87 protein-coding genes and 1 tRNA gene (2 of these 88 running past the window's edge) are annotated in these 115,343 nt (G+C 59.0%); 41 read left to right on the forward strand and 47 right to left on the reverse strand.

Annotation, left to right across the window (positions count from 1 at the left end; all coding sequences use genetic code 11):
- From VJU77_17135 to VJU77_17145, 3 genes are all read right to left on the reverse strand, one after another.
- On the reverse strand, positions 1–477 hold the start of the coding sequence (locus tag VJU77_17135) for an alpha-2-macroglobulin family protein (protein HKP05077.1). Its footprint begins 5,172 nt before the window's first position; the window shows 477 of its 5,649 coding nt (coding positions 1–477); it begins with the start codon at positions 475–477; its stop codon lies beyond the left edge, outside the window.
- 178 nt (positions 478–655) lie between these two features.
- Entirely contained in the window at positions 656–1,276 is a 621-nt protein-coding gene (locus VJU77_17140) for a CDP-alcohol phosphatidyltransferase family protein (protein HKP05078.1), read from the reverse strand.
- Positions 1,266–1,880, reverse strand: a complete 615-nt coding sequence (locus VJU77_17145; GenBank protein HKP05079.1) for a hypothetical protein — start codon at positions 1,878–1,880, stop codon at positions 1,266–1,268. Before VJU77_17145 ends, VJU77_17140 begins: the two co-directional genes overlap by 11 nt.
- A gap of 574 nt (positions 1,881–2,454) precedes the next feature.
- Between VJU77_17145 and VJU77_17150 the strand changes: the two genes are divergently transcribed.
- Positions 2,455–2,538 (forward strand) — tRNA-Leu (locus VJU77_17150).
- A gap of 102 nt (positions 2,539–2,640) precedes the next feature.
- Here VJU77_17150 and VJU77_17155 read toward each other — a convergent pair.
- From VJU77_17155 to VJU77_17175, 5 genes are all read right to left on the reverse strand, one after another.
- Complete coding sequence (locus VJU77_17155; GenBank protein ID HKP05080.1) at positions 2,641–3,189, reverse strand: hypothetical protein; 549 nt, start codon at positions 3,187–3,189, stop codon at positions 2,641–2,643.
- 130 nt (positions 3,190–3,319) lie between these two features.
- Entirely contained in the window at positions 3,320–3,871 is a 552-nt protein-coding gene (locus VJU77_17160; GenBank protein HKP05081.1) for a carboxypeptidase-like regulatory domain-containing protein, read from the reverse strand.
- A gap of 123 nt (positions 3,872–3,994) precedes the next feature.
- Entirely contained in the window at positions 3,995–5,875 is a 1,881-nt protein-coding gene (locus tag VJU77_17165; GenBank protein HKP05082.1) for an ABC transporter ATP-binding protein, read from the reverse strand.
- On the reverse strand, positions 5,872–6,891 hold the full coding sequence (rfaQ, locus tag VJU77_17170; protein ID HKP05083.1) for a putative lipopolysaccharide heptosyltransferase III: 1,020 nt from the start codon (positions 6,889–6,891) through the stop codon (positions 5,872–5,874). The genes VJU77_17165 and rfaQ overlap by 4 nt, the downstream gene beginning before the upstream one ends.
- Positions 6,892–6,987: 96 nt before the next feature.
- Complete coding sequence (locus tag VJU77_17175; protein HKP05084.1) at positions 6,988–8,199, reverse strand: glycosyltransferase family 4 protein; 1,212 nt, start codon at positions 8,197–8,199, stop codon at positions 6,988–6,990.
- A 57-nt stretch (positions 8,200–8,256) separates the two neighbouring features.
- On the opposite strand from VJU77_17175, the gene VJU77_17180 reads away from it, so the two are divergent.
- Entirely contained in the window at positions 8,257–9,369 is a 1,113-nt protein-coding gene (locus VJU77_17180) for a glycosyltransferase family 4 protein (protein ID HKP05085.1), read from the forward strand.
- On the opposite strand, the gene VJU77_17185 is transcribed toward VJU77_17180, so the two are convergent.
- Genes VJU77_17185 through VJU77_17195 form a run of 3 tightly spaced genes read right to left on the reverse strand, consistent with a single transcriptional unit; the run spans position 9,339 to position 12,003 of the window.
- A complete protein-coding gene (locus VJU77_17185; protein HKP05086.1) occupies positions 9,339–9,659 on the reverse strand; it encodes an STAS domain-containing protein in 321 nt (106 codons plus the stop codon). The two genes, VJU77_17180 and VJU77_17185, sit on opposite strands and share 31 nt — an antisense overlap.
- A 47-nt stretch (positions 9,660–9,706) precedes the next feature.
- On the reverse strand, positions 9,707–10,429 hold the full coding sequence (locus VJU77_17190; protein HKP05087.1) for an HAD hydrolase-like protein: 723 nt from the start codon (positions 10,427–10,429) through the stop codon (positions 9,707–9,709).
- A gap of 44 nt (positions 10,430–10,473) precedes the next feature.
- Positions 10,474–12,003 (reverse strand): hypothetical protein, encoded by a 1,530-nt coding sequence (locus VJU77_17195; GenBank protein HKP05088.1) that lies wholly within the window; start codon positions 12,001–12,003, stop codon positions 10,474–10,476.
- A gap of 41 nt (positions 12,004–12,044) precedes the next feature.
- On the opposite strand from VJU77_17195, the gene asnS reads away from it, so the two are divergent.
- Both asnS and VJU77_17205 read left to right on the forward strand, forming a co-directional pair.
- Positions 12,045–13,433, forward strand: a complete 1,389-nt coding sequence (gene asnS, locus VJU77_17200) for an asparagine--tRNA ligase (protein HKP05089.1) — start codon at positions 12,045–12,047, stop codon at positions 13,431–13,433.
- A 49-nt stretch (positions 13,434–13,482) separates the two neighbouring features.
- On the forward strand, positions 13,483–15,027 hold the full coding sequence (locus tag VJU77_17205) for a M20/M25/M40 family metallo-hydrolase (protein ID HKP05090.1): 1,545 nt from the start codon (positions 13,483–13,485) through the stop codon (positions 15,025–15,027).
- Positions 15,028–15,208: 181 nt separating this feature from the next.
- Here VJU77_17205 and VJU77_17210 read toward each other — a convergent pair whose 3' ends face one another.
- A complete protein-coding gene (locus tag VJU77_17210; protein ID HKP05091.1) occupies positions 15,209–15,856 on the reverse strand; it encodes a hypothetical protein in 648 nt (215 codons plus the stop codon).
- A 601-nt stretch (positions 15,857–16,457) separates the two neighbouring features.
- Positions 16,458–18,131: a 30S ribosomal protein S1 gene (locus VJU77_17215; GenBank protein HKP05092.1), complete on the reverse strand. Its 1,674-nt coding sequence runs from the start codon at positions 18,129–18,131 to the stop codon at positions 16,458–16,460.
- Positions 18,132–18,540: 409 nt separating this feature from the next.
- Here VJU77_17215 and VJU77_17220 point away from each other — a divergent pair, with 409 nt between their 5' ends.
- The 7 genes from VJU77_17220 to VJU77_17250 all read left to right on the forward strand — a co-directional run bounded on the left by VJU77_17220 (position 18,541) and on the right by VJU77_17250 (position 25,429).
- Entirely contained in the window at positions 18,541–19,017 is a 477-nt protein-coding gene (locus VJU77_17220; protein ID HKP05093.1) for a hypothetical protein, read from the forward strand.
- A gap of 10 nt (positions 19,018–19,027) precedes the next feature.
- Positions 19,028–20,425 carry a cystathionine beta-synthase gene (locus tag VJU77_17225; GenBank protein ID HKP05094.1) on the forward strand — a complete coding sequence of 466 codons (1,398 nt, stop codon included), beginning with the start codon at positions 19,028–19,030 and terminating at the stop codon, positions 20,423–20,425.
- Between the two features lie 109 nt (positions 20,426–20,534).
- Positions 20,535–21,695, forward strand: coding sequence for a PLP-dependent aspartate aminotransferase family protein (locus VJU77_17230; protein HKP05095.1), 1,161 nt, complete (start codon positions 20,535–20,537; stop codon positions 21,693–21,695).
- A 140-nt stretch (positions 21,696–21,835) separates the two neighbouring features.
- The gene (gene aroC, locus VJU77_17235; GenBank protein ID HKP05096.1) at positions 21,836–22,918 is read left to right on the forward strand and encodes a chorismate synthase; all 1,083 of its coding nucleotides are present in this window, start codon (positions 21,836–21,838) and stop codon (positions 22,916–22,918) included.
- Between the two features lie 79 nt (positions 22,919–22,997).
- Positions 22,998–23,909 (forward strand): CvpA family protein, encoded by a 912-nt coding sequence (locus VJU77_17240; protein ID HKP05097.1) that lies wholly within the window; start codon positions 22,998–23,000, stop codon positions 23,907–23,909.
- A gap of 38 nt (positions 23,910–23,947) precedes the next feature.
- Positions 23,948–24,313: a four helix bundle protein gene (locus VJU77_17245; protein ID HKP05098.1), complete on the forward strand. Its 366-nt coding sequence runs from the start codon at positions 23,948–23,950 to the stop codon at positions 24,311–24,313.
- Positions 24,314–24,328: 15 nt separating this feature from the next.
- Positions 24,329–25,429, forward strand: a complete 1,101-nt coding sequence (locus VJU77_17250; GenBank protein HKP05099.1) for a glycerate kinase — start codon at positions 24,329–24,331, stop codon at positions 25,427–25,429.
- Here VJU77_17250 and VJU77_17255 read toward each other — a convergent pair.
- Complete coding sequence (locus tag VJU77_17255; GenBank protein ID HKP05100.1) at positions 25,424–26,002, reverse strand: gamma carbonic anhydrase family protein; 579 nt, start codon at positions 26,000–26,002, stop codon at positions 25,424–25,426. The two genes, VJU77_17250 and VJU77_17255, sit on opposite strands and share 6 nt — an antisense overlap.
- Before the next feature lie 91 nt (positions 26,003–26,093).
- Between VJU77_17255 and VJU77_17260 the strand changes: the two genes are divergently transcribed.
- On the forward strand, positions 26,094–29,453 hold the full coding sequence (locus VJU77_17260; protein ID HKP05101.1) for a glycosyltransferase: 3,360 nt from the start codon (positions 26,094–26,096) through the stop codon (positions 29,451–29,453).
- A 51-nt stretch (positions 29,454–29,504) separates the two neighbouring features.
- The gene (locus tag VJU77_17265) at positions 29,505–30,665 is read left to right on the forward strand and encodes a glycosyl hydrolase (GenBank protein ID HKP05102.1); all 1,161 of its coding nucleotides are present in this window, start codon (positions 29,505–29,507) and stop codon (positions 30,663–30,665) included.
- Between the two features lie 25 nt (positions 30,666–30,690).
- On the opposite strand, the gene VJU77_17270 is transcribed toward VJU77_17265, so the two are convergent.
- The 4 genes from VJU77_17270 to VJU77_17285 all read right to left on the reverse strand — a co-directional run bounded on the left by VJU77_17270 (position 30,691) and on the right by VJU77_17285 (position 36,462).
- Complete coding sequence (locus VJU77_17270) at positions 30,691–32,253, reverse strand: hypothetical protein (protein HKP05103.1); 1,563 nt, start codon at positions 32,251–32,253, stop codon at positions 30,691–30,693.
- Between the two features lie 122 nt (positions 32,254–32,375).
- Positions 32,376–34,814 (reverse strand): ABC transporter permease, encoded by a 2,439-nt coding sequence (locus tag VJU77_17275; GenBank protein HKP05104.1) that lies wholly within the window; start codon positions 34,812–34,814, stop codon positions 32,376–32,378.
- A gap of 56 nt (positions 34,815–34,870) precedes the next feature.
- Complete coding sequence (locus VJU77_17280; GenBank protein HKP05105.1) at positions 34,871–35,614, reverse strand: phosphatase PAP2 family protein; 744 nt, start codon at positions 35,612–35,614, stop codon at positions 34,871–34,873.
- Positions 35,614–36,462: a VanW family protein gene (locus tag VJU77_17285; protein HKP05106.1), complete on the reverse strand. Its 849-nt coding sequence runs from the start codon at positions 36,460–36,462 to the stop codon at positions 35,614–35,616. The genes VJU77_17280 and VJU77_17285 overlap by 1 nt, the downstream gene beginning before the upstream one ends.
- A 216-nt stretch (positions 36,463–36,678) precedes the next feature.
- On the opposite strand from VJU77_17285, the gene VJU77_17290 reads away from it, so the two are divergent.
- Positions 36,679–37,536 carry an adenylate/guanylate cyclase domain-containing protein gene (locus tag VJU77_17290; GenBank protein HKP05107.1) on the forward strand — a complete coding sequence of 286 codons (858 nt, stop codon included), beginning with the start codon at positions 36,679–36,681 and terminating at the stop codon, positions 37,534–37,536.
- A gap of 110 nt (positions 37,537–37,646) precedes the next feature.
- Here VJU77_17290 and VJU77_17295 read toward each other — a convergent pair whose 3' ends face one another.
- The gene (locus tag VJU77_17295; GenBank protein ID HKP05108.1) at positions 37,647–38,228 is read right to left on the reverse strand and encodes a hypothetical protein; all 582 of its coding nucleotides are present in this window, start codon (positions 38,226–38,228) and stop codon (positions 37,647–37,649) included.
- A 3-nt stretch (positions 38,229–38,231) separates the two neighbouring features.
- Positions 38,232–39,803 carry a serine/threonine-protein kinase gene (locus VJU77_17300; protein ID HKP05109.1) on the reverse strand — a complete coding sequence of 524 codons (1,572 nt, stop codon included), beginning with the start codon at positions 39,801–39,803 and terminating at the stop codon, positions 38,232–38,234.
- Between the two features lie 263 nt (positions 39,804–40,066).
- Between VJU77_17300 and VJU77_17305 the strand changes: the two genes are divergently transcribed.
- From VJU77_17305 to VJU77_17315, 3 genes are all read left to right on the forward strand, one after another.
- Positions 40,067–43,303, forward strand: coding sequence for a delta-60 repeat domain-containing protein (locus VJU77_17305; protein ID HKP05110.1), 3,237 nt, complete (start codon positions 40,067–40,069; stop codon positions 43,301–43,303).
- A gap of 109 nt (positions 43,304–43,412) precedes the next feature.
- A complete protein-coding gene (locus tag VJU77_17310) occupies positions 43,413–46,784 on the forward strand; it encodes a delta-60 repeat domain-containing protein (protein ID HKP05111.1) in 3,372 nt (1,123 codons plus the stop codon).
- Between the two features lie 227 nt (positions 46,785–47,011).
- A complete protein-coding gene (locus VJU77_17315; protein HKP05112.1) occupies positions 47,012–50,302 on the forward strand; it encodes a delta-60 repeat domain-containing protein in 3,291 nt (1,096 codons plus the stop codon).
- Between the two features lie 134 nt (positions 50,303–50,436).
- Here the strand turns inward: VJU77_17315 and VJU77_17320 are convergent, their stop codons facing one another.
- A complete protein-coding gene (locus VJU77_17320; protein ID HKP05113.1) occupies positions 50,437–51,987 on the reverse strand; it encodes a hypothetical protein in 1,551 nt (516 codons plus the stop codon).
- Between the two features lie 326 nt (positions 51,988–52,313).
- Between VJU77_17320 and VJU77_17325 the strand changes: the two genes are divergently transcribed.
- Both VJU77_17325 and VJU77_17330 read left to right on the forward strand, forming a co-directional pair.
- A complete protein-coding gene (locus tag VJU77_17325) occupies positions 52,314–53,201 on the forward strand; it encodes a retropepsin-like aspartic protease (protein ID HKP05114.1) in 888 nt (295 codons plus the stop codon).
- Between the two features lie 89 nt (positions 53,202–53,290).
- The gene (locus VJU77_17330; protein ID HKP05115.1) at positions 53,291–53,755 is read left to right on the forward strand and encodes a GNAT family N-acetyltransferase; all 465 of its coding nucleotides are present in this window, start codon (positions 53,291–53,293) and stop codon (positions 53,753–53,755) included.
- A 57-nt stretch (positions 53,756–53,812) separates the two neighbouring features.
- Here VJU77_17330 and VJU77_17335 read toward each other — a convergent pair whose 3' ends face one another.
- Entirely contained in the window at positions 53,813–54,598 is a 786-nt protein-coding gene (locus tag VJU77_17335; GenBank protein HKP05116.1) for a M90 family metallopeptidase, read from the reverse strand.
- Positions 54,599–54,684: 86 nt separating this feature from the next.
- Positions 54,685–55,401 carry a hypothetical protein gene (locus VJU77_17340; protein ID HKP05117.1) on the reverse strand — a complete coding sequence of 239 codons (717 nt, stop codon included), beginning with the start codon at positions 55,399–55,401 and terminating at the stop codon, positions 54,685–54,687.
- Positions 55,402–55,523: 122 nt separating this feature from the next.
- On the opposite strand from VJU77_17340, the gene VJU77_17345 reads away from it, so the two are divergent.
- Positions 55,524–55,721 carry a hypothetical protein gene (locus VJU77_17345; GenBank protein ID HKP05118.1) on the forward strand — a complete coding sequence of 66 codons (198 nt, stop codon included), beginning with the start codon at positions 55,524–55,526 and terminating at the stop codon, positions 55,719–55,721.
- Here VJU77_17345 and VJU77_17350 read toward each other — a convergent pair.
- The 3 genes from VJU77_17350 to VJU77_17360 form a co-directional block, all read right to left on the reverse strand.
- A complete protein-coding gene (locus tag VJU77_17350) occupies positions 55,703–55,921 on the reverse strand; it encodes a hypothetical protein (protein ID HKP05119.1) in 219 nt (72 codons plus the stop codon). The genes VJU77_17345 and VJU77_17350 overlap by 19 nt on opposite strands.
- A gap of 118 nt (positions 55,922–56,039) precedes the next feature.
- A complete protein-coding gene (locus VJU77_17355; GenBank protein ID HKP05120.1) occupies positions 56,040–56,660 on the reverse strand; it encodes a DUF3226 domain-containing protein in 621 nt (206 codons plus the stop codon).
- A 3-nt stretch (positions 56,661–56,663) separates the two neighbouring features.
- On the reverse strand, positions 56,664–57,635 hold the full coding sequence (locus tag VJU77_17360; GenBank protein HKP05121.1) for an AAA family ATPase: 972 nt from the start codon (positions 57,633–57,635) through the stop codon (positions 56,664–56,666).
- Positions 57,636–57,784: 149 nt separating this feature from the next.
- On the opposite strand from VJU77_17360, the gene VJU77_17365 reads away from it, so the two are divergent.
- The 4 genes from VJU77_17365 to VJU77_17380 all read left to right on the forward strand — a co-directional run bounded on the left by VJU77_17365 (position 57,785) and on the right by VJU77_17380 (position 61,237).
- On the forward strand, positions 57,785–58,282 hold the full coding sequence (locus VJU77_17365) for a sigma-70 family RNA polymerase sigma factor (protein ID HKP05122.1): 498 nt from the start codon (positions 57,785–57,787) through the stop codon (positions 58,280–58,282).
- Positions 58,275–58,790 carry a hypothetical protein gene (locus VJU77_17370; protein ID HKP05123.1) on the forward strand — a complete coding sequence of 172 codons (516 nt, stop codon included), beginning with the start codon at positions 58,275–58,277 and terminating at the stop codon, positions 58,788–58,790. The genes VJU77_17365 and VJU77_17370 overlap by 8 nt, the downstream gene beginning before the upstream one ends.
- Before the next feature lie 129 nt (positions 58,791–58,919).
- Complete coding sequence (locus VJU77_17375) at positions 58,920–60,086, forward strand: PDZ domain-containing protein (protein HKP05124.1); 1,167 nt, start codon at positions 58,920–58,922, stop codon at positions 60,084–60,086.
- A gap of 32 nt (positions 60,087–60,118) precedes the next feature.
- Positions 60,119–61,237 (forward strand): serine hydrolase domain-containing protein, encoded by a 1,119-nt coding sequence (locus VJU77_17380; GenBank protein ID HKP05125.1) that lies wholly within the window; start codon positions 60,119–60,121, stop codon positions 61,235–61,237.
- Between the two features lie 116 nt (positions 61,238–61,353).
- Here VJU77_17380 and VJU77_17385 read toward each other — a convergent pair whose 3' ends face one another.
- A complete protein-coding gene (locus VJU77_17385; GenBank protein HKP05126.1) occupies positions 61,354–62,982 on the reverse strand; it encodes a hypothetical protein in 1,629 nt (542 codons plus the stop codon).
- 85 nt (positions 62,983–63,067) lie between these two features.
- On the opposite strand from VJU77_17385, the gene VJU77_17390 reads away from it, so the two are divergent.
- Entirely contained in the window at positions 63,068–63,508 is a 441-nt protein-coding gene (locus tag VJU77_17390; protein ID HKP05127.1) for a DUF485 domain-containing protein, read from the forward strand.
- Between the two features lie 93 nt (positions 63,509–63,601).
- Positions 63,602–65,212: a cation acetate symporter gene (locus tag VJU77_17395; GenBank protein HKP05128.1), complete on the forward strand. Its 1,611-nt coding sequence runs from the start codon at positions 63,602–63,604 to the stop codon at positions 65,210–65,212.
- Positions 65,213–65,226: 14 nt separating this feature from the next.
- Here the strand turns inward: VJU77_17395 and VJU77_17400 are convergent, their stop codons facing one another.
- The gene (locus VJU77_17400) at positions 65,227–65,904 is read right to left on the reverse strand and encodes a hypothetical protein (protein HKP05129.1); all 678 of its coding nucleotides are present in this window, start codon (positions 65,902–65,904) and stop codon (positions 65,227–65,229) included.
- 76 nt (positions 65,905–65,980) lie between these two features.
- Between VJU77_17400 and VJU77_17405 the strand changes: the two genes are divergently transcribed.
- Positions 65,981–66,697, forward strand: a complete 717-nt coding sequence (locus VJU77_17405; GenBank protein ID HKP05130.1) for a PHP domain-containing protein — start codon at positions 65,981–65,983, stop codon at positions 66,695–66,697.
- A gap of 36 nt (positions 66,698–66,733) precedes the next feature.
- On the forward strand, positions 66,734–67,021 hold the full coding sequence (locus VJU77_17410) for a DUF1330 domain-containing protein (protein HKP05131.1): 288 nt from the start codon (positions 66,734–66,736) through the stop codon (positions 67,019–67,021).
- Positions 67,022–67,140: 119 nt separating this feature from the next.
- Here the strand turns inward: VJU77_17410 and VJU77_17415 are convergent, their stop codons facing one another.
- Both VJU77_17415 and VJU77_17420 read right to left on the reverse strand, forming a co-directional pair.
- A complete protein-coding gene (locus tag VJU77_17415; GenBank protein ID HKP05132.1) occupies positions 67,141–69,315 on the reverse strand; it encodes a thioredoxin domain-containing protein in 2,175 nt (724 codons plus the stop codon).
- Between the two features lie 139 nt (positions 69,316–69,454).
- Positions 69,455–69,925, reverse strand: coding sequence for a DUF309 domain-containing protein (locus tag VJU77_17420; protein HKP05133.1), 471 nt, complete (start codon positions 69,923–69,925; stop codon positions 69,455–69,457).
- A 128-nt stretch (positions 69,926–70,053) separates the two neighbouring features.
- Between VJU77_17420 and VJU77_17425 the strand changes: the two genes are divergently transcribed.
- A complete protein-coding gene (locus VJU77_17425) occupies positions 70,054–71,340 on the forward strand; it encodes a hemolysin family protein (protein ID HKP05134.1) in 1,287 nt (428 codons plus the stop codon).
- Positions 71,337–72,293, forward strand: coding sequence for a CNNM domain-containing protein (locus VJU77_17430; protein HKP05135.1), 957 nt, complete (start codon positions 71,337–71,339; stop codon positions 72,291–72,293). Before VJU77_17425 ends, VJU77_17430 begins: the two co-directional genes overlap by 4 nt.
- Positions 72,294–72,342: 49 nt before the next feature.
- On the opposite strand, the gene VJU77_17435 is transcribed toward VJU77_17430, so the two are convergent.
- Complete coding sequence (locus VJU77_17435) at positions 72,343–75,330, reverse strand: VCBS repeat-containing protein (GenBank protein HKP05136.1); 2,988 nt, start codon at positions 75,328–75,330, stop codon at positions 72,343–72,345.
- Positions 75,331–75,655: 325 nt separating this feature from the next.
- On the opposite strand from VJU77_17435, the gene VJU77_17440 reads away from it, so the two are divergent.
- Positions 75,656–78,229, forward strand: a complete 2,574-nt coding sequence (locus tag VJU77_17440; GenBank protein HKP05137.1) for a hypothetical protein — start codon at positions 75,656–75,658, stop codon at positions 78,227–78,229.
- Positions 78,230–78,238: 9 nt separating this feature from the next.
- On the opposite strand, the gene VJU77_17445 is transcribed toward VJU77_17440, so the two are convergent.
- Together VJU77_17445 and VJU77_17450 are read right to left on the reverse strand one after the other, a co-directional pair.
- Complete coding sequence (locus VJU77_17445) at positions 78,239–80,764, reverse strand: hypothetical protein (GenBank protein HKP05138.1); 2,526 nt, start codon at positions 80,762–80,764, stop codon at positions 78,239–78,241.
- A gap of 94 nt (positions 80,765–80,858) precedes the next feature.
- A complete protein-coding gene (locus VJU77_17450; protein ID HKP05139.1) occupies positions 80,859–82,688 on the reverse strand; it encodes a glycoside hydrolase family 15 protein in 1,830 nt (609 codons plus the stop codon).
- A 230-nt stretch (positions 82,689–82,918) separates the two neighbouring features.
- Between VJU77_17450 and VJU77_17455 the strand changes: the two genes are divergently transcribed.
- Positions 82,919–83,581, forward strand: coding sequence for a cyclase family protein (locus VJU77_17455; GenBank protein ID HKP05140.1), 663 nt, complete (start codon positions 82,919–82,921; stop codon positions 83,579–83,581).
- 87 nt (positions 83,582–83,668) lie between these two features.
- Here the strand turns inward: VJU77_17455 and VJU77_17460 are convergent, their stop codons facing one another.
- Both VJU77_17460 and VJU77_17465 read right to left on the reverse strand, forming a co-directional pair.
- Positions 83,669–84,157: a GNAT family N-acetyltransferase gene (locus VJU77_17460; GenBank protein ID HKP05141.1), complete on the reverse strand. Its 489-nt coding sequence runs from the start codon at positions 84,155–84,157 to the stop codon at positions 83,669–83,671.
- An 89-nt stretch (positions 84,158–84,246) separates the two neighbouring features.
- Positions 84,247–85,797, reverse strand: coding sequence for a glycosyltransferase family 39 protein (locus VJU77_17465; GenBank protein HKP05142.1), 1,551 nt, complete (start codon positions 85,795–85,797; stop codon positions 84,247–84,249).
- A 165-nt stretch (positions 85,798–85,962) separates the two neighbouring features.
- Here VJU77_17465 and VJU77_17470 point away from each other — a divergent pair, with 165 nt between their 5' ends.
- Positions 85,963–86,493 carry a hypothetical protein gene (locus tag VJU77_17470; GenBank protein HKP05143.1) on the forward strand — a complete coding sequence of 177 codons (531 nt, stop codon included), beginning with the start codon at positions 85,963–85,965 and terminating at the stop codon, positions 86,491–86,493.
- A 144-nt stretch (positions 86,494–86,637) separates the two neighbouring features.
- On the forward strand, positions 86,638–87,513 hold the full coding sequence (locus tag VJU77_17475) for a hypothetical protein (protein ID HKP05144.1): 876 nt from the start codon (positions 86,638–86,640) through the stop codon (positions 87,511–87,513).
- Positions 87,514–87,520: 7 nt separating this feature from the next.
- On the opposite strand, the gene VJU77_17480 is transcribed toward VJU77_17475, so the two are convergent.
- Both VJU77_17480 and VJU77_17485 read right to left on the reverse strand, forming a co-directional pair.
- Complete coding sequence (locus VJU77_17480) at positions 87,521–89,029, reverse strand: ankyrin repeat domain-containing protein (GenBank protein ID HKP05145.1); 1,509 nt, start codon at positions 89,027–89,029, stop codon at positions 87,521–87,523.
- A complete protein-coding gene (locus tag VJU77_17485) occupies positions 89,026–90,669 on the reverse strand; it encodes an ankyrin repeat domain-containing protein (GenBank protein HKP05146.1) in 1,644 nt (547 codons plus the stop codon). Before VJU77_17485 ends, VJU77_17480 begins: the two co-directional genes overlap by 4 nt.
- A gap of 162 nt (positions 90,670–90,831) precedes the next feature.
- Here VJU77_17485 and VJU77_17490 point away from each other — a divergent pair, with 162 nt between their 5' ends.
- Entirely contained in the window at positions 90,832–93,264 is a 2,433-nt protein-coding gene (locus tag VJU77_17490; GenBank protein HKP05147.1) for an aminoacyl--tRNA ligase-related protein, read from the forward strand.
- Between the two features lie 33 nt (positions 93,265–93,297).
- On the opposite strand, the gene VJU77_17495 is transcribed toward VJU77_17490, so the two are convergent.
- Positions 93,298–96,612: a P-loop NTPase fold protein gene (locus tag VJU77_17495; GenBank protein HKP05148.1), complete on the reverse strand. Its 3,315-nt coding sequence runs from the start codon at positions 96,610–96,612 to the stop codon at positions 93,298–93,300.
- Positions 96,613–96,722: 110 nt separating this feature from the next.
- Between VJU77_17495 and VJU77_17500 the strand changes: the two genes are divergently transcribed.
- Positions 96,723–96,923 (forward strand): His/Gly/Thr/Pro-type tRNA ligase C-terminal domain-containing protein, encoded by a 201-nt coding sequence (locus VJU77_17500; protein HKP05149.1) that lies wholly within the window; start codon positions 96,723–96,725, stop codon positions 96,921–96,923.
- Between the two features lie 41 nt (positions 96,924–96,964).
- On the opposite strand, the gene VJU77_17505 is transcribed toward VJU77_17500, so the two are convergent.
- Positions 96,965–98,329, reverse strand: coding sequence for a hypothetical protein (locus VJU77_17505; protein ID HKP05150.1), 1,365 nt, complete (start codon positions 98,327–98,329; stop codon positions 96,965–96,967).
- 186 nt (positions 98,330–98,515) lie between these two features.
- Between VJU77_17505 and VJU77_17510 the strand changes: the two genes are divergently transcribed.
- From VJU77_17510 to VJU77_17520, 3 genes are all read left to right on the forward strand, one after another.
- Positions 98,516–98,671: a hypothetical protein gene (locus tag VJU77_17510; protein HKP05151.1), complete on the forward strand. Its 156-nt coding sequence runs from the start codon at positions 98,516–98,518 to the stop codon at positions 98,669–98,671.
- A gap of 258 nt (positions 98,672–98,929) precedes the next feature.
- Positions 98,930–99,199, forward strand: coding sequence for a hypothetical protein (locus VJU77_17515; GenBank protein HKP05152.1), 270 nt, complete (start codon positions 98,930–98,932; stop codon positions 99,197–99,199).
- Positions 99,200–99,394: 195 nt separating this feature from the next.
- The gene (locus VJU77_17520) at positions 99,395–101,269 is read left to right on the forward strand and encodes a tetratricopeptide repeat protein (protein ID HKP05153.1); all 1,875 of its coding nucleotides are present in this window, start codon (positions 99,395–99,397) and stop codon (positions 101,267–101,269) included.
- A 265-nt stretch (positions 101,270–101,534) separates the two neighbouring features.
- On the opposite strand, the gene VJU77_17525 is transcribed toward VJU77_17520, so the two are convergent.
- On the reverse strand, positions 101,535–103,229 hold the full coding sequence (locus tag VJU77_17525; protein HKP05154.1) for a tetratricopeptide repeat protein: 1,695 nt from the start codon (positions 103,227–103,229) through the stop codon (positions 101,535–101,537).
- On the reverse strand, positions 103,226–103,993 hold the full coding sequence (locus tag VJU77_17530; GenBank protein HKP05155.1) for a hypothetical protein: 768 nt from the start codon (positions 103,991–103,993) through the stop codon (positions 103,226–103,228). Before VJU77_17530 ends, VJU77_17525 begins: the two co-directional genes overlap by 4 nt.
- 64 nt (positions 103,994–104,057) lie before the next feature.
- Here VJU77_17530 and bla point away from each other — a divergent pair, with 64 nt between their 5' ends.
- The gene (gene bla / locus VJU77_17535; protein ID HKP05156.1) at positions 104,058–104,924 is read left to right on the forward strand and encodes a class A beta-lactamase; all 867 of its coding nucleotides are present in this window, start codon (positions 104,058–104,060) and stop codon (positions 104,922–104,924) included.
- A 213-nt stretch (positions 104,925–105,137) separates the two neighbouring features.
- The gene (locus VJU77_17540; protein ID HKP05157.1) at positions 105,138–105,725 is read left to right on the forward strand and encodes a hypothetical protein; all 588 of its coding nucleotides are present in this window, start codon (positions 105,138–105,140) and stop codon (positions 105,723–105,725) included.
- A gap of 42 nt (positions 105,726–105,767) precedes the next feature.
- Here the strand turns inward: VJU77_17540 and VJU77_17545 are convergent, their stop codons facing one another.
- From VJU77_17545 to VJU77_17570, 6 genes are all read right to left on the reverse strand, one after another.
- Positions 105,768–106,181, reverse strand: coding sequence for a hypothetical protein (locus VJU77_17545; GenBank protein ID HKP05158.1), 414 nt, complete (start codon positions 106,179–106,181; stop codon positions 105,768–105,770).
- Positions 106,084–109,695 carry a hypothetical protein gene (locus VJU77_17550; GenBank protein ID HKP05159.1) on the reverse strand — a complete coding sequence of 1,204 codons (3,612 nt, stop codon included), beginning with the start codon at positions 109,693–109,695 and terminating at the stop codon, positions 106,084–106,086. The genes VJU77_17545 and VJU77_17550 overlap by 98 nt, the downstream gene beginning before the upstream one ends.
- The gene (locus VJU77_17555; GenBank protein HKP05160.1) at positions 109,692–111,053 is read right to left on the reverse strand and encodes a DUF3142 domain-containing protein; all 1,362 of its coding nucleotides are present in this window, start codon (positions 111,051–111,053) and stop codon (positions 109,692–109,694) included. Before VJU77_17555 ends, VJU77_17550 begins: the two co-directional genes overlap by 4 nt.
- A gap of 2 nt (positions 111,054–111,055) precedes the next feature.
- Entirely contained in the window at positions 111,056–111,946 is an 891-nt protein-coding gene (locus VJU77_17560) for an alpha/beta hydrolase (protein ID HKP05161.1), read from the reverse strand.
- Positions 111,947–112,010: 64 nt separating this feature from the next.
- Positions 112,011–114,995: a hypothetical protein gene (locus tag VJU77_17565; GenBank protein ID HKP05162.1), complete on the reverse strand. Its 2,985-nt coding sequence runs from the start codon at positions 114,993–114,995 to the stop codon at positions 112,011–112,013.
- Positions 114,996–115,113: 118 nt separating this feature from the next.
- Positions 115,114–115,343, reverse strand: partial view of a hypothetical protein gene (locus VJU77_17570; GenBank protein HKP05163.1) — the final stretch only. Its footprint extends 3,559 nt past the window's final position; the window shows 230 of its 3,789 coding nt (coding positions 3,560–3,789); its start codon lies beyond the right edge, outside the window; it ends in the stop codon at positions 115,114–115,116.

A 115,343-nucleotide genomic window follows, 5' to 3' on the forward strand; every position in this document is an offset into this window, starting at 1 on the left:
CGCGCAGGCAGCCGCGTCAACATTGGCATTAAACAGAAGGAGGAAACGCGGATTGGCCGGCGCATCTTCCGGATCTGAGGGGCCGAGGGTGGAAAGACCCTTCACCCGCAACGGCGGCGTCTCCACGGTCTCCCGCAGGCTCGACTTCACCTCGCGCCCCGCCGCATCCTTCAGTCCCGGCCGAAGCGAAATCTGATACTTCGTCCCGAGCGGCAGAGTTCCCCTGGGCGTAAACGTCCCGCTGCGGGTGCTCAGCCACACGAACTGACCTTCGACTGACGGGGCAAGAACAAGCGGCGAAACCGTCGCCGGTTTTCCGATTTGATCGGCCGGCACCATTTCGGAAGCGAATCGCAGCTCGAAGGTGCTCGTCGAGTCGAGCCGCCGGGAAGGCAAAAGGAGCTGCACCGCACGATCTTCGGCGAATGCGCTGGTGACAAGAAGGAACCCCAGCGCGAGCCAAAATGAACGAGTCATATTGGAAGCGAAGAGTAGCACGGCGAGCCGCGGTTGCTTCAACTGAAATCGCAAGTCATGCGGGCGATCGGTCGATTAAGACAAACGAAGCGGATGGATTTCTAATCCATACCACGAAGGCCATGCTGAAGAAAACTAGGGGAATACACGTTAGATTCAAAGATCAAGAGCAGATTCTTCACCGGAGTTTGAGGAAGTGAATTATGCTGATGACGCCGCAAGCCAGCGCAGCGTAGGCGGATGCCTGCATGTATGGATGGATCGAGTATGAAAACCCGTGAATGTCAGCATACATCCGCGACAAACCAAGGACAATCGTTACATACATGAAGTACCCGTGCCAGTTCGTCGAAGGCCGTATCTGCTCGATTTTGGGTAGATTCTCAACATATAAGACTCGCGTCACATACAGCGTTATCTCGCGAACAATCAGGGCCCAACTGACCAGCGGATCCAGAAAGCCCTGTACGCTGAAGGCAATAATGATGGCCGCGTAAAAAGACTTGTCTCCAAGACTGTCCCAAAGGCGCCCTTGTATTGAAGTCACGTGCAATCTTCGTGCAAGAAAGCCGTCAAAAACGTCGGTCGCCAGTGCCACTAAACAAAGTGCAATTGACACATAAAGGAGGGTAGCACTTCTCTGAAAACAGAGCACAAATAGCAACCCGAGGCCGATGCGCGATAGGGAGAGAGAGTTTACGAGACTTCTCGGAGCAATGATGATCCAAGATTTGTCGGTAAACGGAGCGGATCGCACCAACAACTGTGGCCAACTTTTTTCTAAAGGGTCACCTCTCATTTGTATTTCTCACGATTAGAATGGAGGCCAGAAAAACAAGCCAAGTTGCGATACAGATGGCAACGTAATTCCGCCAGCGCCATATCCGCAAACTGTCTGGAACGGTAAGCGACGATAATGTTATCTTACCCTCTCCTAGTTTAAAAAGAGTCGCAGGAAGAACGGCGATGGCCTCTCTCTTCCGCTTGCCGCGTGACTCGCTGCCAAAGGATTCGCTGTCAAATTGAGGAGCGAAGTCGCGGCCAGTGAATCGAACAAGGGCCACAGCCCAGTGGTTAATATCCGCTTCAGTGCAATTGTCAGTTTTGTTGTTTTCTAGAACGCTCCTATAGCACTCGAGTGTTACATCGGCGTGGTCACGTACAGTGAAAATCTGGAGCACTACAAGTACCGCCGCTACCAACAACAATCCGAAAACCTTTTCGGGGTCAATAGCTTTCAATAACTCAGGAGTCAGAATACACTGCCCAGCAAACGCAAAGAAGGTGAAGTTTAATATCAGCGGGTCTGGATCGGACTCTGCGAAGGAGCGGACGGCCCATGCTAACAGGGCAATCAAAATTACGGCACCGATGAAGGGCAGCGAGCCAACAAGTCGAGTCATAGTGATTCCGTTTGGGAGGGGCCGTGAGTGAACGAAATAGAGTAGAAACCGGCGTAAGCAATTATCACCCGTCGCAATGTCTTGCCAAGCCAGAACCGGGAATAAATATTTGGCGAATCCAATTTTCACCGAACCCACGAGTGCTGAAACGGGGTCGAACAATGGATTTCGTATACTCGCGAGATTAAATAAAGACACTATGTGGTTGTCACGCGAGATACGACTAAAACGCCAATTTCCGAAGCGCTTAGATTCGTCCAACCCCAAAGACAAAAGGAGTATTCGAACAGATAGTCAGATGGTTCACCTCTAGCGCCCAGTTCCTCCGGCAACGCCAACCCACAGGGATGAAAAATGTTGCAAACTGAGAAGCGCCCTGCAAATGGGCGACCCGCTGTTGATAAGACAATTGCGAGCATTCCTTTGCAGCAATGATGCTAGCCACTCCGGGACCCGGGCGGCACGAGGGGGTGCCGTCTCCATGGAGCCGGCCTGCCATCAGGCCGGTGAATGCACGTCACTCCGCAATTTCACTTGCGCGCGCCGGATCCAATGCGAAACGGTAGCGGCACCAGCCGGCGTGGCGGAACTGGCAGACGCGCTGGACTCAAAATCCAGTACTCGCAAGAGTGTGTGGGTTCGAACCCCTCCGCCGGTAGGAAGAACTTTCTGGCCTAAAAAGGTCGCACCGCCAGGATTTTACTCTCGGGCGGTGCGGAAAAAACTGGAGCTGGGCTCGGCTCAGGACCCGAGCAGTTGCTTATCCCTGCGGATTGTAGGCATTCTCCTGCATCTTCTTGAGCGAATCATTGCTCAAGGTCGTTCGGGTCTTGTTGATCTTGGCTTCGGCTGAATCTTCCTCCACCCAATGACCAGGCATGTTGCTGTTAATCGCCCTGGGAATCCAAACCATTTTCTTCCCGTTCTTATTAACCGCGCCATTCGCTTCGGCGGCCACTTGCCCGGTGATATTCATGCCCGCGCCCACATCCACCTTCAAGGCCACGCCCCCGCCGGCAAGTTTTTCTCCGGCAATGGCGTTAGCCGCCACCTTCTTCTTTCCCGCGGAAACGACGACCGCATAAAAATTGCCTTTCACGGCCCCACTCGTCGATCTCAACTGGACCACATAGTTACCGGGCTGGAGTTTCGTCGTCGCGAAGGAGCCAGCCGAATTGGTGTTGCCTTTGAAGGCAGCTTTGCCGCCGGCATCAGAGACAGTCACGCTGATCGGCGGAACTGCGCCATATGCCATCGAGCCAACGATAACCAGGAGAGCCGTCACAACGTTGCGGATTATATTCTTCATTTGCAGGAATAGTATGGAAGCGTAATCGGTGCGCCAAGCTCAAAAAAGGGTCGCACCGCCAGGATTTTACCCTCTGGCGGTGCGAAAAAAAACTTGAAGTTGGGTCCCAGATTCAGGACCCGATCGATACTCAGTTCCCTTGGGGATTGACCGCTTTCTCCTGCATCTTCTGGAGATCGCTGTTGCTCAGGGTAGTGCGGGTCTTGTTGATCTTGGCTTCGGCGGAATCTTCCTCCACCCAATGTCCGGGAACATTGCTGTCGACCGCCTTAGGAATCCAAACCATTTTCTTGCCGTTCTTGTTAACCGAGCCATTCGCTTCGGCGGCCACTTGCCCGGTGATATTCAAGTTAGCTCCAACGTCCACTTTCAAAGCCACGCCGCCACCGGCCAATTTCTCTCCCGCAACCGCGTTGGCCGCGACTTTCTTTGTGCCCGAGGAAACGACGACTGCGTAATGATTACCTTTCACAGCCGGGCTCGACGATCTCAATTGGACCACGTAATTGCCAGCTTGGAGTTTTGCCGTAGAGAACGCGCCAGTCGAATTAGTCGTACCTTTGAAGGCGGCTTTTCCGGCGGCATCGGATATGGTCACGCTGATCGGCGGAACCGGGGTCGCGCCATACGCCATCGAGGCGACGATGAGAGTTATCAGGGTGCTGCAAATTATGTTCTTCATTTGCAGGAATAATACCGGACGCTTCTCTCTTCGCCAAGCCGAAAAACCGCCAGAGGCCATTATTCTTGCTGGTTCGGCGGTCCGGCGCCAACAAACCCGAAAGCGGCCATAAGCGCCTCTCTTCTAAACGATTGCCTCGACGAGGGTGTTGGATTCCGCCTCAACGTCTTCGTCGTGGCGATTGAATTGCATGTCGTAAAGGCGGCGATAATAGACCGATTTCTCCAGTAGTTCGCGATGGGACCCAACGTCCTTGATCACGCCCTGGTCCATTACCACAATCTGGTCCGCCGAGAGGATGGTCGAAAGCCGGTGCGCAATCGCAATCACGGTGCGGCCGTGCGCCAGGGTTTCGAGCGCCATTTGAATCTGCTTTTCCGATTCGGAGTCGAGGGCCGAGGTCGCTTCGTCGAGCAGGAGGATGGGCGCGTTTTTCAAAAGCGCGCGGGCAATCGCAAGCCGCTGTTGCTGTCCGCCGGAGAGCATGCAGCCCTTGTCGCCGATCGTGGTTTCGTAGCCCTGCGGCTGGGCGATGATAAAATCGTGGGCATAGGCTGTCTGGGCCGCCGCATACACCTCTTCCGGCGTCGCATCGAGCCGGCCAAATTGGATATTCTTGAAAATCGTGTCGTGAAACAAAAAGGTTTCCTGGGTGACGAGCCCGATCTGCTCGCGCAACGATTTCTGGGTGATGGACCGCAAGTCGTGGCCATCGAGCCGAACCGCGCCGCTGGTCGGATCGTAAAAGCGCAGGATTAACGAGAGGATGGTGCTCTTTCCCGCTCCGCTGGCGCCCACCAGCGCGTAACTTCTTCCGGGCTCGATCCGGAGCTGCAAATTCGAGACCGCGTTGGTAACGGTGTTCGCATAACGGAACGAGACGTCGTCGAACTCGATCAGCCCGCGGCAGTGCGTCAGTGGCTTCGCATCCGGCGCGTCTGTCACGGTGCTCTCGAAATCGAGGATGGCAAAAATCTCAGTCGTCGCCTGGATGGATTGCTGCATGACGATGTGAAGCCGGCTCAAGGTTTTGACGGGATCGTAAAGCAGGAAAATTCCGGCATTGAGCGCGATAAACCGCGCCGCGCTGAGATTGGCCGTATAAATGTAGAGCAAGGCCAAACCGACCCCGCAGGCGGCGAGCAGCTCGACGATCGGTCCGGTCGCTTCCATCGCCTTGATGACCCGCATGATATTTTCGAAGAGCAACTGGTTGCTGCGCACAAAAGAATTCTGCTGGTGCTTCTCCCGCGCGAAGGACTTGATCACTCGAATCCCCGCGAACGTTTCCTGCATCGTCATCACCATCTGCCCCAAATCTTCGTACTGATACTGGACCGACTTCCGGGCCTTGCGGCCGTAGAGAATGATCGGAACCAGGCAGACGGGAAACAACACCAGGGTTACGAGGGTGAATTTCCAATCCAGGTAGAGCAGAACCGCAAGGCCGCTGACGATGGCGACCGGCTGCTTGAACAGATCACTGCTGATGGTCGAGAGGGCCATCTGCATGCCGCGGGTATCGTTGGTGATCCGCGACATGAGAAAGCCCGAAGGCATCTTATTAAAGAAATCCATCGAGTGGCGCAGCATCTTGTTGAACAATTGGATGCGAACGTCGGTCACGACCCGGTTACTCACCCATTGCATCAGGACCGCGTTGCCATACGCGCACAAACTGCGCACACCCATGACCAGGGGGATGAGCAGACAGGTTAACAGGATCGAATTGATTTTCGGACCGGAATTCAAGAGCGACGGGTCTTGCGCTAATTGCTGAGCACTCGCCGGAGCGCCACCTTGGAAAACGGCGCCGGTCACTTTGCCGATGACCAGTGGGATGCAACCATTGGAGACACCGAAGGCGAAGCCGAAGGCCAGGCCCGCAATGAAGCGCCAGCGATACGGCTTTACGTAGGCAAAGAGCCGTTTATACGGCCCCCAGCCGACGCGGACCGTCTGCCAAAAGGACGGCTTTCGAGGTGCGGCTTGCGGTTCACTCATAGGGCACGGGCCGCCGGAGCCGACAGCAGGGCTTCCATAGCACCGATCACCGCCTCCGTCGAGATCTGGTTCATGGAAATGGCTCGCTGTTTCGGGTTGAATTCGGTCACGGGGACGCCGCTCTCGCCCAGGAGAATCAGCGCGTTGTCCGAGCGGGGATGCCAGTGGAACGGGTTGGTGGGCCCGAAGAGGACGACCTGGGGTGTATTCCAGGCCGCGGCGAAATGCATCGGCGCGGAATCGACCGTCACGAGGAGCCGCGCCCGGCGGACGATCGCCGCCAGGGTGAGAAGGGTCGTCTGGCCGGAAAGATCGAGCGGCTTGGTTCGCGCCGCCTTCTTAATGGCGGCGATTTGCGCCTGTTCGACAGAGGACCGGCCGCCGGTTAGAACGCAGGTCATGCCGGTTTCCTCGGCGCAATGATCCAGCACCTCGGCCCAGCGTTCCGCTTCCCAGAATTTCTCCGCCCGGGCCGACCCGGGGTGAAAGCAGACGAAATCGTCACCGGCTTCCGCCGTGCGCAAAAGCGCGTCGGCCTCGGTCGCGGTTTCCTTCGGCAAGTGAAGCCGGATGGCACGGGAGGGATTTTCGATCCCGAGCGGTTTCAAGAGCGCGAGATGATATTCGATCGTGTGGAGAAACCCGACCGGCGCTTCGACCAGCTCGTTGTAGCTGCGGGCCCGCAATTTTGTCCGCAGTTGGGGGTGATCGGCTGTGATCCGTTTCCGGGCCCCGGAGAGAAAGGTGAGGAAGGAGGAGCGATCGTTGCGGGTGAAATCGAGACAGTAATCGAATTTGCCGAGCGAGAGCGCGATCCAATCGAGCGCGTCATCGGTCTTGCCTCGCACTTCATAGACCTTGTCGATCCCACTGATCGCGGGCAGCAATTCCTTTACCGCCGCGGAGACGACGAGAGAAATCGACGCGTCCGGGAATTTTTCACGGAGCGCGGCAATGGCCGGAGTGGTGAGGATCAGGTCGCCGATCCGTTTGAGCTGGATGAGAAGAATATTCATTCAACCTCTTGCTCTTGCTCTTGCTCTTTCTCTTTCTCCTAAGCGGACTGTTCGGGGATCGATCACGAGCAGGAGCACGAGCATGATGACGAAGCCTTATCGTTTCATCCGCATTGCCTTTTGATAGGCAATCAAAAGCCGGGCCCGGAAATGGTCCCACGTGAAATTGTCGACGACGCGCCGGCGTGCGGCCTCGCTCATGCGCGCCACTTTTTCCGGGTGCCGGTACAGCTCCAGGATCGCGGCCGCCAGCTCGCCCACGTTGCCCGGTTGGATAATGATTCCTTCCACCCCATCGTTCACGACGTCGCCCGCTTCCCGGGTAGTAATCTGAGGAAGCCCACAGGCCGCTGCTTCATAAACAACTTTGGCGCTGCCTTCGCATTGCGAGGGAAAAATATGGACCGTCCCCTGGCTCAAATACGTCTCCACGTCGCGCGCAAAACCGACCACCCGGATGTTATCGCGCCAGAATTTTTGCAGATGCGGTTTGGCTTCGTCATGGACTGAGCCAACGAGCCATAACTCCGCGTCTTGAAGATTGAGGCGATGCCAGGCTTCGAGAAGGTGATGAATCCCCTTTCGCTCGATCAGCGCCCCGGAAAAAACCGCCCGGAAAATCGGAGGACGCACTCCCGGCCGGAAACGTTCGACATCCACTCCGCGCGGGAGATAAAACAACTTCTCTTCCGGGAAACCCTGGACCCGGAAAGTGTCGGCCGCTTTCTCGGAAAGAACGAAAAGCAGCGTGGCCAGATCGTACTCTTCCAGGAACCGCTCGCGCGTCTGGAGCAGGTTCTCTTTCCAACGCCGGTCCGCCGCCGGCGGCGTGCTGGGAGCGCGATCGGCCACGACTTTGCCGCGATCGCGATGCCAGGTGGGAATTTCCACGATGGAAGGAATGCCGAGCTTTCGCGCCACTCGCAGCGATTGAAGGCAATCGCCCGACCAGCTATGGAAAAGATCGTAACGCCCGGTCGCCAGATGCCGGGACGCGATCCAGTCCAGGTATTTCTTTTTCGCTCCGTAATAATAAGGGCGGTCGAGAAAAGAAATGAGCCGGACCGGATGCCAGCGAAGGGAATGAATGTAGCGGGCCGGGATTTCGCTCTGCCGGTTATCGTAGGCAACGGCGCGTCCGAGAAATCCGCCGCGATACGAGGCCCGCAAGGTCTCAAAGGCGTCGGTATCCAGGCCAGATCCGCCGATCCGGGCAAAGATCGAGTAGAGCAAATGCCTTGGCAGAACCTCCGACTCTTCAGTCGTGCGGCGCAAAAGCGGAGGGGCGTTTAGTGTTTCACCCACCATCGGCTAACAAGTATTGTGGCGATTGAAGCCAAGTAAAGAGTCCATCTTTTCCCGCAAATGCGTTCCGACCAGTTTACCATAGGATTTGTCCGGCGCGGGTATTCTTCCGGCGGGGGCGCGGAGGCTTACCTGGCACGGCTCGCCAGCGGCGTGGCGGCCGCGGGCCATGATGTCTCGCTTTACACTTCCGGGGAATGGCCCGCCCACGAATGGAATTTCGGGTCCGTGATGCGCCTCGGGGCGACCTCGGCCATCGCCTTTGCCGATGAGCTCGAAAAAATTTACGCGCGCCGGGACTGCGATGTCCTGATGAGCCTCGAGCGCCTCTGGCGTTGTGACGTCTATCGGGCCGGCGACGGCGTCCATCGCGCCTGGCTGGAACGACGCGCCAGGATTGCGGGGCCGCTGCAAAGGCTGAGCCGACTTCTGAACCGGAAACATTCCGCCACCCTCGCTCTCGAGGAATCCCTCTTCGGGAAAGCAGGGGCGAAGCGCGTGATCGCTAATTCGCGGATGGTGAAGGAGGAAATTATCCGGTTCTACGGTTACCCAGCCGAAAAGATCGAAGTCGTTTACAACGGAGTTCCCTTTGAATCGCTTCGTGCCGACACGCTGGATCGGGTGAAAAGCCGGGAGCGTTTCGGATTAGGGAAAGACGAGATTGCAATTCTCTTTGCGGGCTCCGGCTGGGAGCGAAAAGGCCTTCGCTTCGCGGTCGAAGCCATGGAACGGCAGCCCGGAGCGATGCGGCTCCTGGTGGCAGGCCGCGGTGACAGCCGGAAGTTTCCCACAAGTCGGGCCCAGTTTCTCGGCGTCGTGCCGGACATGGCCTCGCTTTATGCCGCGACGGACATCTTTTTACTCCCGACCATTTACGATCCGTTTTCGAACGCCTGTCTCGAAGCCCTGGCCGCCGGGCTGCCCGTCATCACCACTGCGGCCAACGGCTTTTCCGAGATCATGGAGAGCGGTCGCCACGGCACGGTCATAGTCGATCCGGGAAACATCAAAACGCTTCAGGAAGCGTTGCTCTTTTGGGCCGATCCCAGCCGGCGCGATCAGGCTCGCGCAGAAAATTTCGCGCTCGCCGAACGCTTCGATATTTCGGTTAACGTCGCCGAGACGCTGCGGATCCTCGCTCAGACGGCGGCCAGCGCCGCGTCGACGTGAGGGAAAATGATGAAAACCTGGTCCAGCCGGGCCATCTCGAAAATCGGACGGACCTTGTCCTGCAAACCAGCCAGGACGAACTTCCCGCCGTACGCTTCGACGTTTTGCATTCCTTCAATCAGGACGGCCAGCCCTGAACTGTCGATGTAACTGACCGCGGAGAGATCAACCACGAGCCGCTCCGGTTTTTGCTCGATCATCGCCCCAAGCGAGGCCGCCACCCGCGGTGAAACGTGGAGGTCGATTTCGCCTTCAAGGGGCAGAACATTCGGAGCGTCAGGCAGAGTCATAACGGTAAGTGTGAAAACATGTCCTTCTCCCAGGGCGCGTCAATCGGTCACCAGGCGAGGGTTCTCATCACTTCGTCCACATTTGAGAGATCATCAAAAAGAAAGTCGGGGCGGTATTCCGCCAATCGTTCTCGCGGCCATGAGCCGGTCGCCACGGCGACGGTCCGCGCTCCAATCGCTTTTCCGCAGGCAATATCGTGTCCGGTGTCGCCAATGACATCCACCTCTTCCGGACGAAATTCCCAGCGGGCATGCGCCGCCGCGCGACCAACGGCGCAGGGACCCAGCTCGTTGCGGTCATGATGATCGTCGGCGAAGGCCCCGAAGGGAAAGAAACGCCACAGATCGTAGTAGCCGAGTTTCAACCGCGCCCCGCGTTCCAAATTACCGGTGAGCAAGCCAAGGGTCTTGTCCGGTTGCCGCGCCAAATTCTCCAGCAATTCGCGCACGCCCGGCAGGACGCGGCCGTTGCGGTTGGGCAGTTCTTCCGGCAGCAACGCGACGTATCGGTCCAGAAACGCCTCCACGTTTTCGGTGGTCGCGGGTTCGCCGTATTTTTCCATGACTTGATGCGCAATGGCCCGATCGGTGCGCCCGGCAATTTCGACGCCACTCAAATCGCCCTCGCCCCCAAACCAGTCGGCGGTCGCCCGAATCAGCGCATGCTGGCCGGCCGACCCGGTATTCACCAGCGTACTGTCGATGTCCCAGAGAATGAGGCGACGTGCTCCCATAAAAACGAAGCGCACACGGTAGGCGTGATTGCCCATTCGCCAATCGAAATGTCGAGCTCGGAACTGCCGCGAAGAGCCGCCTAGTTCAAATGATAAACTTCGACCATCGCGATGCCCGTAGAGTGATTCCCGCGGACGATCACGGAATAGTTGAACGGGAGCAGCTCGGCGATGATCGCAGCCTCGGCATCGCGCCGCGGCGCCAGCCCGGTGGCGGCAATTTCCGTTTCCTGGGTGTCCCGCCAATTGTCGTTCGCAGCCACGAGCGTACCGTGGGTATCATAGAGTTCCAGGGTCGGATCGGCCATCGTGCCGGAAACCCCTTGGGCGCGCAAGGATGGACCGAGCGCTCGCAAGAGAACCTTGACCTTGCCGTCGCCGGTCGCGTTGATGTCAAATCTCATCGGCTGGCCGTCCTGACCTACAGACGCCCGCGTGCTCACGTTAAGCAGACGGGATTTGGCGCCCTCTTCTAAATCATAGATTTCGAGGAAGCTGCGCGAAGCATTCTCATCGCGGTCGTATGCGACCGCCGTGTAGGTTCCAGGTTCCAGGGTGACAATCAGCGCAGCGTCCTGGGTCCAGAGCGGCACGAGCCCATAATAGGCAATCTCCGGTCCCTGTGTATCACCCCAGTTATCATTTCGCGCCAGCAAATGTCCCTCGTGGTCATACAGTTCCAGGACCGGATCGCGAGTGAAATAGTCTCCATCGGTCGCTTCGATGCGAATGAGAATTTTCTTCACTGCGTTTCCGCCGATAACAAAGCCAAGAATTGGTGTCGGTTTGGTTCCACGCTTAACCGGGTCGGCGCCACGCGTAACCTGTTCGGGTCCACGCATACTCAACCAGGAGGAAATTCTCGCCAGCTTCACGGGCTCGGATTCGAAGACGACGGAAAATTCGTCGTGGGCCACATCCAGCGAAGCAGAGCGCTGATAGCCCGTAAACAGACGCTCGAGAAATCCGAAATTCGATCCCGACACTGGCGTCCAGCCGGGTGCTCGAATAGACCTCGTTCCACTGGGACTGGTGATGGTACCGGTGAAAAAAGGAATTCCGTCCGTGTATCCTCCATGCAGCCGCATGACGTAGGGACCGGAAGTCGGCGTGAGTTCCTGAGAAGTGATCCATCCAGCAATGCTGAGCAAGCCACGCTGATTATTTGCTCCCGCGAGATTGTAGTTGAGGATGTATCCTTGCCCGGTGTTGAGGTCGGGATTTGTCCCAAAGGCCCCGAGTCCGACTTCCATGATTCTGGACACACCCGAGCCCGACATGGCCGCTGTAAATTTCGTTGTAACCGTGAAGTTCTGTCCGGCCACGTTGCTCAAGTTGATGCTGGAGGCAATTCGCTTATCGGCGCTAAACAAACTCATTTGGCCGTGATATGCAGTGCCGGACAAGCCCCAGTCCGAGTCAGCGGTTTCGACGAAGTTAAGCGGGACGCCGTTGGGGGGAATGGTGTTGAAATCCTCGAAATAAGGGGCTTCCGCCGCGCGGCCGAGCGGCGCCGCGGCACTGAAGATCAGGATAACGGCCTGCCCGAGGATCCTCCAGGGAGACATTGGCGGCATTGAACCACCTTCGCGCTCGATAAACAAGGTCATTTTCGGGTTGTTCGGTTTCCCGTCCAAGCCAAAGTGGCAGAGTGATTACGCCCACTTCCGTTAAAGCAGCCCTCGCCAGCGCCGCGCCGCTCTACGGCATCCAGGTGCGGGGGTGGGTCCGCACCCGGCGCGACTCGAAGGATTTTTCGTTCATCGAACTCAACGACGGCTCGTGTCTGCGCAGTCTTCAGATCATCGCGAAGAGTGCGCTGGCGAATTACGCGGACATCCAGCGGTTGCAGACCGGCGCGTCGATCGTAGTCCGCGGCGATCTCATTGCCTCGCAGGGAAAAGGCCAGGCGTGGGAAGTGGTGGCGAACGAGATCGAGATCGTCGGGGCGTCAGATGAAACCTATCCGCTCCAGAAAAAGGGACACACCCCGGAGTTCTTGCGCGAGATCTCACATCTGCGTCCCCGCTCGAATCTCTTCGGCGCCGTGTTTCGCGTGCGCAGCCGGCTCGCTTTTGCCATTCACCAATTCTTCCAGGAGCGCGGATTTGTTTACGTCCATACGCCCATCATCACCGGAAGCGATTGCGAGGGCGCCGGCGAATTGTTCCGGATCACGTCACTCGACCTGAAGAACCCGCCGCGACGCCAGGACGGCTCGATTGACTACGCGCAGGATTTTTTCGCGCGCTCGACCTACCTGACCGTTAGCGGACAACTTGAAGCCGAAGCGTTCGCCTGCGCGTTGACGAACGTTTATACCTTCGGCCCGACCTTTCGGGCGGAGAACTCGAACACCTCCCGGCATGCCAACGAATTTTGGATGATCGAGCCGGAAATGGCGTTCTGCGACTTGCAATGCGACATGGATCTCGCGGAGGAGATGGTGAAATATTTGATTCGCGACATCCGCTCAAACTGTTCTGAAGACCTCGGGTTGTTCTCGAAGTTCGTCGACAAAGATCTCATGGCCCGGCTCGATTTCGTGATCGAGAGGCCGTTTCAACGGATTACCTACACCGACGCGGTCGAACTATTGAAAACGAGCGGCGAGAAATTCGAGTTCCCGGTCGCCTACGGCGCTAACCTCCAATCGGAACACGAGCGCTGGCTTACCGAAAAACACTTCAAATGCCCGGTGACCGTTTTTAATTATCCGAAGGAGATCAAGCCGTTCTACATGCGGTTGAACGACGACGGGAAGACCGTGACCGCGATGGATGTTCTGGTCCCCGGAATCGGCGAGATCGTCGGCGGCAGCCAGCGCGAAGAGCGGCTCGATGTGCTGGAGGAAAACATGCGCCGGCACAAGATGGACCCGGCGGATTACAAATGGTACCTGGACCTGCGCCGCTACGGAACCGTGCCGCATGCCGGTTTCGGTCTTGGTTTCGAGCGCATGCTTATGTTCGTCACTGGCGTGTCGAACATCCGCGATGTCATTCCGTTCGCGCGCACGCCCGGCAGCGCGGAGTTTTAAGCTTTATCCCAACAAGACAAAGGAGAACATCTACGACCCGATGACTATCATGAAAGCCAAACCAAACTCCGCGATCCACGTCGCCCGCCCCACCGCCAATCTTGACGGCTTTAAGCCGTCAAGATTCCTGATGCCTTTTTTTGCCGTAGTGATGATCAACTCGATGGCCGGTGCCGCTGAAGATCTCGGGCCCATCAAGGCGGAGATTACCAAGCGCCACGACGAAGCCGTGAAGCGATTGCAGGATTGGATCAAGCTGCCGTCGATCGCAGCGGAGAACCTGAATTCTGCCGAGGGCGCCGAATATATGGCGAAGCTCGCGAAAGAAGCCGGCTTCCAGCAGGCCACGGTGATTCAAACAGAAGGCAAACCGGGTGTGTTCGCGACCCTCGATGCCGGCGCCAAGAAAACGGTCGGCCTCTATTTCATGTATGACGTGAAGCAATTCGATCCGAAGGAGTGGACCTCACCGCCGCTGGATGCTGCGATTGTCGAAAAACCGAATCTTGGCAAGGTCATGATCGGCCGCGGGGCGGTGAACCAGAAGGGACCCGAAGCTGCCTTCCTGGCCGCGCTGCACGCCATCAAAGGCGCGAACAAAAAGCTGCCCGTGAATCTGGTTATGGTCGCGGAAGGCGAAGAGGAAATCGGCTCCCCTCATATCGGGCAAATCGCGCTCAAGCCCGAAGTGAAGACGGCGCTGGAGAAAACCGTGGGCGTTTTCATGCCCTCGGCCTCGCAAGGCCTGGATGGCGTCGTCACAGTGAGCCTCGGCGCGAAAGGCGTGATCGAATGCGAGCTGACTTCAAGCGGCGAGAAATGGGGCCGCGGCCCGGCGAAGGACATTCATTCCTCGCTCAAGGCGATGGTGGATAGCCCAGCCTGGCATCTGGTGAAAGCGCTCGACACGCTCGTGTCGGCGGACGGCAACGACATCATGATCGACAATTACCCGAAGCCGCGAGCGCTCACGGCCGAGGAAAAGAAGATGATCGCCGACGCTTCCAAGCGGCAGGACGAAGCGCAGCGGAAGAAGAGCCTCGGTGTGCAGCATTGGATCAACGACCTCCCTTTTGATCAGGCGCAGGAGCGGCTCGAATCGCAACCGACCGTGAACATCGAAGGTTTGGTCGGCGGTTACACCGGCCCCGGCGGCAAGACGATCCTGCCGCACAAGGCCGCGGCTAAAATTGATTTGCGGCTCGTGCCCGGAATGAAAGCGGCCGACGCCCTGGCGGCGCTCAAAGCGCATCTGCAAAAACGCGGATTCGGGGACATCGAGGTGAACATGACCGGCGGTTATGATCCAACCACCACCCCGGCCAATGCTCCGCTGATTCAGTCACAGGTCGCGGTGCTGAAGGCAGCCGGAATCGACCCGGTCCTGTGGCCGTGGAATGCCGGTTCGTATCCGGGCTACGTTTTCACCGGTGAGCCGCTGAAACTGGCCTCCGGCCATTTCGGTCTCGGCCACGGCAGCGGCGCCCATGCTCCCGACGAATATTACGTCATCGAATCCACGAACCCGAAGTTCCAAGGCTTCGACGGTGCCGCAATGTCGTTCGTCGAGTACCTATACGAGCTCGGGAAGTAGAACCCAATGATCGGCGGCTTAAGCCGCCTGACTATTTCGCAGGCGGTGTGGACAGCCCTGCTCCTTGAAGCGACGAGGCTTTGAAAGACCAGTCTGCCGCAAGCGGCTGTCTTACGGTCACCTTAAACAGGCGGCAGCCGCATGGGTACGCCGAGAAGCCGACGGCGGTGGCCCGAACAGCCTACTGAGGGGGCGGAACCGGCGCAACGGGTACGCGATGCTGTTTCAGCGCCGCATTGAAAAGGAATTCGGGTGCACGAGTTATTTCAAAACCGTCTTCCATGGTAAGACGACCTGTTTTCGCATTGGGACCGAATACATACAGGTTTTGGCACTCGAAGCAGATCGACAAAACAACGGTGGACGTGCCGGTCCGGACATAAAGACCGTGGCGAGGGATATGACACAGAGCGCTTCCGTCAGCGGACCTGGCACTCCTCGCCAGCGCAGTTATCAAGGCCTGCTGCTCTGCGGGATCGGTGATTTCCGCATACCCAGAAACGTCAGGTCGTTTGTAGGGTTCCCGCTCGAATTCATTCAAGTCGGAGTCCGGTTGCGCTTCTTTCTCCGGTTCGACGTCGCTCGATCCTCTCGGCTCTTTCCGAAGGAGTTGCCAATCGTTGCCGTATCCTGCCCGCATCTCTTCTTCGGCAATACCGTTGACGGTTTTTCCTAAACTGTTCGCGATGCTGACCGACATCGGTTTATCATCCTCGCCCATTCGGACAAATGATCCCTCCCCGTTGTCGTAAAAGTCGTCTGGCAAAACGATTTCGTTCGGCCCCACCTGCCTATACCCTTTTCTTGATTCCAACCGTTTTCGGTGCATTGGGTCGATAGAATAAAGAACCATCCGCGGATTCGAGCGCAGGAGTTTTTCTAGCTTACCAGCGGCCTGCCGCTGGCCGACCGTATGGCGGACGGTATAGTGGATTCCGAATCCGTAATGGGAGGCGCACGGAACGAAAAGGGCGGCTGCGATGATTGCAGGAATTAGAAAGCGCAGAGTGGATCGCGCTGGATGGAGAGCAAGAACTGGCAGCCAGAGAAAGAGCGAGCTGGCTAGAAGGAGCCAAATATCAAAGATAGCATCCGGTCCCAGGTAATTGGCCAAGGCGGAGCCCGCTCCAAGATGAATGGCCAGGACTACGCCGCTGTGGAGAACGGCGATACAACTGAGAATACGATACGTCCGAATCTGGGAGGCGCTCGCGGTCATAACAATCCCGGAATCTTAGATCATTCGCCGTGCGATTGAAAAGCCCGACAACCTGTGAGCGAAAATCCTCCTTCATTGTAATGACGGTCCCGCGGCCGTGCGATCGGCGTAAGTACGCGTGGCAGCAGATCGCGCGTTTGTACGCCGACAGAGCGGCGTCGCTACAACAAGGCATCGACGGTCTGAGACCGCCGCTACAGCTACAGAAGAGTTACTTCTTCTTGCCTTCGCCGGGCCGGTAATCTTCCTCGGCGGCTTCGAACGCTTTCTCGAGGCCGACCATGTCTTCGCCTGGGCGCAGATTGTCGAACGCTTCGGATTCGCGCTTGAGTTCTTCCTCGGAATAATTCGCGGCCTTGATCGAGAGACCGATTCGGCGCTCGACTTTGTCCACCTTGATGACGCGGGCTTCGACTTCCTGTCCAACCTTGAGCACGTCCTTCACCTTCGCGACGTGATCTTCGCTGAGCTGGGAAATGTGAACGAGGCCGTCGATGTCGTCCTGCAATTGCACGAACGCGCCGAAGCTGGCCAGCTTCGTCACCTTCCCGGTGACGAGATCGCCGATCTTGTACTTCGTGTCGATTTCCTTCCACGGATCGTCGCTCAGCTGTTTGATGCCGAGGCTGATCCGCTGATTCACCTTGTCGATGTCGATCACCACCGCTTCGACTTCGTCGTTCTTCTTAAAGACTTCGCTCGGATGATTGATCTTCCGGGTCCAGCTCAAATCGGAGACGTGGATCATCCCGTCGATTCCATCTTCCAGCTCCACGAACGCGCCGTAGGCGGTCATGTTACGGATCGCGCCTTTCACATGGCTGCCAATCGTGAATTTCTTCTCGATCTCATCCCACGGATTCGGCTCGAGCTGGCGCAGGCCGAGCGAGATTTTCTGCTCTTCCTTGTTTACGCCGAGCACGACGGCTTCGACTTCCTGGCCCTGCGTCAAAACGTCGGAAGGACGCATGATGCGCTTGGTCCAGGACAATTCGGAGACGTGAATGAGGCCTTCCACGCCTTCCTCCAGCTCCACGAAAGCGCCGTACGGCACGAGGTTCGTGATCTTGCCTTTGACGTGCTGGCCGGCCGGGAACCGCTCTTCGATCTGGTCCCACGGATTCTTCTGGGTCTGCTTCAGGCCGAGGGAAACGCGCTCTTTCTCCTTGTTGATGTCGAGCACGATCACTTCCAACGGCTGGCCCACTTTGAGAAGCTCGCTCGGGTGTCCGAGGCGTCCCCAGGTCATGTCGGTGATGTGGAGGAGGCCGTCCATGCCATCGAGGTCGATGAACGCACCGAAGTCGGTCAGGTTCTTCACGCTGCCCTGGACCCGGTCTCCCACCTGCACGCCTTCGAGGAACTTCTGGCGCTTTTCGCTCCGTTCCTGCTCGATCAGCTCGCGCCGGCTCAGGACCACGTTTTTCCGGTCGTCGTTGATCTTGACGATCTTGAAGTCGTAGGTGTTCCCGACGAACTGCTGCAAATCCTTGGGCGGAATGATGTCGATCTGGGACGCCGGCAGGAACGCTTCCACGCCGATGTTCACCATGAGCCCGCCTTTGACGACGGACTTCACTTTGCCCTTGATCAATCCATCGCCGGCAAACACCTGGGCGATCTTGTTCCAATTCTGGCGGTAAGCGGCCTTTTCCTTGGAGAGCACGACCATGCCCTCGTCGTTTTCGAGGCGCTCGAGGAGCACTTCCACTTCGTCGCCAACTTCCATGGACTCGATGTCCTCAAACTCCGAGGAGGGAATGACCCCTTCCGATTTGTAGCCGATATCGACCAGGACTTCTCGCGGGCGAATCTCGAGAACGCGTCCTTTGACGATGCTACCTTCTTTGAACTCGCGGTACGAGTTCGCAAGCAAATCCTGCATTAACATATGGGTGAGTTTTTACCGCACGCGGCGCTGGGGCCGCTTTCTGGCTGTCACGCAGGCGCTCCTTACGCCCGGCAGCCCAGAAAGGGGGAGCGGAATAATAGCCTGAAAGCAGCCTGGGTCAACCGGGGAGACGGGCCTCCTTTTCCCTCGTTGTCCTGGCCGTCCCCGTCCTCCTGGTCGTCCTCGTCCTCGTCCTCGCCATCGGCTTGGTCGCCGGCACTCGAGCACGAGCACGAGGACGAGCACGAGCACGAGGACGAGGAGGAGGACGAGCACGAGGACGAGGAGGAGGAGGACGAATCTGCCCTACCAACCTGCCGCGCCTCCTTGAGCCCCGCCAAAATCTCCCCATATTGAACATGTCCGTCGTAGCGTGTCCCTCGCTCTTAACCGGACGTTTCGAATGAAAAACCTGGTTTTTGTCGGAATCTTTGCCTTCGCCACCTCGCTTTTCGCTGCTTCGCCCGCGGAACAGCAGCTCGCCGAGGCGATCAAGGCGCCGAACCTCAGCGTGGTCCATCTCTGGGCGCCCTGGTGTTCGAATTGCCAGGCGGAATTGAAGAGCGGCGGCTGGCTGAAAACCGTGAAGGAGCACCCGGACGTGAAATTCTATTTCGTCTCCGTCTGGAACAGCGGGGAGGACGGCAAGGCGATGCTCACCAAATATGAGCTGGCCGGGCAGCCAAATGTCACCATTCTCGCGGACCCGGGCCCGCGGAAAGGGGACGGCAAGATCAAGCGCTTCCTCGACCTGCCCTTGAGCTGGATTCCGACGACCTGGATTTACAAAGGGGGCGATCTTCGCTACGCGCTCAATTACGGCGAGATCCGGTTCGACGTTCTCAATCAGATGTTCGCGGACAGCAAATCGGAGTGGTAATCCTTTTCGCATGAGCCTTTTGCACGCCGACCCCCAACAAAAGCCACCTTCGATTCTTTCGTTGATCGGCGACACCCCGCTGGTCGAAATCACGCGACTCGACACCGGCGTCTGCCAGCTTTTTCTCAAGCTCGAAAACTACAACCCGAGTGGATCGATCAAGGACCGCATCGCCCTCTCGATGATCGAAGCCGCGGAACGCGATGGCAGATTGCAGCCGGGCGGGACCATCGTTGAAGCGACGGCCGGGAATACCGGGCTGGGCCTCGCGCTGATCGGCGGCGCGAAAGGCTATCGCACCATCCTGGTGATCCCCGACAAGATGTCGCAGGAAAAAATCGCTCACGTCCGAGCGCTCGGCGCCGAAGTGCGGCTCACCCGCTCCGACGTCATGCGGGGGCATCCTGAATACTACCAGGACATGGCGGCGCGGCTGGCCTCGGAAATTCCCGGCGCCTTTTACGTGAACCAGTTCGGCAATCCCGCGAATCCGCGCACTCACGAGAAAACGACCGGCCCCGAGATCTGGGAAGCAATGGGACACCATCTGGACGCCGTCGTGTGTGGCGTCGGTTCCGGCGGCACGATCACGGGTCTCTCGCGCTTTTTTGCCCGGGTTCAGCCGAACCTCGAGATGGTGCTGGCCGATCCCGCCGGTTCGATCCTGGTCGATTTTGTGAAGACCGGAACCGTCGGCAGCGCCGGAAGCTGGGCCGTTGAAGGGATCGGAGAGGATTTTGTCCCGGACATTGCCGACCTGTCGCGAGTCGCGGAGGCTTACACGATCGACGACGCGGAAAGCTTCGCCACCGCGCGCGAGCTCCTGCGGAAGGAGGGGATTCTGGCCGGTTCCTCATCCGGCACAATGCTGGCCGGCGCCCTTCGTTATTGCCGCGCCCAGACCGAGAAAAAACGGGTCGTCTCTTTCGTGGCCGACGACGGGAGCAAGTACCTCTCGAAGATGTACAACGACTTCTGGATGGCGGAGCAGGGATTTGTCCGACGCCCGGCCCAGGGCGACTTGAGCGATCTCATCAGCCACCGTTACGAGGCTGGCGAAGTCATCACCGTCGGCCCAGGCGACTCTTTGTTAACGGCGGTCAAACGGATGCGGGCCGCCGATGTTTCCCAGGTCCCGGTGGTTGATGAAACGGGGAAGGTGGTCGGGCTTTTGGACGAATCCGACATGCTCGTGAAAGTGCACCAGGATCCCGAGCGTTTTAATCATGCCGTCCACACCGCCATGACGGACAACTTGGAAACGCTTTCGCCGACCGCGAAGATGGCCAATCTCCTCGAGGTTTTCGAACGCGGCCGCGTCGCCATCATCATGGACGGTGACACATTCCTCGGCCTGATCACGCGGAGCGACCTCCTCTCCTATCTCCGCCGCCAAATGCCTTCATGAAACCGCGGATTACGCGGATGACACGGATGAAGAAAAACATTCAGGCATCTTCGGTTCCCCTTCCCCATCCGCGATATCCGCGTAGTCCGCGGTTCGAAAATTCTTTCCCATGAAAAAGCAACACGACATCGCGACGCGCGTGATCCACGCCGGCCAATCGCCCGATCCCTCGACCGGCGCGATCATGACGCCAATTTACCAGACCTCGACTTACGTTCAGGAGAGTCCGGGCCGGCACAAAGGCTACGATTATTCGCGCTCGATCAATCCCACTCGCAGCGCCTACGAACGTTGCATTGCGAATCTCGAGAGCGGCACGCGCGGATGGGCTTTCGCTTCCGGCCTCGCGGCCATGGCTACCGCCCTCGACGGCCTCGACTCCGGTTCGCATGTGCTCGTGAGCGACGATCTTTACGGCGGCACTTTCCGCCTTTTCGAACGCGTCCGGCGCCGCTCCGCTAATCTCGATTTCACCTTCATCGATATGAGCGATCCCGCGAAAATCGAGGGAGCCATGCGGCCGAACACGCGCATGGTCTGGGTGGAAACCCCGAGCAATCCGCTCCTGAAACTGATCGACCTCGAAGCCGTGGCGAAAATCGCGAAGGCGCACAAAGCCATCAGCGTTTCCGACAACACCTTCGCCAGTCCCTGGATGCAGCGGCCGATCGAATTCGGATTCGACATGGTGGTCCATTCCGCGACGAAATATCTGAACGGCCATTCCGACATGGTCGGCGGCGTGATTGTCGTCGGCGAGAACAAGGAGCTCGGCGACCAGATCGCGTTTCTCCAGAACGCAGTCGGCGCGATTGCCGGACCGTTCGACAGCTTTCTCGCAATGCGCGGATTGAAGACGCTGGCGTTGCGCATGGAGCGGCATTGCGAAAACGCGCTGGAGATTGCGCGCTGGCTGGAAAAGGAACCGAAGGTCGAGAAAATTTACTACCCCGGATTGGAACAGCACCCGCAGCACGAGCTGGCGCGTAAACAGATGCGCGCCTTCGGCGGAATGGTCACGATCGTTTTGAAAACGGACCTTGCCGGCACTCGCCGCTTCCTTGAGAACACGCATCTCTTCTCGCTCGCGGAAAGCCTGGGTGGCGTCGAAAGCCTGATCAATCATCCCGCGATCATGACCCACGGATCGATCCCGCCGGAGATGCGGCAATCGCTGGGAATCACAGACTCGCTCGTCCGGCTCTCGGTCGGCGTCGAAAAGGTCGATGACCTCATCGACGACCTGAAAACCGCCTTCGCGGCGATCTGAGTTGTAACGACGGCGCTCTGTCGCCGTAAACACGCTTTTTGGAAGGACGCGCGTTCGCACGCCGACCGAGCGGCGTCGTTACAACTAGACAGTCCGCGGTCGTAGACGGCCGCTACAGGCCCGTCTAAGATGCCGCCAACATGGGCAACACCTTCGGCCAGCTCTTTCGCGTCACGACCTGGGGCGAATCCCATGGCGGCGGGGTCGGGGTCGTGATCGATGGTTGTCCGCCGCGGCTTCTATTGAGCGAAGAAGATATCCAGCGCGAGCTGGATCGGCGGCGGCCCGGCCAAAGCGCCATCGTCACCGCCCGCGACGAAGCGGATCGCTGCCAGATTCTCTCCGGTGTTTTCGAAGGCCAAACCCTTGGCACCCCGATCTCCATCATGGTCCTGAACAAGGATGCGCGGCCGGAAGCGTACGCCGAAATGAAGTCGACCTACCGCCCATCCCACGCCGATTTCACTTACGAAGCCAAGTACGGAATTCGCAACTGGCAGGGCGGCGGTCGCTCCTCGGCGCGCGAGACCATCGGCCGCGTCGCCGCCGGCGCCGTCGCGCGCAAGGTCCTGGCGAAATTATTCCCCGGCTTCGAACTAATGGCATACGTCACCGACGTATATGATGTGATCACGCAAATTGATCCTGCGGCCGTGACACGGGAGCGGATCGAGGCGAATGCGGTGCGGTGTCCGGATCCAGCGGCAGCGGAGAAAATGATCGCGGCGATTGAAAAAGCGCGGGAGGACGGCGACTCGTTAGGCGGAACGATCGGGTGCGTCGCGCGCGGCGTTCCAGCCGGCCTGGGCGAGCCTGTTTTCGACAAATTGGAAGCCGATCTCGCCAAGGCGATGCTCAGCCTGCCGGCCTCCAAGGGCTTCGAAATCGGGACCGGGTTTTCGGCGACCAGAATGAAAGGATCGGAGCATAACGACCCGTTCGAGATGCGCGACGGCAAGGTGCGCACCGCGACAAACAATTCCGGCGGCGTGCAGGGCGGGATCAGCAATGGGGAAGAAATTTTCTTTCGCGTCGCTTTCAAACCCACCTCGACGATTGCGCGCGAGCAAAAGACCGTCACCGCGGCGCAGGAAGAAATCACCCTTGCCGCCCGGGGACGCCATGATCCCTGCGTCCTTCCCCGCGCCGTGCCAATCGTAGAGGCGATGGCTGCGCTCGTGCTTTGTGATCACGCCCTGAGGCAGAAAGCCATTGCAGATTGAAGATTTCAGATTGCAGATTTTCTTATGACGCCCAATCCGAAGATCAATCTGCAATCGGCAATCTGAAATCTGCAATCCCATGACCGCCGGCTCAGCCCTTTGGCAGACCGTCTTCCTTTCGTTCGCGGCCGTGCTGCTTTTGTTCGAGGTGGTGCGCGGATGGCGCCTCGGCCTTCTCCGGCAGCTCGCGCGTGGCGCCGCTATCGTCGCCGGTTATGCCGCTGCTTATTTCGGCGGCGACCTCCTGCTACCGCTTCTTCGTCCCATTTTGAAATGGCCGGACTTCCTCATCTCAATGCTCGGCGGCGCACTTCTCGCCCTCGTAGTTTACGGCGTCATCGCCAGCCTGGGGTCAATTCTCTTCAAACGGACCGCGCAACAAAGCTCCGGGACGGTGCGGCTAGTCTACGGCCTTAGCGGTGCGCTGGCCGGCCTTTGTTTTGGCGCTTTTTTCATCTGGCTCATTCTCGTGGGAATCCGGTCCGTCGGCTCCGTTGCCGAAGCCCAGGTAAATGCGCGTCCAAAAACGGCTGCGACGCCGAACGCCGTCTCTCGTCCCCTCCGTCCCTCGCGGCGGGAAGAGCCCCCGCCTTCCTTAACTCAAATCGACGCCGATTCCCTTACCACCTTCATCGCGCGACTGAAGAACTCCGTCGAATTGGGTCCTGTCGGTGATGCCGTGAAGAAGACCGACGTCACGCCGGCCAGTGTCTACCAAACTCTGCATGATGTTGGGACCATTTGCGCGAACCCGGAGAGCGCCCAGCGCTTTCTCAGTTTTCCCGGCGCGGTCGAATTGAGCCAGCATCCAAAGATCATCGCGCTCCGGGACGATCCCGAGATCGCCGCTTTGATTTCGCAAGGCCGCGTTCTCGAACTACTCCAGCACCCGCGAGTGCTCGACGCGGCGAACGATCCCTCTCTCGTGGCAAAAGTGAAACAGTTCGATTTGAAGAAGGCGCTCGAGTTCGCGGCAAAAGGGGAAGAATAAAATTGCAGATTGCAGATCTCAGATTGCAGATTGTCCTCATGAACCCCGCAGAACTTAAAAATCGGACAAAACAATTCGCCTTGAGAATTCTGAAACTTACAGGCGCACTCCCAAACACCGTCGCAGGCCGAGCGCTCGCCAACCAGCTGGTACGCAGTGGAACGTCGGTGGCCGCAAATTACCGAGCGACTTGTCGTGCTCGATCAAGAGCTGAATTCGTCGCAAAAATTGGGGTAGTTTTGGAGGAAGCTGATGAATCGTTATTATGGCTGGAGCTAATCTCCGAAGGAAAATTATTGCCGGCGAAACGCGTCGAATCCCTGCTCGTCGAAGCCAACGAGCTCGTCTCCATCATGGTCACGTCGCGCAAGTCCGCCGGTTCCAATCTGAAATCTGCAATCTGAAATCTGCAATCCACCGTGCGAATTCTTATCGCGCCGGACAAATTCAAAGGCTCGCTTGAAGCTGGCGAAGTCGCCTTCGGCATCGCGGCGGGCCTTCGCGATGTCCTGCCGGATGCGATCATCGACCTGATGCCGGTGGCCGATGGCGGCGAAGGCACGGCCGCGGTGATCCGCGAGGCGTGCGGGGGTGAGTGGGTGAATTGCGCAGCGCACGATGCGCTCGGGCGGCCGATTGAGGCGCGCTATCTCTGGCTGCCCGATTTAGACACCGCGGTGATCGAGATGAGTGAAGCGGCCGGCAGCAGGCGTCTCGCGGACTCCGAGCGAGACTTATTGCGCGCCGACACCTGCGGCGTTGGCGAAATGATTCGGGATGCGATGAAGCGGGGCGCCCGAGAGGTCGTGCTGGGATTGGGAGGAAGCGCCACGAATGACGGTGGCTTCGGAATGGCGCGAGCGCTCGGATTTCGTTTTCTTGGCGCCGCCAAAGAGCTGACGGATGGGCCGGGCGATCTGCTAAATCTAACGAAGATTATCCCGGCGGAGCCGCCCGCCATTCAAATCACCGCCGCGGCCGACGTAAAGAATCCGCTGCTCGGCGCACGCGGGGCGACGCGAACATTCGGTCCGCAGAAAGGCGGCGCCGCCGAGCAGCTTGACGTTCTGGAGAGCGGCCTCTCTCGATTAGCCGATGTGGTTCGGCGCGATCTGGGCTGCGATTTCCGAGACACGCCGGGCGCCGGCGCGGCCGGCGGACTTGGCTTCGGTCTCCTGAGTTTTTGTGGCGCAACTCTTCGTTCTGGCTTCGACCTGGTCGCCGAAATTCTCGGACTCGAAGCGGCCATCGAACGAGCGGATATCGTCATTACCGGCGAGGGGTGCCTTGACCGGCAAACGCTGGAAGGAAAAGCGCCCGCCGGCGTCGCCCAGCTCGCTCGCAAGATGGGGAAGCGCGTCTTCGCCATCGCCGGTTGTGCAACAGGCGAGGAAACGGTCGAGAAAATTTTCGACGGCGTTTTCCTGCTCGCCACGCCACCAGTCAGCCGCGAGGAAGCGATGGCACGCGCGAAGGACTTATTGCGGGTCCGGGGCCAGCAGTTGGCGCGGGATTTATGATCCCTCTCTGTAATGGGCGCGGAAGAACTTCGCGCTTTCGATGTACTTCAGCGCCCACTTCCTGATCGTGCCTTGTTCTTCCAGGTCGAGCGGTCTGATCACTTTCGCCGGTGATCCAACCACGAGCGAACCAGCCGGAATGACGGTTCCAGTCGTCACCAGCGCGTTTGCGCCAATAATGGAGCGTGCACCGATTACCGAGCCATCGAGAATGGTCGCACCCATTCCGACCAGGACTTCATCGTCCAGGGTGCACGCATGGACGATGGCGTTGTGTCCGATCGTGACCAGCTCGCCGACAATCGCGGGAAAATCGTCCGAGAGATGAATGACGACGCCGTCCTGGACATTGGACCGCGCTCCGATAACGATCCGGTTGATGTCCCCCCGCAAGACCGCGCCATACCAAATGCTCGATTCCTCATCCAGGGTTACGTCGCCGATAACCGTCGCGCCCTGAACCACGAACGCGCTCGGATGAATGCGCGGCCCGAGCTGGAGACGCCGGGCCGTCCCGGCGTGCCCGGTTGGAAGAGGATCTTCGGCCAGCTTCAGTCCCATTTCCCTGCTCATGCGCTCGATCCGGTCTCCCGGCAAGGGATTCGGTTCAAGATAACTGAACCTGGTTTAACCTTTTTACGCCGGACGTGGTAAGTTGGAGGAGATGGAAGAGGATTTGCCCCCCGCAGTAACTCCGTTCGTTTTCTCCGATCCGGCCGGCAAACGCTGGCCGCGGCTCCGGCTTACCTTGCTCATAGGCGGCGTCGCGATCTTCCTCGGCACGGTCCTCTTCGTCCAAACGTTATTCGTCGCGCCCCAGTTGAATCTTCCATTTTCCCTGCGCCAGTTGAAGGGACAGTTGAAGTCTCTCCAAAAGGAAAACCCGGCGGGCCAGCAGCCGGCTAATCTCGCTCTCTGGGAAAAATTCGCCGCGGCCCGGATCGCCGGGAAAAAGCCCAAACCACCCGCACCCCCTGCCCCGCCGGCCCATCCCCGGAAAAAGCTGGCGAACAACGAGGTGCGCCTCGCTTTTTATACCAACGGCGACCCCTACAGCTTTACCTCGCTCGAACAGCACGCCAGCCAGATTACCCACCTTTGTCCCGAATGGATGGCGATGACGAATGGCTCGGGCGATTTGCAGATCGACCCGGACCCGCGGCTGCCGAAGCTCGCGGCGGCCAAAGGCATCGCACTCATGCCGCTCCTGACCAATCTGGTCGGCGACACCTGGCAACCGGAAGCCGTCGAGAATCTCGCGCATACCTCGCCGGAACGGCAGGCCCGCTTTATCCAGAAAGTCCTGGCGATTTTGAATGACGCGAAAGCGGCCGGAGTCATCATTGACTGGGAGCAGATCGATCCTGCTTACAAGAAGGACATCACCGCGTTCCTGGACCGCTTCACCGACGCGCTCCATTACGACGACAAGCAGCTCTGGCTTTGTGTGCAGCCGGGCCAGGACCTGGACTACATCGACTTCGATGAGTTATCCGACAACGTCGATCGCTTTGTCGCGATGCTTTTCGACGAGACTTCCGATATCGACGCGGCCGGCCCGCTCGGTTCGCGCCGCTGGTTCGAAGGTTGGCTGAGCGTCCTCATGGATGGCGCGGAAACAAACCAATGGATCATCGCTCTCGGCAGCTACGGTTACGATTGGACGGGCGGAGGAAAAAAAGCGGAACTAATTAGTTTTCCCGAAGCCATGAGCCGGGCGAGCTACGCCGGGATCGAGACGGCAACGGTCGCCGCGCCGCATTACAACCCATATTTCTATTACGAGGATGCGGACAAAGATCACTCGGTCTGGTTCCTCGACGTAGTGACGTTTCTCAACCAGTTGCGTCGCGTGCGGGAAGCGAAGACGGGCGGGTTCGCGATTTATCGCCTCGGAACGGAGGACGTTTCCATCTGGGACGCGCTCAATGTTCCGAACGATTTCAAGATGGATTCCGCGTCGCGTTCCGCTCTCGAAGTCCTGAAGGGAACCGACACCATTGCCGACGTGGGCGACGGGGAAATTGTTTCCGTCGACGAATCGACGGCGGATGGCCGCCGAACCCTCGCGGTGGACCAGGAAGGTTATCTCACTGCGACCTATTCGAAATTCCCGCAATTCCCGACCCTTTACCATCAGGGCGCTGGCACGGCTCATCAGGTCGCGTTGACCTTTGACGATGGCCCCGATCCAAAATGGACCCCGAAAATTCTCGATATCCTGAAAGCGGAAAACGTGAAGGCCGCTTTTTTCGTGGTGGGCGCCAACGCGGAAGAATATCCGGACCTGGTTAGGCGGATCGTGGCGGAAGGCCATGAGATCGGGAACCACACCTATTACCATCCGAACCTGGCGCTGGCCTGGCCGGAGCATGTGCGGGTCGAGCTGAACGCCACTCAGTTGCTCCTGGAAACCATTACCGGACGTTCGACCACACTTTTCAGGCCGCCCTATGCCGCCGATACAAGCCCGTCAAGGGTCAGCGAGTTGACGCCGCTCCAGATGGCGCAGGACCTTGGCTACCTCGTCGTGCTGGAGAACATCGATCCACAGGATTGGGCGCGGCCGGGCGCGGATATTATTCTTCAGCGGGTGAAGCAACAGCGCCGGGATGGCAGCATCATCCTGTTGCACGATGCCGGAGGCGACCGCGAAGAAACGGTCGAAGCGCTTCCGCGCATTCTGGATTATCTCAAAACCCGCGGGGACACGGTGGTTTCGTTGAGCACGCTGCTCGGCACCACCCGCGACGCTCTTATGCCTTCGGTTGAAACCAAGGGACGAACCTTGAATCACTTCGTTTCCGGCGTCGGCTTTCGCATCTTTCACGCGGCGGAAGAATTTCTCTGGGCCTTCATGATCGTGGCCACCGCGCTCGTTGTCCTGCGAACGCTGATCGTCATCTGGCTGGCGGCGCGTTTCCGGCGCACCTGGTCGCCTGGATTCGCGGAACCGATCAGCATTATTGTCGCCGCCTTCAATGAAGAGAAAGTGATTGCGGAAACGCTCCGCACGCTGCTCGCGACCGATTACGCGGGCGAACTGGAGGTCATCGTCGTCGATGATGGCTCCGCGGATGGAACGGCGCGGGAAGTGGAAAAATTCGCGACGACCGACCAGCGGGTTCGCCTCCTCCGCCAGCCCAACCGCGGCAAGGCTCGCGCGCTCCAACGAGGGCTCGCCGCGATGCGGAGTGGCATCGCCGTTTTTCTCGATGCCGACACCCATTGCCAGCGCAATACGCTCCGGCGCCTGGTCGAACCTTTTTCGGACGGCGGCGTGGGAGGAGTTTCCGGCCATGCGAAAGTCGGGAACCTGCGGACCTTCATCGCGCGCTGCCAGGCTCTCGAATACACCTGTGGCTTTAATCTCGATCGCCGGGCCTACACGCGCTGGAACTGCATGACCGTGGTCCCGGGAGCAATCAGTGCCATTCGGAAAACAGCGATCGACGATGCCGGCGGCCTCAGTCTCGAAACTCTGGCGGAGGACACCGATCTTACCCTGACCTTGCACAAGCGCGGGCAGCGAATGGTTTATGTGCCGGAAGCAATCGCCTGGACGGAAGCGCCGGAAACCGTCCGGACTCTCGCGCGGCAACGGTTTCGCTGGGCCTACGGGACCTTGCAATGTCTCTGGAAACATCGCGACATGGTCTTCAATTGGAACTACCGGGCTCTGGGCTGGTTTAGTTTGCCCAGCGTCTGGTTTTTCCAAATCGTCCTGGTGGCGATTACCCCGGCGGTGGATTTGTTTCTTCTTGCCTCCCTGCCCTTCGGAGCCTGGCACGCCGTCCTGCCTTTCGTGATTGTGTTTCTGAGCATGGACGTCGTGCTCGCCACCCTCGCCTGCATTATCGAACGCGAGTCTCTTCTCGTCGCCTGGCGCATTCTGCCGATGCGTTTGATCTACCGCCCGATGCTGAGCTACGTGATTTGGAAGGCAATCCTGCGCGCCATCAAAGGCGCCCTGGTTGGTTGGGGGAAATTGGAGAGGACGGCCTCAGTTCCCGTCAGGGCCTGACGAGAATTTCGAAATCGAATTTCGAATCTCGAAACAATGACCGAAGTCCGAATGCCTAAAACTCGAGCGCGCCTCCTTGGTCTCTTGGGCTTTCGAATTTGTTTCGTGCTTCGTGTTTCGTGCTTCGGATTTCTCCTCGCTCTCGCTGCATGTCCCAGAAGCGAGCTCCCGAAGCCTCGCGATCCTTCCTCTCCCGTCGAAGTCCTTCTTCCCGAGCGAGGAGCCTACACCGGCGCCTTCATGGATTTTGGCGATGCGGAAGACGAAGTCACTCTTGAGACCATCGAAGAATTCGAGAACATGGTCGGCAAACACCAGGCGATTATTGCTTCTTCCAGCTATTGGGGTGAGCAAAGCTTTCCGCTCCGGAACCTCAACGTCATCTGGCGGCACGGCGCGATGCCCCTCGTCTTCTGGTCGCCCTGGGATCGGCCCTACACCCAGAATCGCGGGCCGGATAAATTCAGCCTCAAGGAAATCACCGCCGGAAAGTGGGACGCCTATATCGACAAGTGGGGCGATTCCGCGCGCGAATTCGGGCAGCCGATGATCGTCGTGTTTGGGGTGGAGATGAACGGCGACTGGTTTCCGTGGTCAGGCTGGTATTACGGCGGAGAGGAATGGGTCGGCGACACACCGGACGTATGGGAAGGCCCGGAACATTTTAAGAAAGCGTATCGCTACGTGGTGGACCGGGTGCGCGCGCGCGGCGCCGCGAATGTGAAGTGGATGTTCCACACCAACAACTATTCCTACCCCATCGACACCTGGAATTTCGCGCCGGCGTATTACCCGGGGGCGGATTACGTCGATTGGCTGGGCATGAGCGTTTACGGCCAGCAATTCAAAGACGAAACGAACCCCGATATCCCGTCGCTGGTGGACTGGCCCTACAAGGAACTGTGCAGCCTCGATCCCACCAAACCGGTCATGATCGCGGAGTGGGCCACGGGCGATTTCCCTTTCTCGCCCGACACCCGCGGCATGCTCAAGCCTGAGTGGATCAAGCAGGCGCTGGAAATGTTTCGAACTCGCTATCCGCGCATCAAGGCCGCGATTTACTGGCACGAGCGCTGGCAGAATCCCGACCAGACCTATAGCAATCTGCGGGTCAACTCGTCCGTGGAATCGCTGGAGGCATATCGTGCCGGCGTCGCCCATCCGGATTGGCATGGCGAGCTGATTCTGCGGCCGGCGGAGCAGAAAAAGTAATGAAGTGCTGTCCTCCCGGAGGGCACTATCGGAGCTTGAGGTTCTCCTTTGCTTCCCGGAGCGCCGGAATGTCTTTCGCGTATCGCTCTGCAGGCTCGCCGGAGATTTGCTGCCAAGGAATGAACTCAAGGCTAGTCTCAGCTGCCACGTTCAGGTCTGCGCGGAGCAACGGCTCAAATAGTTTCAAATCCCAGTCCCCAAATTCCTGGGTTAACGCGCCCAGCGGGAGATTCGGAATAGGGAGGCCGGCCTTTTGACACTGGGACGCCATCGTTACGATTGATTGCCAGGCGCGGTCATGAGAGATGACAGATTTTGGTTCCACGTTGGGGTAAACGTTTCTTCTGAACTGCGCGTTGCCAGTGATCGCGCTCAATACCAGAACGAGGTTCACGACCGCGCAGACCGCAAAGGGAACCGCATTCGCCCGGACGAACAAGAGGACGGCGAGGCCAAGAAGGGCAAATCCTCCAGGGACAAGGTAACGCTGACCGATTAGATAATTGCCGAAACCATTCGGAGACGGGTGCGTTATCTCGCGCGTTGAAATGAGAATGACAAGCGCGATGAAACAAACGGTGCCAAAGGCGGCCAGGACAAAACTGCCCCGTTGCGCCGGAGTCGATTGCTGACTCCGAAGAGCTTGAAAAGCTATCGCGCTCGCGGCCATAACCAGGATTACAATTAAGGCAACTCCGTACGGCCAATCTGCCTGGAGTTCCGTGGCCTGGAGCGTGGATGGGTAGGCACTTATTAGAGTGCGAAGCGCAGCCACCGCGAAATTGGAAACAAAACCGAAGGCGGCCGACAGGAAATGGGGCGACCGATCAATCTGGAGCGTGCCTTCGACGCGAGGAAGTATCAGCATCAGGAAGGCATGGAGGGCGCTGACTATGAGTAAAGTCACCAACGGCATCACCAGCTTCTTGGATCGAGCGGTTCGGTACTCCCAAGAGAGCAACCCGGCCAGGACCGCGGCAGTGGCTCCTACAGTCGTGAGACCCAATCCTACAAAATTTAGAGAACCATAAGCTGCGCCGATCGCCAACCAGGGCCAGGAGGCAGAGTCTGGCCTCTCGACGGTTTTCATCAGACTGGCAAGCGCTACGAAAGTCAGGAGCAGCCAGAGAAGCTGAAAAATCAGGAATGGCCACGCGATGAAATCTGTCATCCCGGGTTGAAAAACAAAAAGGGCGGTAAGGGCGGCGGCGGAAAGAACCCTCTTAGGGGGCGACAGGCCCAGGAGACGCCCGAAATCACTGGTTAGACCGGACAAGATCGTGGCCAAAAGAGCTACAACTGTGATCTGCCGCCATTTCCAAAACGGTGCCCTGGTCCCGACGAATCTGGCGGTAACGAATTCCGAAATGAACGCGACCGGCGTGTAATGACCATTATAACTGCTGGTTGCCCAGAGTTTCATGAAGCGTTGCTGAAGGTCGGGTGGCGAATGCGAAAGACATAGATACCACCCGCTTTCGGCTCGCAGGAAATTGCTCTCCGTCCGCCAATAGACGATGGCTGCCAGGAACAACCACAGCAGGAAGACGGCGAGCAGTTTTACCATGAAAGATTGGCGGAATCTCATAGCCGAGCGGGAACCGGAATCTCAGCATTGGGAGGATCTCGATACAAGTCTAGAGCAACCGCGTGAGAATCTACGCGGAAATTGCCGCAGCGGTGAAATGACAACCTTTTCCGCCGGCGCAGTTACTCTGCTCTGAGCGCCACCATCGGGTCCACGCGGCTGGCTCGCAGCGCGGGGATCCAGCAGGCGAGAAGAGCGACGGCGCCAAGCAAAAACGTGACGCCCACAAACGTCGTCGGGTCGATCGCGTTCACGCCGTAGAGCACGCTCTTGAGCAGGCGCGTGGCGAGAAACGCAATCGCCAGCCCGATGCTTGCACCGATCACGGCCAGCGTCATTCCCTGGCGCAGAATCAATCCGCGGACGTTGCCGGTGCGCGCGCCGAGCGCCATTCGCAAACCGATCTCGCGCGTTCGGCCGGCGACCACGTACGACATGACTCCGTAAATCCCCACCGCCGCCAGCACCAGCGCAAGAACGCCAAAGCCGCCCAGCGCGCCCGCCGCCATCCGGGCGGGAAACAACGGGAGTCTCATATGCTCCTTGAGCGTTTTCACTTCGTAGAGCGGCAGCGTCGGGTCGAGACTCCTCATTTCCCGTTGGATGGTCACGAGCACGCTACTCGTGTCGCGATTCGTCCGCACGACCAGCGAAACCGTCGTGCTGTAATCGCGCAACTGCGGGCGGAACACAGCCGCCTTCGGTTCCTCACCGAGGCTGTTGTACTTCCCGTCGCCGCAAACGCCGATGATTTGCCAGAACGGATTCTCCGGTCCGCTGAAATTGAAACGTTTCCCGATCGGATCCTGTCCCGGGAAAAATTTCTTCGCGAAAGTTTCGTTTACCACCGCGACCCGATCTTCCTTCCGCTCTTCCTGCTCGGTGAAATCGCGGCCGCGCAGGGTGATCCCCATCGTCCGGAAATAATCGGGTGTAACCGAAGTGGGAATGGCGAGCGGCAGTTGCGCCATTGGGGTAACCGGCTGGCCTTCGAGATAAACCGCGGTGCTGCTGTAGTTGAGACTGAGCGGAATGCTATCGGTAAGAGCGGCCGATTCTACTCCAGGCTGCACCCGGATCCGCTCGAGGACCTGTTTCTGGAAAGCGCGCCCTTTGGCTTCATCGTAACCCTGCAGCCCAACATCAAAGGAGAGGGCGACGGCGTTTTCCGGATTGAAGCCCGGCCGCATCCGTTGCGCCTCCTGCAGGCTGCGCACGATCAATCCGGCGCTGATCAGAAGAACAAGCGAGAGCGCGACCTGGACGACGACCAGGGTATTGCGCAACCGGGAGCGGCGGAAACCCGCCATCGAAGTTTCGTCTTTCAACGCGGGAACAAGCTCCGGCTTCGAGGCCTGTAGCGCCGGGATCACGCTGAAGAGAAGACCGGTGAGGACGGAAAGCGCGAGGGTGAACGAAAGCACCCGCCAATCGACCCGAAGATCGAACATCAGCGCAACGTCGGTCGGCAGCTTGATGGTACGCACGAGGTGATTGATCCACGACGCGACCACCACGCCGGCGGCGCCGCCCAGAAGCGAAAGCAGGACGCTTTCCGTCAGCAGTTGCCGGATCAGCCGCGAACGGCTTGCGCCGACGGCGAGGCGGATCGCGATTTCTTTCCGACGCTCGGTCGAGCGGGCGAGGAGGAGGTTGGCGAGATTCACGCAGGCCAGGAGAAGAACGAGCCCACCGATCACAGTCAGGACCACGGCCAGCGTCAGAACGGGATTGCGGATTTCCGGAATGAAAAGGCCGGGCGGGATGAGCTCGATCCCACGCCCGGCGGCTTCTTTCGGATTCTCCTTGCCGATCTCCGCCGTCAGGATCTCGAGGGAAGCCTGGGCCTGGGCGCGGGTCACGCCATGCTTGAGGCGGCCGACGACGAAAAGATTATCACTGTCCCGATGCTCCAAATAGGTGCTGCCCGGCTCGATCACCGGGCCCATCATTAACGGCGTCCAGATTTCCGGCGCGTAGGCGACTTCCGTGCCGATGAATCCCTTCCGGGCCACGCCGATGACGGTGAACGCGACGTTGTTTAACGAAACCGTTTTTCCGACGATGGACGGATCGGAGCCGAAGCGCTTTTGCCAGCAGCCGTAGCTGAGGACGACGACCGGATGCGATTTCGGCATTTCATTTTCCTCCGGGAGAAAACCGCGGCCCAGCAGGAGCGGCACGCCGAGAACGTCGAAGTAGTTGCCGGAAACGACCGTGCCCCAGACGCGCTCGTTATTTCCGTTGTGACTGAGGCTGGCGACGATGATCCGGTAGGCGATCAACCCGGAGAAGACCTGGTTGCGATCGCGGTAATCCTTGTAGTTGAGGTAGGATTGGAGCGTGTAATCGGCGCCGTTATGAAGCGTGCCGTAAAGTTCCTGGAGCTCGGAAGCGTTACGGACGGGAAGGGGGCGGAAAGCGACGGTATCGACCAGGCTGAAGATGGCGGTGTTCGCGCCGATGCCGAGCGCCATGGAAATGATCGCCAGCAGGGTGAACCCCGGGCGCTTCAGCAACTGGCGAGCGCCGTAGCGAAGGTCCTGGATTAAAGTTTGCATCGCGGTGTCCTCATTGAGATGCGGGCTGCTCGCGAAACAGATTCAGGAATCTTGCGTTAGTTGCCGCCCGCGGGGTTCCATTCGGCCCTGGCAGCCTCCACTTCTGCGAGAAATCTCTCGTTTTGTTGAAGAAGATCGAACAGCTCTTCGCCGAGCGCCCGGCTCGCTCTTGAATCGCTGGGATAGTGCAGTCCGGCGACCTCGCGCTCGCGTCCAATCTGTTCTCCAAAAGTCATCAACGCCTCCGCGTTCTGCGGAAACAGGAGCGAAAGCGTGCGGGCCACCATGTAACCTTGGAGGGCGTGACTGCTCGGATAGGCGGGATGAGCCGGCACTGGAATTGCCGGATGAAGCCGCGACTCGAGTTGATGCGGGCGCGCCCGATTGAAACGTTTCTTGGCGTGAAAAATCGCCAGCGACGAATCGATCTCGACATGTCTGAGCAACGCCTTGGTTTTGGGCGCCCGGCTTAGCTTTCGATGAGTCGCCGCCGCAAGAATAGCAGCGCAAACGCCGTCGTAATCCAGGTGCTTCGTGATCATCCTCACCTGCGCGCCGGTCCGTTCCTGTTGCAGCCGCAAGAGTTCATCGAGCTCGGCCCGCGTCTCGGCCGAACTGTTTGCCGGGGGAGCCGGAACGGGCAAAGAGATCAGGACTTCGCGAGCCAGAAAATACGAGGGAAGATCGAGACGCGAGAGCGCCCATTTTCCCCATGCTTCGAATCGAATGTCATCGAGGGGTGGCGCGGCCAGGGCGGTAAGGAAAGATGAAACGAGAACCAGCCCGGAGAGGTAACGCATCAGGGTTTATTGCGGAGCGCGGCCAACACTGACTCTTTGGGCCGATCCCGGCAGCTCCGCTCACCGCACGATAAACATGTCTTGCCGAGCTCGTCGTCGGCCAGAATTTCTCGAATGCTGTGGGCGACCACCTCGCGGACGCCGTCGATGGAACGAGTGACTTCAATCTCGCGACAACGCCGGCCTTCGCGGTGAACAACCTGCGCCTTCGTTTCAAGTTCGGTGTGTGGTGCCGGTTCGTCGGCAAAGATGGCAAGGCGCAATTCATCTTTCGGCGAGATGGTCGCCGCCAGCCGCGCCCAACCGCGCGCCGGAGCGACCACCAGATCCACGTCGGGCCAGGCCACCGTCGCGTCGAGCGGCACGCTGCCGGGAGCAGGCGGCACGGCTTCGAGCGAGTGTCCGTGGCGCTCGATAATTTTCCAGCCCGCGCGCACCGCCAGTTCGAAGATCGCATTCGACAGCAGACACAATCCTCCGCCAATCGCGGGCGTGACACAGCCGCCGCGAAGTTCCATCCCCCAGGAAAATCCGCGGTTCTCACTGGCGCGGCCGAGGACTCGCCAGAACGAAAGTGGGCTCTGCGAGGTGAGCAACAAGCCGTCGAATTGAGGCACAGCCAGCTCGAGATTGCGGCGCTTCCCCTGTTCCAGCGCCGGATGTGCGAATCCGTCGGCGCGCGAAATCGGAACGATGATCTCTGCGACCTTATGTCCGTTGTCGTTCCGGCAATAAACCGGCTTTGGCCAACGGTTTGAAACCAGCCAATTCACCAGGCGCGCGGCGGAAAGCCCCGCTCGCCGCAACCGGTAATCGAGCACCTGAAGCGCACTCTTTGGCCGTCTCATGTCGATATTACGTTCTGCACGGGCGGACTCTCATAAATATCGCATGGTGGCGCCGCGGTCGATCTCTCCGCGAGAGCAAACCCGTCGCCGAGAATACAAAGGCCGGGATAAGAACTGATGAGCGCGTCATTTGCCATAAATGTTCCGGCGGCCAGGTCCTTGCCAAGAGCAAATGTGCGGGCTTTCCTTTTTGATTCGTTCGAATAGAAAACGTCCATGGAATTGGCGGAAGCCGGCGCGTGGTTGGAGTCGCCCGGGCGCGAAAAGATTCTCCTCCAGGGCAATTGCTCATTAGGTCGCTCGCCCAGCAACCGTGTCGTGATCGAGTCGCCCAAGGCGTCGCGCCGCCATTGCATCATCAACCTCCAGAACGTCGGCGAATTCTGGCTCATCGATCTCGGCAGCAGCAACGGCACCTTCCTGAACAAACGCCGGGTCCATCAGCCGGTCCGCCTTTGCGATATGGACCAGATCACCGTCGGCGACGCGCCGTTCACTTTTCGCCAGCCGGAAGAGATCACGAGTGAGCTGCGCACAACCATCGCGCAGCAAACTATTCGGGAGACGGCCAACATCGCCGTCTGGATGCTGGTGGCCGATATCGAGAATTTCACGCCGCTGAGCCGGAGCATGGTGAGCGATAAGCTCGCGTTGCTCGTCGGCTCATGGGTCGCGGGCTGCAAATCAATCGTCGAGGAGCACAAAGGCGAGATCGATAAATATCTCGGCGACGGTTTCCTCGCCTACTGGCACGAGGACGAGAAAGGCGCCGAAAACGTGGCGGCCGCGTTAAAGAAGCTGAAGGAACTCCAGAAGGTCGAGCCGCGTTTTCGGCTCGTGTTGCATTATGGCCTGGTTTCGAGCGGGGGCTTGCGTTCGATGGGCGAAGAGAGCCTCATCGGCAAGGAAGTGATCTTTGTTTTCCGGATGGAAAAACTGAGCGGCTCGTTGGGCATTCATCTTCTGGCCAGCGAAGCCGCGCAAAAAAAACTGGGCGATTTGCTGCCCGCCCAGCCGGCGGGGAGCCATGAGCTAAAGGGCTTCGACGGCCGGTTCGAGTTTTTCAAGCTGTAGCGGCGTTATTAGCGCCAACGGCGCGCTTTCAACGCTAGAAAACCCTGGGGCGTTGCCCCAGGCTTTTGTGACGTCGCGCCTTTGGCGCTGAAAAAATGCGGCAGGCGTCGCTATTTCGCCCGGCGATAGACCAGGCCGTTTGGGTCGTTGACCCGGGTCAACTGGTCGCCTTCCACTTTGTAAACCGCGGTTTCAGCCATCGGGGAGCCGAATCCTTCGACGACGGAATTCGGGACACTCTTCGGCGCCCAATCGGAGAGCTGACCTGGACTCCACTGGATCGTAATGCTGGTGCCTTGCTCCGTGCAGGCGACGGAATTGTAAGTCCAGCGGCGCTGCAGTTCGGAAACCGAAGTATAGAACGGCTTATCCGGCGTCGAGACGTTCGTCGTGTCCAGCGTCCTGCTCGCTCTTCCGTCCTTTATTATCATGGTGAACGTGCGGTTGATCGTCTGCTGGTTCTCGGGATTGGTCTTTGATTGGGTCGCGAGCCAGGTGCCGTCGAAAAGCTTCTTCGGCTGGCGATTCGACTGCTGCCGCGGCTGTGGCTGCCGCCTCGGCTGAGGTTGTTGCTGTCGATTGCGCGCCGCCTGGTCGACGAACGCGCGCACGATTGTGTCGATCTGCGCTTCGACGGTGAGCGCCGTGGCCAGGAGGGCCACAATCGCGACGAGATATTTGGTCCGTGTCATGGATTAACCTCCAGTGAAGTCATTGAATGGAACGACTGGCGCCGCATTCGTTGCATCTTGATTAACAGGCGGCTTCGGCGGCGTCGACGGGCCGGGCCTCACGTCGCTCTTGAACGGGTTGACGTCCTTGGCGGTGTTCGCCATGCCGCTACCGCGGACCAGAACAATCGTGCCGAGATCGACGAACTGTCCCGGTTTCACCTCGACCTCGCGCTCGACCGGCTCGTAACCATCCAGCGAAATGCGAAGCGGATACTTCCCGGCCTTGATTCCCTTGAAGGTCACCGGACTCTTGCCGGCCTCCATTCCACCGAGGGTCACCGTCGCACCCTTCGGGGTCGTCTTCAGAATTACCCCGCCGAGCGCGCTTTCGTCAGGGGCAGCGCCAACCGCCGGCAGGGTCGAAGCCGGTGCGGTTGACGTTGGAGTCACCGCCGTGGTCTTCGGCGTCGATTTTTTCGCGACGAAATACCAGATCCCAAGGGCGACCAGGAAAAAGAACACCAGTGCCCCCACCCCGCCGAGGATAAGGGCGAGCTTCCCGGCACTCAGGCCGCCGGTTTTTGGAAGAGGCGGCAACGTGCTGGTTGTCGCCGTTCCTGGCGAGACCGACGGGGTAGGAACGGGAACGGGAACGGTAGCCATCGTCGGGGGCTGAATGGCGCGGGCCGCGCGGACGGTTTTCGGCGAGGCGATCTCGAGCCGTTCCGCGATTTCCACGAACGATTGCGGCCGGCGCGCGGGATCCTTGGCCAGACACGAAGCGATGACCTTCTCCCAGGTGTCGTCAATCATCTCGCCTTCGACTTCGAGGTCCTTGCGGCGTTCCCCCATGAGCGGCGGAATTTTTTCCCGAATCTGCCGGTCGACGTTGCCTGAGGAGAATGGAGGTTTGCTCGTGATCAACTCATACATCGTCGCGCCAAACGAATAGATGTCGTCGGCCGGTGTGCCCCGCTCGCCATCGAGCTGTTGCGGGCTCATGAAGACCAGGGTGCCGCTGCGCCCCCGCTCCATCGTCAGCATGCTCACCGAATCGCTCAGGCTGCGCGAGATGCCGAAGTCAGAGACCTTCAGGTCGCCCCGCTGATTCACCATCAGGTTTGCCGGCTTGAGATCGCGATGAATGATGCGCGCGTGGTTATGCGCATAATCGAGCGCATCGCAAAGCTGGCTGGTCCATTCCTCCAGCTCATGCGGCTCAAAGACCTTGTGTTGCTTGTCGGCGCGTAAATTCGAAAGCGTATCGCCGTCGATGTATTCCATCGAGATACAGCCCGACTGTTCGCTGTGCACAAAATCGTAAATGCGAACGATGTTCTTGTGGGTCAGGTCGAGGCTGCGGCGGGTCTCACGTTTCATGTCGCCCAGCACCGCGCGGTCGTGCACGATCAGCTCCGGCAGGAATTTCAGGGCGACATTACGCTCCAGCTCGTCATCGCGCGCCAGCCAGACGACGCCCATGCCGCCTCGGCCAAGCGTTTTGATCAGGGTGTAACGGCTAAAGACTTTCTGGCCGCTGTTAAAATCGCGGATCGTAACGTCCAACCCGGGGGCGGGTGCCTCGCCACTCATGCCGCGAAGCTAGCGGAACGAAAAATCGCATAAAGAATAAAATCAGGCCCAGGGTCGCCTCTTTTCTACACGAAATCACGTAAGATTAAGCTTGGCTTATTGATGCCTGCCGCATAAAAGGGGGCCAGAGGCACCCCATGCCCTACCCGATTCCCCGACGATTGTTTCAGCGTCCGCTTCGCGCAGAAGTGAGACTGTCAGTGCTGCCCCCGGACGAACCCGGCACCGGCGCTCCGCCGTCTGCCTGACTCACTACACCGCATATGAAATCAACAATCTCGCGAATTGCCGCCGTTAGTCTGTTGTTCGGGGCCCTGGCGACCGGCATCATGGCCTTCACCTTAACCAGGAACGCCATCGACTCACCGGGTCGCCCGCTCGTCCAGGAACCGTCCGGCACGATCGAGACAGACGGCACCCTCGATTCGACCTTCAACGCAGGAAAATTCACCAACGGACTGGTGTTGGCCTCGGCCTTGCAGGCTGACGGCAAACTCTTCATCGCGGGCCAATTTTCAGAGGTGCATGGCGTCGCCCGTCCCGGTATTGCTCGTCTGAATGTGGACGGGACACTCGACCTGTCGTTCAACCCTGCCCTCGGTCCCGAGACCGGCATCCCTGCTATCGCCCTCCAACCGGATGGGAAAATTATCATCGCCGGATCTTTCCCGACTGGAGTTAACCGCCAGGGGATTGCCCGGCTCAATAGCGACGGGTCGCTCGACACCGGCTTCGATCCGGGGCGCACCCTCTCGTTCTCTGCCGACGATGGCGGCACTGGCAGCGGGGCCGGCGCGAACGTATTCGCGATTGTCCTGCAGCCCGATGGGAAGTTGGTCGTTTTCGGTCAATTTTTCTTTATCATCACCGGACCGGGCACGAATGTCCCCCGTTCCTGCGTCGCCCGGTTCAATAGCGATGGAACGTTCGATCCCTCGTACAATCCGGGGAGCGGCGCGCTGCAAAGCGACGCGTCGTTCAACACAAACGTATCTCACGCCGCGCGGCAGAACCTGGCTGCTAACGCTGGAAAGATCGTCATCTCGGGACGCTTCGATACGTTTGACGGGCATCCCGTTCCGGGCCTCGCCCGGATGAACGCCGACGGGAGTTTCGACTCCACCTTTACCCCGGGCACCGCGGTGGATGCCGGGACCGGTTCGATCTCAGGTCTTTTCGCGCAAGCGGACGATCAGATCCTTGCCTTTGGCTACTTCGACTCATTCAGCGGGGCCGCGCGCCATAGTATCGTGCGTTTGGACGCCACCACTGGAGCCGTCGATAACGGGTTTAGCACCGAGGAATTCGAGGGGTATAACTACGACGCTTTGATCGATGCCATGGCCCAGCAGCCAGATGGCAAGTTAATCGCGGTTGGAGAATTTCATTCGTTAGGCTCTGCGACCGTAAACAATGTGGCCCGGCTCGAAACCAATGGCGCTCGCGATGCCACTTTCGGCGGGACCGGGGCCGGCCCCTCCGCCGAGCAGGTATACACGGCACTTGTCCGGCCAAGTGACGGCAAGATTTTTTTCGGGGGGTATTTTTCGACCTTCGGTGGCCAGGTCCGTAACAACATAGCCTGGGCTAATCCCGATGGGTCCGTGGACACAAGCTTCGCCGGTCTGGGCGGAGCGACGGAGTATCAGCCCAATATCTGGACCCTCGCGACCCAGGCGGATGGCAAGGTTATCATGACCGGCGTTTTCAGCTCCCACGATGGAGTCCCGCACAACAATGTCCTCCGCGTAAATCCGGATGGCACGGTTGACTCGTCTTTCGACGTCCACACTGACCGGTCGACGCGCGCCCTGCTCATTCAACCGGATGGGAAAATTCTGATCGCTGGATTTTTTGGCGAAGTGAACGGCGTGCCCATGCCGCGAATTGCCCGGCTCAACCCCGATGGAACCCTCGATCCCTCTTTCAATCCTGGGTCGGGACCGGACAGATATTACATTCGCGCACTGGCGCTGGATGCGGCGGGAAATATTTATGTCGGTGGAGAGTTCTCCGCGTTCAACGGAGCACCGCACACCGGCTTGGTGAAACTAACTCCGACGGGAGCGGTTGATAATGTTTTTAGTCCAGCTAATGCAGGGCCGTTTGATCTTGTTAATTTGGTCACTTCGATGACCCCCCCAGACAGCAGCGGTCATATCGTCATCGGCGGAAGTTTCAGAACCTACAACGGAACGAATACTCGCGGGATTGCTCGGTTCGATTCAACGACCGGCGCGATTGATTCCGCCTTTAACGCCGGCGGCGCGGGTTTCAATAGTGGCACTGTCTATGCCGTGCGCCAGGCTCCGGACGGAAAATATTACGTGGGCGGCTCCTTCAGCTCCTACAATGGCGTCGCGCGACGGGGGATCGCTCGCCTCAACAGCAATGGATCACTCGACACCACTTTTTCGGGGCCCTTCGTGTCGGGAGACACCGTGTATGCCCTCGCGCTCCAAAATGGAAAAGTCTACGCCGGCGGATCCAAGGCCCCGGGTTCTGCTGGTATCTTTGTCCGCCTAACAGATACCGGGGCGGTGGATTCGAGTTTGGTTACTGGAACAGGGTTTGAGATTTCTCCCACGAATCTTTACCACGGATTCCCCACGAAGATCTCCGCTTTGACCGTTCAGGCAGACGGCAAACTCCTCGTCGGAGGAATCTTTAATCGGTACAACGGCACCGCTCTCAGCTGCCTCGCCCGGCTGACGGGCCCTGCCCTCCCCACGCCTACACCAGCGCCCAGTCCAGGCCGGGCCTTGAACCTATCGACGCGCATGCTGGTGCAGAGCGGCGACAACGTCGGCATCGGCGGGTTCATCATAACGGGTGGTCCGAAGCAGGTGCTGCTCCGGGGCATCGGACCGTCGCTCGCGCAATTCGGTGTGCAAAATTTCCTGGCTGATCCCGTAATGGAACTCCACGGACCCGCCGGCTTTACGACGGTCACCAACGACAATTGGAGAGACAGTCAGGATGGTGGCCTGGCGATCATGGGTACTGGCCTCGCGCCCACCAATGACTTGGAATCAGGCATCCTGGCAACGCTAGATCCAGGCGCCTATACGGCCATCGTGAAAGGCAACAATAACACCTCCGGCGTGGGCCTGGTCGAAGTTTACGATCTGGGTTCGGCAGCCTCCCAACTGGCGAATATCAGCACGCGTGCCTTTGTCAGCACCGCGGATAACGTCATGATCGGCGGCTTCATCCTTGGTGGAGGCGGCAACAGCCACATCGCAATCTACGCAGTCGGGCCTTCGCTGGCAGGGAGTGGAGTTGGCGGGGCATTAGCCGACCCGACGCTCGAACTCCGTGACAGCAGCGGCGCCATTGTGGCTTCGAATGATAATTGCGGAAGCATTACCATCCACCCTCTCGACCCGGCCGAAGCCTGCATTGACATCTCGCTTCCACCCGGCGCTTTCACTGCCATCCTGGCTGGAAAGAACGGCGGCACCGGAGTCGGCCTCCTCGAAATATACAACCAGCAATAGCCTGAAGAGGCGTGCGTTGGACCTGGCCTCTGTTTTCTACGCGAAATCACGTAAGATTAGCGTTGGCTTATTAATGCCGCTCGCATAAAAGCAGTCCGGTGGCGCGCACATGAAATCTACAGTTTCGCGAATTGCCGCCGTTAGTCTGTTGTTCGCAGCCCTGGCCGCCGGCGTCATGGCTTTCACGTCGACCGGGAACGCCGTTGCCTCACCGAGTGACTTCACCCAAAGACAATCCGGCGTGATCGAGCCGGACGGCACCCTCGATTCGTCCTTCAACCTGGACAGGTTTACCAACGGATTGGTATTGGCGTCGCGATTGCAGGCAGATGGAAAACTGGTTATTTCGGGACAATTCTCAGAGGTGCATGGCGCCAGCCGTCCCGGCATCGCGCGGCTGAATGTTGACGGCACTCTCGATACATCGTTCAACCCCGGCATTGGGACTGATTATGGGGTTGGCGATATCGTAATCCAGCCGGACGGCAAAATTATCATCGCCAAACTTGTTTATGATTATTCGGGAGGATCGGATTGGCCGGCATCGGTTAAGCGGCTCAACAGCGACGGTTCGCTCGATTCCGGCTTCGATCCGGGCCGCGTCATCTCGTTCTATGGAACCAATCCCGGCGGGAGAGTGTACGGCTTTGTTTTGCAACCGGATGGCAAGGTCGTCGTCTTCGGTCAGTTTTACTACATCATTACCGGACCCAATTCGAATGTGCCCCGCTCCTGCGTCGCTCGATTCAATAGTGATGGCACGTTCGATCCGACATATAATCCGGGCGCTGGCGTGGTTCACTACAAGGGCCCGTCCCACACTTTTGTCTTTCATGCGGTCCGTCAAAACCTGGGGGCCAACGCGGGAAAGATCATCATCTCGGGAATGTTCGACGGGGTTGATGGTCATTCCGTTCGTAACCTGGCCCGGTTGAATCCCGACGGCAGTTACGACACCACGTTTTATTCTAACTCGGGGACGGATGACATTCTCTCCGGGCTTTTTGTCCAATCGGATGATCAAATTCTTGGTTTTGGACATTTCGAGTCATTCGACATTTTCTCGCGTCACAACATCGTGCGCTTGAATGCCGACAACGGGCACGTCGATCCCGGATTTAGCACCGAAGAATTCCTGGACTATGACCATGGCGCGAAGGTTCTTGGGATGGCGCAACAGGCCGATGGCAAGTTAATCGCGGTCGGACAATTTCATTCGTTAGGCGCGGCGACCGCGAACAATGTGGTCCGGCTTGAATCCAACGGCGCCCGGGATGCCAGTTTCAGCGGAACCGGTGCGGGCCCATCCACCTGGAACATAGCCACGGCCCTCGTTCAGCCGGGGGACGGCAAGATTTTTCTCGGAGGCTATTTTTCGTCGTATGGTGGTCAGGTTCGGCAGAGCATCGCCTGGGCGAATTCTGATGGTTCCGTGGACAACGGCTTCGCAGGTCTCGGCGGCGCCACGGAATATGGTCCAAATATCTCGGCGCTGGCCCTCCAAACAGACGGCAAGGTGGTAGTAGCGGGATCCTTCACCTCCTATGACGGAACCTCCCACAATAATGTTCTGCGGATGAACCCCGACGGAACGCTCGATTCCTCTTTTGACGCGCAGACCGACCGATCCACTAGGACGTTGCTCATCCAGCCGGATGGAAAGATCTTGATCTCCGGGGATTTTAGCGAAGTGAACGGTCTCCTCCGGCGTCGAATTGCCCGGCTTAACTCCGATGGAACGTTAGACCTTTCCTTTGACCCCGGCACCGGACCCGACCAATCCATTGGGGCCCTGGAGCAGGATTCCCAGGGAAACATCTACGCCGGTGGCGACTTCACCGTTTTTGACGGGAAACCCCGGCTCAGCATTGTAAAACTGAGTTCCACCGGAGAGGTAGATCCTCTGTTTAATCCAGGTGGTGGCGGCGCCAACGGTCCACCGGGTGTCTGGGCGCTCACCCGGCCCGACAGCAGTGGTAACATTGTTATCGGCGGGAGCTTCACCACCTACAATGGCGTCACCATGCATCGGATAGCGCGAGTGAACGCAATCACTGGCGCGCGCGATACTTCCTTTAACCTTGGGGGGCCCGGCTTTGCGGGGCCGGGCTTTGACGGACCTGTGTATGTCTTACGCCAGGGAGCGGATGGGTCATACTACGCTGGAGGAGGGTTCGGTACCTTCAATAGCACCGGTCGATCGCATCTCGCCCGGCTGTATAACTACGGCGCGCTCGATCCCTGGTTCGACCCGCCCCATTTCCTAACTACGGTGTATGCGCTTGCCCTCCAAAACGACTACGTTTACGTCGGCGGGGCGCGCGTATTGGGCTACTCCGGCCAGACCCAGGCGCTTGTCCGATTGATTGGCAGCTTCCCGGATGGAAGCTTCCACACCGGAACAGGGTTCGAGATTTTTCCTCTCCTCGCCTATGGGCAGCGTACTGCCATGGTTTCGAGCCTCGTCATTCAGCCGGATGGCAAACTTCTCGTTGGAGGAATCTTCAATCGGTATAACGGAACCGCTCGCAGCTGCCTGGCTCGCTTAACAGCGACGGTTACTCCGACGCCGACACCGACACCCGCTCCGAGCCCGACCTCAACGCCCGCTCCGAGCCCAAGCCCGACTCCAGCTGGAACTCCATCGCCTACACCTTCGCCCACTTCCACGGTTTCTCCCACCCCCACGGCCACACCTGCCCCAACCCCAACTGCTACCCCATCGCCCAGTCAAGGTCGGGCGTTGAACATAGCGACGCGCCTGCTCGTCCAGACCGGCGACAACGTCGGCATCGGCGGGTTCATCATTACGGGCGGTCCGAAGCAGGTGCTCGTCCGGGGCATTGGACCGTCGCTGGCGCAATTCGGTGTGCAAAATTTCCTGGCTGATCCCGTAATGGAACTCCACGGACCCGCCGGCTTTACGACGGTCACCAACGACAATTGGAGAGACAGTCAGGATGGTGGCCTGGCGATCATAGCCACTGGCCTTCAGCCGACCAATGATATCGAGTCCGCGATGCTGGCGACGCTGAATCCAGGCGCCTATACGGCCATCTTGAAAGGCAACAATAACACCTCGGGCGTGGGCCTGGTCGAAGTTTACGACCTGGGTTCGGGGGCCTCCCAACTGGGCAATATCAGCACGCGTGCCTTTGTCGGCACAGGAGATAACGTCGTGATCGGCGGATTCATTCTCGGAGGAGGCGGCAACAGCCACATCGCAATCTACGGAGTCGGGCCTTCGCTGGCAGGGAGTGGAGTTGGCGGGGCATTAGCCGACCCGACGCTCGAACTCCGTGACAGCAGCGGCGCCATTGTGGCTTCGAATGATAATTGCGGGGGCAGTACCATCCACCCTCTCGACCCGGCCGAAGCCTGCATCGACATCTCGCTTCCACCCGGCGCTTTCACTGCCATTCTGGCGGGAAAGAACGGCGGCACCGGAGTCGGCCTCCTCGAAATATACAGCTATCAATAGCCTGAAGAGGCGTGCGTCGGACCCAGCCTCTTTCTGCGCGAAATCACGTAAGATTAGGCTTGGCTTATTGATGCCTCTCGCATAAAAGGAGGCCGGCGGCTCCCCATGCCCCTCCTGATTTCCAGATTTTCTCAGAGTCCACTTCGCGGAGAAGTGAGACTCACAGTTCTGCCCCGGGACCCATCCGGCTTCGGCCTTCGCCGTTTGCCTAACCCAACACTCCTCATATGAACTTAACAACCTCGCGAATCGCCGCTGTTAGCCTGTTGTTCGGAGCCCTGGCGATCAGCGTCATGGCTTTCACTTCCACCAAGAGCGCTATCGGCTCACCAGGACGCCCGATCACCCAGCAACCGTCCGGCATGATCGAGACAGACGGCACTCTCGATACGACCTTCAATGCAGGAAAATTCACGGACGGGCTGGTGTTCCACTCGGCCCTGCAGCCTGACGGCAAGGTTATCATCACCGGATCATTCTCAGAGGTGCACGGCGTCAGCCGTTCCGGCATCGCTCGGCTGAATGGGGACGGCACGCTCGACCTGTCGTTCGACCCCGGCCTTGGTGCCAGTTTTGGCCCTGGTGACATCGTCCTTCAGCCGGATGGCAAAATTATCATCACCGGGTTTTTCCAAACTGTTAGTGGGATTGACCGCAAGGGGATTGCCCGGCTCAATAGCGACGGTTCGCTCGACTCTGGCTTCGATCCTGGTTCCGTACTCTCGTTCGACGGAACCTCCGCAGCCAACACTTCGATATATGGTGCTGTCCTTCAACCAGATGGCAAGATGGTCGTTTTCGGCCAGTTTTTCTTTGTCCTAACGGGACCGGGCACGAACGTGCCGCGCTCCTGTATCGCGCGGTTCAATAGCGATGGGACGTTCGATCCATCGTACAATCCGGGCACGGGCGCTGGGAACAGCGCTGGCACATTCAGCACCATTGTGTATCACGCCGCGCGCCAAAACCTGGCGGCCAACGCGGGAAAGGTTGTCATCGCCGGAACTTTCGAAACGTTTGATGGTCATCCCGTTCCGGGCCTCGCCCGGATGAACGCCGACGGCAGTTTCGACGCCACCTTTACCCCGGGTTCGGCGGTGGATGCCGGGACCGGTACGATCTCAGGTCTTTTAGCGCAAGTGGACGACCAGATCCTTGCCTTTGGCTACTTCGACTCATTTAGCGGCGTCGCGCGCCATAGTATCGTGCGTTTGAGTGCCAGCACCGGAGTCGTCGATAGCGGATTTAGCACGGAAGAGTTTGAGGGGTATAACTACGACTCGATAATTTATAGCATGGCGCAGCAGCCCGATGGCAAGTTAATCGCGACCGGAGAATTTCATTCGTTAGGTGCCGCCACCGTCAACAACGTGGCCCGGCTCGAAACCAATGGCGCTCGCGATACCAGCTTCAGCGGGACCGGAGCCGGTCCCTCCGCCTGGCAAATAAACACGGCGCTCGTTCGGCCGAGTGACGGCAAGATCTTTCTCGCTGGTTATTTTTCGAGCTTCGGCGGCCAGACCCGGAACAACATAGCCTGGGCCAATCCCGATGGCTCCGTGGACAGCAGCTTCGCCGGACTGGGGGGAGTGGCGGAATACGATCCGAATATCTGGACCACGGCCACCCAGGCGGATGGCAAGATTATTATGACCGGCGTTTTCACCTCCCACGATGGCGTCCCGCACAACAACGTTCTCCGGGTAAACCCGGATGGCACAGTTGACTCGTCTTTCGACGTCCACACCGACCGGTCGACGCGCGCGTTGCTCATTCAACCGGATGGGAAGATTCTGATTGCGGGATTTTTTGGGGAAGTGAACGGCGTGCCCATGCCGCGAATTGCCCGGCTCAACTCCGATGGGTCCCTCGATCCCTCGTTCGATCCGGGAACCGGACCGGATAGATATTACATTCGCGCGCTGGCGCTGGATGCGGCGGGAAATATTTATGTCGGTGGAGAGTTCTCCTCGTTCAACGGCATACCGCACACCGGCGTGGTAAAACTAACGCCGACGGGGGCGGTTGATAATGTTTTTAATCCAGCTAATGCAGGCCCCTTTGACCTTGTTTTTTTGGTCAGTGCGATGACCCCGCCGGACAGTAGCGGTCATATCGTCATCGGCGGAAGTTTCAGAAACTATAATGGAACGAATATTCGCGGGGTTGCACGGTTCGATACAACGACTGGCGCGATTGATTCCGCCTTTAACGCCGGCGGCGTGGGTGTCACCGGGAATTCTGCTACCGTCTTTGCCGTGCGCCAGGCTCCGGACGGAAAATATTACGTGGGCGGCTCCTTCAGCTCCTACAATGGCGTCACCCGACGGGCTCTTGCTCGCCTCAAGAGCGATGGGTCGCTCGACACCACTTTTTCGGGACCCCTTGTGTCCGGAGACACTGTCTACTCCCTCGCGGTCCAAAATGGAAAGGTCTACGTAGGCGGATCGAATTCCTCCGGTCCTGGTATTTTTGTCCGCTTAACCGATACCGGGGCGGTGGATTCGAGTTTGGTTACTGGAACTGGGTTCGCGATTTCTCCCCAGGGTCATTACCCCGGCTCCCCCGCGAAGATCTCGGCCCTGAACCTTCAGCCAGATGGCAAGCTTCTCGTCGGAGGAATCTTCAATCAGTACAACGGAACCTCTCGAATCTGTCTCGCCCGCTTGACTGGCCCCGCCATCGTTCCCACGCCAACGCCGACGCCGACTCCCGCCACTCTTCTCGGCAACATCTCGACACGAGGGTTCGTGGGAACGGGCGACAATGTCATGATCGCCGGCTTCATCATTACCGGAAACGCCGGCAAGCGGGTCACCGTGCGGGGCATTGGACCGTCCCTGAGCGCCTTCGGCGTTTCCAATCCATTGGCTGACCCTGTTCTCGAACTACACGGCCCGGCCGGATTTGGAACAGTCATAAACGACAATTGGCGAGACAGTCAAACTCAGTGCCTGGAAACAGCGGAACTGAGGCCCACGAACGATCTGGAGGCGGCGATCTGTGGTGCGACCTTGAGTCCGGGCGCTTATACGGCGATCCTAAGGGGCAAAAACAATGGCGGCGGTGTGGGCCTGGTAGAAGTCTATGACGTCTCTCCGGCATCGGACTCCAGGCTGGCTAACGTTTCCACCCGCGGGTTCGTGCTGCCGGGTGAGAACGTCTTGATTGCGGGAACAATTCTGTCAGGCCAGGGGACGCAGCAACTGCTGGTGCGAGGACTAGGCCCATCCTTGGGCCTCCCAGCTACCCTGGGGGACCCACTTATCCGGTTGTACGATGCGAATGGCGCCCTGATTCGCGAAAACAATAACTGGCGGGACGATCAGGAAGCTGCCATCGCCGCCACCGGTCTGGCACCCACGAATGATGGGGAGTCGGCAATCCTCGAAACATTGCCTGCCAATGGCGCTGCCTACACAGTGATCTTGACTCCGGGGAACCCGATTTTGCCAGGCCCGCCTCCGCCTCCTTTTGTGGGCGGTGTGGCGCTAGTGGAGATTTACAGATTGCCCTGAAACGCAGAACTTTGGTGGATCGGGCGCTCCGTCGCTCGATAGTTACATGGTAGGGACGGCGCGCCGCGCCGTCCGCGGATCTTCTCCAGCGCGCGAAACCGGCCGCGGACGCCGCAGCGCGGCGTCCCTACCACTTAATTCAATCGATAAACTTCCACCAGCGCATTGCCGAGGCCGCCGTTCTTGCCGCGGACAATCGCCGTCGTGCTGCCGGGCGGCCGCGCAATCAGAATCGCGGATTCGGCGTTGTCACTGGGAGCGAAGCCGCTCGCGGTAATGGCGGTTTCATTTGTGTCCCGCCAATTATCATTCTCAACGATCTGGGCGCCATTCGCGTCATACAAAGTCAGGATGGGATCTTGCAGCGCGTTCGGCACTCCAAACTTGGCCAGCGACGGACCGATCGCGCGCACGATCACGCTGACGTTGTCGTTGCTCGGGTGCCCCGCGATAAAGCCGCCAATCATGACATTGCTTCCGGTTTCGACAAATCCGCGTGTGCTGATATTCGCCAGCTTCGAGTTCGAGACAGAGGAGAGATCGTAAACTTCGACGACGGCTATTCCGGTCGTATCGTTCTTTCCGCGGACGGCCGCCGTGTATGAGCCTGGCGCGAGGGTGCGCAGGATGGCGGATTCGGTGCTGTAAATCGGCTGCAGGCCGGTGGCGCGAATCGCGTCGCCCTGCGAATCAAACCAATCGTCGTTGGCCTGCAATTGACTGTCGCCTTGGAAAAGAGTGAGCGTCGGATTCTGCAGCGCATTGGCTACGCCGAAGTCTGCGAGGGAAGGTCCAATCCCTCGAATCACCACCGTCTTGGGCTCGGTCCCAGTAATGATGAAACCGCTGATCAGGACGGAGTCGCCGGTCTGGACCCGGAGCCGCGTGGAGATGTTCAAGAGCTTACCCGGCGGCGCCGCGTAGCCGAGAGTCCGGAGATAAGCGCGGTCATCGTCGTTTACGTTCACGCGATACGGAAAATGAATGCCGATCAGGTGCGTGAAATCGTCGGCGTGATTGATCGGATAATTTGGCCCGGTGCCGGTTGCATCGAAGTAGGCGTTGGGATCGTGGATATTGGCCGAGCCATTGATCGTGCCGCCCGGATTCACCAGGGGGCGCCCCGCGGAATCGAACAGGAACGTATCATGCCGCGTCACCTGTGAAGCTCCGGGATTCGCCGGATCGATTCCCGACACCGCCCCGAGAATATGGAGTATCTCGTGGCGCGTCAGTCCTTTCAGGTTGGCGATGAAGTCGAGATAATTGACGACGCCGTCGCCGTTCTGATCGGAGTAGAGCGACAGGTTAAAGCTGTATTCGATCGAGCCATCCGCCGCGCTGCCGTTCACGTCGGAGCCGGTCCGGATCTTGATGTAAGTGTTGCCGTCCCGAAAGCCGCCCGGCTGCAGGACCTGGAGCGCCGTAGTCGCGCCCGCCGCGTAGGCCGTCGTCATCGACGAGGTGATCGTCAGTTGAATCGTGGCGGTCTCGGCAAATTCCCGGCCGACCTCGTCGAGCGCCGCCTGCAACGTCGATCGGGCCACGGCGCCATTGGCGGGGTCGTCCCAGTTCTGGTTTGTGTGGCTGGTTACATCGGGAAAGCTGAGGGCGAACGTTACCTCGGCGCGGGAAGACGCCGCGAGCGTAACGAGGATCGCCAGCGCGATACTGAATCGGAGCACGCGGAGTAGTCGCCACGCGTTTCTACGCGGTCAAGGAGAAAACTTATTCGACGCAATTGATGCGCGCCTTCAGCGCTTCGTCATTTTCTCAATCAATTTCCTGGGGCGATGCCCCAGGCTTGAATTGAGGGCGCGCCGTTGGCGCTAATGCCGCTACTATTTTCTTCAGCGCCAAAGGCGCGACAGTCAGGTAAGCCTGGGGCAACGCCCCAGGTTTCGGCCAACAAAAAAAATCGCGCTGAAAGCGCAATTCACGCTCACCTGAGCGCTCTGCCACGCTTGGGTGTCGGAGACAAAAATGGGATCCGGCGGCGTTAAAAGCTTCGATGCAAGCATTCCTCCGCCTTTCTCTCATCATCGCCATCATCCTTTCCTGCGCGACGTGGCATGCGCCCCGGGCCCATTGCGCCAGTTCCGAGACTAAGCTGCCGGTCGAGGTTCCGCTGCAAACCGGCGACCCATTATTCACCCTCGAAGTCATGGTCAACGGCCAGGGACCGTTCGTGTTCGCCTTCGATACCGGCGCGCAGGGCGACCCACGGATCGATGTTTCCCTGGTCGAGAAACTGAAACTCAAATCCACCGGTCAGGTGCAGGCCACCGATCCTTCACGCCGGAATTTCCAGGCTTCCGAGACCTACAAGGTCGATTCCCTTGCCGTCGGCAACCTGCGCCTTACCGATGTCACGGTCATCGGCCGCAACTTTCAAAACTCCCCGCGCCCCCTCAAGGTCGATGGCGTTCTCGGCCTTCAGGCCTTCGCCGATTATCTTGTCACGCTCGACTTCCCCGGCAAAAAACTTCGCCTCGAGAAAGGCGAACTCCCGAAGTCCGACGGCGCCGAGACTCTCGACTACAAGAACGACGCCGGCATCGCCCTGGTCGAATTGGCTGTCGGCGACAAAAAGATCCAGGCGCGCCTCGACACCGGCAACGGGATCGGCGCCTTCGTTTTCCCGACCGCTTTCGCCGAGAAATTGACTTTCGCTGGTGAACCCCGGGTGGTTGGCCGCGCCCGCAGCGCCACCGGCGACATGGAGATCAAGCAGGTCCAGCTTAAAGAGACGATCAAGCTCGGCCGCCACGAATTCCCCGACGCCATGATCGTTTATCCGGCTCTCGGCGATCTCGGGAACGTTGGGCTAAAGACCCTGAGCGGATTTGCGGTGACCTTCGACCAGAAAAACCAGCGTCTCCGCCTCATCCCTCGGTAAGGCGAGCCCCGAAGTGGAGGGCGTCTCCGTGAGGAGCTGTTTTTGGATTGGGCGTTTCACGGAAACGGCCTGCAAGCTAATCTTCCTTCGTGAATCTTCGCCGAGGCACCGTCGCTGATGCTCGCCCGATTGCCGAGTTGATCGCCAGCTTCCAGTCCGAGCTAACCGTCGATCCCGCTGGAGTGGGAGCTGAGCAGTATCTAGCCTCTGTCTCCGAGCACGCTGAGCGTCGATACCTCGAGTCACCAAGATATTCCTTCATCGTCGCGGAGGAGAGCGGCACGGTCGCAGGATTCATTGCCATCCGCGACAACACTCACCTTTTTCACTTGTTCGTAGCCCGGCCGTTCCACCGCCATAGACTTGCCCGCCGGTTGTGGCACGAAGCGCGACAGGAAGCACTCCACCGCGGGAATCCAGGCGAGTTCACCGTAAACTCGAGCTTGAACGCAATCGCGGTCTACAAGGCGTTTGGTTTCGTGCCGTCCGGCCCGGTCACCACCGCGCACGGCATATCATTCCTGCCAATGCGGCTGTCGCCGTCCGAAGCCTGAGGCGCAGCTTCCAGGCGCGGCCGGAAAATCCGAATCAATTGCGGCGAGCGTCGCCGTTTATCGCCGCTCCGCCTTCTCCAGGCGCGCCAGCGTGTCCTGACGGTAGAACTTTTTCAGTTCCGAGTACAGCTCCGGATGTTCTTCGTTCAGAGCCCTCGGCATTTCAAAGAATGCTTCCGTGACGACGGCAAAGAATTCCGCCGGATCGGTCGCGCCATATTGATCGATCAATGTTTCCTGCCCGCGCTCCGCCGCCCGAGTCAGCGCGTCATATTCCTTTCTCAGGACGCGCGCCCAGGACCGATAATGGGAAGACTTCTCCAAAATTGGCGCGCCATCGAAACTTCCGTCCTGCTGGTCGAGCTGATGCGCGAACTCGTGGAAGGTAACGTTGTAGCCATCCTGAAAATCGCGGGCATCCTGTCGCACCTCGTCCCACGCAAGGACGATCGATCCTCGCAGCCAGGCTTCGCCGAGCCGGCTTTGCTCACCTTCGTGCACCACGCCCACGGGATCGACGAATTGCGCGGGAGCCACATACCAGCTCGGATAAACCAGGACCGAATGAAGCCCGGAATAATAGTCATGCTCCCGATTTAGCAGAAGAATGCACGCCTGCGCCGCGATCGTGACCCGGATTTCGTCGGTGATCTCCAGCCCGCCACAGCCCTCGAACCTTTTTTCGGCCAGGAAGACACGAATAAGCCTGCGCAAGTCGGTTTGTTCTTCGCTGGAGAGCAGACGGTAGTAGCGGACGCGATCTTGCAAGATGCGGAGCCAAGCGGGCGGGAACGGCTCTTTATCGAACCGCCGTCTTCGCCATTTTTTGAATGCATCAAACACCGCAGCTACTGAAGAAGCCCGGCACGCCAAGTCAATTGAGACGTGGGAAGCAACATGTCAGTCGTCACATGTCACTCGTCACTTTCTTACTTTGTCGCCACATAGACCGTGCTGGCGGAGTCTTCGTCGAGAAGCGGATTGGGGAAGGTCACGACGTGCGCCCGCGCCGTGGCGAACTCGGCGCTGAGCTTGTCGAGAAATTCGTCGTCCGGTGGATCATCCGACCAGAGGGCGAAGATACCGCCTGGATGCAAATGGCCCGAGAGCGCGCGCAAACCATTCGGCTGATAGAAGGCCGCGTTGTGCGGGTCTAACAAATTGCGCGGGGAATGGTCGATATCCAGCAGCACCGCGTGAAACCGTCGGCCCGGCTGTTCTGGGTCGAACCCCTCCACCGATTGGGCGCGCGCAAAAAAGTCGCCCTGCAAGATTCGAGTTCGAGGATCGCTCGTGAGTTTCCCGCCGAGCGGGACGAGCCCGCGCTGGTGCCATTCGATCACCGGATTCAAGGCTTCGACGATTAGCAACGACCCGACCTCGCGATGCTCGAGCGCGGCCACCGCCGTGTAGCCGAGCCCCAGCCCGCCCACGACGACATCCCACTTCTCGCCCTGCAGTTCGCCCAGTCCCAGACGCGCGAGCGCCTCTTCCACTTCATGAAACAGGCTCGACATCAGGAACGCGTCCCCGAGCTTTACTTCGTAAACCTCGACCCCGCCTAACGATAGAATCCGCCTACGCCGCAGGATCAGTTCGCCGAGCGGCGTGTTCTGGTAATCCAGCTCCTCAAAGTCCCTGCTCATCAGGCACGTCGTCTTGCTCACTGCATCCGCAACGCACTTGGACTTCGAGCCCCATGCCAGAAGCGGAGCACCTCCACCGATCGACACGTATCGTTGACGCGATAGAAAATCAGATATGGGGAATGAACGAGCCTCCTCACGCCCGGACGCCGGCTCACATTGCGGCCACGCTCTGGAAATTGAGCAAGAGTTTCTGTCCGGTCGATCAGGGAATTGCCAAGTCGATTTGCAGCCTGGGCATCATCTTCCGCGACATGCCTGACGATTGCTTCGAGATCCTGCAGCGCGAGCGGCAGGAAGATTACTTTGAAGTCCATTGAGCGACGCGCCGGCGCGCCTCTTCAATGCTGACCCCTTGCCCTGCATCCGATTGGGCGAGAGCATCGTCGATGGCCGCCAGCATCTCCGGCGTCTCCTCCGCGTCCAAGGCAGGATCGATCTCGACGAGCCGGCGATAAACGGTCTGGCGCTCGCTGGCATCGAGCCGCGGCAGTTCGTCGAGGATTTCTCTAACACTCATGCGCCGAAAATACTTTAGTCACTGGCCCGAAGCAACGGTCGTTAATGGACCCCAAGTGTCCATAGTAAGCTCTGACCCGGCTAAGCTGTCGGCTGCTGTTCCTTCCGTCTTTCTTGGCTCACCCTGCAAGACCGCGAAGAAATTTCTCAAGAGGCGCAAAGGCTTCATGTTCAAAATTCCAAACGCCAGCGTCTGCGGCACGCCCGACGTGATAGTCTACCTTTTGGCGGGTCGCCAAGAACGCCTGCGCGCGCGCCTTATGCATATTCGACGGCGGCATACCCACACGTTGAAAAACGCATTCAAAGAATTCATCGAGACACGAAAAGGCAGGATCCGAAGCCACTGATCGCAGACATAGCGTTTCAATCATTCCGGAGTCCGCATTGTCCGGCACTATAAAGACGCCAACCCGACGATCATCTCCGGCAACTTCGCCAGGAGCGTTTGGGGCCGGAAGGCCGACCTCGATGAGTGCATGACGAACGCTAGCGAAGGCGGCAGCGGCATCGTGTTCGGCATCGCGCACGACTGCCAGCGTATGAACTTGAGCCTCGAACCCCGGCAATATCGTAACGTCTTTCAAGAAGTTTCCAAAGTTGTCTTTGCTGCCAAAATCCAGAGGTTGGAAACCTTGAATGTCCATCTTCCGGCAGAATGGCCCAAGAACGAGAAGCGTTGTCTTCCCCTCGCACAACAAAAGTCGCTCTGAGCTAATATTGATTGGATCCTGCGACATACTTCAACGGACTTCAAAATTACGGTCGTCGGCGCCATCCAATCGGTCTTTTTCGTAGGTAACCGCGCGAATGTCGCCGTCAACACGTTCGAGACGATGATAGGCGAAATCATATTCCGGCTGATCTAAGAAAATGCGGTGTGCATCAAAGATCGCTTCGCGGCTATGCGAGGTCGCAAAAACCTGCACGTCTTCCTGTCGCGCCATTGCTGCCAACCCCCTCCAAAACATTGGAAGCGCGCTATGGTGAAGTCCTGTTTCTATTTCATCGATCAGGAATATCTTGGCCTCCGCACATAATAGGGAGGAATAGATCCGCAATAGTCGATTAAATCCTTGCCCCAATTGATTCGAAGGAAGCGCTTCGCCGCGATTGAGTCCGACATGGATAAGCGGCTGATTCGTTTGCTCGTCAGGGAATGCTCGGACTCGCTTAAGACGCGGTTCGATTTCTCGCAACAATGATTCGATGCGCTCCTCGCCATCCGTAGCCATCTTCGCCGCCCTAATGTAAATTTGAGCATCTTCAATTGGTTTAGTCGGTGCCGGAGAAAACACTTCTGGCTTGGGCCAATCATCCAACGGTTCCCTCGGAATCAGCGGAAGAATTAATTGCCTGCCGGCGTGTTGGAAGATCGCCTGACCTTCGAACGGAAGGTGAGAGGCCACCCGCCAGAGGACACGACGAAGCACATTCCCCACGGGACCTGCAATCACCGTTTCTCGCTTGTCATTCTTGTCGTTCGCTAGCCATTGCCAAAAATATCGATCATCGTTTACGCCAGACGCAGGGCGGAAAAGATGCGGTAGCGAGTTAAGGCGGGCAGGGTCTCTCTCGGTAAGCAAATAAATGGCCTCGAGAAGAGCGGTCTTTCCTGCGTTGTTAACGCCGCCAATCAAGTTGACTCGCGCCAGCTTGGGAATGTGCAGCTCCTTAAATCCGCGGAAACTTTGGACGCTCAATGACGTAATCACAGTCACATCTTTAACCGCTAGAATATCGTAGCAACAGCCAATTTTGATCCGCTATGACGACCATTCCCGTCAGATATCAAATCGTTACCCCCTTTTAGACAAAATACGCGGTTGGCGGCGTTTGGTTATTAAAAGACCGTAAAGAGGTCATGGAAGATGTCGTCACTCATGAAGAAGATTGGAAAGTCTGTTTCGCGGAACTGGGGCCGGGCCTTGTCCTGTTTGCCCGCCAGTTTGTCCGCTCGATCGCAGACGCCGAGGACATCGTCCAGGAAGCTTTCGTCCGATTCTGGCGAAAACAGCATTCGATCGAAAATCGCGGACTGCTTTACGCCACGGTCCGCTCAGTCGCGCTCGATCTCCTGCGCCGCGACAGCCGCCGGGCCCGGCGCGAAGCAGCTGCTTCGGCCGACATGGAGCAAATCACCGAGCCGCAATTTGATTTCGATGATGGCTCCCAGCGCGAGCTGTCCGCAGCCCTCGATCTTTTGCCCGTCGAGCAACGGGAGGTGCTGGTCATGAAAATCTGGAACGAATTGACCTTCGCCGAGATCGGCGCCGCCCTCGCAATTTCACAGAACACCGCCGCCTCGCGTTATCGCTACGCACTGGCCTCGCTCAAGAAAAACTTTGTCGCCCATGAATGATTTCTCGGAACTGGAAGCCGAACTGAAAAAGCTGCGTCCGCGCGGCGTCTCGCCGGAGCTCAACGCCCGGATCGAGATCGGCCTGGCGGAAGAAGCGGCCGGGCGCGGGGTCCCGACGGCGGGGATATTGCCGAAGCGCCGGAGCTTTCGCCCGAATTGGATTGCGCTTGGCCTCGGGCTCGCGGCCGCGGCGGTCTTTCTCCTCCTGGCCCGCCTCAACGTGGACCGGCCATCGAGCAAAGCGGCTGGCCTGGCCTTGATTTCGCCGGCGCCGGTTACCCCGGCCGCCAAAGTGGATGACAGCTTCGTGCCGGCGGCCCTGACCCGGGTTGTCTACGATACGCGGGATGAAGGCTTGCACTTCACCGAGGGAGCAGACCAGCCGATGCGCCGGCTTCGCTCGCACAAACGCGAGACCGTGCAGTGGAAGAATCCCCAGACCGGGGCGTCGCTGCGCGTTTCCTACCCGACCGAAGAAGTGACCCTCATCCCCATTTCCGGCCAATGATTGCCAGCCAACACAACAAAACTTTTGTAGGGCGGGCGCTCCGCCTGCCTCGCCGCGCCACTAGGCGGCAAGCGAGGCGCTTGCCCTACAACAACGCAAAACAGAATCGCCCTTAACCAAAACCAAACCATGAAAACAAAAACAGTATCAATCATCGCAGCTCTCGCGCTGCTTCCTATTGCCGGGTTTGCCCAGTCCCCACCGGTGCCGCCAGTTCCACCAGTTCCACCGGTCCCACCGGTTCCGCCGAGCCATCGCGACAGGGACAAAGACAAGGACCGCCCGATGGTCCCCGTCACCTTCCTCGGAGTCGAAACCTCGAGTGTGCCCCGGGTGGTGAGCGAGCAGCTCGGGTTGCAGAAAGGCTTCGGCCTGGTGGTCGACTACGTGGTTCCAGATGGACCGGCCGCAGCCGCGGGCGTGCAGCAGAACGACATCCTCAAGATGTTTAACGACCAGATCCTGATGGATCCCGATCAGCTCAGCAAATTGGTTCGCAGCCTCCAGGAAGGGACAAATGTGACCCTGACCATCCTGCGCAAGAACGCCGAGACCAAGGTCACGGTGAAGCTGGGCAAGAAGGAAATCCGCCAGCGCGACCACGACTACGGCATGTTCAATATGAACATGGATGAGTTCAACGAGAAGATGAAAGACTTCAATGAGAAGATGAAGGACTTCCACGTCGACGTGAGTAACACGAACTTCGGTCCGGATATCCGCGAGACGGTTCGGAATGCGCAGCGGGAAGCGGCGCGGGCCACCGCCGAAGCGCGCGCCGAGGCCCGGCGCGCCCGGGATGAAGCGCGCCGAAACGCGCGGGAGATGCGCCTGTATAGTCGCGACAAAGGCGCCCTGAAATCGACCACTATCGACCTGGGCAAGGCGACGATCGTGTTTGCGGACGACAAAGGCGAGCTAAAGCTCGAGACCGTCGCGGGCAAAAAGATCCTGACCGCCAAAGATCCCCAGGGCCGGTTGCTCTTCAGCGGGCCGGTCGATTCGAAGGAAGAGATCGACAAAATGCCTCCGGAAGTTCGCAAGCGTTTCGATCTGCTCGACCAGAGCCATCTGCCGGTGGTTGGGCCGAACACCTTCGTTGATAACGAAGACAACGACGACATCGAGATCAACGTCGATGGCGATAATGATAATGATAACAACGACGCCGACGACAACGATAACGACAACGATGAGGACAACACGAAGGTCGATGTCTCAGGCGTGACCGTGCAGCAGGTCTCCATGCAACATTGCCCGCGTTTGCTTCGCCATCTCAACGTCGTCAAGATCTAAGCGATCGTTTGCGGCCGGAGCGCGAAGGAAAAATGAAACGCATCGTTACGGCTCTCCTCGCGATCCTGGCAGCGAAATTTCTGGTCGCGGTCGAGGAGCCGGCTCCCAGCAGTTCGACCAAGCCCGAAGCCGGCCTGGCGAAAGAACTCGAAAGCTACTTCGATTCTTTGGTGGCCGAGAACAAACTCTCCGGCGTGGTTCTGGTGGCCAGGGATGGAAAGACGGTCGCAAGCAAGGCGGCCGGGATCGCCAACAAAACTACCAACGCGCCGATCGACCTGAACACCAAGTTCAACCTCGGGTCGATGAACAAGATGTTCACCGCGGTGGCGATCGCCCAGCTGGCGCAGGCGGGCAAACTTTCGTTCAACGATCCGGTGGGCAAGCATCTGCCTGATTACCCGAACAAGGAAGTCGCGGAGAAGGTAACGATTCACCACCTGCTGACGCATACCTCGGGCATGGGATCGTACTGGGGAGAAAAGTTCGCGGCGCAACGCGACAAGCTCCTCACGGTCGCGTCCTACCTCCCGTTGTTTGCGGCCGAGCCGTTGTCATTTCCTCCCGGCGAAAAATTTCAATACAGCAATTCCGGCTTCCTGCTGCTCGGCGCGATCGTCGAGAAGGTCTCCGGCCAGGATTATTACAGCTACGTCCAGGAACATATTTTCAAGCCGGCCGGAATGAACGACACCGGATTCTACGAGCCTGGAAAGGAAATTCCGAACCTGGCGATTGGCTACACGAAGATGTCTCCGCAGGGACAGCCGCAGGAAGAAATCCGCGATAACACCAACCTGCGCGAGGTCAGAGGGGGTCCGGCGGGCGGCGGTTTTTCCACGGCACCGGACCTGGTGAAGTTCCAGCAGGCGCTCTTCAGCTCCAAACTTCTCGATAAAACGCACACCGAGTTAGTGACTACCGGCAAAGTGGAAGGTCCGCGCGGAATGGGGAAATACGGTTACGGCTTTGGCGACAACAATTCCGGCGGCAAACATAGCGTGGGCCACAACGGCGGCGCTCCCGGCATCGCGGCAGACCTGCAAATGTTTCCGGAATCCGGCTACACGGCCGTGGCGCTGATGAACACCGATCCACCGGCCCTGATGCCGGTGGCCAAAGCGATCCGGGAACGAATTCCGGCAAAGTAAGAAACAGTCCGCCGGGGCTTAACCCAGCTTCGGCAACCCCGAACCTTTCCGGGGCAACGCTGCCCGGCGGACTGTTTCCGAATCTGGAGACGGCACGCTATGGAGACGGCCTGCCCTCAGGCCGTTGAGAGAAAGCGATGCTGCACCCCTCCGGCACGATGGCGTGCCGGCTCCAAGATAAGCAAGTCGACGGTTTTGCCGAGAAGGAGGCTGAGAGAGAGCAGCAACGTCTGCCACATTGTCAGAGCGAATCGCGGCTCGATCTCATGCAACACGCAGGCCACCACGCAGATCAGCACCCCAACCGCGGTGAGAGCGAAGCTGAAGCCGACGACTGCTCCCGGGTTAATTCCTCGTCGTCGAGCCATGAAGACGAAACCCGCCAGGGCGATAATCCAAACCAAAAAAATCCGGCTGTAGCGCACCCCCTGCCAAAGGCGAAAGTAAAGGTGCTGGGACGGAATCGCTCTTATCTGATCCGCGGTCGCGCCGCGAAATGTCACCAGATTCGCCACGGCATGCAGTTCCTCCCGATGCTCAAAATAGTAAGTGGTCGTGGCAAAAAGGTAATTGGTGATCTCGGTCGGCGGCATCGTCACGGCGTGGATCAAATCGGTGCTGGTAGCCTGCAAATGTTCGGGGGTTGGAGGCAAAAGGAACGCGAAAGCCATTTCGTTCAAGGCGCGATCGAGCTCTTCCCATTGGGGACCGTCGAACAGAAGGATGGCGCGCTGCATGAAAGGCCCCGAACTCATATCCGCTTTTTCCGCCTGCATCTGTCCCAGCAACGCGATGATCTGGCGCGCCTTTTCGGAATGGGCGCGGGCGGCGACCTTCCCTAACAGAACTCCGCGCGCCTCCGGGGAGAGATTATCCAGAAAATTCAGGCGCCAGAGGAACGTAAATCCGATCCTCGAGTGAGGATGCAGTTTGGTCTTTCGCGCCAGGTTTTGCTCCAGGGAATCCTCGACCCAGACGCAGGCAAAGCCGATCGCAATCGCGACCACGGCGGACCAAAGGTAGAGCGCTCTTCGTTCGCCCAAGCCAAACTTCTCGCTCTCTTTCGAGGACCGGAAAATTCCGGGCCGGTTCCAATTCCAGGCAATGACAAATGCGACCGCCAGGAGCGCGATGAGGCCGAGGTTGAGGTCTCGGGCGAGAATGCAAAAACACAAAATAACCGCGAAAAAATACCAATCCTTCCATTCGGGTTGGCGACGGTCCTGGAGCAAACGCAAACCTTTGGTTGCAAGCACGACAGTGAGAATCGAGCTCAGCGTTTCGGATCCAAGGCAGTGAGCATAGGTGTAAAGCATTGGATTGGTGGCCCAGGCCACAGCCAATGCGAGACGCACCCAGAAAAATTGGCTGACCGCACGAAGAAAACAGAAGAGGCCCGCGGCCAGAGCGAGGTGCTGGCCGATGATTATCAGCCAGATCCCGGTATCGGTCAGACCGGGCTGGGATGATTCAGCCCGATGTTTGGCCGAAGCTCTCCCCTGCCATCGCTCCCACTGTTCACCGGCGAAAAGAAGAGGCTTCGTAGCATAACTGTACCCGGGGGCGTGACCCCAGAAGGTCACCACCAATGGATTTTCGGTCAGCTGAACATAAGCGTCCGCGTCGCGCCACAGCGGCGGGATCGTGACGATCATCCAAACCGAAGGAGCGATCAGGCACAAAAGCAGAGCGCAATTCTTGAAGAAATTCGCCGTCTCAAACCGCGCTGTCCTGTTCTCCGACATTCGGGCTTTATCGTGCGCATTCCGGTTGCATCGGCCAGACTTTTCCTTGGCCTTTTCCCCGGGCCCACCTTATAACCTTGGCGCGATGGCGGCTGACGATCGAAAGACCCCGAGCGACCCCACTCCGATCGTCGCGGCGCCCACTGACGTCGCCCCCTTGACGCACCAGGGGTCGAAGCCGCCCCACGAACGCACCGCCGACGAGGAGATGGACGTGGTCAACTGGGAGGGACTCGCGGCCAGCGAGCGGTTTCGGAATCTGCTCAAGGCCAAGCGCCGGTTCATCATTCCGGCGATGATCTTTTTCGTTGTCTATTACTTTGCGTTGCCCGCGCTGATTGGTTACGCCAAACCGTTCATGGAAAAGCGGGTGCTTGGGCCGGTAAACCTCGCCTATCTCTTTGCGCTTTCGCAGTTTTTCGTCGCCTGGATTATCGCGGCTCTCTACGTTCGCGCCGCGGCCAGGTTCGACAAGATGGCGGCTGAGGTCGTGGCGGGGGAGGATGATCGCGGCTCTGCCTCGTAATCGTAATCGTAATCGTGCTCGTGCTCGTGCTCGATCTGGAAAGCCTTCGATCACGATTACGAGCACGAGCATGAGCACGAGTAAGAATTTATTATGACACCAGCACTCGGAATGTTCCTGGGCTTCGTGCTGGTGACGCTCGCCATCACTTACTGGGCCGCCCGGCGATCGCAGGGCGCGGCTGCCTTCTTCACCGCCAGCCGCCGCATCACTGGCTGGCAGAATGGCGTGGCCGTGGCCGGCGATTACATGAGCGCGGCCTCATTCCTCGGCATCGCGGGCTTGATCGCCTTCTCCGGTTATGACGGATTCATGTTCTCGGTGGGATGGCTTGTCGCCTATCTCACCGTGCTGCTCGTGGTGGCGGAACCGCTGCGCAACGCCGGCAAGTACACGATGGCGGACGTTCTCGCTTATCGGCTGAACCCGCGTCCGGTCCGCGCGATGGCGGCAATCAGCACGATCACGGTGAGCACCTTTTACATGATCGCCCAAATGGTGGGCGCGGGCGCTCTCGTCACGCTGCTCCTCGGCAGCTCGCACGTCAGCTACCAGACAGCGGTGATCGGCGTTGGCGTGCTGATGATTATCTATGTCGTCTTCGGTGGGATGCTGGCGACGACCTGGGTGCAGATCATCAAGGCGATTCTGCTCATGGCGGGAACGATTTTGCTCAGCATTCTCGTGGTGGCGCACTTTGGCTGGAGCCTCGGGAACTTTTTCGACGCCATAACGCGCGTCACTTATCACGATAAAGGCGCCCTGGTGACGAAGAATTTTCTGGAGCCGGGCCTGCGATACACCGCCGCGAATCACGGCGCGCTCGATCTTATCTCCCTCGGAATGGCTCTGGTTTTTGGAACCGCCGGATTGCCTCACATCCTGGTCCGTTTTTACACGGTCCCCGACGCGAAGACGGCGCGCGTCAGCGTGGTTTGGGCGATGGTCTTGATCGGCAGCTTCTACATCATGACGACGTTTCTCGGCTTCGGCGCCGCGACGATTGTGGGACGCGATTTCATTGCGAGCCATGGCGGGAACAACATGAGCGCTCCGCTCCTGGCCCAGGCCCTGGCGGGAGATGTATTTTTCGCCTTCATCGCCGCGATCGCCTTCGCCACGATCCTCGCCGTGGTCGCGGGCCTGACGATTAGCGCTTCGACTTCGTTCGCTCACGATTTTTACACGGCGGTGATCCACAAGGGAACCGAACGCCGGCCCGGTGAGGAAGTGCGCGTGGCCCGGATCACCGCCTTTGTCGTCGGGGCGGTCGCGATCGGGATCGCAATCCTGCTCGGGAAGGATGCAAACGTCGCGTTCCTGGTGGCGCTCGCTTTTGCCGTGGCAGCTTCGGCGAATTTGCCGGTAATCGTGCTCTCGCTTTTCTGGAAACGCTTCAACACCACCGGCGCGGTCCTGGGGCTGGCGACGGGATTGGTCGCCTCGCTGGCGCTCATCATCATCAGCCCGAGCATCATGAAGATCGACCCGCCGGGAACGGCAGCCGCGGCCCGTCATCTCATTCAGCACGCGCCGATTTTTCCGCTGGAGAATCCTGGTATCCTGAGCATCCCGCTCGGATTTCTCGGAGCAATCCTGGGCACTTTCCTGCAACGCCGTGAGCCGGGCGCGGAAGCGAGGTTCGCGGAGTTGAGCGTGCGCGCGAATACCGGCCTCGGCGCGGAAAAGGCCACGCCAGAATAGAATCGCGCCGCCGATCAGCGGGTCTTTGTCTCGGGCGTCTTCTTTTTTGGAACCGTGTTTTTCCTGGCTTGATCGGTCCCGGCCGGCTTTCGCTTCACCCTGCTGAAGTAGGCAGCTTTGTTCTCCTGCCAGGTGTGATCAACATCCCACTCGAAGGGTCCCCAGAGCAGGCGTCCCGAACGCCGCCAAAGATCAAGCATGATCGCCTGTTCAAACGGCTGCCCTCGCGCGGTGACCGCGATGACGTTGTGCTCGGTGTCGGTTCCCACGTCGGATTCGGCCCAATGGAACTCGAGGGTTTTGAAATTTTGCGCCTCCAGCCGAAGGAGCAGCTCGGTGGCGAATTGATAACAGTAACCAGCTTTCCTCGCGCCGATGTTGATGAGAAAAGAGTGCATGGTGGGCGACGAACCCATGTCCCACTTGCGGGCCAGCTCGAGTCCCGTGGTGTAGGCAATAAAGGTCACGTGCCGGGCTTCCTCCGGATTGACGCTCGGCGAGAGGGAAACGAGACGCGCTCGTAAAACCGGGTCCTCCGCTGAGGTTGCGAGAAGCAATTTTCCACCCGGGCGCGCCTGGGCCGAGGGAGCAGGCGAGGCCCACGGCATTACGACGGCCAGGGCGAAGAGGGTGAAGGCGGAGCGGATCCGCCGCGGAAGAGCCGGCGTGAGGGTGGGATCGGGTTCTGCCATGGTATCGGACTACGCCGGCCGGTTCCTTGAAAACCGGCGCTTTCCATTTCGCGCCCCGCAAATTAGCCTCCCCGCGGTGGCCTTCAACATCGACCTTCATACCCATACGTTCTTTTCCGGCGATGGCGTCTCGAGCCCGGAGGAGAATATCGCCGCCGCGCGGGAGAAAGGTCTGCACGGTTTCGCGATCACCGATCACAACACCTGCGACGCGATTACCTACCTCCTCGAAAAAGGCCTCATGCGTGAGGATGGATTGCCGGTGGACGATTTTCTCATCATCCCCGGCGTGGAAGTCACGACCGCGGAAGGTCATCTCCTCTGCCTCGGCGTCACCCTTCCCTATTTGAAGGGCACCCCGGCGCGCGAAGTTTGCGAAATCATTCACGAACGGGGCGGCCTCGCCATTCCTCCTCACCCCTACGACCTCTTTCGCGCCGGGATTCGTTTTCCCGTGCTGGAAACGTTGCCGATCGATGCCCTGGAAGTTTTCAACGCCGCTACCACCCTGCGGCGCTACAATCGCTATGCCTTTAAGTATGCCCAATTGCGCGGCCTGCCGATGACGGCCTCCAGCGATGCCCACCACTCGGAAGCGATCGGCACCGCTTACACAATCTTGAATACGAGCGATTTCTCCGTGCAGGGGGTCCTCGCTCAGCTCGTGAAAAGCAACGAGCTCAATCAACATTACCTCACGCCCCGGGACAGTGTGCGCAAGACCTGGAACAACTGGATGCGGTTACGGCGCCGGAAAAAATTGCCGGCCGCCTCAACCGAGAACGGCGGCTAGTTTTGCCTTACTCGCAGATCCGTCAGTATCTCCATTATGCCTGCTTACGTAATCGTTGAAATCGAAGTGACCGATCCGGTCGGTTACGAGGAGTACAAAAAACAAGCGGCCGCGACGATCACTGCCCAGGGTGGCAGGTACATCGTTCGGGGCGGCAAGACCGAAGTGCTCGAGGGCGATTGGCAACCGAAACGGCTCGTCGTGCTGGAATTTCCGTCGATGGAACGCGCGAAAACGTGGCTGAACTGCGAAGAATACCGCGAGCCCCGCAAGCTGCGGCAGCGCACCGCCAAGACGAACATGATCTTGGTGGACGGGATCTAGGTGGAGACCGCCTGCCATCAGGCCGTTGGTGGAGGGAAATCTATGCTTCGCCACCGTCCCCGGCACGAAGGCGTGCCGGCTCCATTGAGAGCCATCGCGCGGCGGAGCGCGCGATCCACCTACAGCATTTCGCCGAGCGCCTTGGGATCCGTGACCGGCGCTTTGCAGGTGAAATTCTCGCAGACGTAAGCCGCGGCTTTGCCGCCGACCGGTTTCATCCCGCGAACGGCTTCGAGTTTTTCCTCAAGATATCGTTGCCCGTCGCCGCCCTCGGCCAGGAGCAGAACCTTGTTCGGCACGAAATGACGATGCACTTCGGCGATCAGCGCGCGCGTCTCAGCCGACGCTGGGTGGCCCGCGATCACGATTTGCCGCGGCTTGCTCAACGAAAGATTCAACGCGACCAGCATCTGCGGCATCGCGCTGGCGAAATGGCCGATCTGGGGCGCAAAGGCATCGATCGTTTTCTCAGCCTGCTCAAACCAACGGGCCTCGTTTCGGATTTGGGCGAGCCGAAAAAGATTGAGGGCCGCCACGGAGCTGGCCGCCGGTTCGGCACTGTCGTTGTCCTCCTTCAGGCGAAGGAGAATGCTTGGATCGTTCCCCGCCGCGCCAAAATAGCCGCCGCGGGCCTCATCGAAAAAGAGCCGGTCCTGTATTTCCTGCAATTCAATCGCCCAACGAAGCCAGGCGACATCAAACGAGGCTTCGTAGAGATCGAGAAGCCCCTGAATCAAAAACGCGTAATCATCCGCAAAACCTTCCACGGCGCTGCGGCCTTCCCGATAATTGCGAAACAGGGTCTTCCGCGAGTCGTCATAAAGCTCCGCTCGCAGAAATTTCGCTGCCCGCTTCCCGGCCTCGAGGTAAGCCGAATCGCCAAGGACCTGGGCCCCGCGAGCAAACGCGGAGATCATGAGTCCGTTCCAGGCCGTGATGATTTTGTCGTCGAGATGCGGACGCGGCCGTTTGGCGCGAAGCTCGAACAGAGTGGCGCGGCTTTTGGCGAGGAGCTGGCGCACCGCCGCTTCATCCTTTCCGAAATGTTTCGCGGTCGCCGCCCTACTGCCCAGCTCGATCAGAATATTTTTCCCGGTGAATTCGCCATGCGGATCGCCTCCGGCCGGAACATTTCCTTCCGGCTTAACGGCGTAATGGAAATTGAAGACCTCTGCACCTTCGCCCAAAGCCTTGTCCACTTCGTCCTTCGACCAGACGTAGAATGCTCCCTCAGCCTTCTTCTTCTGTCGCGGCGGTTCCTGACCGTCGTCCTTCTCTCCACCGCCTTCCCGGCGGTCAGGGACCGGCGCTCCAATTTCGCTGTCGGCGTCCTCCGCGGAAAAAAATCCGCCGCTCTTCGCGGTCATGTCGCGCCGGACGTATTCGAAGATATCGCGCGCGACTTTTTCGAAAAGCGGTTCGCGGCTGATCTGAAACGCGTCCAGGTAGGCGACGGCCAGCTGTGCCTGGTCATACAGCATTTTTTCGAAATGCGGAACGTGCCAGTAGGCATCGACCGAGTAGCGGTGGAAACCGCCCCCCAGGAGATCGTGCATCCCGCCCGCCGCCATTTTCCGAAGCGTGAAGAGAGCCATCTCCAGCGCGTGCTTGCCGCTATCCGTTCCTGGGTTTCGCGCATGGATGCGGGTGAGAAAATTCAGCGTCACCGGGCGCGGGAATTTGGGCGCGACGCTAAATCCGCCTTCGTGCGCGTCGTAACTGCGGGCAATTTGCTGGTAGGCGGCGTCGAGCGCCTTTCCGCCGAGCGGCGGGCCGGGATCTCCGGTGCCGGTCACCGATTGTTCCAGGGCCGCGACGATCTTCGTCCCCTGCTCCGCAATCTTTTCGTGGTCCTGTTTCCACGCTCCGGCAATGCGCTCCAGCACCTTGGCAAAACCCGGCTGCCCCCAGCGATCTTCCGGCGGAAAATAGGTGCCGCCCACGAAGGGCTTCAGCTCCGGGGTGAGCCAGACGCTCATCGGCCAGCCGCCTCCGCCGGTCGTAGCCTGGACGAAAGTCATGTAAACCCGATCGACGTCGGGCCGCTCTTCCCGGTCGACTTTGATGTTCACGAACTCGCGGTTCATGACTTCGGCGACCTCCGCGCTCTCGAACGATTCGTGCGCCATGACATGGCACCAGTGGCAGGTCGAATAACCTATCGAGAGAAAGATCGGCTTATTTTCGCGGCGGGCCTTGGCGAACGCTTCTTCGCCCCACGGCAACCAATCGACAGGATTCTCCGCATGCTGGAGCAGGTAGGGCGATTTCTCGTGAGCGAGCCGATTGGGCATTTTTCACGTTATCGTGTTGCGGGCCGCAAAGCCAACTGTAGCCGTCGCCCTGTGGGCGACGTTGTAGTGTGCGCTGTCATCAGCGCATGCCTATCCGCTGGCGACAGCGGACGCTACAGCGCTTCGCACAGCGAAGCGGCTACAGAAGAGCAACCTTCGGGGCGCTCTCCGGCGTCCAGGGATTTTTTCCCTCCGCCTCCACGCGATCGCGGTATGTCGAAAGAATTTCCCGAAACTGGGCGAGATCCAAGGCATGTCGCTCATCTCCAAATGGCGCCAGGTTCTTTTCCGCCAACCGGAACAGGCGGACCGCCGGGCCGAGCCGTTTCCCGTGTTTCGGATGGGTCGGATGTTCGAATTGCTTCTGCAGATGGACGAACGCCCCGGCCGCCTGGATCAGCCCCTTGAAATATTGCGCATCCTCCGGGCTGATCGGGTCCTTCAGCCAGACCTGCTCGAGCACATCGTGGGCTTCGTAGTAACGCCGCTCGTTCCAGCACTGGAAGAACGCTCGATAGTAGGGATGGTCCGCCATCCGGCCGCTGCCAGCGCGGGTGTTGACCCCCTCCAGCGATTGCACGAAATGCGAAATCCTCTCGCCTTTGCTCATGAAGGCCTTAATTTGGCGGTGCCTGTGATGATGGGCAAACGACGACACTGGAGCCGGCGCGCCTCCGCGCCGGAAGAGCACTCGAGTGTCGTCCACCAAACGGCCCGGGGGCGGGCCGTCTCCAGAAAATGACGCTGACAGCCCTGATCCTTCTCCTCTTTTTCATTGCGGCCCTGATCTTTTGGTCGGCTCTCTTTTCCGGCCTCGAAACCGCCCTGTTCTCTCTCAAATCCCACCAGCTCCGCCGGCTGGAGGAAACGCATCCCTCTCTCAAGGAATTCATCAACGTGTTCCGCCAGAATCCGCGGCGCGTCCTGAACGTCCTGCTCCTGGGCGATGTTTTCGCCAATGTCCCGCTGATTGTCCTTTGCTGCCTCCTCATTTGGAGAGGGCCCCTGGCCGGACAGTTCTCGGCCTGGCTCGGCGCCACCGTCATTTTCGCCATCGTCGTTTTGCTCTGTGACCTGATTCCGAAACTGCTCGCCCTCTCCGCGCCTTACCGATTATCGGCGCTCGGCGTTTTTACTCTGAGAGCCACCATGCCCCTCCTCGACCGGGTCGGCCGCATCCTGGAGCGGGCCAGCACTGCAATCGTGGACCGGATGACGCCGGTTCACTTGCGGAACCGAAAGAAATTAAGCGACGAGGAACTCGAAACCCTTGTCGAGATGGGTGAGGAACAGGGCACCCTGCAGGAGGCCGAAGGGGAGATGATTCAGGAAATCATCAAGCTCGGCGACAAGACCGCGAAGGATTGCATGACGCCGCGGGTCGACATGTTCGCACTCCCGGACGACCTGACGAACGACGAGGCCATGGGGCAGTTGCGCGAGCGCCGCCACCATCGCGTCCCGGTATATGCGGACACACCCGACCAGATCGTGGGCGTGCTGGACGTGAAGCTTTTTCTCCTCAACTCCGCCGACCACTACACCGAGCTGATGGGCGCGCCCTCCTACGTCGCCGAGACGATGAAAGCGCTCGATTTGCTCCGGAGTTTTCTCAACCATCCCCAGGGTCTCGCCATCGTGGTCGACGAATTTGGCGGCACGGAGGGGATCATCACCCTCTCCGACATCACGGAAGAAATCATTAGCGACGCCGCGCCGCTCGGCGACGCCGATCTCTACATCGAGCCGCTGGAAGATGGACGTTTTCTCGTGAGCGGGAACGCGCGCCTCGACGACTTGAGCGAGCACCTCGGGTTCGAGCTGGAAGCGGAGGGGCTGGATACGATTGGCGGCCTCGTCTTCAACCGGCTCGGTTATCTGCCGCCTTCAGGAACGCGTTTCGAAATGCCGCGACTCGCGATTACGGTCCGGCGAGCCGGGCGAAAACGGATTGAAGAAATCCTTCTCGAAAAGACTGCCTGTCTCGATCCGGAGCAGGAAGGTAACGGAGCCACCGAGCCATGATCTACGGCGTTGCCATTTTCCTTCTCTGGACGGTCTCGTTTTTCTTCGCCGGCATCGAAGCCGGATTGCTCTCGGTCGACCCCGTTCGGTTGCGCCATCACGTGAAGCAGCGGAGCCGGGCCGCCCTGCGGCTGGATCGGCTCATCAAACGGCCGGAGCGCCTGCTCGTCACCGTTTTGCTCGTGACGAACCTCGCCAATATTCTCAGCCTGCTCCTCCTGACGAAAGTGATCGTCAACTCGTTCGGACCGGCAGGTTTTCTCTGGTCGATTTTGATCGCCCTGCCGATCTATCTTTTCGTTCTCGGCGTTCTGCCGAAATCGCTCTTCCGGCGTTTTCCGTTTCGCGCCCTGGCTGCCCTGGGCGGTGTGCTGGAATGGGTTTCTATTTTGCTCTGGCCCGTTTTGGAGATCGGCGAACGCGCCGGCCATTTACTCCTCCCCAAGCGCGCCAGCGAATCGGGGCGCCTTTTCATCGCGCGAGAAGAGTTGAAACAGATCGCCGTGCAGGGCGAGCGGGAAGGCGCTCTCACTTCGACCGAGCGCGCCATGATTCACAACGTGGTCGACTTCCGGAACGTCAAAGTCTCCGACGTGATGGTGCCCTTGGAGAAAGCGGTCACGGTCACTCCAGACACGACCATCGATGAAGCATTACGGCTCAGCGCCGCCCACAGCGTCGACCGCCTGCCAGTTATCTCGCCGGAAGGCGAGGCGATCGGGCTATTCAACGCCCTCGACATTCTTTTCGATCAAACGCGTCCCGAATCCCTCAGCCGTTACATGCGCCGCATCGTCACCGCACGCGATGCCGAGCCGGCCTACCGAATCATTCAGCGCCTGCGCGCCGCCCGCCTCGGCCTCGCCGCCGTCATCGATCCCCAACGCAAACTCATCGGCATCGTCACCGTCGAAGACATGATTAACCGGCTGCTCCAGATCGGCGCGTTCTAAAGATTCCTGCTGGCGACCGGGGAAACCAGCCTCGCAGGATCGCTTTCTCTCATGGATCCAGGTCGTAAACCTCCACCAGGCCGACGCCCGCGGCGCCGTTCGCGTCTCTAATAATTGCGGTGTAGGCGCCGGCTGGAAGGTTTGTCACAATCGCCGCTTCGAGATTCTGCGAAGGAGAAAGCCCGGTCTGGATAATTTCCTCCTCCTGTTCGGAGCGCCAACTGTCATTCGACGCGAGCACCGCACCGTTACTGTCGTGCAGCTCGAGAAAAGGATCCGGTAACGCATTGTTGATTCCGAAGGCCTGCAGGGAGGGCCCAAGGGCACGGACGATCACTCGTCCGGAAGGTTGGCGGATAATGAAGCCGCCTATCATCACCTGCTCGCCGGTCTGAACCAGGCCGCGCGTGCTGATGTTCGCGAGCCGGGCGACCGAGCCATAATTCAAATCGTAAACTTCTGCGACAGCGATGCCGGAGCTGGAGGCAAGACCGCGGATCAGGGCGGTATAGCTGCGATTGGGTTGAAGGGTGACGATCATGGCCGACTCGCGATCGTCAGTGGGAGCGACGCCAAGCGCCTGAAGCTCAGCAGTCTGGTTTGCCGGAATAAGGTCTCCGAGCTGGGTGATTCTCCAATCATTGTTGGCCGCGAGCAGTGCGCCGCTGCTGTCATACAAGCCGAGCGTGGGGTCGTTCAGACTCGTGGTGATGCCGGACGCGCTCAACGATGGGCCAATGGCACGAAGCAAAACCCGGGTCGGCCCGTTACCGGTAATGATGAATCCGACAATTACAGCATTGTCGCCGGTTCCAACCCACGCCCTCGTCGAGATGTTGGCCAGACCGCCGGCAACCGATTCGAGTTGGAAGGCAAAATCGAGGTCGTACGGTTCCCAGGGGCCGTTGACGGGATCGCTAATGCTGCGCGCAGCGCCAACCAGACCATGATCGTGAGATGGCTCCCAGGCCCAAACCGGCACGGGATTGGTGATCGAAAGCCAGTATCGAACGCCCGCCTTGGCCAGGAACGGGGTCCGCAGGTCTGCCACCTGTTCGAACTCCGGTGCGTTACCTGAATCAAATGCCGTCCGCGTCTTACTGATCGGCCCAAGATCCAACGTCCGGATCAATGCGCCGGGATGGCCGTCGGCATCCGCAAACAATCGCAACGTGAAGGTGTCCGGGACCGGAGCCGGACCGAAATACCCGCTCCACCATCGGATCCGCGTGACGGTCGTATCTTCACTTAACTGAAAGTCGTCGGCGACCGTGATTCGCACCCCATCCGAGAGGGCGCCAACGGAGTGCGCGGGATTTTGAGCATAAACGTTCAGGACGGGTCGCGGGGTGGGTGTGGGTGCCGGCGTTGGAGTCGGCGTAGGCGGTGGGGTGGAGCTTCCTCGCCAAACCCAGACCGCGTCGATCAGTGATTCGGACGAGCCAGAGTTGACGTTTGTGACTCGAAGCGGATAGAGAGCGTAGGTTGCAAACGGGATGGGAACGTTATCCGCCCTGATGGTTATGGAAGTCGCTGTCAAGTCGGTAACCGTCTGCTCCCGGTCTCCGATGAAGGCGCGCATTCCTTTTAGGAAACCCCTGCCCGTGACAGTGAAGTCTACGACCTGGTCGGTGTATGCGTAGACCGGGTTTCCGATCGGGTCGAAGGCCGGCTCCGGTGCATACCGCGACATGTGCTGATTACCGCCCATGAAGCCCGGATTACGCGCCAGATAAGGATTGTAGGTCGTCGGCAAATCCCAGACGTGAATTACCGACTCCCCGAGCGCGAAAAACTCATTCAGTCCGTCCCCGTCGATGTCCGCGACGATCGGCCCAGAGTAAAAGCCGAAATTGCCGGGGACTTGGAAAGGAAAGCCAAGTTCACTGATCGGCGTGCCGTCGTAGTTCCAGGCGTAAACATTGCGCTGACCATCGGTCGCGAGAAGGTCCACCTTGGAATCCGCATTCAAGTCCGCGAGAGCGACGGAGTGGACCCTGATGGGGAAAATCTTCGGCCACCCAGGAAAGTTCGTGCCGTCGGATCGCAGGACATAGACTCCGCCACCAAGCGTTCCAAAAACTATTTCGAGTTTGCCGTCGTTGTCCAAGTCGGCAAAGGCGGGTGGATACGGGTGATCGCTGACTGTCTTGGGCCAGCCCGGGAGTAAATTTCCAGCTGGGTCGTAAACCCCCACCCGATTGTCGTACGTGGTGACGACCAATTCAAATCCCCCGTCGCCGTTGACATCCGCGAACGAAACCGAATTGGAAATGTAACTGTCGCTCAAGGTTACGGGCCAACCCGGAAACACGACCCCGTTATCATGAAAGAGAAAGATTTTACTATGGTGAGTCACAACCGCGAGATCCAGCCGCCCGTCGCCATCGACGTCAGCCACCGCGGGAGATCCATCATAGATATCCTCGCCCGCTACTGGCAGGGTCACAGGCCAACCGGACAAAGGCGTTCCGTCGATGCGATCGACGTGAATGACCGCCGTGCCGGTTCCATTAGCCGCTGTGCTTGAGACGTAAATCACCTCCGGCTTCCCGTCGTTGTCGACGTCGGCCAGCACCAATGGAAACTGATGAGGCACCCAGGGATTTCCTGTAACGATTGTCTTCGGCCAACCCGGAAGAGGCGTCGCGTCACCGCGCCAGAGCGAGACCTGCCCCTGCCCGACATTAAAGTCGTAGGAAAGCATGCCGACGATCGGAGCCCCGTCGAGTTCGGCGACGGAGGGAGGGCCCGCCGGTGACTCGTACATGGCGGCCGGCCAGCCGTTGACAAAGGTGCCGTCTTCGTGCCGCGCACTGACGCCGAAGCGTCGGCCCCAAAGAATCTCGAGTTTGCCATCGCCGTCGAGATCGGCGGCTACCGGTGTCTCCGCATTAACCGAAATAGGCGAGGACGGCCAGCCGGGATGGGCAGGCGGAGCAGCTACAAGGGCGACACCGGCGCCGTTCAGCAAAACGAGCGTCGCTATGAGGCTGCAGCACAATCCAAATCCAAATAACCGGGGAGGAGGAGACATCGGGCGCTGATTTTCACCCAAGAAAGTTTTTCAGTAAAGCCGCTAATTAATACGGCTGGGACGCTACCGCCGGCCATTCAGTAATGGCCCGGTATTGACGAGGGCCACGTGGGTGAAGGCCTGGGAGAAATTACCGAGCTGGCGTTTGGCGCGCGGGATCGTATTCCTCGTCCATGCGGCGCATTGTTCCCGCCAACGAAGCCGAGCCGGCCTATCGAATCATCAAGCGCCTCGTGCAAAGCGTCTAACGGTTTCGACCAGTGGGACCGCTGCCTTCCGTAGGAAAAACCTTGCCCTCGGGCGTGGAATCACGATAGCCTGCGGCATGTCCTTCCCTCCCGTCGGGCTCGGCGTTTTCCTGACGTTTCTCGCCGGCCAGCTTGCGGTCGGACAAACCGTGGTGAATTCAACCTTCACGCCGCACGGCGTCGGGTACTATGGGGATCCAAATAACTGGTCGCCTCCAGAAGTCCCAAACAATACCGCGGAGAAAAGCTACAACATTACGATTCCACAGTCGGGCTTCCAGCTTCGGCTAAATGTTGATGCGACGGTGTCGAATGTCACCCTCGATTCCGCCACGATTCTCTCCGACGGCGAACGGCACACCCTTACCGTGACCGGCGCCACGACCGTAACGCACAGCTCCCCTCAGCAATTATGGGATTTTTTTCTGACCGCCCCAGATCCGGCCGGCTCGACGTTTGCCGCGGGTTCCTTGAGTACTTTCTCCGCAGGCTCGCTGACGGGTTGGTATTATCTTTCCAATTACACCCTGCAATTCAACGGCGCGCACGTTACCACCTTAAGCAACTCCGCCTACCTGGCCCTCGCCAGCCCCTTGACCCGGATCGTTGACGAATTCGGAAACGACGCCCTCCGCGACCTTGCTCATATCGACAGCACTTCGAGCCTGTCCATGGCCGGGCGTGAATTCTTCGTCACGGGGCCCTTCACCAATGAAGGCGAATTGTCGATCGGCGCTGGTTCCGACCGGGTCGGCCTTTTCAGTATCCCCGGCAATCTGACCAACTTCGACGGGACGACGCACACCCTGACCGGCGGAAGCTACTCCATCGTTGGAAACAGCTCCTATTCCGCCACTCTCCAGTTCGCCGGGGCCGATATCGTCAACAACGCAGCCACCCTCGGAATCCACGGGCCGCTCGCGAAGATCGTCGACCAGAACGGATCGGACGCCTTACGAAATTTTTCTCATAACACCGTGACGGGTGTCTTTAGTGTGAGCGGCCGTGATTATTCCATCCCAGGGAACTTTACCAATGACGGTATGCTCAGCCCCGGGAGGAGATTTACGGTAAAAGGATTGCTGACCAATTTCGACCCGGCCACCCGCACCCTTACTGGCGGCTCTTACCTGCTTGAAGGCAGCGCTCGTTTCGTTTTCAACGGCGCTGACATTACCGATAACGCCGCCTCAATCTATCTCTACCAGGGCGGGAAAATCTTGGATGAAAGCGGAAATGACGCGCTTCGCAATCTTGCCCACAACCGGAAGAGCGGTGAGTTCGCGATCATCTCCCAGACTTTCACCGCGGCCGCCGATTTCACGAACGCGGGAGTCGTCATCATGCAGGGCACCGGGGATATTGCCCGGGCGCACTTCATCCTTCCAGAAGGCCATCGCTATACTCAAACGGAAGGAGAGACCTCTCTTTTGGATGCAGATTTTACCGGCGAAATGGAGGTCCTGGGGGGCTCTTTTACGACAGCTGGCAACCCTTATTTCGGAAATCCTGCTTTTCTTGAGGGGGATCTTACGATTGATGACGCCCTTTTTGCCGCGCGCTCGTTCACCGTGCAGGGGACAGTCCATCTCTCTGCGAACTCGCGGCTCTTAACGAGACCGGAGCAGTATGGTGCTAATTTTAGAGTGAATGAAACGTTCACAGCCGCTGGCACTCTTCAGATTGCAGCGCCGGAATCGACACCATCGCCCACGGCGACCTATCGCGTAGTGGAGAGCGCTGGAGGGATCATTGGGGCGTTCAGTAATGCTCCCCATGGGAGGCGTATCCCAACCGTGGATGGTCGCGGGTCGTTCCTCGTCACTTACACGCCGAACTCCATTTTGCTTACTGGCTTTCAGGCCACCCCTGCCACGGGGCAGTTGCTGAACATCTCCACGCGGGTCCGGGTCGAAACGGGGGACAATGCTCTGATTGGTGGATTCATCATCACCGGCACGGAGCCAAAGAGAGTTATGGTGCGCGCGATCGGGCCGTCGCTCTCTTCCTTCTTTCCCGGAGCGCTCGCCGATCCCATTCTCGAGCTGCGTAATTCCGCCGGTGATCTGATTGCTTCGAACGATAACTGGCGGAGCAATCAAGAGGCGGAGATCATCGCGACCACGATTCCGCCGAGCCATAATTTGGAATCGGCCATTGTGGCCTATCTGCCCGCCCAAAACTCGGCCTATACCGCCATCGTTCGCGGGGTGAACAACGGGACCGGTATAGGATTGGTTGAGGTGTACGATCTGGCCCAGACGCTCGAGTCGAAGCCGGCCAATATTTCGACCCGCGGATTTGTCCAGACCGGGGACAACGTTTTGATCGGCGGCTTGATTGTTTGGGGGCAAGATCCGCTGAAGATAATCGTCCGGGCGACAGGGCCATCGTTGCCCGTGCCCCAACCCCTGGGAGATCCGACCTTAAGCCTGTATGACGGGAACGGCCTGTTGATTGCCTCCAATGACAATTGGCGGAGCAATCAGGAAGCCGACATCATCGCCACCGGCCTGGCGCCGAGTCACAATCTGGAATCGGCTATTGTGACCACCCTGCCAGCCAATGGCGGATCTTATACGGCAATTGTCCGGAGCAACAGCGGCGCGAGCGGTGTTGCCCTCGTTGAAGTTTACGACATCAACCGCTGATCGGCTTCGTTACCGGCGAAGATCGTAGAACTCGACTAACGCGACTCCGCTATTGTTCGGTTTTGCCCGGACGATCGCCGTGTAGCTCCCGCGGGGCAGCGAGAGGCGCAGCGCGGATTCTCTGTTGTTCTGCGGCAGAAGGCCGGTGGAATTGAGCTGCTGGGCATTAGCCAGGCAATCATCATTGAAGGCGAGCACGACACCGTTCGCGTCGCGCACCTCAAGGGTAGGATCGGCAAGTGGATTCGAAATACCGGAATATTGCAACGTCGGGCCGAGTGCGCGGGCGACGATCTCGGCGTTTGCCTGGCCGGAGCCGGCCACGATGATTCCACCGATGAGCACGTTGGTTGCGTCCACGAAACCGCGCGTACTGATATTCCCCAGTTTCGAGGTGGAGTTTTGCGTGAGGTCGTAAACCTCGACCAGCCCATGCCCGGCCAACCCGCTTTTTTCCCGGACCACCACCGTGTAAGTGCCGGGGGAGAGCGACATTCGCAAGGCCGCTTCCCGGTCGTCACTCGGCGCCAGACCAGTCGCCAAAATCGCCGCCTCGTTTTCCCGCCAGTTATCGTTGCTCGCGATGAGCGCGCCGCCGGCCGCATGCACTTCCAGGGTCGGATCGGCCAGGACTGGATTGAGGCCGAACTGGGCGAGAGATGGGCCAAGCCCGCGCAGCACGACTTCTTTCCCAACGCTCCCGGGAATGATAAATCCGCCGATCATGACCGACTCCTGGCCCGTCGGGTCGCCCTGGGTCGCCCGCAAAAAGACGCGCGACGAAATGTTGAGCAGTTGGGAGGGCGGGGGCTCGGCATGGTATTGAGTGACGGAAACCGAGTTGGAGCTGTAGAGCACGACGACCGACCCTTTCCCATCCACGGTCGGAATCCGCCCGCCATTCGGCGCGTTGGAGAAAACACCGGAGAGGGGCGTCGCACTTTTCAAGATGGTGAGGACTTGGGTGCTGGAAATGAAACGCTCGCTTGGGATATCGACCTCGAGCGTTCCGGCCAACTTCACCGTTCCATTGATGTCGTGGAGAGGCGGGTCGTAGGTTTCGAACTGATAGCGAACGCGCGACTCCGGCGTCAGCGTCAGATTGCCGTTCACGGTCGCCTGATAGGACAAGACGAACCTCGCATTCGTCACCATGACATTCCCCTGGATAAGGCCTCGGCCCGAGAAGGTGCCTCCGAGAAGATCTACCTGATCGGCGATCAACCATCCGTTATTGACTGTTTCGCCGGCGCTCTGGATGTAACGAAAACCGGCGGACACGATGAAGCGGCCTTCGTACAAGGTCCCGTGAAGAAAAAACTGGTAAGGCACCGTCTCGATGCGGCCTGCGTTCGTGAAATCCCCGGGCGCGTTGAAATGACGGGAATGGCCGACTACAAAATTTCCGCCACTGAGGTTATCGTTGAAATTCCGAAACGCGTCGTTGCCAGTCAAATCGGTGACCGTCGCCGTATTCGACAGCGTGATTGCCGAAGCGTTATGGACAACGTCGGCGCCGGCGAACTTTAACTGTGCATCCTTTGACAGGCTCCACGTCCCGCCGCTCAAGGTGTGCGTAGCCGGATCGAAATTCGAGAAACCTCCTGCAATGGTCATCACCGCTCCGAGAGAGAGCGAGATAGTCCCATCGTTCTGGAAAGGCTGGGTGATCGTGATCGCGCGCTGCCCCAGCCCAAAGGTCCCGCTGGAAAGAATGTGACCAAGGTTTCGCAAGCCATCATTCCCCATGAGATCGACGATCCCGGAAGTCGCGCCAGCCAGGCTGATCCAGCTGGCGAGGTTCACGATATCCGCTCCGTTAAAGCGCAACTCGACCGGCCCCGCGGGGGGATCCGCGGAGCCAATTGTAAACAGTCCGCCGGCGAGCGTCCGCGTGGCCGCGTCAAAGTTCACCAGACCCGCCGCCGCCGTAAAGCTCGAAGGCGTGAAGCTCTGCGCCACGTTGAGTTGACCATCATTAAAAAACGGCGCGCCAGTCACAAACGCGTGATCGCTAATGAAGAGCGTGGCTGTCTTATCCAACCAGGCGAAATCTCGAAACGCGTCGTTCCCTGCTTCATCAACCACCTTCGCGGAAGCTCCGGAGAGAGAGAAGTAGGAATCAGTCAGGCGCTCGATGTTGGCGCCATTGAATTGAAAGGTAGCCGCCCCTTGGTCGGCTGCGATGTCACAGGAGCCGCTGAGGGTATTGTTCGCGAAGCGCGAGAACGTACCGGCATTGAACAGGGCCGGGCTGCCCGGCGTGGAAATAATCCGAATGTCACCTGCCGCCGTTTGATTCGAGGTGGTGCCATTCACGTTCAAGGCGTGACCTGACACCTCGATCCGAGCAAAAAAGCCGGTAAGGTTCAGGTTCGAAATCGTCGCATCCGTATCGAGCTCGACCCAAAAACCATCTCCAATCGTGACATTGTAGAGCGTCGTCCCGTTGTTGTTCGGAACCTGCGCCGGAGACCAATTGCTCGGATCGCTGTAGAAGGAGGGCCCGAAGAGATTCAGAAACGTGGAATTCACCACGGTTTGAGCGGTGCAGAGGCTCGTGCCGAAAACGAAACAAATAACCGGGACGCTGCGCCTCCAAGGGAACACGGGTCGAGTATCCCGCTCTCTAGTTTTTATGTAAAGAACTAACCATCTTTGGGCGCTCGGCCCTTTGCCGATAATGCAAGGCTCGCGAGCCGCCGGAGAGTAGGTTCGCGGTATTGACCAGGGCGACATGAGTGAACGCCTGGGGAAAATTTCCGAGCTGGCGTTTGGCGTGCGGATCGTATTCCTCGGAGAGAAGGCCGACGTCGTTACGCAATTCGAGCAGGCGCTCGAACAATTCGGTCGCTTCCGCCGTTCGCCCGAGCAAATGCAGGCAATCGGCCAGCCAGAATGAACACGGCAGGAAGACCCCTTCGCCGCCGGGCAACCCGTCCACGTCATTGATCTCAGCGCGATACCGCAGGACAAAGCCGTTCCACATCAGCTCGCGCCGGATCGCTTCGATGGTGTTGACGACCCGTTCGTCGTCGAGCGGGAGAAATCCCGTGAGCGGCATCATCAACAGGCTCGCGTCCAGCTCATCCGAGCCATAGAACTGGGTGAACGCTTTCTTCTTCGCGTTGTAACCGAGCTCGCACACCTGGGCGTGAATCTCGTCGCGAATTTTCTGCCAGCGCTCCAGGTTTTCTCCCGCCGCGCAACTGCAATCCTTGACCAGCTTCACCGCGCGATCGAACGCCAGCCAGGCCATCATTTTCGAATGGGTGAATTGCTGCGGCCCGCCGCGCACCTCCCAAATGCCTTCGTCCGGGTCCTGCCATTTCGTTTCGAGAAACTTCATCAGCTCCACCTGCATCCGCCATTCCACGTCATTCGTCTCGATCCCGGCCCGATGGGCGACATACATCGCGGCCAGGACTTCGCCGTAAACGTCGAGCTGGAACTGGTTCGACGCCGCGTTTCCAATCCGGACCGGCTTCGAATTCTCGTAACCGGCCAGCCACGGAACTTCGTACTCCTCGAGCCGGCGCTCTCCCATCACACCGTACATAATCTGCATCTGCGATGCGCTCCCGGCGATGGCTCGCAGGAGCCATTCCCGCCAGGCCCGCGCTTCGTCGAGATAACCGGAGGTCATCAGCGCGTAAAGGGTCAGGGTCGCGTCCCGCAGCCAGCAATACCGGTAATCCCAATTGCGCACCCCGCCGATTTCTTCCGGCAACGACGTCGTCGCGGCCGCCACAATCCCGCCGGTCGGCGCGTAGGTAAGTCCCTTCAGGGTGATGAGGGAGCGAACAACCGCCTCCTGCCATTTCCCGTGCGGCTGGCATTTGCCCGACCATTCCTTCCAATACGCAATCGTATCGCGCAGGGCGTGCTCGTGGTTGATCCGGCGCGGCGCCTCCTCGTGCGAGGCAAACCAGGTCAGGACGAATGGCACCCGTTCGCCCTTCGCGACTGTAAACTCGGCCACCGTCGTCAGGTCTTCGCCGCGCGTCTCAACCGGCGTCCGAAGAACGAGCGCGTCCGGCCCGGCGATCGCTTCCAGCGCGCCGTCGCGTTTTCGCACCCAGGGAACGATCCGGCCGTAATCGAAGCGGATGACCAGCTCCATCTTTAGCTCCACCTCGCCGCGCACTCCCTCGATGATCCGGACGATATCGGGGTCTTTTCCCCGCGGCGGCATGAAATCGATCAGTCGGACCGCGCCTTTCGCAGTCTCGATTTCAGTTTCGAGAATCAACGTGCCGTCGCGATAACATCGACGTGTGGCAGTCACTTCTTCCTTCGGCGAAAACAACCATCGCCCATTTTTTCGGTCGCCCAACAAAGCCGCAAAACAGGCGCCCGAATCAAAGCGAGGAAAACAGAGCCAGTCGACCGAACCGTCCCGCCCAACCAGGGCACCGGTCTGGGTGTCGCTCAAGAAGGCGTAATCTTCGATTTTCATCGTGGAACGTGGCCAGGCTTCAAGGAGCGGCGGTTTGAAACCGCCGTCTTCCTAGGAGGGACGCTTTCCAAAACGCCCTTCGTCCGGTGTAGCGACGCCGCTCTGTCGGCGTATTGAGCGCCGATCTCAAAAGCCGCTTTATACGGCGACAGAGCGCCGTCACTACAGTAACCGGCGGTTTCAAACCGCCGCTCCTTGTTTCATCCATTCGCGCTGTCATCTTGTTCGAAATGTCTGACGGCAACCTCATCGACCTCAGCCACACGGTCGAGCACGGGATGGTAACTTATAAAGGCCTCCCTGCCCCGATCGTTTGCGATTATCTCAGCCGCGAAGCGTCCCGGACCCGTTACGCCGCCGGGACCGAATTCCAGATCGGCAAGATCGAGATGGTCGCGAACACGGGGACCTATCTCGATAGTCCCTTCCATCGCTACCCGGACGGCGACGATCTCTCGCAGCTCAAACTCGAAACGCTCGCGAACCTCGATTGCGTCGTTGCGCGTGCAACCCTGCGGCAAAGTCGCGCGATCAATTCGCTGCCGATCGAACTGGCCGCGGTCCGCGGCAAAGCCCTCCTCGTACACACCGGCTGGGATGTTCACTGGCGGACCGATCAGTATTTCGAGGGTCACCCTCACCTGACAGGAGAGTTAGCGGAGTCTCTCGTGAAAGCCGGCGTCGCTCTGGTCGGAATCGATTCGTTCAACATCGATTCGACCGATGACGGAACACGGCCGGTCCATTCCTCTTTGCTGGGTGCCGGCATTCCGATTGTCGAGCATATGTGCAATCTCGAGAAAATTCCCGATCGCGGCGCGCGCTTCTTCGCCGTGCCGGTGAAGGTTAAAGGTATGGGAACCTTTCCCGTCCGTGCCTTCGCGAAATTGTAGCTTCCTTTCGTCCTCGTCCTCGTCCTCGTGCTCGTGCTCGTGCTCGATTCTGGCTCCTCTCGATCACGAGCAGGAGCACGAGAACGATTACGAATCGGAGCCAGCCAATCTCGCAATCCCATCCCTCGTTAGCCGGAACACCGTCCACTCATCCATCGGCTGCGCGCCGAGCTTGCGATAAAATTGGATCGCGGGCTCGTTCCAATCGAGGACTGCCCATTCCATTCGGCCGCAGCCCCGCTCCTTCGCGACTTGCGCGAGGCGTTCCAGCAAGGCGCGACCATAGCCTTTTCCGCGTTTTTCCGGCCTGACAAACAGATCTTCCAGGTAAAGCCCAGGCCGCCCGAGCCAGGTCGAAAAATTATGGAAATAGACTGCGAAGCCGACCGGCTCTTGCTCCTCCAGCGCGAGCAACACCTCCGCGGACGGCTTTGCGCCAAAAAGAACTTCGCGCAATCCCGCTTCCGTGGCGACCACCGCATCCGGCTCGCGCTCGTACTCCGCCAGTTCCCGGATCAAACTGAGAATGATCGGCAAGTCGGCATCCGTGGTCGTTCGAATTTTGAATGTTGCCATAGCGTTGGACCAGAAGTTGCCTCAAGGAGCGGCGATTTGAAATCGCCGTTTTCGTTCGGCGGCGATTTCAAATCGCCGTTCCTTGACGCTTATCGCGATGCTGAGATCAACCTGTAGATCGTAAACTCAGGCGTTTGCTCGACCAGCGTCGCGTTCGTAGCGAGGTGCTGGGCGAACTCCGGATAATACTCGAGCCACCACTGGGTGCCGGCGTAAAAGACCAGGTGGGTCGCGCCGCGGGCCCGGAGTTTTTCCAGGTTCGCAATGATCTGTGCGCTATCGAGCGGGTTGCCGTCGTAAACGCCGTCTCCCAGGAAATGCCAGCCTTTGCGATGCGCATAATAGAAAACCGTCGGGTCGCCATCGGTCGCCGCGATGATCAAGGCGCTAGGGGTGGTGGCTTCGTTGAGTTCAAGACCGAGATCGCGAAGCGCCGCGGAAGCGGACCGATAAAACGGTTTCGCGCAGAGGTACGAAGAAACGGAAAACGAAATGACAAGCATCAGGGCAGCCGCCCAACGCAGGACGCGGGGGACTTGCGCGCGTCCGCCCACCCAGGCGCAGAAGCATCCCGCGAAGACAGCCGCGATCGGGACCAGCGGCAGCTGATACCATTGGTGGCGGTTCCCGTAGCCGGCGACGATAACAAACAGCGTCATCGCCGCGAGCCACCAATGAAAGAACCGGGTGTGTTTGCCGCGCGGCGCGATCAGCGCGCCAAAAATCGCGAGCGTGAAAAGAACCAGCGTCAGGCTCGAAAACGCGGTTTGCCGAAGGATCCCCCAATACCAGGCGAAGTTCATGATTTGAATCCCGCCCGCCCCGAAGAAGTGATGCGGATAAAAACGCTCCGCGATCCGATGCGCATGCCAGTACCAAATCGCCGCCGGGACCAGTGCGACCGCCGCGAAGAGCCAAAGCTCCCGGCGAATGAAAATGTCTTTCCAAGGAGCGGCGCTTTCCAAACCGCCGTCTTCGTTTTCAAGAGCGTCTCGCTCTTCACTTCCAGGATAAATGGGCGGTTTGGAAAGCGCCCCTCCTTGGTTTCGACACAACGCCAGATAAAACAGCGGCGCGCCGATGATCGCCATCGGCAGCTTGACCAGCAACGCGAGCGAAACCAAAACCGCCGAGGATATGAGCCACTTCAAGCGCTCTTCCTCAATCCACCGCAGAAAAAAATAACTGCCCGCGATCGTGAGACTGAGCGACGGCACGTCCGGCATGAACGCGCGGCTCGCGGCGATGCTCAGGGGCGCGAAGGCATAGAAAAAAGTCGCCCAAATCGCCGCGAATTCGCCAAAAATCCGGCGGACCAGCAGAAAGAAAAATGGGAGCGACGCAATGAAAAAGAGGACGCCCTGGATCCGCCCGATCCATTCCTGGACACCCGCGCTCCGGTAAGAGAACGCCGCCAGGAATGGCAGAATCGGAAACTCGGTCCCCACGTATCCGCGCTCGTTGCCCGCCCAATCGATTTGGGGACGCGTGAAATGGAAACCGTTCTCGAAATAATTCCGGGCGATCGCGGCGACATCGCTTTGCCGCCAGCTCCAGGGATCGATGAACGGCTGGTCGAGCCCGATCATGCGCACCCCGAGAGCCGCCACCACGATCGAAATTAGGAGAAATCGGGACACAATAACGGATGTTCCAAACTGCAGCGCTTTAGTCGCCCCGCTCGGTCGAGGCGTCTCTTTTTCGCACCATACGGCGACCCAGCGCCGTCGCTGCAGTTTGCATCGCGTCTTGACAAACTGCCCGGTTAAAGTCAATCGAGTACAGGCGGTTCGTTCGATTCCGGGATGAAGACAATTGTTACTTTTGCCGTTGTCGCCCTCGCCTTCGCGGGCGTGGCGCCGGCCCGCGCCGCGGAGGAGCCGCAACTCGTCCAGGTGGTCGATTTTTCCAAGCTCCTCCCTCTTCTGCCAAACGCCCCGGCCGATTGGACGGCAGACAAGGCCGAAGGCTCCACCGAAGACATCGGCGGCAACAAGATCACCAGTGTTCATCGCGACTACAAAAAAGGCGATGGCGACACCGCGCCCACGACCTCGATCAGCATTCTCGATTCGGCGGCGAACCCGGATTACGTCTCGTCCACGACGGCCGCCTGGAGCATGAGCACTTCCACCCCGGAGGGCTACACCAAGACCCTGACCATCGAAGACATGCCCGGCTTTGAAACCTTTGAAAATGAAGGCAAACACGGCACGCTCTGGCTGATGGTCGCCAAGCGCTACGTCCTCACCATCGAGACCCAAAACCAGGAGTCGAAAGAACTCCAGGAATGGCTCAAGCGGATCGACGTGAAGAAGCTGGCGGAAGTGAAGTAAAGCAGTTGTGTCATCCCCAAGGAGGGGCGCTTTCCCACCCCCCCATCCCCTCTGCCGGTCCCGCAGTTGCGGGATAAACCGCCGGCACTTGGGCTCCAATTTTCTCGCCGCTCCCGCCTGGCCAGCTACCATTGTCGCGCCTCCATGAAGCCATTTCTTCCTTGTCTGGCTACGCTGCTGTTTGTCTTCCCGGTGTCGCTAACCGCGCACCGCGACCTCGCCGGCGACGTCTTTCCAATTGTGAAAGTGGAGAATGGAAATTTCGCGATCTATTTCTACAACAATGCGCGTCCAAGTGTTGACGACAACGATATTCAGGGGAAGAACAGGCCGGTCTTTCGCATCGTCTATTCTCCAGGCGGAGAACTACTCGGACCTCGCGCGCGCTCAGATAAATTCACAGCGGAAGCGTTGTCGAATGGAAGTTCCATGGTTTACGACAAGACGATCCGGGTCGGAGATGAGACCGTCTTCTTCGAGAACGACCTGCTCCGGGCGAAACCATCCTATTCCTTCGAGAAAAATGGGGTGCGACAGCATCGACGGCTGCCCTGGCCGGAGAAGGTGGAGATCGATTATGTGGCCGACGCGCTGGTGGACGAAAGGTCGCTGGCTCTGTCCGTCGCCCTCGAGAAAGGCAAGCTGGCCGTATATCATTTCGATCGCACGAAATTCGAGATGCCGGCCTCTGTGGTGATTGGCGAGCCAACGTTTATCTACGACTTTCCCCGCGCCTCGAACCTTGTCCGGGTGGAGGACCGTTATTGGCTCGGCTGGATTCGCTACAACCGCGAGAAAGATAAATTGGAAACCATCCTGAGCGATTGGAAGCCCGGCGAAGAGAAGGCGCACGACACCCTCGTGGACTTACCCACCACCTGGAATACCGAGATTTCCCTGGCAGCGATTGGAAACGATTTGTGCCTCGCCTACGCCGGGCCCCCCGCCGATGCGTCCGCAGCCCAGAGCCGGATCGTAACGCTATTTCGCAAGACCACCGAGCTGACCACCGCTCATTAGATAATGCTTACGGTGCCTTCTCACCGGCCAGCAGCTCGATGCTTTCGGGATCTCCGCTTAGTCGCGCCAGCTCAAGCGGCGTATTTCCCTGTTTGTCCCGCACTTCCACGGCCGCTCCGCCCGCCAGCAGCTCCCTGATCGCCGTGGGACACGGCTTCTTCGCCGCGAAATGCAGCGCCGTCATACCCGTCGTCGGCTGGGCCTCAGTCGTCTTTGCCCCCTTGCAAATCAAACGCGCACACAGCCCGGGCTGGCAGCCGTTGACCGCGTTAATCAGGACGCTCTTCCCCTCCTGATCGTGAACGTCGATCTTCGCCCCCACGCCAATCAAAAACTCGGACGCAGCTTTCTTGCCTTCCGAGGAGGCAAGCATCAGCGCGGTGGCCCCGTATCGATCCGGCTTATCGACGGCTGCCCCGTGCTGGACCAGCATTTCTGCGATCTCGACGTTGTCGTTCAGCGCGGCGGTCATTAGCGCCGTCCGGCCATCGATATCGACGGCGTCCAGGGGCGGCTTGGATCTCATTAGCAACTCAAAGAGGTCCTTTCGATCTTGCGAGATAACGAAGCTCAACACGGGTGCCCCGGACCGGGTCCGGCCCGCGACCCTGGCGCCTTTGTCGAGCAACGCCCGAACGATTTCGTCCCGGCCATTTTCGACCGCACGGCTAAGCGCCGTATAACGAGGCGATTCGTTGTGCGTATCGTCCCCCCGTGAGATACCGCCATAGCTGCTCTTCACCTCGCGATTTAAGTCGACCTTCGTGTTATCGAGGAGAAAGCGAACCACGCTTAGGCGGCCCTCCTCAGCGGCATGTTGCAACGCTTCGTTGAGCAGGACCTTCAAGACCGGTGCATTGCGGCTCCTCGTAATCAGAACTTTGATCATATCGACATTGGCGGTCACGCCGGCGGAGGTAAAAGCGCTGTCGAAATCCTCGCTGTGCGCCGTGGGATCCATTCCGTTATCGATCAGCCAGGACAAAACTTCGGGATGTCCGGAGCGGATCGCCCGCTTAAGCCTGTTGAAGTCGTTCCTCCGATTCTTTCCGCCAGCGTTCGCGAAGATCTGGCAAAGCTTCAAATCGCCGTTGCGGATCGCAAAATCGAGCGGCGTGGGATAAGGCGCATCGTTCGTCGGTCCGCCAAATCGCGACGGATCCTCGCGGTTCACATCGGCTCCGCGGGCCACCAACAACTCGGCGACGTCGGCATGCTGGTTCTCGGCGGCCCAGAGCAGCGGAGTGCGTTGCAAATTGTCGATGGCGTCGACTTCCGCGCCCTTCTCCAGAAAAATCTGCGCTATCTCGCGGCGTCCATACTCGGCGGCAAGGTGCAACGGAGTCGCGCCAAAAATCGGCGTCTTCAGATCGGCACCGTTGCCGGCCAGGGTTCGAACCTGCTCGATGTCATTGTCGATAATGGCCTGCGTCAGCTGCTGCCTACTTTGCGGTCCGGCCGTGCCGTTTTTCAAACCAGTTGCCAGAAGCGCCGCAAAGATGATCAGCTTTCTCATTTCACGGCCGAACGTTTCTCCAGTTTATCCGCCACCGGTCCGTAACCAATGGCTCGCGCCCAATCGGCCGCCGTTCGGCCGTTGTTATCTTTTTCCGAAATGTCGGCGCCACGACCGAGAAGCAGGTCGACCGTTCTGCTCGCGTTCGCCGAAGCGGCCCACATGAGACACGTGCGGCCATCGGCGGAGCGAGCGCGAATATCAGCGCCCCGTTTCAGGATGGCGTCCAGCGCCTCCGGGATGTTCGACGCCGCCGCCCACATCGCCAGACTCATTCCCTTCGCATCGCGGCGGTCGATCTCCAGGGTCTTCACGGCCAGGTCCTGAATGATTTCGGCGTAGGCCGCAGAAGTAATGTCCTGCCGATTGAAACTCGACGCGACCAGGAACAACGGCGTTTCCCCTTTCCCATTCACGACGTCAACGGTGGCGCCGTTCTGCAACAGGATCGCGCAGGCCGGTCGATCCATCGCTTTCGCCGCCAACAGCAACGGCGTGTCACCGTCATTGTTCGGAGTGTTTACGCCAGCAGCGACGAGCAGCTTTATTTTTTCGATCCTCTCGTCCGGTGCGTGGAGCACCCAGTGCAGCGGCGTATCGCCCTTATTATCTTTGCTGCGCGGATCGAGGCCTCTATCGATCAGCAGCCTGACCATTGCGGCGTAGCCTAATTCAGCCGCAAAAAAAAGCGCCGATCGCCCCTCTTTGGTCAAACCCTTCAAATCCGCTCCCTTTCCCTCAAGAATTGAGATGAGCTCGAGTTGATTTCGGCGATCTGTCGTTTGCTTAGGCTCGGTCCAGTCATCTCCCTTGTGACCGGCCGCGAAATGCACCGCGGTCATGCCATCCTTCATCCGGGCCTTACCGTCGGCGCCGCGGTCAATCAACGCGCGCGCGATCTCGAAGGCACCTTTTTCTGCCGCTCGCATCAGCGGAGTGAATCCCTCATGCGTAGCAAGGTTCACATCAGCGCCGTGCTCGATCAGGTAAGCATCGATCTTTTCGGTTTGACCGATGGCCAGGAGCAAGGCCGTGCTGCCGTTCGAATCCTGGGCGTCGAGGTCGGCGCCGGCTTCGACCAAAACTTTCACGATGGGCAGCCCCTCGTAGTTGTGATAGCCCGCGACGATCAGGGCGGTTTTGCCATCTGCGTCCCGGCCGTTTACGTCCGCGCCTGCGCGAAGCAAGACCTGAATCGCGTTGATGTTTCGGATTGGCACCGCGCGGTGTAACAAGCGGCCTCCGTCGCTGGTCTCCTGATTCGGATCCGCACCGAGCCTGAGAAGCATTTCGATATCGGCCGGCGGCGTGCCGCTGCTCCACATCAGGCGCTCAAGAGCAGTCATTTTTTGACTGCTCCTCGAATCGATCGACAGGCCATGCGCGAGCAGGAGCCGGAGAATCTTCTCGTATTTTGCATGAGCAGCAAAGACCAGGACGGGATCGTGGTTTTCGGTTTCCAAAGAAGGATCGGCGCCATGCTCGAGAAGCAGCTTTGCCACTTCGAACCGCCCTTCGCTCACCGCTGCCAGAAGCGGCGTGTAGTTCAACCACGTTCCGGGAACTCTGGCATTCGGATCGGCCCCCTGTTTCAACAGTTTTTCCGCGGCTTTCGCATCGCCTTTTTCTGCCGCCGTCATCAGAAACCGGTCTAGTTCCTGTTTTGTCACGGCCGGGAGCCCGGGCGCTAATCCCAGGAACAGGAGCGCAACGAATACGCTCCTCCAATTGCTACCCGCGTGAGATTTTGATACCGAAAAATCTGGCTCGTCCCCCGGGGCCACATACAGTTCATCCGATTTATGCCTGAGGAAAGCGAGCGGAAAACTTTAGAGCAACGAGCGCAGATGACGGACATCGAGCGACTGCGGCATTCTGCTGCCCACGTCCTGGCGACTGCCATTCTCAAGATCTGGCCGGAAGCGCAGTTCGCCGCGGGGCCGCCGGTCGAGAACGGTTTTTATTACGACCTCGAATTGGACCACCGCATTTCGCCCGAGGATTTCGAGAAGATCGAGGCGGAGATGAAGAAAGAGGTGAAGGCGAACCACACCTTTGAGCGGGTCGCCGTCTCGCGCGACGAAGCCCTCTCCATGGCCCAACGCGGCCTCCTCGGCGCGCTCACCGAGAGATCTTCTCCGAGCAAGTTCAAGCTCGATATCATCCAGAACATTCCCGAGGGCGAAGAAATCTCGCTGTATCGTAACGGCGAGTTCACCGATCTCTGCGCCGGCCCGCACGTCATGCGCACGGGCAACATCGGCGCGTTCAAGCTCACCAACGTCGCCAGCGCCTATTACAAAGGCGACGAAAAGAACCCGCAGCTCCAGCGCATCTACGGCACCGCTTTCAAGAACAAGACCCAGCTCGACGAATACTTCGCCATGCTCGAGGAAGCGAAGAAGCGCGACCATCGCAAGCTCGGCAAGGAACTCGAGCTTTTCACCTTCGACGACGATGTCGGCCCCGGCCTCCCCCTCTGGCTTCCGCGTGGTGCCGCCATTATCGAGGAACTGGAGAAGCTCGGAAAGGAAACCGAGTTTGCCGCTGGTTATCAGCGCGTTCGCTCAACGAATCTGGCGCGCGAAAGCTTGTACATTAAGAGTGGCCACCTTCCCTATTACAAAGAATCGATGTTTCCTCCGATGGAGCTGCATGATGTCTCGGGTAGGGTGGGCGTCTCGCCCGCCGGTTCGGGCATCTTGCCCGAACGCACTTCCTCCGCCGCTTCCTACACGCGTCGCCGTCGCCTCCCCCATTTCGAACAACCCTGGGCGATCTACGCGATCACTTTTACTACGCGTGATCATCGTCCCCTCTCCCCGCCCTCGCGCACCGCCGTCCTCGACGCCCTCCGTCACTTTCACGACAAACGTTACACTCTCATCGCCGCCGCGGTCATGCCCGATCACGTCCATCTTCTCTTGCAGCCTTGGATCAAGGAACAGGATGCGGCTGGCCAAAATGTCTTCTGGTCGTTAGGCGAACTGATGCATTCGATCAAATCTTTCACGGCTAAAGAAATCAATCGAATCGAAGGCACCACGGGCGAGGTTTGGCAACAGGAACGTTTCGACCGTTACGTGCGCGGCGACCGAGATCTGGAGGAGAAATTTCATTACATCGTGGCGAATCCGGAACGCGCGGGATTGTTGGATCCGGAGAAAGGATATCCGTGGATCTGGACGCCCGATGATGAAGTTCACTCAGGCAAGATGCCCGAGTCGGCGGGCGAGACGCCCACCCTACCCGAGACAGTGACACCGCGCGTGGACCGGTATTACCTGAAAGCGATGAACTGCCCGCATCATCACAAGATGTTTGCGGCGCTGCCGAAAAGTTACCGCGACCTGCCGCTGCGGTTCGCGGAGTACGGCACCTGTCATCGCTACGAGCAGAGCGGCGAACTGTTCGGACTCATGCGAGTCCGCTCGCTCCAGATGAACGACGCCCACATCTATTGCACACCCGAGCAGTTCGAGGCGGAGTTCAATGCCGTGAACCAGATGTATCTGAAGTATTTCAAGCTCTTCGGCATCGAGAAATACGTCATGCGTTTCTCGACCCACGACCCGGCCAAGCTGGGCCAGAAATTCGTCGACGAACCGGAGCTTTGGCTGCAAACCGAGGAGATGGTGCGCGGCGTCCTCCAGCGGTCCGGGATTAACTACGTCGAAGTGCCCAACGAGGCCGCCTTTTACGGACCGAAGATCGATGTCCAGGTCTGGAGCGCAATCGGCCGCGAATTCACCATCGCGACCAACCAGGTCGATTTCGCCCAGCCAAAACGTTTCAATCTCACCTACAAAACACGCGAGAACACCGACGCGATGCCGCTCTGCATCCATCGCGCCCCGCTCGGCACCCACGAACGTTTCATCGGCTTCCTCATCGAACATTACGCCGGCAACTTTCCGCTCTGGCTTTCCCCCGAGCAAGTCCGCATCCTCCCGATTGGCGATGAGGCACCGCTCGTCGACTACGCCCGCTCGATTCACGACGAGCTCCGGTCCCATCAAGTCCGCGCGGAGCTCGATGCCAGCAGCGACCACATCAAAGCCAAGATCGCAAGCGCCGAACAAATGAAAGTCCACACCATGCTCGTCATCGGCAACCGCGACCTGGAAGCCGGCGCTGTCAGCATCCGTATTCACGGCAAAGGAAACCTCGGAGCCCAGCCAAGGGCGGAAGTCATTGCCGATATTCTTCAGTCAATCAGAGAGCGCCGAGCTTAGCAAAGGAGTGGATGGGATTAACCGGTTCCGACGTCAATAAACGTGCAGACCGGCGTGCAGCTTCTCGAATTCGGCGCTTCCCAATTGAGCAGGCGCGGCGAATTCGCCCTTCAAATAGTTAAGGAGGCTCTCTTCAGCGTCGGAGAGGTCTCCTAGTTCGCCCATCAATACGTTCTTAACCGATTGCCTCGCCGCTTTGATGTCCTGATCCGGATACAAATATTTGCAGGCGCAAAGGCCAACCAGAATCCCTTCGTCTATGTGGTTATCGACAACAGTCGGAGTTTCCTCCGGCGTTGCGAGGCGCGGGAAGTATTTCGCTAGGAAGGCTTGCCATCTCGTGCGGACAGGCTCGGCTCCACGCTGCTTCATCGCAAGGTAGCGGACTCGATTCAGGAAGCGCTTGAGGGAGCGCGGCGTATTGCGTTTCCTCGAAATAATCGGCTGCCAGAGCCGCAGCGCCTTGGTGAACTCGGCTGAATCATAAACAACGTTTGCCGGAACCAGAAGCTCGCTCCAGACACCGGCGGCGAGCAAGAGCGCGATGAGTGGCCAGAGCACCCGGCTGCTGGTTATGTCCGGCATCGCGGAATCCAAAGTAGCCGCCGCCGAAGTGGAGGCCGGCACTGTGCGGACATCGGCCGGGGCTTGCGACGGCGTAACATTCTCGCCCTCGCCAGAAGAGAAAGAGGTTGTAATCGCGGCCGTAATACCCCGGTTTGGAAAAAGGATTTTGCCGGCGAAAAAGGCAGCGCCGATCAAAAACAAAGCCGTCATGCCAAGAAGAGCGGCCCGCCGCACCTCGGTATAGCGCAGTTTGCGGGCGCGCTGGCGGACGCCGGCCTCTTCATCGCGGGCGAGCAATTCACGTGACTGCTCGGAGGTCGCTTCGGGGACGGGAACTTCGATGTTGATTAGTTTTTCCAAATACTGCTGGGCGTACTCGGCGCGGCGTCGCTTTCGTTCCTCCTCTTGCTGGTCCGTTGTGCCAGTGCCTTGGCCAAAGACTTCTTCGGCCATGTCCTTGAATGCCAGGCCAACACATTGTTCCACGCGCTCGCGAGCCATTCCGATGACGATGAAACAATCGCCGCAGGTAATGAGAAAATTCACCGCTTCGAGCATCTCGACCACGCTGTCGGGATGGCAACGATCGAGGTCGTCGATCAAAATAAGCATGGTGCGACGATGGAAAGCGCGGAGCGCCCGGGTGACGTCCGCGAATTGTCGGGCGAACTTGTAGCGAAAACTTGTCTCCGCCTTCAAATCGCGGAGCCGCGGTCTGTGCGAACTGGTGGCGAGAAGACTGGAGGGATTCACTCCAAATGAACGCAGCGATTTGACCAGCGCGACAACGGCCCCGATCAGACTTGTAACAAAGACGAGCGCCGCGGGCCCGTGACTCTGGTCTTCCGGGTTGGTTCGGCTGGCGTCCGGCATCAAAACGTCTCCGAGCATCTGCAACGCGGCGGTAGTGAAGGTCGCCGGTTTCTCAGCTGCTTTCGCGACCGGGGAATTTGTATCGGGCCCGGCCGAAGATTTGACGCTCTTCGACGGCTCCGATTTTTTGAGACGGTCGCCGATGAAATCACCGATGCTGGTAGTGAACCCACGAAGTTCCCGCGCCACTCGTTCCATCCGACTCGGCTCGGCCGCGAAGTATCCGGCGAATCCCGCGAGAAGGACCCCGAGAAAGAGCGAGATGCGCCAATAACGGCGGGCCCGAAACCAAATCAGCGAAGCCCGATAACAAAAACCTTGGATGCTAAAGAGCGCGGGGATCGCCTGCGCCTGGATATTTTCCAGCAAAGCAGCCAGGAGGTGTTCCTCCTTTTGATGGTGCCAGGGATTGAACCAGACCGGCCGGAACCCGCGCGCTCGCAGATCGCCACGGAGCAGATTCATGAGGGAGCTCTTGCCAGTTCCCCACTCACCGGTTATGGCGATGCTCAGCGGTGGCGTGGTGTTCGCATTCCGCAGGAAGCGCGAGAGGCCCAGGGCGACGGCGTTGAATTGCAGCGGGGCCGGCTCGCCTGGCTCAATCGGTCGATCCGAAGCGAGAGTGTCGGCAACCGAGCTCTGCTCCTTAATTTCCGGGGATCGACGCAGAACCGGAACACAAAGCCCAAGGCAGACCAGGCAGGCGACATAATACCAAGGCGCGGGAAAACGACTATGGTTTCCTGCCTGTTGCCATTGCTTCTTGAGTTCAAGAGAAGGTGTTAACGCCAGCGGTCGCCATGACTTGCCCGCATCATTCGTTGCGTAAATGATTCCCTCGTCCCCAACTGCCCAGGCGTCATGGTCATTACCCGTGAACAGGATACTCTTGATCCTTTCGTCCGGAAGTGTTGGAGCATCGGCCGGACGTCGATCGAGCATTCGCATTTTCACCGGCTTTGTCGACGGGCCAATCCAGGCGATGTGCCCCAGGCCTTCGATTGGAATAAAAAAGGGCGGCACTGTTTTTTTCGCCTCCCAGTCCCCCCATTTCGGGCTGCTCTCGTTCACCCGGTAGAGCACGGAGTTGGAACCCCATGCCCATGCCTCCATAGTGGTGAAAAGAAAGGCACTCTGCACGGAGGGACGAGGAGCGGCCGACTTATACATCATGGTCAAATCTCCACTTCGCTCGCTCTTATAGAAGTCGCCGTTTTTTGCGAGAGCAACCAGACGTCTATGTGAATCAAAGGAGACCGCGAGAAAGTCTAGGTAAATACGAGACGGTTCAAATTGCCACGTTCGCCCACCATCTGTCGTCCGCGCGATCGCTCCCTCTCTCCCTACTGCGGCACCATGCTCCTTATCGTAGAATGAGATTGCCGTCAGATCCGGAAAGACAATAACGTTCGTGGAATCTAACTGCGGACCCGGCGTTACAGTGGGAGACGGACTTGGGGGAAGATTCCCTGCAGGACCCTGTCGGATGAGATCTCCGGACGAGTCCGGATGAATTGGACCGGGCGCTATACTTGGCGAGGGTGTGCTGTCCTTCTGAAGTAACGGTTCGTTGTTAGTCACACCAGTAGACGGAGGCATGATGGCGTTAATCTCGCGTTTTTCCCAGGTAAGTCCGCCATCCTTACTCGAGGCCAGCAAGCCGCGTGATCCTACGATCCAGAGCGTCTTGGTGTCCGGAACCAAAGTGATGTCCTGAATATTCGAACTGATAAAGGTCAGTCGCCGGATCGCATTGGTTTCGATCGGGTGTCTCCACCATGCCCAGGTGAAGGGCAGCGGCGCACTCAGTGGATCCGGCCGTGGCTGCTGCTGGAAAGCAACAACAGATGCCGTAATCGCCAAAACCGCGGCGAGAAGAAAATAGCCGCGCCGACGAAGAGCGGACAAACTGCGGCCACCGGCATTTGTCGACGCTGAAACTAGGGGCTCCGCCTCTTGCACTTGCGCAGCATGACTAGCTTAAGCGAAAAACGCGATATGATTCTGTATCTAGCGCGATATGCCCACAACAAGATCAACGCTCCGGCTCAGCGGAGGCCGAGCAGATGAAAGTCCACACCATGCTCGTCATCGGTAACCGCGATCTGGAAGCCAACGCGACCAGCGTTCGCGTCCACGGCAAAGGAAACCTCGGCGCCAGGCCGCGCGATGAAGTCATCGCCGATCTATTGAAATCGATCGGGAAGCGAAGCCGTTAGCTCGGGGGCCATTGACAGGCACCCGCAAGAATGTGCGTCCGCTAATCGGACACCGTCATGGTGCGCGCACCGGGTTCAGTTTTCGGATTCGTGATGCGGAAGAGCGCGGCCATCATGGCGCGGCCTTCCGGGGTAAAGATAGGCGCGTGACCATGGATGATTTCATCAGGCACATGAATCACCCAGTATGGCGTGGTCGGATTTCCCCCCACCTTTGTCAGACGCCACCATTTGAAATGATCCGGATTATCTCGGTCGGAGGTGGCAAAAACCAGTCCTCGCGGGTGCCGCAAATTCTCCTCGAAGGCAGGATTGCTCTCCGAGGGCGGTTCTGTCGCATTTTCCTGCCGGGTAAGCAGCGCCACGGACGAAGCGCTGTCGGGAGGATCAGAGGGAACGGTGTCGTGCGACCACAAATGAAGATTGTGACCGGGAGTTTGCGTCAGGTACTCGTTCTGATCCACCTGATGGCTCGCGTTGTCATATTTGTCGTCCCATTGATAACGCCGATGCGCGAATAGATTCGGGAGGAAGGTCCCCAGAGGGAAGTAGGTTTTCGTGGCTGTATCGGATTTGGATGTCATCGAAATGAGGAGCGGACGATCGGCAGTGACGGTTCCCCGATGCGGCATGCGCGCGAACATGTCCTTCATCTCCTTCGCATAAATGGATTCGGCTGCTGAATTCACCAGCAGAATCAGGTCGGCGGGCGCACTCACAGGCTGCCCGCGGCTCTGGACATCCTGGGCAAGCAGACTGCCGGTCATCGCCTGAGCCATGGCTTTCTCGAGCACCAGCGCGCCGAAGGAGTGACCGATAACGACGCATTTCGAACCTTGATGATATTTTCGCGCCTGTCGGATCAGCTGAAAGATTGTCTCGGTCACAGGCGTGCCCGCAACTCGAGTCGCGGCGCCTTTCCGATCTAGAAATGTCAGGTAATCGAGCGGACCCTGCACCAATCTACCCCGCCAGCCGATGTAAACGCCGTGCACTTGCAAATGGCGGGTGCTGTCGGACATGGCCAGCTCCGCGAGAAGACGTTGAAAAGTCTCCACATCCCCCGGATTCTTCCCACCCGGCTTGCGGTCCGCCGCGTTGTGGTGCCAGCCGTGAATGAAAAGGACCAGAAGAACCGGCTTCTTCGCATCCCGGATATACCGGCTCGTTTTCCCGAGTTGGCGCCGATCCCAGAAGTCGCCTTTCTCATCAAATTCGACGAACGAGAGCCGAACGGAGCGGTCGGACGAAACCATAGTCTCTTCGAAGTGAGGTTTCTGGCCGGCGTAGATATCGTCCGCAATGCCTCCGAGGCGATACGGCTGGTTGGCCACGCAGCCGGCTAGAAGCAGGACAAGGACGGACGCGGCCGTGGGACGGGCAGAAAAGAGAAAGGCTATAGGCATCGCTTCAAGAGCTGAGGGTTTGTTTTCGGCGGAACTCGCTTCCTTCTTACATCTTCCCGGAAACTCCGATCAAGAATATCTACGGGAAGCGAAGATCGAAGTTTCTGTTGTCGATCTTCAAACGAGCTACGCCGGCCATTCCCGCTCTGGCTCGCACCGAGCAGGTCCGCATCCTCCCGATCGGCGATGAGACGCCGTTCGTCGATTACGCCCGCTCACGGCGAGCTCCGCTCCTATCAAGTCAGCGTCCGCGTCAGCGGGAAAGGCAACCTCGGCGCCAGGCCGCGCGGCGAAGTGATCGCAGACATCCTGGCGTCGATCAAAGAGCGGCGCGCGACTTGAGCGGGGGGACACTCCTGTGCGATTCTCGACCTCCAGTCAGGCTTGAGGTCTTACGATTGGGCTTGGTTGCGTTACCGTACAAACACTAAAGTTCGAGTGATTCGAGACGACCAACTATGAAACCAATCCTGATCCTAATCGCCGCGATCGTCCTTGGTTTGAGCAACGACGCTTTCGCGCGCATCGGGCAGACCGAGGAGCAAGTCGGCGCGCTTTTCGGAAAAACCGATAGACGCGGGCAAGCCGGACAAAGCCGGCGTGACGACACACATATACAAGAACCCAAGCGGTGAGTATCATGCTCTCGTCCAATTTCTAAAAGGTCACAGCATCGCCGAAGCGTATTCGCGCGTGGATGGGGGCAAGCTCTCCGACAAAGAAATGTCGATCTTTCTCCAGGGAAATTCTGGCGGAAAGCAATGGATAAAAGACCCGGACAAGCTCGCGTGGGAAAGAAGCGACCATCGCGCAAAGGCGTGGTACGAAACACTTTCGGGACGGCCGACGCTGCTTATCCAGGCGAAGTAACATCAGCCGGGATTTAGCAAGGTCGCCGCGTAGCGAAGTGATTGCCGAAATCATGGACTCGATCAATGAACGCCGGGCAACCGACTGACGATTCGAATCCGTTCCCTCATTGTGACTGAATTGCTTCCACCCAAGACATGCGCACCAGGCCGCGCGGCCTGGTTCGCGATCGCGTGTTTGGTTTCGAGCGCGACGATGTTATTAGCCGCGGACCCGACGCCGACGCCATCCCCCACGCCGTCAGATCCCGGGGAGCGCGGCGACGCGGCGATGGACGCGAGGAATTGGGAGGAAGCAGTGAAAGCTTACAGCGAAGCGATTGAGCGCGAGCCGAAGAAGGCGGGGCGCTACCTCGACCGTAGCACTGCCTACGACGTGCTGGGCGACACCGACAAAGCGGTGGCCGACGCGAACAAGGCGATCGAGCTGGAGCCGAAGAATCCAGTGGCTTACGAAGTACGCGGCTGGGTTAAATATACCAAACGCCCGAACGCGGAAGCGATCGCGGACCTGACAAAAGCAATCGAGTTGAATCCAAAGTTCGCGCGCGCTTTGAACCGTCGCGCCCGCATTCTCACCGACGAAAACCGATCCAAGGAAGCACTCGCCGACGTCGAAAAGGCCATCAGCCTGGCCGAAGATTACGCGGATGCCTACACCACGCGGGGACGGCTTTATTTCCTCGAGGGCCAATATCGCAAGGCCATTGTTGATCTGTCGACGTCCATCGGGTTCGATCCGCAACTGGCGCGACCCTACGGGATGCGGAGCCGCATTTGGTCCTTCTGGAAAGACCACAAACGCGCCTTGGAAGACGCGGACCAGCTCGTGAAACTCGACCCGAAAAGCTACTATTCGTTTCTGGCGCGAGCTTATGCCTTGGATGGCGACGGCAAGTTTGAAGCGGCCCTGTCGGACGTCGAAGAAGCCCGGAAGATAAACGATAAGGCGGGGGACGTTTACGCTGAGAAAGCCTACTGCCTGCTTTATCTCAAGAAATTTGACGAAGCGATCGCGGAATCATCGCGAGCCATCGAGCTTCAGCCGAATTTTTCAGAAGCCCATCGCATTCGCGGAGGCGCTTTGCTGGAGAAAAAGCAACTCGATGGCGCTATCACTGACCTGTCGATCGCAATCCGGCTGAATCCGCGGGATGTCCGCGCGTTGATCGGGCGCGGGAGTGCTCGCTACCAGCGTTCTCAATTTGCCGACGCGCTGGCTGATTTCGACGCGGCGCTGAAGATCGATCCGACATCGTTCGAGGCCCGGTTGGACCGCGCGGACACCTACAAGCAACTGGGGCAGAATGAGAAAGCGAGCGCGGACTTCAAACAATTGGCGAGCACGAAGCCGGACCGGCCGGACGCCTATTTGCGGCGCGCGATCGCCTATGAGGGTGACGGACAATACGATGCCGCGATTGCCGACGCGCAAAAAGCGATGGAGCTCGATAGCAAGCTGACGGCGCCTGCTCTTATGCTCATGACGTTTTCCAAAAACAAAAAGGGGGATCGGGAAGGCGCGCTCGTAAGCGCGAACCGCTGGATCGAATTAGAGCCTTCCAACGCTAACGCATTCCAGGCCAGAGCCGGGGTGTTCGGCAGCCTGAAACGTCATCGCGAAGCATTGGAGGATTCTCGCAAAGCGGTGGAGCTGGCGCCGGCCGATCCGGTTTGCCGATTGAATAATGCCTACTTTCTCTCACGGGTTGGCGATTACGCGGGGGCTCGCCGGGAATTAGACGAAGCGGAAAAAATGGGCAGCCGTTTCGCCTGGTTTTATAACAACCTGGCCTGGCTTCTCTCGACCGCCGACGACGACAATATTCGGGACGGCAGGAAAGCGGAGGAAGCGATCAAGGAAGCGATGGAGTTGCTGCCTAACGAGGGACGCATCTGGGACACAAAGGCGGCGGTCTGCGCGGAGGTTGGCCAGTTCGATGAAGCCGTAAAGTGGCAGAAACGATATCTCGCTCTCAAGACGCTGACCTCGGAACAGCGAAAAGATGGCCAACATCGTCTCGATCTTTATCAAAAACATCAGCCCTACCGGCAAGCGCCGGGCCAGTAGCTCAGCCACGCGATGACCGCTGTGAGCAGGAATGAAATGGTCGAGCGAGCAACCCAAACCCGCTGATTGGAACCCGGCAGGGCGAGGCGTGTCGAATCCCCGCGGCAAAAAGAAGTTGTAATGGCGGGTGTCACCACCCGCAGTCATAGCAGATGCGGCTGGTGACAGCCGCCTCTACAACCAAAAGCGCTCCACCGCTCGGCTTCGATGGCGCACGCCGTCGTGCAACGCCTGATCGATACTGCGTTCAGCGAATGAACAGCCTTTAAGGATTCTCCTGGTGATACGGCTGGTGCTTTTCAAAGAGCGCCATGCGCTTTTGCATCCCCGCACCGATGTCGTCCGATTTCTCGTGTAGTTTGAGTGCTTCAGACTGCCGCTTGATGGCCTGGTCAAAATCTCCGACCTCAGCGAAGGCGGCGGCGAGCGTATCGAGAATTTCCGGATCTTTCCATTCCCGCATCTCGCAGGCTTTCGTCGCCAGATCGACGGCCCTTTTCCCATCGCGACATGCCTTGTCAGGACAGGTGGCGAAGAACCAGGCCGCGGCGTTCAGGAGCGTCGACTCGCCGTTGCCAAAGTGTTCAAGGGCATGCTGGTAATCGTCCCGGGCCTGCAAATATTCGCGCCGATCCGCCCGGAGCCGCGCCCGCGAATAATAGGGTTCGGCGGTCTCGGGACTGAGTGAAACCGCTGTGTCGGCGTCCTTCAACGCCTCGTCACTCCGTTTCAGACGCAACAAGACTCTCACGCGCCGCGTGTAGGCCGGCGCGAACTTGGGGTTCAAACGGATCGCCTCGTTGAGATCCGCCAGGGCGCGCTCCAGATCGTTGGCGGCGAGATAATTCAAAGCGCGGTTAACGAACGCTTGGAACAACTTCGGATTCAGCCGAATCGCTTCGTTGTAATCGCTGGTCGATTTCGCGAGCTCGTTCTTGTGCGCGTAGGCGTTGCCGCGATTGGTCAAAGCGTCGGCGTTGGTTGGCTCGAGTCGAACCGCCTCTTCGTAATCACGGAGGGCGCGATCCCAGTCCCCCTTGCCGGCATACGAGCTGCCGCGGATATCGAGAATGATTGAGGTCTGGAAATTATTCGGGTTCGCCTCGAGCGCTTTGTTACAGAGATCGATCGCTTCGTCATAACGACGGCTGATTTGCGCAACCTGCGCGGCGGAACGGAGCTCGGAGACCAGCGGGTTGGGATTACGTCGCCGCGGAGTCGAGTTGATAGCAGGAACTCTGGGAGCGAGTTGCATCGCGTGAAGAGCGTCCGCGTCGGCGCGAGCCGTATCCCCTTTCAACTGGTGAATGCGCGCCCGGGCCGAATAGGCCTCCGCCAGGTCCGAATTAATCGAAATAGCGGAATCAAAGCTGGCCAGGGCGCCATCCAGGTCGTGGAGCTCGAGAAGCGCGGCGCCGCGGCGAAAATAGGCATAGCTGTTCTTCGGCTCGCACCGAACGCATTCGTTGAAGTCCTCCGCTGCTTTCGCCCACTCTTTGCGCTGGCTGTAAATCAGGCCGCGATTGAAATAAACCCAGGCCGCGTTCTCATCGTAACGCAGGCACTCCGCATAATCGGCCAGAGCTTTGTCCAGCTCGCCCTTGAGGTGATAGGCGTAACCGCGGCTCCCATACGTTTCCCCGTTTTCAGAATTAAGCCGAAGAGCTTCTGAATAATCGCGGATGGCATCCGCGTACTTGCCCGTCTCCGTTTCAGCATAACCGCGCGCCGAGTACACCCATGCCGCCTTCGCCGCGGTCAAGTGCAGCGCGAAAGCTTTGTCGAAAAGCGCGAACGCTGTTCCGAAATCGCGTTGGGCGAGGGCGTCGCTCGCCTTTTGCAAGGCGCGGTCCTGGCTACGATTGAGCAAGGACCAGTAGAGCCCGAACGCGATCCCGCCGGCGCCGAGAAGCAACACCATCGCGGCACCGGCCAGGAGAATTTTCGCGGATCTGCTCATGCCCGTCGCTTCTTATTCGAAGCGTGACCGCGGCAGACCGCGTTTCTCTGCGCTGACTTATTTCTTTCACTCCACAGTCTCGGAAAAATGCGTTGGGCGAGGTCTGGGCGCGCATCGAAGAAAACAAGGAGGGCGGCAAAGAGGATCGGAAGGATGAAGAAGCCGCGCTGGCCGAAATTGCTCAGGAAATAAGAGAGCGCGACGTAGGTGGCGATGATGGTCACCTGGGCGGCGTTGGCGGCTTTTGAGCGACGGCGATCGGCCTCGATGTCACCAATGACCGGCGTGGCATGGGGAGATGTTCCAAGCTCGCCTGGTATCGTTACGGCTTCAAAACTTTGCTGGGCACGCACGCCGGTCGCCAGCGCCATGGCGCCAGCCGTTATCCAAAAGCTCGGACGCGAGAGAAGTGCAGGCAGGTCTCCAGCCGTCGCCAAACCGAAGATCAACGCCGGCATTCCGATTGGCACGCTGATGATGGCGGCAACGATTCCGAGAAAAATGGCCAACCCAATAACCGCGGTTAGGCGCGAAGCCAGCAAGGTAGCTCGTGGGTCGACCGTGGTTGGATCGCTCCGGTCCCGGGTCGTGGCCACGATCAGCATCAAACCGAGCGACAGATCGAATGCGGTCAGGAGCAGGTAATTCGTGATGCTCCCGCGCCAAAAATAAAGAGGGAGCAGCGGCAGCGCGTGGCGCAGGACGTCCAGCGCAATCGCCGCTGTTCGTCCCGTGCCAGTCTGGTTTGGTTGAGCCAACGCCATCGAAAAAGGTTAACACGGAATGTGTCCTCCTTGCAGGCGAACGATGTCTTGCAAAGATGCAGCGATGAAATACTTCACCGCTCTGGTTGCCGGACTGCTGGTGACGCCGCTTTTCTTGGCCAAGGCTGAAAATGAGAAGGACGCCTCCGAGAAATTTGCTGCGCTGGAAAAACACGCTTCAGCGCGGATTGGCATCGCTGCATTTGATGTTTCGCGGAACAAACGGATCGAATATCACGCGGACCAACGCTTCCTAATGTGCAGCACGTTTAAGGTGCTGGCGGCGGCAGCCATCCTGAAACGGGTGGATGAGAACAAGGAGAAGCTCGATCGGTTTGTGCGCTACGACGAAAAGCAGCTGCTCGAGCATGCGCCGGTCACGCGTCAGCATGTGAAGGAAGGCGGGATGACTTTGGACGCGCTCTGCGCGGCCGCGATTACGCAGAGCGATAACACCGCTGCCAACCTCCTGCTCGACGCGATCGGCGATCCCAAAGGCGTAACGGAACTTGCCCGGGCCCTGCGCGATAATTCCACGCGGCTCGATCGCATGGAGCCGGAGCTGAACACCGGGAAGGATGGCGACGACCGCGATACAACTACGCCCGCCGCGATGGGCCGCGACCTGGAACGATTGCTGACCTCGGATTTCCTCACTCAAGCTTCGCGGACACGCCTGGAAGGTTGGATGCAGGCGAACCAGACCGGAGCAACGCTGATCCGAGCGAGCGTGCCGAAGGATTGGAAGGTCGGCGATAAGACCGGCCGCAGCAGCAACGGCGCTACCAATGACATCGCCATTTTGAGGCCGCCTTCGGGTGGGCCGGTGTTTCTGTCCATCTACACAATCGTTCCCGCCGTTTCATCTGAAGAGCGCGACAAGCTGGTGGCCGAGGCGGCGGAAATTGCGATCGACCTGCTCAGCAAATAAGAGCAAAAGCAGCTTCGGTTAACCGCGGATCGCGCGGATGACACGGATTTTTTCTTAATTCCCCCTCCCAGGCATCCGCGTAATCCGCGTAATCCGCGGTTTTATTTTTCTTCCTAATTGTGGGGCGTCCGCCGCGGCGGACGCCGCGCACCCAGATGAGGTGTCTCATTTCGGGCGTGCCTTGCCAGGCCCGGGATTGCTAACCTGCGTCGGATGCACCCGATCACCACAGCCGTAATCTCCGTCTTGTTTGCCGCCGCGGCCCACGGCGCGAACCCATTTCTCAGCGCGTCGAACGATAAGCCGATTTTAGCTCAGTTCCGCGGGACGGAATGGGGAGAGCATCTCGCGGACGACAGCCCCTTCTCCGCTCGCGGGGTCACGACGCGGGTAGCTAAAACTGCCTGGGGCGCGGTCTTCAAAATTGAATTCGTCGACCTGAAATCGAAGGCCGCAAAGAAACGGGAAATTCCTCCTCTCTATTTCATCGTGACCGACGAGCAGATTGTCTTGCTGAACGAAGAGAATAACGACGCAGCGGTGAAGAAAATCGAGCAGCTGACTTCACCGCCCCCGTTCGAGCCCGACAATGTTTACGGCATCACAAAAGGAGTCGTTTCGCGCGAAGACGGACTGCGCGAAACCAAGATCGAGGTCAAAGGCGATCTCTGCACTTATCTCTGGAGCCACAATTCCGGCCACTTCACAAAACTCGTCTGGAAGAAAGGCGTCGGCCTGGTCGAGTATGGCAGCGGCTCCGGCGCGCAGGCGGACGGCTACCGCCTAAAGCGCGCGAAGTAGCCGCTGGAGACGGCACGCCTTCGTGCCGTCAGCTGTCGCGAATCATTCGTTAACGTTATCGAGGCCGGCGAATTTCCAGCCGGCGGCGGTTAGCTCAAAATAGTAACGAATCGGGGTGTTTTCTAGGTCCTTTGGCGTCGCCTTAAAAGGACAGTAAATATCGTAATCCTTGGCGGACTGTTTTTTTGGGTTAGCCTTGGCAAAACATTGGGCGGCATTGGCTTCACCGTTAAAGACTTCATCGTAGCGACGGAGAAGATCCGCTTTGTCTTTTACTTTCTTTTGAAGGTACGGCATCGAGAGCGGGAATTTTGTCATCGCCACGACGGCGGCCCTATCACCGGCGGTGACAGCCGATTTAAACTTCTTCCAGAACGCCGGAAAATCGGCCTGGGCGAACACATTCGAGGACATCAGCAGAATCAGACATCCGGCTAAGAACGATTTGGTTTTCATGGGCTTGTCTCGCCTCTTCGAGGGCGGCGAAGATATTGGCGAGGCGCAACGAGGCCTCCTGAATAAGCTCGCGCTTGGTCGTGTCGGTCAACTGCGCGAGGGTGAGATCGAGGGCGCCCGGCCAGTCGCGCATCCGCCAGAGAGTCATCGCGCGCAGATTGCGAACTTCGGCGGCGTAACGGCCCTTGGGAAATTCACGATCGTAATCGTCGAGCGCACCGAGGACGCGCTTCGGGTCGAACTGCTCACGCTGATACAATTTCTGCTGGATCTCGACCAGCGCATCTTTCGGATCGACCTCAGCCAACGGCACGCCGTTACGGGTGTAGTAGGGACGTGAGAGCGCGTGCACCGAACGGGCCAGGACGAAAACCGCGGCCTCGCGCTTCTTGCTCTTTGGATATTTCGCCAAAAAATCGCGCGCCATTTTCTCCATGCCGGCATGATCGCGCGTCGTGTAAACCGAATGGCTGTCGGGTTCCTTCGCGTCGGCCATATCGGTTTCCACCTCGACGCGGTTGCCGGCTTTCAGGGCCAGCAGGGACATCTCGAGATAATCGGCGATCGGCTTGTTCGCCGGATCGCTTTGCGCCTGCGCGATTTCTGCGGCGACCGCTGCGTCGGTATCCTCTTTCGTCGAAATGGGAGGCGGCCTGTGCTCCGACAAATTCGTGCGGTGCAACACGTCGAGCCGAATGTTCACGTAGGTCTGCTGCATTTTCGGAGTGAGATTCGGCTCGGAGAAAAACTGCGCGAGGTCGTCGAGGAAGTTGATCCAATAAGAATCGCCCGTGTCCGTGATCGCCCCCTGGGCCTTGGCCTGGAGCTCGCGCACCATCACGCCCGTGCTGGCGATGTCTCCCTCGTGGAGATGATCGCGCATGGCCGCGACCCGTTTTTGGATGTCGCTCCATGCTTCCTCAGGGTTCTGGTTGTCGCCCGAGGTAGCCTTCTCTTCCGGCGCGAGCCCGCCGAAATCATGGATCGGATAGCCCATGATATTCGCGTCCCGCAGATCCGTATCGTCCTCCCAGTTGGTTGCGTTCGTATTTTCCGCGGAGGGAAAACTCCAGTAAGCGGCCAGTCGCGTGGCTTCTTTTGAATTCGGAGATTCGGTGCGGAGCCGCTGATAAATTTCGCGCGAAACCGCTTCGCCGTTTATCTCTCGCGCGAGCTGCTCCGCGTAGTCGGAAGCGCGCGCGAGTTTCGGCATCGCTTCGAGCGCTTTCCAGCGCGCCTCCGCGGAAATGGGCGACCCAGGGCGGGCGCGGGCCGCGTTCATCCACCAGCGGGACGCGTGACGCAGCTCATCGCGTTCGGCGAGCTCGGCGTCCGGGTTCTTGATCCCCATTGAGCGGGCGTTTTCGCGGCGATGAGTGAGGGTGAGCGCAGGGTTTACCTGCAACAACGCGACCGGCCTTTCCGCGACCTGCTCGGGACGCTCGTGATTGTAGGTGACGTTGTCGGCGCCGGCGTTGGCGTCGAGCGGCACGCGCAACAGCTTCCCGCGCGCCTCCGCCCACGTGTTTGCCAATTGCAACATTGGCTCGGCCTTGTCCCCTGCCCCGCTCGTCGCCGCGGCGGTCAGCTTTTCCAACTGCGCCGCGATCGTTTTCGCTCCGCCGTCATCGAGAAATTTCCGGGCTTCGGCAAAATTCTCCTGCGCGAGATAACGTTCCGCGATGATCTGCCGGAGTTCCTTGCGCGCGCTTTCGGCGAGGCGATCGCTTGTCGCGGCGGTCACCAGCTCCGGCAGCGGCGCGAAGTTGAGCAAGGTATCGATCGCTTCCTGGATCTGCTCGAACTCGGCCCCGGTGATGTTTGGATAGATCGCGCTAGTCCTCATTTTCCAATCGCTGACTGAGTAGCGGTAATTGGTGCCGTCGACGAACCGGCCTGTTTCGAGCTGGCTCCGCTCCTCGATCGGTGCCGGCGTTTCCTCTTCTTTCTCCGCGTTTTCTTCAGACGGGGTGGCGCTTGGCGACGGCGCCGGCGCCGTCTTGTTTTTGTCGTTGATGGCGAGCAATTGCACCAGTTCGACGAACGCCTCGCCCGCCTGGTGATTATCCTGGAGCGCCAGACCGAGCCGGAGGCGCACGCCGAGCGTGAGGGGGCCGTCTGGAAAATTCTTCAGCAACTTGCGATAGGCCTCAATCGCGTCCGCCGGTTTTTTCGCGCGCTCGAACGCGATCGCCCGGACGAACAACAGATCGTCACTTCTGTCGAGCTGTGCGGGCGAGAGATTCGTCAGCTGCAAGGCTTCGGCTTGATTTCCGGACGCGCTCGCCGCCTGGGCGAGAAGCGCCAGGTAGCGTGGCTGCCAATCGCCGGCCTTGTAGAGGTCTTTTTGTTGCGCGACCGCCGCGGCGATCTTTGGCAGGACGATACGCCGCCATTTTTTCACGGTCGCCGGCGGATCGTACTCGCCGTTGTAATTGTCCGCCTCCGGCGCGCTCAGAACGAGATAAGCAAATCCCATCGCGATGCGCGGATGGCGTGCGACCAAAGTATAGGCCGCCGGCGCGTCCGGCTTCGCCGCGATGATGACCAGGCATTTTTCGCACATGTATAACGCCGACTTCAGCGTCTCGGGGTGTCCGGGGGTCTCGGCTTGCGCGATGTAATGCTCGAGGGCCTTCAGATAATCGTGGCCATCGAAAGCGAGCGCGCCGAGCCAGCCGAGCGCGTCGGCATCGTAGCGCCCGCGCGGATAAGCAGTTCGGAATCGGTCGAACAGGACCTGGGCATCGAGCCGAAGCTTGGCGCCTTTGCGTTCGTCGTCAGTCTTGCTGGAAGAGTCGTTATCGCTTCCGCGGCGCGAATCGAAAAAGGAGCAGCGCGCGAGGAGGAATTGCGCGGCTTCGGCCCGCGGATGTTTCGGAAATTCCTTGAGCACGCGTTCGAACCACGGCCGGCACTTGTCGCGATCGCCCTGGACGTAGGTCAGGGCGCCGGAGAGGAAGAGCCAGTGGGCGCGCAGTCCGTCTTTTGCCGCTTTCGCTTTCTCCTCCAACTCACCAGCCGCCCCCGGCGGCGTCGATGGCGTCTCCTCCTCGTCCCAGCGGTTTTTCTTTTCCGTAGGGAAGCCGAAGTAGTGCCGGTGCGCGACACGCCATTTGAGGTAATCAGCCGCCGCCGCGCGGTCCGTGGCTGAGCCGACTAGCAAATCGCGCACGTCCTCCAGCAAATTGCACCACCATTTCGCGTTCTCAGGATCGCGGCGCGCCTGGGCGAGCAGTTCATCCACCTTCGTCGTGAGCGCGGCCGGCGATTCGGTCCGGAGCTGATCGGCGATCGCATTTAACTCGCCCTCGAAGTCGGGCGCTTTGCCGTCGTCTTTCAGGTCCGGTGACGTCTCAAGGAAAATTTCGCCGAGCGATTTGCCGGGAAGACAGTCGAGAGTTTCGCCAAGGATGATGGCCGGCTGATCGAATTCGCCGCCGCCGGTTGCCTGCGCGAGGCGGAAGGCGAGACAGATCACCGCCGCGCAGAGGAAAAAGGATCGAATTCTCATGGTGTCACTTGTTGCCATTGCGATTGCGAAGCGAAATTGAGGATGCGCCATTGAGCTTGCGAAAAGTTCGCCGCCGGTGCGAGCCGAATCGGTCCGGTCCGCAGCGCCTGGCGGGCCCGCAGGTGACTGAACCAAAACGTCAGCCGCGTGGCCAATTGAATCGGCGCCGCCCGTCCATCGGCTTCGCCGGTTACCCGCCAGAATTCGCCCTCGCCGGCATCGCGAAAAACCGGAGCTGGCGCTTCGATTTGCAGGACGTAGCCGCGTTCGCCGGCGGTAGCGGAAAACACGAGATCGGCGTCGCTGTTATTCAGCAGCTCGATTTGGGACGTCTCCGGATTTACATGGACTGACAACTGCGGCGCGGCGTCGAGATGTCCAAGCTGGCGCAACGACCAGCCGCTCGGGTCGGTCGAATCGGGAAATCTGAAGTAAACCACGCCGCGCGCGTTCGTTTTCTGCGCTGCCGACACGGCACGCGAGAGCGCGGCCCGATCGGGCAACCGCGCCGTGACCAACTGCCCGGCGCGAACCACCGCGTTGTCCACGCGAGTATCGCGTTTCGCCCGCAGCGTGGTCACGCCGAGGTTGGTCGGCGCGACAACCTCGAGGGCGCTGCTGAAACAGACATCGTCCCAGTTCCAGTTGCGAACGTGACCGCGCGACTTGCCGTCGGGATCAAACACCGTCATGCGTGCGAATACCGGCAGGCCGACACGCCATGGAATTTGGACCTCATTCCACTCCGACAAATATCGATCGATTTTGTCCGGCACAATTAACGGCAACGGCGGTCCTCCCTTCGGATCGGGTTCGAAATCGTAGAGCATCACGAGCAGCTCGTCCGCGGCGCCGCGGAACTCGCCGGCGCCGGAGCTGTGCGCCCAGTGCGGCAGGGCCGTGATCGTCACCCGCGGCACGAGCTTGTGAAGCTGTCTCAGAGTCGCCGCGTAATCGCGAAGCAATCGATCGGGCGCATCGTAATCGATCTGCAATTCATCGGCGCCCCTGGTTGCGGCCGTCAGGGCCGAGAAAAGAGACTCGTTGGCTTGCGCGGTAAATGGGTTGCGCTCCTGCGATTCCAGGCGCACGACCGGAACGAAGCGCAGTCCGGCGACGTTCGGCGGCAGATCAAAGCGCGCGCGCCACCGCCAGTCCGCGCCGCTCTGGACCAGCTCACCGATTTGCCAGTGGATCGCGCGCACACCTTGGGCCTCGAGTTCCGCCAACTCTTGCGCGCTTGCTGGCTCGTTCCGCTGCCACGCCCAATACTCCGTGTCGAACCCGAAAGCCGCCGCGCTGCCGAGACTCAGGAGTAACAGCGTGAGGCAGCAATTCTGAAGGCAAGTCCGAGTCACGCCTACGGACTCATCAGCCTTCGCAACGCATCCTCGAAAACCGATGCCGTTTGCGGCAACGGCACGCAGGCTTCGAAATGGCCCGCCTCAGCCAGCGGCAAAATCTCTGCGTGATCGCCCGCCTTCTTCGCGGCTTCGACGTATTCGCGGACGGACGCCGCCTCGACGATCGGATCTTTTTCGCCCTGGATGAAGATTTGGCGAACGCCGATCGGCAGCCGCTGGCTCGGAGAGGTCTCGGCGTAACGCGACGAAACCTTATCCGGCCCGCCGCCAAGCAAAGGTTCGACGGAAGAGTGACAACTGTTTGGCGGGCCGATCCGATATTTTTCCAGGTTGGTTATCGCGGCGAGTCCGAGGACGCCCTGGATCGCGACAGGATTTTCACGGTAAAGCTCGCTGGATTTCGGAAGCTTTCCCCGGCTCGCCAGCCAAAGGGCCAGGTGGCCGCCGGCTGAATGTCCGGTTGCGAAAACTCGTTTCAGGTCGAGGTGCGCTTTCTCGGCCATTCCGCGAAGCGCGTCGGTCCCGTCAGCGACGTCGAGAAAAGTGCCGGGCCACCCGCCACCGGCGTCGCCCAGGCGCCGATACTCGATCGTCCAGGTCGCGACGCCGTGTTCGGTCAACCATTCGGCGAGCCGCGTCATGTAAACGTAATCGAACTCATTCTGCCAGCAGCCGCCGTGAATCACAATCATCACTGGAAACGGACCCGGACCACTCGGAACGCGGAGCTCGCCAAATTGCTGCGGTCCATTGCCGTAAGTGATGCGTTCCCCGGCCGCCGGCAGCGGCATTCCGCCGAGCTCGGACCAGGTCAGGGTCTTGGCGTCGAGGTTAATGTGTGGCGAGGTCATGGTGATAAATACCAAAGCCCGGAGAAATTTTTTCATTTAACGCCGCGCAATTTCACAGTCTGGGTAGTCATTTGTACCCAGTTTCAACGAATCGGTTGCTCTAATGCACGTTATAAATCTCGACGAGACCTATCCCAATCCCACCGCTCTTCCCGGCGAGAATAGCGGTAAATGCTCCGGGCGGCAGTGATGTAAAGATTCCCGACTCTTTCGGATCGGAGAGCCCCAAACCGGCCGCGCTTAGTTGCGCGGCTGAGACAGGATCGTCCAGCCAGCCGTCGTTCATGACGAGGGTCGTCCCGTTACTGTCGTGCAGCTCTAAGACAGGGTCAGCCAGCACGGGACTAAGGCCAAACTGCTCCAAGGAGGGCCCGATTCCTCGGACTGCCACCTGAGTATTGTTCGTTCCACTAAGGATAAATCCTCCGATCATAACGTTCTCGGCAGTCCGGACAAAACCGCGAGTACTGATGTTCGCCAGTTGTGAATCAGCGAGGCCGTTTGTGTCGTAGATTTCCACCAGTCCTACGCCAGTGCCTTGGTCCTTCCCGGCCACGATCGCGGTGTACGCTCCGGGCTGGAGCGTCGCGACCAATCCCGCCTCTTTCTGGTCGGTCGGAGCCAAGCCGAGAGCGGTCAATTGGGCCGCTTGCGCGGAATTATCCTGCCAATCGTCATTTCCTAAAATCAATGAGCCGTCGCTGGCACGAAGCTCGAGGGTGGGATCGGCGAGTGTGTCGCTAATTCCAAACTGGGAAAGGGACGGCCCAATACCACGGACCGCCACGGTCTTGGGCGCGTTTCCAGTGATAATGAAGCCGCCAATGAGCACATTGTTGCCCGTTTCGACTCGAATCCGCGTCGAAATATTCAACGCCCGGGCCGAGACCGGAGTGGAAGACGGAGTCGCTGTCGGACTCGGTGTTGCCGTGGTCGCGGGAGTCGGAGTCGGAGTCCCAATAGGCGTGCCGGTCGGGGTCGCCGAGGGGGTGGGCGTGGGAGTGGCCGGGCCCGGTGTAGGTGTGGGAGTCGGTGTTGGACCCGCGGGAGGCTGGAAAAGGCGTATCCCCGCTGGCGTTTCTAAAGCGAGCCAGCGGCCGTCGGCACTCGCCACCAAGGTTCCGGTTCCAAATTGAGTTGAACCGCCGGATACGTTTTCGCCGATGTTGAGGCGGAACAATTCCGCAAACGTTTGCGTGCTATACGCAATGATTTGGTCGGTCGAACTGTGGACGCCGTACAGGGTGTCCGACATTGGATTGAACGCGACAGCTCCATCAATAAAGCCAAAGGTACGAAGCACAGTCAAAGCCGGTGCGGTTCTTAATGAGGGCTGGCTGACATATGTTTGAAGGACAACAAAGCTGCCACTTCGCTCCACTGCCCCAGTGGAGCTCGACAAATCGACTCCATTGGTTACAAGAGGCCCGAAAGTATTGGCACTCGCATCATAGGTAAACATTGGTCCGCTGGAGTCGTTGGACTCCAGCAAAAAAAATCGGGTTCCGCCACCGTTGCGATGAATTTGCGTATTCTGCCGCGGCTCTCCCCCAGGATCAGGGACGGATCTGATGCTTATGGCGTTAGTCGCCAAATTAATCTGTCGTAGCGGAGTCGTTCCAGACCCAGAAAATTGGGTCGTCACCAATGCCAATCCATTTGACCCAATCGCCACATCCCAGGCGCCGGCCTCGCCCGAGGCGCGCGTGTAACTGATGTTGGTAACATTTCCCGTAGGTAGAGCTACCTTGTGAAACACCCCTTGTGCAGCGCCGATGGCGTTTTGCGCTACGAGGAGAAATGAGTCGTCTCGCGCTATGTCAACTCCATTAAGGGAGCCGCCCAGATCATAGCTCGGTCCAAAGGTCAGCGTTGCCAGATCCAGAGTTTGGACGATGCCGTTGGAGTTCGTAATGTAAAGTTTTTGTCCGGCAAAATCGAACACCATATCCCGCCGGGTCGTGCTCGGTATCAGCACCCCACCAGCAGGCGTGGCAGTGGGTGTCGGCGTGGGTGTGGGAGAACCTGGGGTAGACGTTGGCGTTGGAGTCGGAGTCGGTCCCGGTGAAACTTGGAAAAGACGTATACCCGCGGGGGTTTCCAAGGCAAGCCAGTGGCCGTCCCCACTTGCTACCAATGTTCCGATCCCAAATTGAGCTGAACCGGAAGAAATGTCTTCGCCAATGTTGAGGCGGAACAATTCGGCGAATGTTTGTGAGCCATACGCGATAATCTGGTCGGTCCCACTGTTCACACCGTAAAAGATTTCCGACATGGCGTTGAAAGCGACACCCCCATCTAGCCCGTTAAAGGTATGAATATAGCCAAAATCCGGCGCCGTATTTAATGAAGCCGGGTAATTAAATACGCGAAGCCCGATCAGGCTGCCGTTGAAATTTACCGCTCCGCTGGCGCTATCCAGGGATATACCAGTGTTCGCCTTCAGCCCAAAAGTGTTCGTCGTCGCGTTATATGTGAAGACTGGTCCGCTAGAAACACCCCCTTCCATAAAAAAGAACCGCGTTCCGTCGCCGCTACGATGAATCGCCGTACCTGCCGTTACCAGTCCGCCGGGCGCATCCGATCGAATGCTGATGGCATTGGTAGCCAATTCAATCTGCCGCAGAGGAACATCGCCTGAGCCAGCATACCGGGTCGTTGCCAGCGCCAATCCATTTGATCCAATCGCCACGTCCCAAGCGCCGGCTTCGCCAAATGCCAGCGGGTAATTGATGTTGGTAACAGTTCCGGCAGGCAAAGCGACCTTGTGAAAGGTGCCTTGAGAGGCGGTGGCTGTGTTCTGCGCCACCAGCAGGAATGAGTTGTCCCGCGCGATGTCGAGCCCGTTGAGTGAGCCGCCCAGGTTGTAGCTCGTTCCAAAGGTAAGGGTGGCCAGATCGAAAGTCTGGACTATGCCCGTGGAGTTTGTGATGTAGAGCTTTTGCCCGGTAGAGTCGAACACCATGTCTCGCCGCGTCGTGCTTGGAATGAGCACACTTTGCGCTTGGACGGAGGCCAGAGTGAGCGCTGCGTAACCCGCGATCAGCCAATTACGCGCCGTTAGCTTCCTGTGGAGGTTGAACATTTGGAAGGCCAGTGAAGGAGATCGTCGCTTTTTCCGGCCTTAACTGAATTATCGGAACCGGTCAAGGATTTGTGCAACGCCAAACAGAGAGAAATGTTTCATTCAGGGTCTGGCAATTTCAGGAATTGGGTTTGGCCGACAGGGCACCTTGCTTCATCGTCGAGATCGTTTTTCCATCCAGGCCGAAATAGATTTTGGTCATTTGCTTTCCGCGCTCGTCGTAGGTCGCTTCCCAACCGTGGTAGCCCTCCTTGTGCAGGACAGGCTCGCCGTTCACCCCATGATAAGTCTGCCGGGTAACATTCCCTCGCGGGTCGAAGGTCGCCTTTACGATGGCAAATCCATTCG

Source organism: Chthoniobacterales bacterium (assembly GCA_035274845.1).
GTDB lineage: Bacteria > Verrucomicrobiota > Verrucomicrobiia > Chthoniobacterales > UBA10450 > AV80.

Coding starts and splice junctions, on each gene's coding strand:
- VJU77_17140 (HKP05078.1), bottom strand. CDS start 1,276: ATGAGAGGTGACCCTTTAGAAAAAAGTTGGCCACAGTTGTTGGTGCGA.
- VJU77_17145 (HKP05079.1), bottom strand. CDS start 1,880: ATGACTCGACTTGTTGGCTCGCTGCCCTTCATCGGTGCCGTAATTTTG.
- VJU77_17155 (HKP05080.1), bottom strand. CDS start 3,189: ATGAAGAATATAATCCGCAACGTTGTGACGGCTCTCCTGGTTATCGTT.
- VJU77_17160 (HKP05081.1), bottom strand. CDS start 3,871: ATGAAGAACATAATTTGCAGCACCCTGATAACTCTCATCGTCGCCTCG.
- VJU77_17165 (HKP05082.1), bottom strand. CDS start 5,875: ATGAGTGAACCGCAAGCCGCACCTCGAAAGCCGTCCTTTTGGCAGACG.
- rfaQ (HKP05083.1), bottom strand. CDS start 6,891: ATGAATATTCTTCTCATCCAGCTCAAACGGATCGGCGACCTGATCCTC.
- VJU77_17175 (HKP05084.1), bottom strand. CDS start 8,199: ATGGTGGGTGAAACACTAAACGCCCCTCCGCTTTTGCGCCGCACGACT.
- VJU77_17180 (HKP05085.1), top strand. CDS start 8,257: ATGCGTTCCGACCAGTTTACCATAGGATTTGTCCGGCGCGGGTATTCT.
- VJU77_17185 (HKP05086.1), bottom strand. CDS start 9,659: ATGACTCTGCCTGACGCTCCGAATGTTCTGCCCCTTGAAGGCGAAATC.
- VJU77_17190 (HKP05087.1), bottom strand. CDS start 10,429: ATGGGCAATCACGCCTACCGTGTGCGCTTCGTTTTTATGGGAGCACGT.
- VJU77_17195 (HKP05088.1), bottom strand. CDS start 12,003: ATGACCTTGTTTATCGAGCGCGAAGGTGGTTCAATGCCGCCAATGTCT.
- VJU77_17205 (HKP05090.1), top strand. CDS start 13,483: ATGAAAGCCAAACCAAACTCCGCGATCCACGTCGCCCGCCCCACCGCC.
- VJU77_17210 (HKP05091.1), bottom strand. CDS start 15,856: ATGCACCGAAAACGGTTGGAATCAAGAAAAGGGTATAGGCAGGTGGGG.
- VJU77_17215 (HKP05092.1), bottom strand. CDS start 18,131: ATGCAGGATTTGCTTGCGAACTCGTACCGCGAGTTCAAAGAAGGTAGC.
- VJU77_17220 (HKP05093.1), top strand. CDS start 18,541: ATGAAAAACCTGGTTTTTGTCGGAATCTTTGCCTTCGCCACCTCGCTT.
- VJU77_17225 (HKP05094.1), top strand. CDS start 19,028: ATGAGCCTTTTGCACGCCGACCCCCAACAAAAGCCACCTTCGATTCTT.
- VJU77_17230 (HKP05095.1), top strand. CDS start 20,535: ATGAAAAAGCAACACGACATCGCGACGCGCGTGATCCACGCCGGCCAA.
- aroC (HKP05096.1), top strand. CDS start 21,836: ATGGGCAACACCTTCGGCCAGCTCTTTCGCGTCACGACCTGGGGCGAA.
- VJU77_17240 (HKP05097.1), top strand. CDS start 22,998: ATGACCGCCGGCTCAGCCCTTTGGCAGACCGTCTTCCTTTCGTTCGCG.
- VJU77_17245 (HKP05098.1), top strand. CDS start 23,948: ATGAACCCCGCAGAACTTAAAAATCGGACAAAACAATTCGCCTTGAGA.
- VJU77_17255 (HKP05100.1), bottom strand. CDS start 26,002: ATGAGCAGGGAAATGGGACTGAAGCTGGCCGAAGATCCTCTTCCAACC.
- VJU77_17260 (HKP05101.1), top strand. CDS start 26,094: ATGGAAGAGGATTTGCCCCCCGCAGTAACTCCGTTCGTTTTCTCCGAT.
- VJU77_17265 (HKP05102.1), top strand. CDS start 29,505: ATGCCTAAAACTCGAGCGCGCCTCCTTGGTCTCTTGGGCTTTCGAATT.
- VJU77_17270 (HKP05103.1), bottom strand. CDS start 32,253: ATGAGATTCCGCCAATCTTTCATGGTAAAACTGCTCGCCGTCTTCCTG.
- VJU77_17275 (HKP05104.1), bottom strand. CDS start 34,814: ATGCAAACTTTAATCCAGGACCTTCGCTACGGCGCTCGCCAGTTGCTG.
- VJU77_17280 (HKP05105.1), bottom strand. CDS start 35,614: ATGCGTTACCTCTCCGGGCTGGTTCTCGTTTCATCTTTCCTTACCGCC.
- VJU77_17285 (HKP05106.1), bottom strand. CDS start 36,462: ATGAGACGGCCAAAGAGTGCGCTTCAGGTGCTCGATTACCGGTTGCGG.
- VJU77_17290 (HKP05107.1), top strand. CDS start 36,679: ATGGAATTGGCGGAAGCCGGCGCGTGGTTGGAGTCGCCCGGGCGCGAA.
- VJU77_17295 (HKP05108.1), bottom strand. CDS start 38,228: ATGACACGGACCAAATATCTCGTCGCGATTGTGGCCCTCCTGGCCACG.
- VJU77_17300 (HKP05109.1), bottom strand. CDS start 39,803: ATGAGTGGCGAGGCACCCGCCCCCGGGTTGGACGTTACGATCCGCGAT.
- VJU77_17305 (HKP05110.1), top strand. CDS start 40,067: ATGAAATCAACAATCTCGCGAATTGCCGCCGTTAGTCTGTTGTTCGGG.
- VJU77_17310 (HKP05111.1), top strand. CDS start 43,413: ATGAAATCTACAGTTTCGCGAATTGCCGCCGTTAGTCTGTTGTTCGCA.
- VJU77_17315 (HKP05112.1), top strand. CDS start 47,012: ATGAACTTAACAACCTCGCGAATCGCCGCTGTTAGCCTGTTGTTCGGA.
- VJU77_17325 (HKP05114.1), top strand. CDS start 52,314: ATGCAAGCATTCCTCCGCCTTTCTCTCATCATCGCCATCATCCTTTCC.
- VJU77_17340 (HKP05117.1), bottom strand. CDS start 55,401: ATGAGCAGGGACTTTGAGGAGCTGGATTACCAGAACACGCCGCTCGGC.
- VJU77_17345 (HKP05118.1), top strand. CDS start 55,524: ATGAACGAGCCTCCTCACGCCCGGACGCCGGCTCACATTGCGGCCACG.
- VJU77_17350 (HKP05119.1), bottom strand. CDS start 55,921: ATGAGTGTTAGAGAAATCCTCGACGAACTGCCGCGGCTCGATGCCAGC.
- VJU77_17355 (HKP05120.1), bottom strand. CDS start 56,660: ATGTCGCAGGATCCAATCAATATTAGCTCAGAGCGACTTTTGTTGTGC.
- VJU77_17365 (HKP05122.1), top strand. CDS start 57,785: ATGGAAGATGTCGTCACTCATGAAGAAGATTGGAAAGTCTGTTTCGCG.
- VJU77_17370 (HKP05123.1), top strand. CDS start 58,275: ATGAATGATTTCTCGGAACTGGAAGCCGAACTGAAAAAGCTGCGTCCG.
- VJU77_17375 (HKP05124.1), top strand. CDS start 58,920: ATGAAAACAAAAACAGTATCAATCATCGCAGCTCTCGCGCTGCTTCCT.
- VJU77_17380 (HKP05125.1), top strand. CDS start 60,119: ATGAAACGCATCGTTACGGCTCTCCTCGCGATCCTGGCAGCGAAATTT.
- VJU77_17385 (HKP05126.1), bottom strand. CDS start 62,982: ATGTCGGAGAACAGGACAGCGCGGTTTGAGACGGCGAATTTCTTCAAG.
- VJU77_17390 (HKP05127.1), top strand. CDS start 63,068: ATGGCGGCTGACGATCGAAAGACCCCGAGCGACCCCACTCCGATCGTC.
- VJU77_17395 (HKP05128.1), top strand. CDS start 63,602: ATGACACCAGCACTCGGAATGTTCCTGGGCTTCGTGCTGGTGACGCTC.
- VJU77_17400 (HKP05129.1), bottom strand. CDS start 65,904: ATGGCAGAACCCGATCCCACCCTCACGCCGGCTCTTCCGCGGCGGATC.
- VJU77_17410 (HKP05131.1), top strand. CDS start 66,734: ATGCCTGCTTACGTAATCGTTGAAATCGAAGTGACCGATCCGGTCGGT.
- VJU77_17415 (HKP05132.1), bottom strand. CDS start 69,315: ATGCCCAATCGGCTCGCTCACGAGAAATCGCCCTACCTGCTCCAGCAT.
- VJU77_17420 (HKP05133.1), bottom strand. CDS start 69,925: ATGAGCAAAGGCGAGAGGATTTCGCATTTCGTGCAATCGCTGGAGGGG.
- VJU77_17425 (HKP05134.1), top strand. CDS start 70,054: ATGACGCTGACAGCCCTGATCCTTCTCCTCTTTTTCATTGCGGCCCTG.
- VJU77_17430 (HKP05135.1), top strand. CDS start 71,337: ATGATCTACGGCGTTGCCATTTTCCTTCTCTGGACGGTCTCGTTTTTC.
- VJU77_17435 (HKP05136.1), bottom strand. CDS start 75,330: ATGTCTCCTCCTCCCCGGTTATTTGGATTTGGATTGTGCTGCAGCCTC.
- VJU77_17440 (HKP05137.1), top strand. CDS start 75,656: ATGTCCTTCCCTCCCGTCGGGCTCGGCGTTTTCCTGACGTTTCTCGCC.
- VJU77_17450 (HKP05139.1), bottom strand. CDS start 82,688: ATGAAAATCGAAGATTACGCCTTCTTGAGCGACACCCAGACCGGTGCC.
- VJU77_17455 (HKP05140.1), top strand. CDS start 82,919: ATGTCTGACGGCAACCTCATCGACCTCAGCCACACGGTCGAGCACGGG.
- VJU77_17460 (HKP05141.1), bottom strand. CDS start 84,157: ATGGCAACATTCAAAATTCGAACGACCACGGATGCCGACTTGCCGATC.
- VJU77_17470 (HKP05143.1), top strand. CDS start 85,963: ATGAAGACAATTGTTACTTTTGCCGTTGTCGCCCTCGCCTTCGCGGGC.
- VJU77_17475 (HKP05144.1), top strand. CDS start 86,638: ATGAAGCCATTTCTTCCTTGTCTGGCTACGCTGCTGTTTGTCTTCCCG.
- VJU77_17480 (HKP05145.1), bottom strand. CDS start 89,029: ATGAGAAAGCTGATCATCTTTGCGGCGCTTCTGGCAACTGGTTTGAAA.
- VJU77_17485 (HKP05146.1), bottom strand. CDS start 90,669: ATGACGGCGGCAGAAAAAGGCGATGCGAAAGCCGCGGAAAAACTGTTG.
- VJU77_17490 (HKP05147.1), top strand. CDS start 90,832: ATGCCTGAGGAAAGCGAGCGGAAAACTTTAGAGCAACGAGCGCAGATG.
- VJU77_17505 (HKP05150.1), bottom strand. CDS start 98,329: ATGCCTATAGCCTTTCTCTTTTCTGCCCGTCCCACGGCCGCGTCCGTC.
- VJU77_17510 (HKP05151.1), top strand. CDS start 98,516: ATGAGACGCCGTTCGTCGATTACGCCCGCTCACGGCGAGCTCCGCTCC.
- VJU77_17520 (HKP05153.1), top strand. CDS start 99,395: ATGTTATTAGCCGCGGACCCGACGCCGACGCCATCCCCCACGCCGTCA.
- VJU77_17525 (HKP05154.1), bottom strand. CDS start 103,229: ATGAGCAGATCCGCGAAAATTCTCCTGGCCGGTGCCGCGATGGTGTTG.
- VJU77_17530 (HKP05155.1), bottom strand. CDS start 103,993: ATGGCGTTGGCTCAACCAAACCAGACTGGCACGGGACGAACAGCGGCG.
- bla (HKP05156.1), top strand. CDS start 104,058: ATGAAATACTTCACCGCTCTGGTTGCCGGACTGCTGGTGACGCCGCTT.
- VJU77_17540 (HKP05157.1), top strand. CDS start 105,138: ATGCACCCGATCACCACAGCCGTAATCTCCGTCTTGTTTGCCGCCGCG.
- VJU77_17545 (HKP05158.1), bottom strand. CDS start 106,181: ATGAAAACCAAATCGTTCTTAGCCGGATGTCTGATTCTGCTGATGTCC.
- VJU77_17550 (HKP05159.1), bottom strand. CDS start 109,695: ATGAGAATTCGATCCTTTTTCCTCTGCGCGGCGGTGATCTGTCTCGCC.
- VJU77_17560 (HKP05161.1), bottom strand. CDS start 111,946: ATGAAAAAATTTCTCCGGGCTTTGGTATTTATCACCATGACCTCGCCA.
- VJU77_17565 (HKP05162.1), bottom strand. CDS start 114,995: ATGTTCAACCTCCACAGGAAGCTAACGGCGCGTAATTGGCTGATCGCG.